Raw genomic sequence first — 85696 nt, forward strand, 5'->3', positions numbered from 1 at the left:
GGCTGGACCTGTGGGTCCAGCCGCCCCCGGCGTCGTTTCCTTCTCCCCCGGGTACGGGGGGGGGGGGGGGGGGGGGGGGGGGGGGGGGGGGGGGGGGTTGGGGGGGGGTGGGGGGGGGGGGGGGGGGGGGGGGGGGGGCCCCCCCCCCCCCCCCCCCCCCCCCACTCCGGGGTCGGATCGGACAGCGATCAGCTCCGGCTGGCCCTGCCGCCGTGGTCGGCAGCCTTTTTGCGGCGAGCCTTCTTCGTCCGGGCGCGTTTGGGCACGGGTGTGGCGTACTCCTTCAGACGGAGTGGCCGACGAGCAGGTCAGCGAGCTTGTTCAGCCGCTTGACGGTCCGTTCCTCGGTGGCGGCGGGTGCCGGCTCCATGCGCCGGCCGCGGTCGTAGTAAGCGCCGTTGACGATCTCGACGGCCGGGTCGCAGAGCCGCGCGATGTGGGCGGCGCCCTCGGCGGCCGAGGTGCCTTCGTGGCCGTAGAGGGGCCGCAGTGCGGTCTCACACACACCCGGATCGACGGAGACCGCGGTGACACGCGGGTCGGCGGCGAAGACCGTGAGTGCCAGCTGGGACTGGGCGTAGGCCGCGAGCCTGGAGTAGCGGCGGGTGCGGTTGGGGTCGTTCCACATGATGGAGGCGGTCCGGTGCATTGAGGAGGAGACGTTCACGACGCGGCCGCCCGGGGCGCTGGTCAGCGCCGGTTCGAGGAGGGTCGTCAGGAGGTAGTGGGCGAGGAAGTTGACCTGGAACGCGAGTTCGTTGCCATCGGGCGTCACGGTGTGGCGCTCGGGGGCGGCGACGGCGGCGTTGTTGACGAGGACGTCGAGGTGCGGGTGACCTGTGATGATCCGGTTGGCCAGCCGCTCGACCTCGTCGAGGTGTGCGAAGTCCGCCGCGCACGGGCGCAGTAGTTCCGCGTCGACGTCGGCGGTGGCGATGAGGCGGTCGGCGGCTGCCCGGGCCTCCTGCGGGGTGCGGCCGTGCAGCAGGACGGTGGCACCGCATTCGGCGAGCCGGCGGGCGGTCTCGTAGCCGATGCCGGAGGTGGCGCCGGTGACCAGAATGGTCCGGCCGGACAGGAATGAAGGCATGAGCGGTTCCTGTGGAAGGGCATGGCTGTGGAGGGGACGAAGTGCCCCGCCAGCCATGCGGTGAGGTGAATATGGGTTGTGTGCGGACGCGAGTGCGCCGGCGTTGCATGGTGATCGCGGCGAGCCCGGAAGGGCCTCCCGCACGGGTCAACGGGTGCTAGCGCACTGGAGGGCGCGCAGGGCGCTTCGCGGGCGGCATCGACGTGAGCCGGGCACGGATCAGTCCTGATGGCGGCCGGTCGTCGTGGCGCTGACCGATGTTCACGGTATCCATCCAATGTGCCTGCGACGACGGGTTCAAGTGTCCTGACGGCTCCTTGACTCGGCTCTGACGGATCTCATCCGAGGCCGGGAACGGCGGACACCAGCAGGTCGATGAGCTTGATGCCCACGAAGGGCAGGATGAGGCCGCCCAGTCCGTACAAGGCGAGGTTTCTGCGCAGGAGATCGTGCGCGGAGGCGGGCTTGTAGCGGACGCCGCGCAGGGCGAGGGGGATCAGGGCGATGATGATCAGGGCGTTGAAGATGATCGCCGAGGTGATGGCGGACTTCGGGCTGTGCAGGCCCATGATGTTGAGCGCCTCCAACCCCGGGTAGGCGGCAGTGAACATGGCCGGGATGATCGCGAAGTACTTCGCGACGTCGTTCGTGATGGAGAACGTGGTCAGGGCGCCTCGGGTGATGAGGAGTTGCTTGCCGATCCCGACGATCTCGATGAGCTTGGTCGGGTTGGAGTCCAGGTCCACCATGTTCCCGGCCTCTTTCGCGGCCGAGGTACCGGTGTTCATGGCCACGCCCACGTCGGCCTGGGCGAGGGCGGGAGCGTCGTTGGTGCCATCGCCGGTCATCGCGACGAGCCTGCCGCCCGCCTGCTCTTGCTTGATCAGCGCGAGCTTGTCCTCGGGGGTGGCCTCGGCGAGATAGTCGTCGACGCCGGCCTCCTGCGCGATGGCTTTGGCGGTGAGGGGGTTGTCGCCGGTGACCATGACCGTACGGATGCCCATGCGGCGCAGCTCCGCGAAGCGTTCCCGGATTCCTTCCTTGACCACGTCCTTGAGATGGATGATCCCCACCACCCGCGGGCCGTCCCAGTCGTGGACGGCGACGAGCAAGGATGTACCACCGGACGCGGAGATGCCGTCGGACCAGTGCAGGGCCTCGCTCGGCACGCTCCCGCCGCGCAGCGAGACCCATTCGGCGACCTGGGCCGCCGCGCCCTTGCGGATGGCGCAGGCGGCGCCGTTGCTCCAGCTCAGGTTGATTCCGCTCATCCGGGTCCGGGCGCTGAAATGGGTGAACGTCGCATTGCTCAGCTCCCCCTCGGCGGGCGGCTGAAGGCCGTGCTGCCGGGCGAGCGCGACGATGGAGCGCCCCTCGGGGTCTCGTCGGCGAGCGGGGCCAGCTGGGCGGCGTCGGCGACCTTGAGGTTGTCCACCCCGGGGAGTGGCACGAAGGAGGCCGCCTCCCGGTTGCCGAGGGTGATGGTGCCGGTCTTGTCGAGCAGCAGGGTGTTGACGTCGCCGGCGGCCTCGACCGCGCGCCCGCTCATCGCGACGACGTTGCGCTGGACGAGGCGGTCCATGCCGGCGATGCCGATGGCGGACAGCAGGGCGCCGATGGTGGTGGGGATCAGGGTGACGAGGAGGGCCACCAACACGGTGGTGGTCTGGGCGGCGCCCGCGTGTGCGGCCATGGGCTGGAGTCCGACGACGACCAGGATGAAGACGACGGTGAGCGCCGACAGCAGGATATTGAGCGCGATCTCGTTCGGGGTCTTCTGCCGGGTGGCGCCCTCCACGAGGGCGATCATGCGGTCGATGAAGCTGTGCCCGGGGCGCGAGGTGACCCGTACGACGATCGAGTCGGAGAGCACGGTCGTACCGCCCGTCACGCCTGATCGGTCGCCGCCGGACTCCCGGATCACCGGGGCCGATTCGCCTGTGACGGCCGACTCGTCGACCGCTGCGGCGCCGTCGATCACATCGCCGTCGGCGGGGAACAGCTCCCCCGCCTCCACCAGGACCACATCGAGTGGCTGGAGGTCGGCCGGGGAGACGGCCTCGGTCTCGGCGTGCCGGAGGTTCAGGCCGTACGTCCAGTGACGTAGGCGCAGCGCGACGGTGTCTGTACGCGCCCGGCGCAGTGATTCGGCCTGGGCCCGGCCGCGCCCTTCGGCGACGGCCTCGGCGAAGTTGGCGAAGATCACCGTCAGCCAGAGCCAGATACTGATCACCCAGGTGAAAACGGACGGGTGAACCAGCGCCGAGAGGGTGGTCAGGGCGGACCCCACCGCCACCACGAACAGGACGGGCTTCCTGACGAGTTCACGGGGACGCAGCTTGCGCAGGGCTTCCTGGAAGGAAGCCGCCGGCTGTACGGAGTCCAGCAGGGGCCGCCGCCCTGGGCGTCTGTGAGGTGGCCGGTTGACGGGAGCCTGCGACGGGGTCCGGACGGGAGGTACCTGCCGGGTGGCGGCGGGAGGCATGGAGAGACCTATCGGTGGGATCGGCTGGGCCGGAACGAGGGATGCGCCGCCGGGGGACCCGTCCCATAGGGGCCCCTCCGGCTCGTCACGCGACGTTCGGATCCCCTGGCAGTGCAACGGGCAGGAACCTACCGTTCGTTGAGCCCATGCCGAGCCTCCGGAGCCGTCAATTGGCGAGGTCTTGACGGGTGTGCGGTGACTTCCGTCAAGACTCCGTCAGTGACGCGTCAACAGGTATGGATCCGCCGGCCCTGCCTGCTCGCGGAGGTTCCGGTTCCTGTACGTCACGGGGTGTCGGCGAGTGCTGGACGGTTTCCGTATGAAGTCCGACAAGACAGCGTCAGCACGGGCGCGGTCCGCCCGGCGCGGGTGCATCGTCGCATTGCGGGCATCCGCCCCGCGTGGCCGAGAGAACGGATCGCAGATGGACCTGGAGAATGTCGTCGGGCTGCTCGTGGCCGTTTCCCTGCTCGCATACCTGGTGGCAGCCCTGATCAACCCGGAGAAGTTCTGAGTCGACGTCCTTCGGGCTCCGTCCCGAGACGGATGAACTGGAAGGTGACCGAATGCCCCGGTACCTGGTGAGTGACCGTGTCGCACTGATCGGGGCGCTCGTCCTGCCCTTCCTGGTCGCCCTCGCGCTCGTGCCCTTCCGCAGCCGGCTGGCGGAGACGAACGAAGCACTGATCCTGGTGGTGGCCATCGTCCTGGTGGCCGCCCGTGGCACCCGCCTCGCCGGGGCGCTCGCGGCCGTCTCGGCGGCGGCCTGGTTCGACTTCTTCCTGACCCGCCCCTACCAGCGCTTCACCATCACCGACCCGGACGACATCCAGACTGCCGTCCTGCTGCTGGTGGTCGGACTCCTCGTCGCCCAGCTCGCCGTCCGGGTGCGACGGCTCGAGGTGGTGACGGTGACAGATGCCGATCACCTCTCCCGCCTGCACGCCACCGCCCGTCTCGCCCAGCGCGCCGGATCTCCCGAGGCCGTGGTGGACCGCGTCCGGGGCGATCTCACCGAGCTGCTGGAGCTGCGGGGATGCCGCTTCGAATACGGGTCCCTGCTCGGCCGTCCGCCACGGCTGGAGCACGACGGCAGTGTGTCGGTCGGTCACCGCGCCTGGGATCTGGAACGCAACGGCTGGCCCGAGGGCGAGGTCGAACTGCGCGCCAGTGGCAACGGTCACTACTACGGCCGGTTCATGCTCGCCCCTACGCCGGGTTCGGTGCCTTCGGTCCAGGCGCGCCGGGTGGCCGCGACACTCGCCGACCTGACCGGCTCTGCCCTCGACACGGCGTTGCCCGGCGAGGGCTGAACAGGGCTTGCGTATCGGCGCCGCGTAAGGATTCCGTCAAAGGCGCCACGTCCGGCGTATGGGAGCCGTCAAGGCCCCTTAACGACGCTTCCGGGATGCGGTTAGCTCTGGATCGGCCAGCTGGCCGATTCCTTACTTCCACTTCCTCCAGGAGCTCACGATGGCCGATGTGGCCTTCGTCGTCACCACGATCGCGGTTTTCGCGCTGGTGGCTCTCATCGCCAAGGGGGTGACGAAGCTGTGACTGCCGAGAACATCGTTGGCCTGGTCGTGGCCGTCGCTCTGCTGGGATATCTCGTCCTCGCCCTCGTCAAGCCGGAGAGGTTCTGAGTCCCGAAATGAGCCCCGTTCTTGCTGACGTCCTCCAGGTGGCGGCGCTGATCGCCGCCCTGGCCCTGGTGCACCGCCCCCTGGGCGACTACATGGCCCGCGTCTTCTCCTCCGAGAAGCACCTGCGGGTCGAGAAGTGGATCTACCGCAGCGTCGGCGCCAATCCGAACGTTGAGATGCGCTGGTCCGCCTACCTGCGCGCGGTGCTGGCCTTCTCAGCCGTGAGCGTGCTGTTGCTGTACGTGCTCCAGCGCGTACAGCACGTACTGCCGCTGTCGCTCGGCTTCGAGGCGATCACCCCGGACCAGGCGTTCAACACGGCCGCGTCCTTCGTGTCGAACACGAACTGGCAGTCGTACTCGGGTGAGACCGCCATGAGCCACGTCACCCAGACCGCCGGCCTCGCCGTCCAGAACTTCGTCTCGGCGGCCGTCGGCATTGCCGTCGCGGTGGCCCTCGTACGCGGCTTCGCCCGCTCCCGCACGGGCGAGCTGGGCAACTTCTGGGCCGACCTGGTGCGCGGCACCGTCCGCATCCTGATCCCCATCTCGGTGATCGCCGCGATCCTGCTGGTCTCCGCGGGCGCCATCCAGAACTTCGGCGGCATCCACGAGCTCACCACGGTGACCGGGCAGACTCAGAGCATCTCGCCGGGCGCGGTGGCCTCCCAGGAAGCCATCAAGGATCTGGGTACCAACGGCGGCGGCTACTTCAACGCCAACTCCGCCCATCCCTTCGAGAACCCCAACGGCTTCTCGAACCTGCTGACGATCTTCCTGCTCCTGGTGATCCCCTTCTCGCTGCCGCGCACGTTCGGCCGCATGGTCGGCAACGTCAAGCAGGGCTACGCGATCGTCGCCGCGATGGGCACGATCTGGTTCGTCGGCGTGATCCTGGTGACCTGGATCGAGTACGCCCACCCGGGCACCGCCTCCCAGCTCGCGGGCGGGGCGATGGAGGGCAAGGAGCAGCGGTTCGGCGAAGGAGCGTCCTCGCTGTTCGCGGTCTCCACCACCATGACCTCCACCGGTTCGGTCAACTCCTTCCACGACTCCTTCAGCGGCCTGTCCGGCGGTGTGCTGCTTCTCGGCATGATGCTCGGCGAGATTGCGCCCGGCGGTGTCGGCTCCGGCCTCTACGGCATGCTGATCATGGCGGTCATCGCGGTGTTCCTGGCCGGTCTGATGGTGGGCCGCACCCCGGAGTATCTGGGCAAGAAGATCGGCACCCGCGAGATCAAGCTCGCGGCCTGCTACATCCTCATCACTCCTGCCCTGGTCCTGGTGGGTACCGCTGTGGCGATGGCCCTGCCGGACGGCAAGGAGGCCATGACCAACGTCGGGGCGCACGGCTTCTCCGAGGTCCTGTACGCCTACACCTCCGCGTCGAACAACAACGGCTCCGCGTTCGCCGGCTTCGGCGCCAACACGCCGTTCTTCAACACGACGCTGGGCCTGTGCATGCTGCTGGGCCGCTTCCTGCCCATGGTCTTCGTGCTGGCGCTGGCCGGCTCGCTTGCCGAGCAGAAGCCGGTCCCTGAGACAGCAGGCACCCTGCGCACCGAGAAGCCCCTGTTCACAGGGCTGCTCGTCGGAGCAATCCTGATCATCACCGGTCTGACGTTCTTCCCGGCGCTGGCGCTGGGGCCGCTCGCCGAGGGGCTGGGGTCATGACCGCCAACGTAAAGAAGCACGAGGACCCGATGTCCACCAGCACGGGGACCCCCGCGCCGCACAGTGATGTTCCGACGGGGCACAAGCCCGAGAGCGGCCGCGTGGGCGCTGGTCTCTTCGACCCCAAGCAGCTGCTGAAGTCCTTCCCGGACGCGGTCCGCAAACTCGACCCCCGGATCATGATCAAGTCCCCGGTCATGTTCGTGGTCCTGATCGGGTCAGTGGTCACCACCGTTCTGGCGATCACCAACCCGATGGACTGGTTCGGCTGGGCGATTACGGCCTGGCTGTGGCTGACCACGATCTTCGCGAACCTCGCGGAGGCCGTCGCCGAGGGACGGGGCAAGGCGCAGGCTGACACGCTGCGCAAGGCCAAGACCGACACCGTCGCCCGCCGCATCGTCGGCAAGAACGAGGAGCGCGTCCCGGGTACCGAGCTGCGCATCGGCGACCTGGTGGTGTGCGAGGCCGGCGACATCATCCCCGGCGACGGTGACGTCGTCGAAGGTGTCGCGTCCGTGGACGAGTCCGCCATCACGGGGGAGTCCGCCCCGGTCATCCGCGAGTCGGGCGGCGACCGCAGTGCGGTGACCGGCGGTACGAAGGTCCTCTCGGACCGGATCGTCATCAAGATCACGACAAAGCCGGGCGAGACCTTCATCGACCGGATGATCAACCTGGTGGAGGGCGCGGCGCGGCAGAAGACGCCGAACGAGATCGCGCTGAACATTCTTCTGGCTTCCCTGACGATCGTCTTCCTGCTGGCCGTGGTCACGCTGAAGCCGTTCGCGATCTATGCGGGCGCCGACGAGCAGACCTCGATGATCGTGTTGACCGCGCTGCTGGTCTGCCTGATCCCGACCACGATCGGGGCCCTGCTGTCCGCGATCGGCATCGCGGGCATGGACCGCCTGGTCCAGCGCAACGTGCTGGCCATGTCCGGGCGAGCCGTGGAGGCGGCCGGCGACGTCTCGACGCTGCTGCTCGACAAGACAGGCACGATCACGCTGGGCAACCGGCAGGCCGCCGAGTTCGTCCCGGTCAAGGGCACCACCGAGGCCGAACTGGCCGATGCTGCCCAGCTGTCCTCGCTGGCCGACGAGACCCCCGAGGGCCGCTCGATCGTCGTCCTGGCGAAGGAGAAGTACGGGCTGCGCGAACGCCACCAGGGCGAGCTCGCCCACGCCGACTGGATCGCGTTCACCGCCCAGACCCGTATGTCCGGTGTCGACGTCGACGGCAGGAAGACCCGCAAGGGTGCGGCCGGTTCGGTCATCACCTGGGTGAAGGAGCAGGGCGGTCAGGTCTCCGACGATGCCGACCTTCTCGCCAACCGCATCTCCGAGGCCGGCGGTACGCCGCTCCTCGTCGCAGTCGAGGACGAGAAGGGCGCCCGCGTGCTGGGTGTCATTCACCTCAAGGACGTGGTCAAGGAGGGCATGCGGGAGCGGTTCGACGAGCTGCGCCGCATGGGCATCAAGACGGTCATGATCACGGGTGACAACCCGCTGACCGCGAAGGCCATCGCCGAGGAGGCGGGTGTCGACGACTTCCTCGCGGAGGCGACCCCCGAGGACAAGATGGCCCTCATCAAGCGGGAGCAGGCGGGCGGCAAACTCGTCGCGATGACGGGCGACGGCACCAACGACGCGCCCGCGCTGGCCCAGGCCGATGTCGGCGTGGCGATGAACACGGGTACCTCGGCCGCGAAGGAGGCCGGGAACATGGTGGACCTGGACTCCAACCCCACCAAGCTCATCGAGATCGTGGAGATCGGCAAGCAGCTCCTCATCACCCGGGGGGCGCTGACCACCTTCTCGATCGCCAACGACGTCGCGAAGTACTTCGCGATCATCCCGGCCATGTTCGCGGTCGCCTACCCGGGCCTGGACAAGCTCAACATCATGGGCCTCGCCTCGCCCGAGTCCGCGATCCTCTCCGCGGTCATCTTCAACGCGCTGATCATCATTGCACTGGTTCCGTTGGCCCTGAAGGGCGTCCGGTACCGGCCGACCAGCGCGGACAAGATGCTCCGCCGCAACCTCGGGATCTACGGCCTGGGCGGCCTGGTCGCCCCGTTCATCGGCATCAAGCTCATCGACCTGCTCATCTCCCTCATCCCCGGAATCGGCTGATCGCCATGAACAACTCCGTCTCCAACACAGGCCGTCTCCTGGTCGCCGCGCTGCGGATGCTGCTGGTGCTGACCGTCGTGACCGGCATCCTCTACCCGCTCGCCGTCACCGGGGTGGCCCAGGCGCTCTTCCACGACAAGGCCAACGGCTCCCTGGTCAAGGCCGACGGCAAGCAGGTCGGATCCTCGCTCATCGGCCAGAGCTGGGACCTCCCCAAGAAGAACCCGGATGACGAGGAAGAGGCAGCGCGTCCGGACCCCAAGTGGTTCCAGCCGCGCCCCTCCAACAGCGGCTACAATCCGCTCGCCACCGGCTCCAGTCAGCTCGGCGCGTCCGACTCCCGGCTGGTGCAAGCGGTCACCGATGCCAAGAAGCAGGTTGCCGAGTTCAACGGAGTCCCGGAGTCCGAGGTGCCCAAGGACGCGGTCACCGGCTCCGCCTCCGCCATCGACCCGCACATCTCCCCGGAGTACGCGGAGATCCAGATCAAGCGCGTGGCCAAGGAGAACGGCCTCACCGAGCAGCAGGTGGCCAAGCTGGTCGAGGAGCACAACGAGGGCCGCACCGCCGGCTTCCTCGGCGAACCCCACGTCAATGTCCTCAGCCTCAACCTGGCACTCAAGGCGCTGACCAAGCGCTAGGGCCCGCCTTGAACGGGCTCCGGAGCCGGCCAGATGCGGAACTCTCGTGTCCGGCCGGCTCCGCCCCATGACCAGCACGCCCACCGCGGAAGGAAGGCGCCACACAGATGACCAGGGTCCTGGTGGTGGAAGACGACCCGCAGCTCGTCCGCGCCCTGAGGATCAACCTCCAGGCACGCAAGTTCGACGTCGAGTCGGCGACCGACGGCAGTTCGGCCCTCCGCCTCGCCGCCGCCCGCAAACCGGACGTCATACTGCTGGACCTCGGCCTGCCCGACATGGACGGCATCGAAGTCATCAAGGGCGTACGGGACTGGAGCCGCGTCCCCATCCTCGTCCTGTCGGCCCGCCACACTTCCGAGGACAAGATCAGGGCGCTCGATGCCGGAGCCGACGACTACGTCACCAAGCCTTTCAGCATGGACGAGCTGCTGGCCCGGCTGCGCGCAGCGGTCCGCCGCCAGGAGGCCGCTGAGCCTTCGCAGGAGACGGTCCTGGTGACGACCGACGACTTCACAGTGGACCTGGTGGCCAAAAAGGTCCGGCGTGATGGCCGGGATGTCCGGCTCACTCCGACCGAGTGGCACCTGCTGGAAATCCTCATCACCCACCCCGGCAGGCTGATCAGCCAGCGACAGCTGTTGCTCGAGGTGTGGGGCCCGACGTACGGCGACAAGACCAATTACCTGCGCGTCTACATGGCCCAGCTCCGGCGCAAACTGGAAGCGGACCCGGCGCATCCCAGATACCTGATCACCGAGCCCGGCATGGGCTACCGCTTCGAAGGCTGAACGACATGAGACGCGGCACATTCCGGATCTACCTCGGCGCCGCCCCGGGCGTCGGCAAGACGTACGCCATGCTCTCGGAAGGGCACCGCAGGATCGAGCGCGGCACCGACGCCGTCGTCGCCTTCGTCGAGCACCACGGCCGCCCCCGCACCGAGGTCATGCTCCACGGACTCGAAGAGATCCCGCGGGCCGAGCTGGAGTACCGGGGTGGCGTCTTCACGGAGATGGACGTGGACGCCGTACTGGCCCGACGCCCTGCCGTGGCACTCGTGGACGAACTCGCCCACACCAATGTGCCCGGCTCCCGTAACGCCAAGCGCTGGCAGGACGTCGAGGAACTCCTCCAGGCGGGCATCGACGTCGTATCCACGGTCAACATCCAGCACCTGGAGTCCCTCGGCGACGTCGTCGAGGCCATAACCGGGGTCCGGCAGCAGGAAACCGTGCCCGACGAGGTGGTCCGCCGGGCCGACCAGATCGAGCTGGTCGACATGTCCCCGCAGGCCCTGCGCCGGCGCATGGCACACGGCAACGTCTACAAGCCGGACAAGGTCGACGCCGCCCTGTCGAACTACTTCCGCCCCGGCAACCTCACCGCCCTGCGCGAGCTGGCCCTCCTGTGGGTCGCCGACCGGGTCGACGAGTACCTCCAGGAGTACCGGGGCGAGCACAACATCCGCTCCACCTGGCAAGCCCGCGAGCGGATCGTCGTCGGTCTGACCGGTGGTCCCGAAGGCCGACAGCTCATCCGCCGGGCCGCCCGCCTCGCCGAGAAGGGCGCCGGCGGTGAAGTCCTCGCCGTCTACATCGCCCGCAGCGACGGGCTCACCTCCGCCTCGCCCAAGGAACTGGCCGTCCAGCGGACCCTGGTCGAGGACCTCGGCGGCACCTTCCACCACGTCATCGGCGACGACATCCCCGACGCCCTGCTGGAATTCGCCCGCGGCGTCAACGCCACCCAGATCGTCCTCGGCGTGAGCCGCCGCCGCCCCTGGCAGTACATCTTCGGCCCCGGCGTCAGCGCCACCGTCGCCCGCGAGTCCGGACCCGACCTCGACGTCCACATCGTCACCCACGACGCGGCCGCCAAGGGCCGGGGCCTACCCGTGGCACGCGGCGCCCGCCTGGGCCGATCCCGCATCATCTGGGGTTGGCTGGTCGGCATCGCCGGACCGGTGATCCTGACCGTACTGCTGCGCACTGTCGTTCCCGACCTCGGGCTCACCAACGACATGCTGCTCTTCCTCACGCTCACCGTGGCCGCCGCCCTGCTCGGCGGACTGCTTCCCGCGCTGGCCTCGGCCGCCTTCGGGTCCCTGCTGCTCAACTACTTCTTCACGCCGCCGCTACACCTGTGGACCATCGCCGACCCCAAGAACATCGTCGCCATCGCCGTCTTCTTCGCGGTCGCCGTCTCCGTCGCCTCCGTGGTCGACCTCGCAGCCCGCCGCACCCACCAGGCCGCCCGGCTGCGCGCCGAAGCCGAGATCCTCTCCTTCCTCGCCGGCAGCGTCCTGCGCGGCGAGACCGCCCTGCCCGCCCTGCTGGAACGGGTCCGCGAAACCTTCGCCATGGAATCGGTGGCCCTGCTCGAACGCGACAGCGACGTCGACCCGTGGACCCTGGCGGCCGGCACCGGACCCGCCCCGGCCGCGCGACCCGAGGACGCCGACGTCGACATGCCCATCGGCGACAACATGGCCCTCGCCCTCACCGGACGTGTCCTCCCGGCCGAGGACCGCCGGGTCCTCGGCGCCTTCGCTGCCCAGGCCGCCGTCGTCCTCGACCGCCAGCGCCTCGTCGGTCAGGCAGAGGAGGCCCAGCGTCTCGCCGAGGGCAACCGCATCCGTACCGCGCTGCTGGCCGCCGTCAGCCACGACCTCCGCACGCCCCTCGCCGGAATCAAGGCATCCGTCACCTCCCTCCGCGCCGATGACGTGGAATGGTCGGAAGAGGACCGAGCCGACCTGCTCGAAGGCATCGAAGAGGGAGCAGACCGACTCGACGCACTGGTCGGCAACCTCCTCGACATGTCCCGCCTCCAGACCGGCACCGTCACCCCGCTGATCCGCGAGACCGACCTCGACGAAGTGGTCCCGATGGCCCTGGTCGGTGTGCCCGACGACAGCGTGGAACTCGACATTCCTGAAACCCTCCCCATGGTCGCGGTCGACCGTGGTCTGCTCGAACGGGCAGTCGCCAACATCGTCGAGAACGCGGTCAAGTACAGCCCCGACGGCCAGCCCGTCCTCGTCTCGGCCAGTGCGCTGGCCGAGCGCGTGGAACTGCGCGTCGTCGACCGCGGCCCCGGCATCCCGGACGAGGCCAAGGACCGCATCTTCGAGCCCTTCCAGCGCTACGGAGACGCCCCCGCCGGAGCCGGCGTGGGCCTCGGCCTCGCTGTCGCACGCGGCTTCACCGAAGCGATCGGAGGCACCCTGACAGCGGAGGACACTCCCGGCGGCGGTCTGACCATGGTCCTCACCCTGCCCACCGCGGACACGGGCCCCAGATCCGTCCCCGGCCTCCCCAAGGCGGCACTCACCTGACAGGCCCCGCACCCGGCCGTTCTTCCCCACACGCCTCGACGGACTCCGCCCCACCGGGGGACACCCGCTCCCGTCGGCCGTGGCCTGTTCGAAGGCCGACACCCGCCGGGGTAGGGTGGCGCCGCTGGTCCTTGACGCACTCCTGATGCTCGGGCCCAATGGTGGCGTCGAGTCGGAGGGAAGTCGGTCGAGTGGCCGGACGCGCGGCAAGGGTGTGGCATTCGCTGTTCACCACTCATCCGGCCCGCAGCGTGGTGTGGGCGTTCGCCCTGGTGATCGCCGCTGGCACGGGATTGCTGATGCTGCCGGTCTCCTCCCAGGACGGCTCGACGACAGACGTCGTGACGGCGCTGTTCACGTCCACCTCGGCGGTGTGCGTGACCGGTCTGGTCGTCGTGGACACCGCCACGCACTGGAGCGGTTTCGGCGAGGTTGTCATCCTGGCGCTGATCCAGGTCGGCGGCTTCGGCATCATGGCCCTGGCATCCCTGCTGGCGCTGCTGGTCTCCGGCAGGCTGCGGCTGCGCATGCAACTGACCGCGGCAGCGGAGACCAAGAGCCTGGGGCTCGGCGACGTACGCCGTGTCCTCCTCGGCGTGGCGGGCTGCACGCTCATCGTCGAACTCGCGGTGGGAGCGTTCCTCGCCCTGCGGCTGCGCTTCGGATACGGCCGTTCCGTCGCCGAAGCCGCCTACTCCGGCTTCTTCCACGCGGTATCGGCCTTCAACAACGCCGGCTTCGGGCTGCACGGCGACAGCCTCACCCCGTACGCCCAGGACCCGTGGATCACGCTGCCGATCGCCGTGGCCGTGATCCTGGGCGGCCTCGGCTTCCCGGTACTGCTGGAACTCCTGCGCCACCGCACCCGGCGCCGCACCACCGGCCGCCGCAACTGGTCGCTGCACACCCGTCTGACGCTCGTCACCAGCGCCGCCCTGCTGTTCATCGGAACTGTGCTCACCTGCCTGCTGGAATGGACCAACCCAGGCACCCTCGCCCCCTTCGACTGGGACGAGAAGATCCTCAACGGCTTCTTCTACTCCGCGATGAGCCGCACCGCCGGTTTCAACGCCATCGACATGGGCGCACTCAACGCCACGACCCTCCTGTTCACCTGCACGCTGATGTTCATCGGGGGCGGCAGCGCGGGCACGGCAGGCGGCATCAAGGTGACCACCTTCGCGGTCCTGGCGGCGGCGATGCTCGCTGAGGTCCGCGGCGAGCCCAACTCCACCGTAATGGGCCGGCGCCTCGCCCCGCACGTGCTGCGCCAGGCCCTGACCGTGGCACTGCTCGCCGTGGGACTCGTCATCGCCGCCACCCTCGCCCTGCTCACCGTCACCAGAGCCGCCTTCGAGGACGTCCTCTTCGAGGCCGTCTCCGCTTTCGCCACCGTCGGCCTGTCCACCGGCATCACCGCCGACATCCCCGACTCCGGCCAGCTGATCCTCGTCCTCCTCATGTTCGTCGGCCGCCTCGGCCCCATCACCCTGGTGTCCTCGCTTGCCCTGCGCGAGCGGACCCGCCGCTACCAGCTACCCGAGGAGCGACCCGTCATTGGGTAACTACCTGCACTCCCTGCGCCGACGCCGCCGCAAGCGGCTCCTGGACCTCGGCGCCCACGCCGCGGGCGACCAACGCGTGGCCGTCATCGGTCTGGGCCGGTTCGGCAGTTCACTGGCCAACGAACTGACCCGGCGCGGCTGGGACGTGCTGGGCATCGACACCGACGCCGCTCTCGTCCAGAAGCACAGCGACATCTTCACCCACACTGCCGTCGCAGACTGCACCGATCCCGAGGTGCTCCGACAGCTCGGCGTCGGGGACTTCCCCAGCGTGGTCGTTGGCATCGGCACCGACATCGAGGCCAGCATCCTCGTCGCCTCCAACCTCCTGGAAGAGAACGTCCCCAACATCTGGGCCAAGGCCATCAGCCGCCAGCACGGACAGATCCTCGAACGCCTCGGCGTCCACCACGTCGTCCTCCCCGAACACGAGATGGGCGAGCGCGTCGCCCACCTCGTCACCGGCCGCATGCTCGACTTCATCGAGTTCGACGACGACTACGCCCTGGTCAAGACCATCACCCCGAACGCGATCACCGGCATCCCGCTCGGACAGAGCGCCGTACGCACCAAGTACGGCATCACCGTCGTCGGCATCAAACGCCCCGGGAACGACTTCACCCACGCCACTGCCGAGACCGTCGTCGAGAAGGGCGACGTCATCATCGTCACGGGCAAGACCACCGCTGTCGAAACGTTCGCCGAACTCGCCTGACGATCAACGGACGGCAGGAGGTACACCGCCAGTACGAAGCACTGCCCCGCAGTTGTGGTGGGCTGATGGCGAAGCAGGTCAAGGGCGGTGCCGGGCAGGATTCCCGCCGCTGAGGTCACGGCGAGCCGGAAGGCCTGGTGCCGACCGCTCTCGATGGGGCTCCGGGGCCCTGCCGGAGGCCCGCAGCCGCGTCACCGGGCCGGCCGAGGTTCTTCGTCACGTACCAGCGAGGAAACGTCGGCTAACGGCAGTCGGCGTCCAGGCCCAGCATGAGGACACCGGCCACGAGCATGGCTATGCCGACGGCGAGAACCGGGATCCATGGGCCCGGGAGGATGTAGAGCGCGGCGCCGGCCATGGTGGTGATGGTGCCGACTACGGCCAGGGCGATGGCACCCCAGGTGCGCGACATGCTCCCTCGCTGGGCTGGTGCGGCACGACTGATGTGAAGAACGTTATACCGCTCGGCAGGCCGCTTGCAGGGCGTGCCCTCCCGGCGGATGCGGCGCGACGGGGAGGCCGAGGCCCCAGGTCAGCGTTGTGCGTGGTCGCAGCGGGATACGCGGGCGGGGCGCGGGCTGATCACGGCGTCGGGTTCGATAACCAACCCGGTACCGGCGTCGGCGGGCTGCTCGCCGGCGGCTGTTCTGCCAGCCGGGTCGTTCTTCATCGCCCTGGCCTCGCTTTTCAGAATCCGGGCGGACTTCCCCATCGAGCGGGCGAGTTCGGGCAGCTTCTTGGCTCCGAAGACCAGGGTGACGAGGATGAGGATGATCGCTATCTCACTGATGCCGAACACTGCGTTGGCCTCCGATGCCGGTGATGCCCTCTTCGCCGAGCCTGCACGCCGGCTCCGGCCTGTACATGTCCGCTGCGCTGGTGCTCGTTACAGATGGGAGGTGATGGCGGGCAGCAGGTCCTGGAACGTGCGGCCGTTGGCCGGCTCGCCGATCGCGGACATGTTCCAGCCCTGCCCGGACCGGTGGACCTTGGCCATGACCTGGGCGGTGTAGGTGCCGCCGCCGGAGAGGGTGTAGCGGGCCAGCTCCTGGCCGTTGGTCTCGTCGATGAGGCGGCAGAAGGCGTTCTGCACGTCCGTGAAGGTCTGCCCGGTGAAGGAGTTGACGGTGAAGACGATCTGGTCGACGTGCACGGGCACCCGTGAGAGGTCCACCAGGATGGACTCGTCGTCCCCGCCCTGTCCGGCGCCGCCGACGCGGTTGTCCCCGGTGTGGCGCACCGAGCCGTCCTTGCTGACCAGCTGTTGGAAGAACACCACGTCCACCGGATCCTTGCCCGCGAACAGTACGGCCGAGGCGTCCAGGTCGATCTCCCGCGCGGTCATCCGGGCGAGAAAGCCCTTGCGTGGGGCGGATTGCCAGCCCAGCCCCATCCGGACCACGCTCAGCGTGCCACCGCCGGCCTTCTCCAGGCTGATCTGCTGGCCCTTGTCGAGATTGATTCCCACCGTGTCCTCCTGATGATCGGCCGTCGGACAGCATCTTCGCGAGGCCGCCTTCGCGACCGCCATGAATCTACAGCACTGTAGAAAACGATGACGGTGTACGTGGTGCCCCGTTCCTGGGCAATCCGGCGCGCGGTCGTACCCGGCGGATGGGGGAGTTGCGGGTCGGTGCGGCGGTGATGCGAGCCGCATGGGCTCGAAGTCGGCTCCGCCCGCGGTTCCGGGCGGGCCTTCCTGCCTCAAAGGATCCCCGGATCGAGTGACACGGCTGCGCCTGTATCGGGTGACGGGGGTGGTCCGCCGGGCCCGGCGGACCACCCCGCCTGCATGCGGTTGTTCAGACGCCGACGCCGAAGTCTGCGGCGATTCCGGACAAGCCGGAGGCGTAGCCCTGGCCGACGGCGCGGAACTTCCACTCCGCGCCGCTTCGGTAGAGCTCACCGAAGACCATCGCGGTCTCGGTCGAAGCATCCTCGGAGAGGTCGTAGCGGGCGATCTCCGCACCGCCGGCCTGGTTGACGACGCGGATGAACGCGCCCCTCACCTGGCCGAAGCTCTGACTGCGGGCCTCGGCGTCGTGAATGGAGACCGGGAAGACGATCTTTTCGACGTCGGCGGGCACGGTGGCGAGGTCGACCTTGACGACCTCGTCGTCCCCCTCGCCCTCGCCGGTGAGGTTGTCGCCGGTGTGCTCGACGGAGCCGTCGGGGCTCTTGAGGTTGTTGTAGAAGACGAAGTGCTGGTCGGAGGGGACCTTCCCGGAGGCGTTCACCAGGAGCGCGCTGGCATCGAGGTCGAAGTCGACCCCGGTGGTCGTCCGGACGTCCCAGCCCAGGCCGACCAGCACGGCGGTCAGACCCGGGGCCTCCTTGCTCAGCGAGACGTTTCCGCCCTTGGACAGGCTCACACCCATGTCGTGACTCCCATTCGGTATCCCCGCGGCCCCGGCGGGCGCGCCCGTACCGTCGGATCAAGGTGAATCTACAACACTGTAGAAGTATATTGGTGGGAGTTCGGCCGGTGTGGCGGCTTCGCGGAGGCGGACCGTTCGCGGTCCGCCGAGCAGTCGGCCGGTGGATCAGTACGATGAACCGCCACGCCGCATCGGGTGAGGCCATGAGGCGGGAGGTTGACGGCATGACAGTGAAAGACTCGAGCGGTGCCGACCCGTCCCCCCGCCGGGGGCAGGGTGAACTGGAGGGCCAGGTACTCGCCGCACTGTGCCAGGCGCCGGGGCCGGTCACGGCCGGCTGGGTCCAGGAACGCCTGGGCGGCGGACTGGCCTACACGACGGTGATGACGATCCTGACCCGGCTGCAGGCCAAGGGTGCTGTGGCGAGGGAGCGGGTGGGCCGGTCGTTCGAGTGGATGGCGGTCGCCGACGAGGCCGGGCTGGCCGCTCTGCGGATGCGCAAGGTCCTGGATGCCGAGAGCGACCGGCAAGCCGTCCTGGCCAGCTTCGTGACCGCTCTCACGCCCGGGGACGAGGAGCTGCTGCGGGAACTGCTGGGCAAGGCGTCCGAGGCGGGAGAAGACTGAGGGACATGGGAATTTTCGTGTTCCTGCCGCTGGTGCTGCCCTTAACGGCGTGGCCGATCGCACGCCTGGCCGGGCATCATCTGCACCCGCGTACCGCGACGTGGCTGCTGACCGGCGCCGCGGCGGTGCTGGCGGTGTGCAGCACGCTGTGCCTGGCGCTGCTGATGGTGGTGGGGACCGCGCAGCTGCCCGGCAACCCGTTGCCGGACGGCTGGTCCGACCCGGAGGTGCGCGAAGCGGTCCCGTACGACGAGGTCGCCGGCAAGGCCGCCATCCCCGCGCTCCTCGCGGTGATCGCCTCGTGTACGTCGGCGGCATGGCGCCACCGGCGCGTACGCCGACGCAGCCAGCGCGCACTTGCCGGGCTGCCCGCCACCCCGGTGGCCGTGCTGCCCGATGAGGTTCCGTACGCCTACGCGCTGCCCGGCTCGCGCCGTGACCGGATCGTGGTGAGCACGGGCATGCTGGCCTCGCTCTCCTCCCGCGAGCGCCGGGCACTGTTCGCGCACGAGCGTGCCCACCTCACGGGAGGCCACCACCGGTTCCTGCTGGCCGTCCAGCTCGCCGCCCGCGCGAACCCGTTCCTGCGGCCGCTGAGGTCGGTGGTGGCCTACACCGCCGAGCGGTGGGCCGATGAGGAGGCGGCGGCCAGGGTCGGCAGCCGCCGTACGGTGGCGGTGGCGATCGGCAAGGCGGCGCTGATCAGCCGCGGCGCCCCGCTGGCCACGCTGCCCGCGTTCGCGGCGGCGGGACCGGTGCCGAGCAGGGTCGCCGCACTGCTGGGGCCCGCCCCTGCCTCCAGCCGCTGGCCGTCGGTGTTCACCGCGGTGGGCGTGGCCACGTGGGGTGCGGCGGCTGGCACAACGGTGTCCGCACTGTCCTCGGCGAACTCCGCCGTCACCCTGTTCTTCATCCTCCACGCCGCCACACCGCTATGACCTGGCCCGGGGACGCCTGACGCGGCTGCCCCTGGTCGCGTGGGTGCGGCCTGCGAGAGAACCTGGGAGGACGAAGCGCGGGCCCAGCCCCGCAGCAGGAGCTGCGGGAAGAGGAGAGGCAGGGCGATGTCCGGTCCGGTCGTGGTCGGGGTGGACAGCTCGCCCTACGCCATGGCCGCCGTGGACGCCGCCGCACGGGAAGCACTGCTCAGAGGAGCGGAGCTGCATGTCGTGCACGCCTTCGTCTGGCCCGCCATGCACGTCCCACCCGGCTCCTCACCTCTCGGACCGCCCGGCGGAGGAGTGCGGGATCTGGTCGAGCACCTGCTTCACGAAGCGGTCGACCGGGCCCAGGCTGCAGCCCCAGGAGTACGGACCACCAGCGCGGTGATGCCCGGCGAGCCGGTGGCCGCCCTGGAAGCGGAGTCACGCACGGCTCAGCTCGTGGTGGTGGGCCACCGCGGCACGGGCGGCATCCGAGGGCTTCTCCTGGGATCGACGGCCGTCCACCTTGCCGCACACGGCCAATGCCCGGTGATGGTCGTACGCGGCCGGACCGGGCCCGAGGGGCCCGTACTGGTGGCGGTGGACGGCTCCCCTCAGGGCCTGGGCGCGATCAGGTTCGCGTTCGCCGAGGCACAGCTGCGGGGCAGTGAACTGGTGGCCCTGCACGCCTGGAGCACGTGGAGTGATCACGGCGAGAGCGGCCCGGGCCGTCCTGTGGAACTGGTGGACCTGATCGGTGACGTGGACCAACAACGGACGGTGGAAGAGCGGCTGCTGGCCGAGGCCTTGTCCAGGCACCGCGAGCAGTACCCCGAGGTGACTGTGCGCCAGCGGATCGTCCGGGGCCGTACGCGGCCGACACTGATCGAGGCCAGCGAGACCGCCCAGCTGATCGTGGTGGGTGCGCGCGGGCGGGGTGGATTCGCCGGGCTGCTGCTGGGCTCGGTCAGCCAGGCCGTCCTGCACCACGCCCACTGCCCCGTCACCGTGGTCCGCTCGGGCCTGTGACGCCCAACCGCACCCGGCTGGGCGCGAGGCCGCGAACGGCTCCGTGTGGGACCTCGCGCTCACGCCGCGCTGATCGTGTTCAACGCCCTGTTCGCGGGCGCCGAGATCTCACATCGGACAGCGCCTCGACATGTGTCTTCCCGCCTCCGGCGCGTATGGTTCTGGCGCCTTACGTCGGAGACGACGACAGCAGGTCGTTCGGGAAGGAAAGGATCAGGATTCGCCGGGCTGGACCTCGGCTGATTCGGTCCCAGGGCGACGGATCGTGCTGATGCCGAGTCCCAGCGCGACACCCACGCCGAGTCCGAGCGCGAGGTTGTCGACGATGAGCAGACCGAGTACGACTCCCATCATCATGCCCAGCGATATGCCCGCCGTGAAACCTACGTACGGAGCGCCGCGTTCCTCGCTGTTCGCCATGCGGACATTGTGCTCCAAGGCAGGTGACGACTACGGACCGGGCTCCGGAATCGAACGGCGTCCCGAGCGTCATCGCCCGGATGGAGATTCGCTACGTCGACACAGCCTTCGCCTGATCGTGCGCACCCGCCCGAAGCCCGGTCTCCTCGCAGGCATGCCTCCCCGCGCCTTGGGGGCCGCGACGCCGGGCGCGTACGGGCAGGGCCGTGGCGCTAGAGGTCGAACTCGTGGGGCGGGAGGTCGAGGGCGTAGCAGGCTTCGCGTACGACGGCCTGCTCGGTCTTGTCGAAGTCGCCGTCAGCGCCTCCGATGACGATGCCGATCTGGATGACGGCGCGCGCCTCGGCGGGCTTCTTCTTCGCCTTGGCGATCTCCTGCAGGATGCTGACCTTGCCGAAGTCGAAGTCGGCGGTGAGGGTGTTGAGGTAGTCGTCGAAGCGCGTCTGGAGATCGGCGGCCGGGAAGTTCTGCAGGACCTCGTTGGTGGCGATCAGGTGGGCCACCCGTCGGCGCTCGGAGTCGTCGATCGTTCCGTCCGCCGCGGCGACCAGGGCGCACATGGCCATGCTCGCGTCGCGGAACGCGCCGGACTTCAGCTCGTTCTTCTTTGCCTCCAGCTGCGTCTGCATCTGCTGGGCGGACTGCTTGAAACGGTCCCACAGGGCCATGCCAACTCCATCGGGTCGCAGGGTTGTCCGGGCCGGGGACGGACGGATCCGGCCCGGACAAGTTATTTCTACACCACCGTAGAAGCTACGGTGCGGGTGACGGAGTAGCTACGCTTCCTCGCCGCCGTCCTCGTCCTCGTCGTCCTCGAAGAAGTCGCCGATCTCGTCGACGACTTCGGCCGCCACCATCCCGCCGACGACACCGACCGCGAGGCCGGCCGCGCCGGCGGCGACCACGGTGCCCATGCCCGGCCCGGACCGGTGACTGTCATGGTGTCCGTGGTCGTCCTTGTGGGCGTGAGCGTCGTGCCCTGCGCCGTGCCCGTAGGGGCTGTGAGGGGTGTGAGCCGCGCGGGCGGTGTGCGCGTCGAGGAGCTGGCTGATCCAGGAGCCGACGACGGCGTTCCAGTCCCGGTGGGCCGCTCCCTCGTGGCTGACGTGGTGCCGGCCGAGGACATCGTGGCCTCCGGAGAAGAGGCCGCCGCGCTTGTCCGCCTCCAGGACGACCTCCAGCCCGCCGGGATGGGCGAGGAAGGTCAGCTCGATCTCGTTGAGCTGGTGGGCGTGCTGCGGGGGCGGGGTGAGTTCGATCTCCTGGTAGAAGGGCAGCTGCTGGCCGGTGCCGCTGATGCGGCCCAGTTCGAGATCGGCGGACTTGAAGCCGAAGCCGAGCTGCCCGAATGCCTCAAGGATCGCCTCCTGCGCGGGCAGCGGCCCCACGGAGAGGGGGTCGAGGTCGCCCTTGTCCCTGGCGCCGGCGATGCCGAGCTCGGTCCGCACTCCGAGGACGATTCCCAGAGGCTGGCCGTGCAGCTGGGTGATGGGGGTCTCCCACGGCAGCGTGATGGCGAACGGCGCGGAGCGGTGCTCGGCCTCCGCGAGGCGGAAGCCGCCGCCGATGTGGAATCGCTCGAAAGCAACCGTGCCCTCGTGCTCGCCGCCCTCGGTCTCGGCCTCGACGCGGGCGACGAGTTCCAAAGTGATGTGTTCGATGTCGAAGCCGGCCCGGCCGCCGGTGAGGCGGACCTCGCCGGTCAGGCTGCCCCCGGGTGCGGCGGTCGTCAGGTCGAGAACCGTGTCCGCGGCGGGGCCGCCGACACCCATCGAGCCGAGCAGGCGCTTGAACACCATCGTGGCGCTCTCCTTCATGTGCGTTGCGTTGTGATCTTTGTTGCGGTGCCCGCGACGGTGCCGCGGACCGGGGTCCGGTCCACGGCACCGCGCGAGCCTGAAGCGTTACTTCGCCGCGTCCAGGGCCGCGAGGGCCTGCGCCCAGCGGACGTACTTCAGCTCGGCGAGTTCGGCGACGGTCGTGACGCCGAACGCCTCTTTGAGCAGCTCGCCGTCACGGTCGGAGACGCCTTTGAGGGCTCCCACGGGAGCGGCCAGGATCTCGGGCAGGCTCTTGTCCGCCCACGCCTTGTCCAGCACCTTGTCCAGATCGATCGAAGCCACGTTCTGTTCCCCTCCTGACTTCACGCGAGCCCGACGGGCGCGCGTACGGGCGCCCGGGCAGCACGGAGTGCTCCGTCCGCCCTGGCATAATCTACAGACATGTAGAAGCATAGGAGCAGCGCGGCCGCTGTCGAGTGAACAGGCGACGGTTGAGCGGGAAAGTCCGAAAAGGCCCTCCCTCTCGCCGTGTGGGACGTCACTGGCCAGGGGCTTTACTGCTCCTTTACAGTTGTCGTGCGGATACTGAACCGCCCCTGGCGTGGACCGCGCCAGTCCGCCTGAGTGAAGAAGGAGCAGCAGACCCGCAATGGGTGAACCTCCCAGTACGAGCCGTGCCACGCCTTGCCCGCTGATTGTTGAGCCGGGAGCGGAGGTGGCACGGTGACCGAAGTCCTGCTGCTGCTTCTCGCTCTGGCGCTGACGCTGGCGTGCGCGGTGTTCGTCGCCGCCGAGTTCTCGCTGACCACCGTCGAGCGCAGTGAGCTCGAACGTGCCGCCGCGGCCGGCGAGCGGGGCGCCGAGAGTGCCCTGAAGGCCGCCAAGCGACTGACCTTCCAGCTGTCCGGGGCCCAGCTGGGCATCACGGTGACCTCGCTGGTGATCGGCATGCTGGCCGAGCCGTCCGTTTCCGCGCTGCTGCGCGGACCTCTGGAGGCCCTCGGCCTGTCCTCCGGGGCGGTGTCCACCACGGCGACGCTGCTGGGCGTCGCGCTCTCGACCGTCGTGCTGATGGTCGTCGGCGAGCTGGTGCCGAAGAACTGGGCGATCTCGCGCCCGCTGGCCGTCGCGAAGGTCGTCGCCGGCCCGCAGCGCGCCTTCACCGCCGCTTTCGGCCCCCTGATCCGGCATCTCAACAACACCGCGAACCGCCTGGTGCGCCGCTTCGGGCTGGAGCCGGCCGAGGAGCTGGCCTCGGCCCGTACGCCGGAGGAGCTCGTGGCTCTCGTCCGGCACTCGGCCCGCCAGGGAGCCATCGAGGCGGACTCGGCCGAACTGTTCGTGAAGTCCCTGCACCTGGCCGAGCTGACCGCGGAGAACGTGATGACCCCCCGCGTCGATGTCCAGGCCTTGGAGGCCCACGCCACCGCGGCCGACGCGGCGAACCTGACGCTGGCCACCGGCGTCTCCCGCTTCCCCGTCTACCGCGACACCCTCGACGAGGTCATCGGCACCCTCCACATCCGCGACGTCCTCGCACTGGAGGAGGAGCAGCGGGTCAAGACCCCGGTCACGGACCTGATGACCTCGGCTCTCCTCGTGCCGCACTCACTTCCCGTGGACACCCTGCTCGGGCGGCTGCGCAAGGCCCGAACCATGGCCGTGATCATCGACGAGTACGGCGGCACCGCCGGTGTCGCCACCGTCGAGGACATCGTGGAAGAGGTCGTCGGTGAAGTCCGCGACGAGCACGACCCGATAGAGGTCCCCGACCTCATCGAAAGCCCCGAGCAGGACGGCCGCCAGGTCTGGGAGGCCGACGGCAGTGTCCGCCTCGACGAACTGGAAGAGATCGGCTTCGACGTGCCCGAGGGCCCGTACGAGACCCTCGCAGGCCTGATCGCCACCCAGCTCGAACGCATCCCCGCCGAAGGCGACACCATCACCGTCGACGGCTGGGAAATCACCGTGCTCGACATAGAGCACCACCGCGCGGACCGGGTCACGATCGCCGCACCCGCCGTCCCCGCAACCGATACGGAGGGAGCCCGATGACCGCGGTCCAGCTGCTGATCGGCGCCTTCACCCTGATCACCAACGCCTTCTTCGTCGGCGCCGAGTTCGCCCTGATCTCGGTGCGCCGCAGTCAGATCGAACCGGCCGCCCTCAAGGGCAACCGGCGGGCCAAGACGACGCTGTGGGGGCTCGAGCACCTCTCGGCGATGATGGCGACCGCCCAGCTCGGCATCACCGTCTCCTCCCTGGTCCTGGGCGCGGTTGCGGAGCCGGCCATCGCCCACCTGCTTGAACCGCCCTTCCACGCCATAGGCGTGCCCGATGGGCTGATCCACCCGATCGCCTTCGTCATCGCGCTCACCCTGGCGACTTACCTCCACATGCTCGTCGGCGAGATGGTGCCGAAGAACATCGCCCTCGCCGCCCCGGCCCCCACCGCGCTGCTTCTCGGGCCACCGCTGGTCGCCCTCACCCGGGCGCTGCGGCCGTTCGTCTTCGGCATCAACGCCTTCGCCAATGCGCTGCTGCGGCTGCTGAAGGTGGAGCCCAAGGACGAGGTCGGCTCCGTGTTCACCGACGACGAACTCGCCCGCCTGGTCAAGGACTCGTCCGCGGCCGGTCTCCTCGGCCCCGAGGACGGCGAGCGCCTCCAGGACGCCCTGGAGCTCGGCACCCGGCCGGTCGGCGAGGTGATGGTGCCCCTGGAGCGCGTGGCGACCGTCGGCCACGACATCACCCCGCGACAGTTGGAGCGCACGGCCTCGCACCACGGCTTCTCGCGCCTTCCGGTCACCGGACCGGGCGAGGAGATCCTGGGCTACCTGCACATCAAGGACGCCCTCGGTGCCCCCGAGCGCGACCAGCCCTTCGCGCGTGCGTCGCTGCACCCGATCACCAAGGTCGCGCTCGACACCCCGCTGGACGACACCATGACCGCGATGCGCGCGGCGGGTACCCACCTCGCGGCCGTCACCGGCAGCAAGGGCACCGTCCTCGGCTTCGTCACCATGGAAGACCTCCTCGAAGAGCTCGTCGGCGCGGCCCACGACCCCGGCGCCTGACCCCACCTCCGCAATGCCTCGATGGCCGGCCCACTCCACGGGCCGGCCACCAGCATGTCGACTGCCGGTCCATGACCGGGCCGCCCTCTCCAGGAGGGCTCTACAGACGAGCGGCCGCGAAACCGACGAGGAGGACGGCGGTCACTACGATGCCGATGAGCCCGGCCCAGCCTCCCACCAGCGCGCACGCCGCCACGACGGTGAAGGCTCCGAGCATGAGTGCGCCGAACTTCCACGCGGACAGGCCGCGGTCGTCGTCAGCAGTGACTTGCTTCATCTTCGTCCAGTTCACCGTGGACACGGTAGCCAGTACGGTCGGCGCTGGCTTTGTCCGGGCCCGCTTCTCGCAGCCCGGGCCAGCTGCAGCGGTCACAGTTCGCCAAGCGTCTTCCTCTGTCATGGGCACGAATCGGAGTCGATACGAACCCTCGACAGCTGCACGTCGCTCCCACCCCGAGTTTTCGCGCGGCGAGCCGATGGAGGCGCTGCGCATCTGATCTGGAGCCTATCGGTGCCATCCAGCTCGGGGTGGGGGCTGTGACAATCGCGGCGGCGACGCAGCCGGTCAGCGCTCGTGGTGGGGGAGATCGTCCTCGCGGACCGCGAGGTACGTCTCCGCCGTCGCGGCTTCGAGGAGGCCGGGGTCTTCGTCGAGGTCGAGACGAGGGTCGCTCTGGGGGTGCAGCAGCTCCTGCCAAGGGAGGTCCCGTCCGTGCTCGAAGGCGGCACGAACCCGGGGCTCGATCCGGGCCCGCTCTTCCTCCTGGCGCTCGCGGAAGACACGCCGCTGGGTCTGGCGCCGGCGCTCGTACGCTTCCTCGCTGGCGGGCTCGTCGGACCGAAGGTCCTCGGCACGCATACCGGGGGTGCGCTCGGCGATCAGCTGGTCTTCGTAGTGGAGCTGGGCACAGGCGGCGAAGAGCTGCCGGGACATGCCCAGGCGCAGTTCGGTGCCGGAACGCGGTACGCGAGGAAGTCGTCGAGGCCGAGGGCCCGGGCATGCCCCCGGCGACCGGGCTGGTCGCTGTCGGAGGTCTCAGCACGGACAGCGTTGCGCATCGCGCGGGCACGCGAGTCGTGCTCCAGAGGGGTTGTCACCCCGCGGGGGCCGCGGCGTCGGCTCGTTTGGTCGGCGGGCAGGGCCACGGTCTTCAGCCGCGAAGGCCGCGCGCCGCTGAGCGCGAGGTACACCAGCATCTGGGCGCGGGCCGTGCCCATCAGGGCGTCGTTGCTGTCGCCGAGATGGTCCTCCGGAGACCCCGGCGGCTGGGGCGAAGCGGGGCCCGCGGCGGGCTGAAGCGGTTCCTTGCCGGGGTGGTGGTCGTGGTCGACGGTGAGGAACAGGTCGCCCTGGGGCTGGACGCTGGCCCCGACGAGGATCCGCCGGTGGGCGTACTCGTGGAGGATCTTGGTGCCGCCCTGGAGCTGCTTCCAGCCCTCCCAGAGCCGGGGGCTGCGGGCGTTGCCCCCCTTGGCCTCGATCATCCAGTACAGGTTTTCATCCTCATGCAGGCCCCACAGGTCCGGCAGTTTCGCGGCCGGGCTGCGGAACTTGTCGCGGAGGGTGGGGATGGGGGCCGCCGTCCTCGATGTGCAGGTCTTGCGGTGCTTGAGGCGGTCGTACTTCTTGGTTGTCTGGTTGACCTGCTCGGTGACGCGATAGACGTCGTCGGCCACGATGTTGTTGACGTTGACCGCAGCAGCCTCGCCATTGCGCAGGCCGCAGCCGCTCATGAGTTCCACTACGAGTCGGAACAGGTCGTCCCCGGCGCTGCGCAGGGACTGAAGCTGCGCCGGGGAGGGGATAACGGCACGCTTAGCGTCGTATTGAGGCGGCTTGACGCCCACGAGGGGGTTGTCGTCGAAGAGGCCGAGGCGATGCGCGTCGAGGAGTATCGACTTCAGCTTGTCGTACGCATTGGACTGCGCGGCCAGGCCGGCGCCGTTGCGTTCCATGGTGCGGATGAAGCCGTCGACGACCTTGTGGTCGAAGGTGCTCATCCGACGGCTGCCGAGCGTCGGGAGGATGTGGTGCTCGAGCAGGGACTCCAGGGTGCGGAGCGAGGACTCGGCGAGGTCGCGCTGGCCGGCCTTCCACTCCGCGGTGTACTCGCGGAACTGCATCGCGCCGTACTTCTGGATGCGGTCGGCCTTGCTCCCGTTCCGGGGAGCGGCCTTCTTCTCCTGGTAGACCGCGGTGAGGCGGGCGATCGCCTTCTCCTGGGTGGAGAAGCCGGCCTCCTCGGTCTGCTTCCCGGCCGCGTTGCGGTAACGGAGCGTGTAGTCGTGTGGGCACTTCGACCAGCGGGACTGCGGGTGCTCGCAGTCCTTGTAGAAGGTGCCCATGCCGTGGGGCAGAGACTTCGTTGCCATGCGGTGCGGGACTCCTGGGGCGCCAATGCTGACCTTTTGCTGACCCCAGAGGTTCCAATCCATTCCTGACCTGCACGAAGATGGATATCTCGTGTTACGTTCTGGAACTGGATTGGCCGCTCCCACGAGGATATCGCACAGGCCCGCGAGGACTGGATGAATGGGACCAAATTCGGCCAGGTGAAGGGGTATGACGGCCCTCCACTTCTGGCTCCTGACCTGCCCCCGACCCACCTCAAACCACGCGGACGACTGCGCTGACCTGCGATAACTTGAGAGAGGCGGCCCTGTGGGGCGAGGGTCAGGCGCCTTCCGGTTACTGAAGTCTCGGCGCTTCCGATCGCGCCCCGCGCTTGCCCTTCGACGGTGCGGGGCCTTCCCCCTCTGTGGGCGTCCGTGGGTGGGTGTATGTCTACGAATGCTGACCCAATGCTGACTTCCTGACGCTGCGTCAGGTGAGGCTTCGTGCAGGTACAGACGTCGAAGAGGCTTCGTCGGCGATCCGCGCTTGTCTGGAAGTTGTTCCCGGCTACGTGCCGGTCGGGGTGCCTACTGCGCTTCGCAAGGTCCGGACCGAGAGTCTGATCGCCGGGGTGCTACCGCTTGCAGGAAGCGGACAACCCCTGCAGCGGTCGTCGCAGCGGCGTCCGCCGTACAGTCTCGGCGAGGTGGGCTTCCGGGAGGCAGGGCGATGAACGGCGCTGCCGTAAGAGTGTCCGCGGGGCCAGTAGTTCGCGCAGTGCTCCCACCACCTCGTGGGGGTGGCTGACGTCATCGTGGAGGAGGCGGGTCTGGACGAGGCGTTCCTAGATCTGTACCGCAACGGCAAGGCGGCGGGGGCGGCGCTGTGAAGACGCGGTGGCCCCTGCTGTGGCTGGCACTGCACCGGCGTCGGCGGATGCTGATGGCCCTGGTGGTGGGGATGGTCGTCTTCGAGACGCTGATCGTGGTGGTGGCGAACACGATCGCGCCGGGGCAACTGTTCTCTGTGGGCGGGAAGGGCACGCCGTCGGCGTACCGGGCGTTCAGCGGGTCGGGCGGAGAAGTCTCGATCGCCAGCTATCCGGGGCTGCTCGGGGCCGGGCTGGTGCATCCCTTCTGGATCGCCATGCAGCTGACCGCGATCGGTGCCCTGGCCGCGGCGGCGGTGGCGGCCGACCTGGAATCCGGGACGATCGAGCTGATCATGGTGCGCCCCGTGACCCGCAATCGGCTGCTCGCGGAGCGGACGGCCGCCGTGCTGATCGCCGCCCTCGCCCTGAATGCCGCGGCGACACTGACGGTGGCGGCAGGCGTCTGGCTGTCGCCGGACATCCACCGGGACGTGCCGCTCAGCGGTGTCTTCGCCGCCGGGCTGATGGGGTGCGGCTTCGCTCTGTGCCTGGCCGGACCGGCTCTGGCCGTGTCCGCATGGGGGATCCGACGCGCCCAGGTGATCGGTGCCCCGATCGCGATCGGGGCGGTCGGCTTCGTGCTGAACGTCATCGCGCCGGCCTGGTCCAAGGCGGCGCCCCTGCGGTTCATCAGTCCCTTCCCCTACTACACACCGGGTGACGCACTGGCGCAGGGCCACGTGCTGTGGCCGCAGTTGGGTGTTCTGCTCGGGGTCGGAGTGGTGGGGCTCGTCCTGGGCCACACGTTGCTGATGAAGCGGGACCTGGCCCCCTAGCGCAGGGACAGCGGTCAGGGGGATGCGGGGCCTTCGAGTCGGGAGTGCACACCGACCACGCCTTCGACAGCCCGGGCGAGGCGCGTGGCCACGGGGATGAGGTGGGGGTCGCGGATCCTTCCCCCCAGGATGACGACGCCGTGCGTCACGTCGACCGTGATGTCACGGTGCGAGAGCGGGAAGAGACGCTCGACGACCTCGCGACGGACCTCGGCGGCCAGGTCGTCGTCGGAGCGGAGGAAGACCTTGAGGAGGTCGGCGCGGCTGACGATGCCGAGGAGAGTGCCGTCGGCATCCACGACCGGGAGGCGCTTGATGCGGCGGTCGGCCATCAGGCGGGCCGCCCGGGGGAGCGTGGCGTCGGGGCGGATGGTGACGGCGGGGCTCGTCATCAGCTGCTCGGCGCGGACCGATCCGGCCTTCGCGGTGTCGCCGAGGCGGCGCATCTGCTCGATGAGGCTCGGTCCGTGTTCGTGGAACTCCTCCTTGGTGAGCAGATCGGCCTCGGAGACGACGCCGACGACATGACCTTCCCCCTCGATGACCGGGACGGCAGTGACCTTCCAGCGCTCCATCGCGGTGGCGATCTCCTTGAAATCGGCGGCGGGAGTGACGGTCACGACGGTCTTCGTCATGACGTCGTTGACGGTGTACGGGGTGGAGGTCATGGCTGGTCCTCAGCGGGCGTGGGCAGGGCGGGTGGTGACGGCGCCGTTCTCGCCCGGAAGCAGACGGCCCGCCGCCGTTCCGTGAAGCTGCGGGTTCCGGCGGGGATGTCCACGTGGTGGGCGTGGGCGGAGAGTGTTCATGGTGATCATGGTGTGCCTCCAGCCCTCCCCCTTCAGGCTCGCGCCGGTCCTTGGAGTACGGGAGGGCCTCGCGGTACCTACCGCCTGGCCCGTACGGCCCATGTCAGCGGACCAGTACGGCCTCGCCGGGCTTGGGTACAACGGCCGTCCAGCCCAGCTCACGGTCTATGCGGTCCCGGAGGGTCTCGGCGGCGGTCTCCTCGCCGTGGACCAGGTAGGTGGTGTGCGGTGCGGGTGCGCCCCGCAGCCAGTCGATGATCTGGTCGGCGTCGGCGTCGGCGTCGGCGTCGGCGTGGGCGGAGAAATGGGGTACGTCGGCCACCTCGGCGCGTACGGGGATGTACTCGCCGAACATCTTCAGGGCGCGGGCGCCGTCGACGAGGTCACGAGCACGCGTTCCGGCGGCGGCGAAACCGACGATGACGACGGCGTTGCGGGGATCGGGTAGGAGCCGGTGGAGGTGGTGCAGGACCCGGCCGCCGGTGGCCATGCCGGCGGAGGCCACGATGACCGGGGGCCCTGTGGCGTTGTTGATGTCGATGGATTCCTGGACGGTACGGGCGGCCGGGAAGGGCTCCGGGCTGAACGCCGCTTCGCCCTGGGCCAGGATCTCGGGCCGGATTTCGGGGGAGCGGGCGCGCAGGGTGTCGCGGTAGACGTCCAGGGCGGCCAGGGCCATGGGGCTGTCGACGTAGACGGGTACGTCCCCGGGCAGCGTGCCGTCGCGGCGCAGTTCGGCCAGCTCGTGCAGGACGACCTCGGTCCGGCGAGCCGGGCGGTGGGCGCGGTGCACAGGATCGGGCCGCGGAAGCCGTGCCGGACCAGACGCGGCAGATAGCCGCAGTGGTCCAGGTGAGCATGGGTGATGACCACGGCGCGGAGGTCGGAGGCATCGAATCCGGGCTTCTCCCAGTTGCGACGGCTCAGGTCCGCGAAACCCTGGAAGAGCCCGCGGTCGACCAGGATGCGGGCGTGGTCGCTCTCGATGAGGAACTTGCTGAGGGTGACCGTGCGTACCGCACCGAGCAACCGCAGGAGGGCGGGTCTGGGCAGGGCGGTGGCGGAGCGCGGGGCTGTCTCGGACACGACAGGCCCTCCCTTCGGTCAGGGGATCCGGTTCTCACCATCGCACCGCGTGTGGGGGACGGCAGGGGGCCGACAGGACCCGGCAGGGGACCGACCGGCCCATGCGCGGCCGGTCGAGTCCGGTTCAGCCTGACGGTGATACCTCCGAAACCCGGCCGTGACACCGGGAGGATGTGAAGACGATGAGCAGAACCCGACACGGGCAGGGCGCCGCGGAGGCGCCGGCCGGACGCACCGACCTCGGGCGGCGGATCGCCATGCGCCGTGAGGAACTCGGCCTCACCCGGGACCAACTGGGTGAGCGCTGCGGGGCCGACGGCGCGTACATCGCCTACCTCGAGGAACACGCGGCAGCGCCGGCGATCGGCTCCCTCGTTCGACTCGCCGACGCGCTGGGGACGACAACCGCGGATCTCTCCGGCGCGACGACGGAGTACCCGCCCGGCAGAGGAACGGCCGCGCTGGACGCCGAGCTGGTCGAGCTGTCCGACGGCGAGTGCCGGCGGCTGCTGTCCACGCACGGGGTCGGCAGGATCGCAGTCTTCACCCCGGACGGTCCGGCGATCTTCCCGGTCAATTACGTCGTGGCGGGCCGCGACATCGCCTTCAGGACCTCGGGTGACGCGGTGCTCGCGCGGGCCGCCGGGACGGAGGTGGCCTTCGAGGTCGACCACATCGACGACGTCACGCGCCTGGGCTGGAGCGTCATGGCCGTGGGCGAGGCAGAAGGCGTCACCGATGCGGAGGAACTCGGCCGGCTCGATGCCGTCGCGTACTCCCTGCCCTGGGCCGGCGGTCCGCGGACCCACTGGATGAAGGTCGCCGCGATCCGGACCACCGGGCGCCGGGTGATCCGGCAGTGAGCCCGATTCGAGCCGTCGTCCTGGACACCGACGGGGTCCTCCTCGACTCCGCCGCGCTGCACGCAGCCGCGTGGAAGTCCGCTTTCGACGGCTGCCTCGACGCCTGGGCGGCCGGCACCGACCACCCGGCCCAGCCGCCCTTCGACGCCGAGCGGGAGTACCGGGAACTGGTGGACGGGAAACCCCGTGTCGACGGCGCTCTCGCCTTTCTGACCGCCCGCGGCATCGAGCTGCCGCCGGGCAACGCCGCGGATCCGCCGGGATGCGGTACGGCATGGGCGGTCGCTGCCCGAAAGGAGCGGGCCTTCACGGAAGCGCTCCAGACCGTAGCCATGGAGGCGTTCTCGGAAGTCCGTCCCGCACTCGAAGCGCTGCGCGCCCAGGGGATGCGGTGCGCCGCGGTATCGGCATCCAGACATGCCCGCCCTTTGCTGGAATTCGCCGCGATCGCCCCTCTCGTCGACGTGCTCGTGGACGGCACGGATGCCGACCGGCTGACCCTGGCGGGCAAGCCGGACCCCGCCCTGTTCCTGGAAGCGGTACGCCGGCTGCACGTGGACCCCGTCGACGCGGCGATGGTCGAAGACGCTCTGGCCGGGGTGGAGGCAGGCCGACGCGGTCACTTCGGCCTGGTGATCGGCCTCGACCGGTCCGGCGGCACGTCCGCCGCAGCGACCTTGCGGGCTCGCGGCGCGGATGTCGTGCTCCCCGACCTCACCGCCGTCGTTGACACGGTTGTCGGAGAGCTGCCGTGAACACCGCGTGGACCTGGACTTTCGACCGCTACGACCCGAAGGCCGAGCGGGCGGTCGAGGCCCTGTGCACCCTCGGCAACGGCCGGTTCGCCACGCGCGGAGCCGCCCCCGAATCACCCGCCGACGCCGTGCACTATCCCGGCACCTACGCGGCGGGCTGCTACAACTGGCTCCCCTCGCAGGTTGCCGGCAAGCAGGTCGGCAACGAGGACATGGTCAACCTCCCCGACTGGACCCGGGTGCGCTACCGCTGCCTGCCGGACGACGGGACGGCGGGGGAGTGGCTCTCTCCCGACGACCCGAGCCTGCGTCACCACCACACCGTCCTGGACCTGAACGCGGGGACCCTCACCCGTCGCATGCTGTTCCAGGACGGCCACGGCCGACGGCTCGGCGTCACCCACACCCGGCTGGTGCACATGGCGGACCCTTACCTCGCCGCCCAGCAGAGCACCTTCCACGCGTACGGATGGCGCGGAACCATCGAGATCCAGTCCGTTCTCGACGGTGACGTCACCAATGCCGGCGTCGCGCGGTACCGGGCCCTGGACGGGCGCCACCTCACCGGCCACCGTGCCGGCGCCGGAGCGGACGGCGTCGCCTGGCTCTCCTGCGAAACGACATCGTTCCGCATCCGTATCGGTATCGCGGTGCGCACGTCCTCCCGGCCCCTGGCCGCCGCCGTGACCTTGAGCTGCACGAAGGCGGCGACGGCGCAGACGTTCCGGTTGCCGATCTCCCGCGGTCACCCCGTCGTCGTCCTCAAGTCCGCAGCCTTCTACAGCTCACTGGACCGGCCCGTGGGCGATCCGCTCACGTCCGCGGTCGAACACGTCACGCACGCACCGGACTTCGCGACCGCGCTCGCCGGTCACAAGGCCGCCTGGGAAGACCTGTGGAGCCGAGGCGAAGTAAAGGTGCCCGGGGAGGCCGGCCGGATCCTGCGCCTCCACGCCTTCCACATCCTGCAGACCCTCTCCCCGCACACGGCGGAGCTCGACGCCGGCGTACCCGCCAGAGGCCTGCACGGAGAGGCGTACCGCGGCCACGTCTTCTGGGACGAGCTGTTCGTCACCCCCTACCTCACCCTGCACCTCCCCGAGGTGGCACGCGCCGTGCTCATGTACCGCCACCGACGCCTCCCCGCAGCCCGTGCCGCAGCGCAGCGGGCCGGGCGGCCGGGCGCGATGTTCCCCTGGCAGAGCGCAAGCTCGGGGCATGAGGAAACGCAGACGCTGCACCTCAATCCGCGCTCCGGCCGCTGGCTGCCGGACCACTCCCGCCTCCAGCGCCATGTGGGCTCCGCGATCGCCTGGAACGTCTGGCGATATGCGCAGACCACCGGTGACACCGGCTTCCTGTACGGCCCCGGCGCCGAACTGATCCTGAGCATCGCCCGCTACTGGGGAGCGGTCGCCGACTACGACACCGACCGGGAGCGCTACCGGATCCGCGGGGTCGTGGGCCCGGACGAGTACCACGACGCCTATCCCGGGGCCGCGACTCCCGGTATCGACGACAACGCCTACACGAACGTGACCGCCGCATGGGTGCTGGCCCGAGGACTCGAGCTGGCCGCAGAGCTGCCGCGGACGCGAAGGCGCCAACTTGAGCAGCAACTGGGCCTCGACACAGAGGTGCTGAACCGCTGGGAGGACGTCTCACGCCGCCTTCACATCCCCTCGCACGGCAACGTCATCAGCCAGTTCGAGGGCTACGGCGATCTGGCCGAGCTGGACTGGGACGCCTATCGCGCGCGGTACACGGACATCCGCCGCCTCGACCGGATCCTGGAGTCCGAGGACGACACGGTCAACCGCTACCAGGCGTCGAAGCAGGCCGACACCCTCATGCTGGGCTACCTCTTCCGCCCCGACGAGCTGCACGATGTCTTCGCCCGGCTCGGCTACAGGCTGGACGATGACCTCTGGCGGGCGACCGTCGCGTACTACTTGCAGCGCACGAGCCACGGTTCGACGCTCAGCACTCTCGTCCACGGCTGGGTCCTGTCCCGCCACAAGGGGCCCGACGCCTGGCGGTACTGCGAGGAAGCCCTGCTCGGCGACGTGATGGACATCCAGGGCGGCACCACTGGCGAAGGCATCCACCTCGGAGCCATGGCCGGCACCCTCGACCTCATCGAACGGGGCATCGTGGGACTGGAGGTCGGCCCGGACGGACTGCGCATCGAACCCGTCCCGCTCCGGGAGGTACCGCGCTGCTCCTTCACCGTCGACTGCCTGGGTCACCGAGGCATTCGCATCCGGTTCGTCCCGGGCAGACTGGGTATCGCGGTGCCCCTCTCCCGAACGGCGCCGCCCCTTCCCCTGCGCCTGCCCCGTGGCGTGGCTGCGGACCTGCCCGCGGGTCGGCAGAGGTGGTTCCGCATGGAAGCCGGCTGATCAGTGGACACCGTTAAGGCCCGGCCCCCCATGGGCAGGTCGGCCCCACCGAGGTACGGACCGGTCGGCCCTCGCTGCTGTCCCACTCGGCACTGCGGCACGGCCACCTCCCGGCGTGATCGTGGAATCCGGAGGCCGTTCCGGGCTCCGTTTCCCGAAGAGGTGGCCACGATGCAGCGCATCCGGATCCAGCCCCGCCAGAAGCAGCTCCCCAAGCCCGCGCCGCTGGACCTCCGCACGCCGTCCGGCCGCCCGCTCCCGTACTGAGTCCGGAGGTCGTCATGGCAAGCACACGGCGCGTCATCCCGTTCGCGGCACTCGGCCGGCTGGACGTCGGCAGCGTCGGGGGCAAGAACGCCTCCTTGGGCGAGATGACCGCCCACCTGGCCGATGCCGGCGTGCGCGTTCCCCCGGGGTTCGCCACGACGGCCGGCGCGTACGGAGAGCTGCTCGACGGGCACGGACTGCGCGGGCGGATCGAGGAGCAGATCGGGCGCCTGCGCGACGGCGCCGCGCTCGACGAGGTCGGGGCCGCGATCCGGTCGATGACCCTCGCCGAACCGCTGCCCCCAGGACTGCGGGCCGAGATCGTCTCCGCGTACGAGCAGCTGGGGCGCGACGAAGGACGTGCGGACCCGGAAGTCGCCGTACGCAGCAGCGCCACCGCCGAGGACCTGCCGGAGGCCAGCTTCGCAGGCCAACAGGAGACGTACCTGAACGTGCGCGGCACCGCCCGGCTGCTGGAGTCGGTGCACCGCTGCTACGCGTCCCTCTACACCGACCGCGCCATCGACTACCGGGAGCGGATGGGCTTCGACCACCTTCAGGTCGCCCTCTCCGTCGGCGTCCAGACCATGGTCCGCTCGGATCTTGCCGGCGCCGGCGTGATCTTCACCCTCGACCCCGAGAGCGGATTCCCCGAGGTAATCGTCATCAGCGCGGCGTTCGGGCTCGGTGAGACAGTCGTCAGCGGGCAGGTCGACCCCGACGAGTACACCGTCTTCAAGCCCGGCCTGAAGGACCCGGAGTTGGACCCGCTGATCGACGTGCGCGTCGGAGCGAAGCGGCGGAAGGCGGTCTACGCGGAGCAGGGACTGACCCGGACCGTCGAGACGACCATCGAGGAGCGCTCGCGGAGGGTCCTGACCGACGCCGAGGTCCGGCTCCTCGCCGACTGGGCGCTGACCGTCGAAGGGCACTACGGCTGCCCCATGGACCTGGAATGGGCCAAGGACGGCCTCACCGGGGACCTGTGGATCGTGCAGGCCCGGCCCGAGACCGTACAGTCCCGCCGCACAGCCTCCACCCTGCGCCGCTGCCGCCTGACGGCCACGGCCGGTACACCCCTCGTGGACGGCAGCGCCGTCGGCGAAGCCATTGGCAGCGGACCGGTCGTCGTTCTGGACACTCCCGTCGACCTCGACCGCTTCCCGTCCGGCGGGGTGCTCGTCACCGGCATCACCGACCCGGACTGGGAGCCGATCATGAAGCGGGCCTCCGCCATCGTCACCGACCACGGCGGCCGCACCTCGCACGCAGCGATTGTCAGCCGCGAACTCGGCGTCCCCGCCGTCGTCGGCACCGGCCGGGCGACACAGACCCTGCACGACGGACAGAAGGTCACCGTCTCCTGCGCCGAAGGCGGACGCGGCAAGGTCTACGACGGGCTGCTCGCCTACGAGGAGACCGAGACCGACCTCGCCGGCATCCCTGCCACCCGGACGCGCGTCATGCTCAACCTCGCCGACCCCTCCGCCGCCTTCCGGTGGTGGCGGCTGCCGGCCGATGGCGTCGGACTGGCACGCCTGGAGTTCATCGTGGCGCACCAGGTCAAGGTCCACCCCATGGCCCTGCTGCACCCCGAACGCCTCGAACCCGCCGATCGCTGCGCAGTCGACCAGCTCACCGAGGGATACCTCGACCGCACCCGCTACTTCACCGACCGCCTCGTGTACGGCATCGCCCGGATCGCCGCCTCCCGGTGGCCCGCCCCCGTCGTCGTACGGACCAGCGACTTCAAGACCAACGAGTACGCACGCCTCCTCGGCGGCCGGCCGTTCGAACCGGTCGAGGCCAACCCGATGATCGGCTGGCGGGGTGCGAGCCGCTATTACAGCGACGGATACCGGGAGGGCTTCGCCCTCGAATGCCGGGCCCTGCGTCGGGTCCGCGACGAGATGGGCCTGGCCAACGTCATCATCATGATCCCCTTCTGCCGCACCCTCGAGGAGGCCGACCGGGTCCTGGACGTCATGGCCGAGGAAGGCCTCAGGCGCGGGGAGAACGGGCTGAAGGTCTACGTCATGGCGGAGATTCCCGCCAACGTCATCCTGGCCGAGGACTTCGCCGAACGCTTCGACGGCTTCTCCATCGGCAGTAACGACCTCACCCAGCTCACCCTGGGCGTCGACCGCGACTCCGAAGCCCTCGCCCACGTCTTCGACGAGACCAACCCGGCCGTCACCCGGAGCATCCAGAGCCTCGTCCCGCGCGCACAGTCCGCCGGCCGCCCGGTAGGACTGTGCGGCCAGCGCCCCAGCGACGACCCCGCATTCACCGAGTTCCTGGTCAAGACCGGCATCGACTCCATCTCCGTCGCCCCGGACGGCTTCGCCGCGGTCAAGCAGCACGTGGCCGCCGCCGAACTGGCCCGGTACGGGGAGGGCCGAACGGCCCCATCCGGGACCCGATGGCCCCAAGCGGAGCAGCGGTCCCCCTCACGACAGTGAAGGAAGACACCACGTGAAGGCGCTCAAGCGCGCCACAACAGAGAGCAACGGAGAGTCGCCATGACTTCCAAGCGCGTCCTGGTCGCCTACGGAACCAAGCACGGTGCGACCGCCGGAATCGCATCCGAGATCGGCAGGACCCTGCGTGAGGACGGCCTCGACGCCGTCGTGATCCCCGCCGACGACGTGGACGACGTGCGCGGGTACGACGCCGTGGTACTCGGAGGCGCCCTGTACGCCGGACACTGGAGCGGTAAGGCCAAGCGCTGCGCCGAACGCAACGAGCAGCTCCTCAAGCACCGCCCGGTCTACCTGTTCAGCAGCGGCCCCGTCGACAGTTCCGCCGAGCAGCGCGACATCGCGCCGGTGCCGGCGGTGGCCCGGGAGATCGAGCGCCTCGGCGCACGCGAGCACGTCACCTTCGGCGGCAGCATCACCTCCGGTACGCCCGGGTTCATCGCTCGGGCCATGGTCCGGGCGGGCAAGGGCGGAGATTTCCGCAATCCCGAGCGGATCCGGACGTGGGCGCACCACATCAGCGCCGAACTCGCCGCTCCCCGCTGAGCGGCCGGGCAGGATCAGAGCGCACGGGGGTGAGCGATGTCCGAGGCCGCCACGCCCGGAGACGGGCCCACGCAATCGCGTCCGGCGAGAGCCGGCCGGGTGCGTCGGCTGTTCGATGCGCGTTCGAACGGGCTGCGTCGGCCGGTCGACCGGACCCGGCGCCGCTGGAACGTCGTCTTCGTACTGTCCTTCCTGATCGCCTTGCTCTGCGGCGTCGTCGTCACGACGGCCGTCTGGGACTCCGAAAGCCGGACCGCCAGGGAAACGGCCCGCCACCGGCACCAGATTGAGGCGACGACGGTCGGTTCCGCGGAGCGCGCGGTCTCCAACCGCTCAGGCGGCACCTCGCGGGTGGTTGCACCAGCCATCTGGGAGTACCCGGCCGCTCACCAGCACTCTGACACGATCTCCGTCCCGTTCGGCACTCCGGCAGATCGGACGGTCGCGATCTGGGTCGATGACGCGGGCAGGGAAGCGCAGGCGCCTTCGCCCGAAGCTCAACGCGCGCTCACGGCGGCAGCGGCGGGAGCCGGAGCTTTCGCACTGCTCGCCCTTGCCTCGGGAGCAGTGATCCGTCTTCGCCTCCACCTCGCCGAGACCCGCAGTCTGGCCCGGTGGGAGCATGAGTGGGAGGCCGTGGAGCCACGCTGGTCCGGCAGGCTCCGGCGCGAACAGGGGCCCGGCGATGACTGAGGCAGGCACCCGGCCCCCATCCCCGGCGGGCGGGTTGCCCCCGAGCCCCGACCCCCTCGAACCGTTGCCGCTCCTGAGGCGCGAACTCGGCACCGGGCCGAGCGGACTCTCCGCACGCGAGGCGGCCCGCCGCCTTGCCGTCTACGGTCCGAACGAGGTCCGCCGCAAGGCGCGCACGTCACTGGGACGTGAACTCGTACGGCAGCTGGTCCACCCCTTGGCCCTGCTGCTCTGGGCGGCCGCAGCGCTGGCGTTCGTCGCAGGCATCCCCGTGCTCGGATGGGCCATCATCGCCGTGGTTCTCGTCAATGCGGCGTTCGCGCTCCTCCAAGAACGGCAGGCCGAACAGGCGGTGGAGACTCTCGCGAAGTACCTGCCCGAGCACGCCCTGGTGATCCGCGACGGCCGGCCCTCGGCGGTGGAGGCAAGAGAATTGGTGCCGGGTGATCTGGTCGTTCTCGAAGAGGGCGCCAAGGTTCCCGCCGACGCACGGCTGACCGAGGGAGGCATCGAGGTCGACCTGTCGATGCTGACGGGGGAGTCGACCCCCGCGGAACGCATCGCCGGCCCCGGACTCGTCGGGGCACCGCTGCTGCAGGAACCCAACCTCGTGTTCAGCGGCACCGTCTGCACCGGGGGCCAGGCCCAGGCGATCGTGTTCGCCACCGGAGACCACACGGAACTCGGCCGCATCGCCGCTCTGAGCCAGCGCACCCGGCGCGACCCCAGCCCCCTGGAACAGCAGGTCAAGAAGGTCGCCTGGCTCATCGCCGCCGTAGCGGTCGCCATGGGCGGCGTGTTCCTGGCGGCCGGTGTCGCCGTGGGCATGCCGCTGACCGACACCCTCATGTTCGCCATCGGGCTCCTCGTGGCCAACGTCCCCGAGGGGCTGCTGCCGACCATCACCCTCGCACTCGCCGTCGGCGTACGCGTCCTCGCCCGCCAGGGAGCGGTGATCAAACGCCTGAGCGCCGTCGAAACCCTCGGCTCCACCAACGTCATCTGCACCGACAAGACCGGCACCCTCACCCAGAACCGCATGCGACTCCAAGCCGTGTGGACGCCGGAACACGGAAGGGAGCCCGGCCCCTGGGACGGAGAGCTGATGCGAACCAGCGCGCTGTGCACCACGGTCACCCGAGGCGAGGACGGCGAACTGCACGGCGACCCGACGGAGAAGGCCCTGGTCGAAGGCGCCGCTGCCCGAGCCGCACCCGTCGACCTCGATGGCCGTGACACCGGGCGGCGAGCCCTCTTCCGCTTCGACCCCCGGCTGCGTCTGATGTCCGTCGTCCACGCCGATTCCGTGCAGGGCCTGCGCGTCATCGTCAAGGGCGCGCCGGAGACGGTGCTGAAAACCCTGGTAGGCAGTTCGCGGTCCGCGGCCGCCGCGGCGGAGGAACTCGCCCACGAAGGCATGCGCGTCCTGGCCGTCGCCGTCCGCACCCTGCCGGCCGGTGCCGAGGTACCGACCCGTCGCCAGGACGCGGAAACCGGGCTCCGCCTGCTCGGGCTCGTCGGCCTGTACGACCCACCACGCCCCGAGGTCGCCGCCGCCGTCCGGCGCTGCCACGAGGCGGGACTCCGCGTGCACATCGTCACGGGCGACAACGGCGCCACCGCTGCGGCCGTCGCCCGCGAAGTCGGCATCGGCCTGCCGCGTCTGCAGGTGGTGGCACAGTCCGAGTCGGTCGGCGACCACGAACTCGACGCACTCCTCGCATCGGCCGACGCCGAAGTCGTCTTCGCCCGCTCCTCACCCGAGACCAAGCTGAAGGTGGCCGACGCCCTGCGCGCACACGGGCAGATCGTCGCCATGACCGGTGACGGGGTCAACGACGCCCCCGCCCTGCACCGGGCCCACATCGGCGTGGCCATGGGACTCTCCGGCACGGACGTGGCCCGTGAGGCATCCACCATGGTGCTGACCGACGACAACTTCGCCACCATCGTCACCGCGATCGAGTCCGGCCGCCGCGTCTACGACAACGTCCGCAAGTTCATCGTCTACATCTTCGCCCACCTCACCCCCGAGGTCGTCCCCTTCCTCGTCTTCGCGCTGTCGGCCGGCACCGTCCCGCTCCCGCTGACCGTCCTGCAGATCCTCGCCATCGACCTCGGCACCGAGACCCTCCCCGCCCTCGCCCTCGGCCGCGAACGAGCCGAGCCGGGCACCATGAGCCGCCCGCCCCGCCCGAGTTCGCAAGGAGTCATCTCCCGGGACATGCTCATCCGCAGCTGGGGCTACCTCGGTACCGTCTCCGCCATCCTGGTCATGGGCGCGTTCTTCTACGTACTGTGGCGCGCGGGCTGGCACCCGGGCGACCCCACCGGCACGGGCAGCCCCCTCCACCACGCGTACATCACCGCAACCACAGCCACGTTCGCCGGCATCGTCACCTGCCAGGTCGGCACCGCCTTCGCCGCCCGCACCGACCATGCGGCCCTGCGCGACATAGGCCTGTTCACCAACCCCCTGCTCCTGGCGGGCATCGCCTTCGAGCTCGCCTTCACCGCAGCCCTCGTTTATGCGCCGCCGCTGCAAGGTCTGTTCGGTACCGCCGCACTGCCGCTGGACGTAGTCGCCCTCATCGCGACCTTCCCCGTCCTCGTCTGGGGCACGGACGAACTGCGGCGATGGGGCCGGCGTACTCCCCGCCTCACGAAGCCCTGACCCCTTAACCGGAGGCCTGCCATGTCACACACCGCTGAGTGGAAGGTCCGTCTCTACCTCTTCGAGGAGGACCGGACGACGAAGGCCCGCCTGGAGCTCGACACGGGCACGAACAGGCTCACGGGCCACGGCACCGCCCGCTGCGCACCCCAGGACACCGACGTCCCGGAAGTCGGTGACGAACTCGCGGTCGCTCGCGCCATGGAGGATCTCGCCCTCCAGATGAAACGAGCCGCCTACGGCGACATGCGGCCGGAGTCCCTCCAGCGGTACCCCGGGTGGCTGGACACCGGAGCGTGAACAGGAAGGACCAGGCCAGTCCGGCCAACGCGTTCGAAAGGGATCTTGCACACCGTCCTCGGCAGGGACCTTTGGCCCTCATGAAGGTCCTGAGCGGCCCTCTTCCTGACGAGTCTGAGGTGTCAGCGTGAGATCAGACTCCCAGTGGCCACGGGCGAGGAGGAATCATGAAGAACACCGTCAGCGGCTCGGAACTCGGCTCCGTCATCGTCGGTGTCGACGGCTCCGAGCCCGCCCGTCAGGCCGCCCTCTGGGCGGCGGCAGAGGCCGAATGCCGCGGGCGTCCGCTACACATCGTGTACGGCGCCGACACGGACGGCCGGGCCCTCTACGTATCCGCCGAGACCATCGAGAGCGTCCGCAGCGCCGGCCGCGAACTGCTCGACGAAACCGCCGCCGCGGTCAAGGAACAGCACCCCGGCCTGGTCGCCACCACGGAATTCAGTCGGGGCGACCCCGTGGCAAGCCTGCACCGGGCCGCCGGCCTTCGAGGCACCATCGTGGTCGGCAACCGTGGCCTGGGCGGATTCAACTCGCTCATGCTCGGATCCGTGGGCCTGAAGGTCGCGGCCGGCGCGAAGACGCCCGTCATCGTCGTCAGGGGAACCGACAGCGCCGCCGAGAACGGGACGGTGCTCGTCGGGGTCCGTGACGAGCACGATCTGGACTGCGTGCGTCACGCGGCGCGCGAGGCCGAGCTCCGCAAGGCGGAGCTGCGGCTGCTCCACGTGTGGAACGTGCTCCAGTCCGTCGGCAGCGTGGTGACCATGATGGACGACGTCACGGAGATCGCCGACGAATACGTCCGGCACCTGACCGCGGTAGCCGAGCAGGTCCGCCAGGAGTTCCCGGACCTCACCGTGCGGGCGGACGCCGAGAAGAGCGTGTCCGTCGCCGGTGTCCTGGTCGAGGCTTCCCGACACGCCGACCTGCTGGTCATGGGCGGGCGGCGGGCGTCCGCGTACCTGGGACCCACCCTCGGGCGGCACACCCACAGCCTCGTGCACCACTCCCACTGCCCCGTGCTGCTCATCCCGCGCCACACGGACAAGCACGGAGACGAATCGTGAGGGCCACCGACGGACGCCGCGAGATCGTTGTCGGCATCGACCCGGCCAGGGACTGGCACCTGCCCCTGGCATGGGCGTCGGACGAGGCTCACCGCCGTGGGCTCGATCTCCGGCTCGTCGTGGCCGTGCCTCCGTCGCACCAGAAGCGGCAGGTCAACGGCACCCCTCGCACCACGGCCCTGCACCAGGCGGGCTCGGAAGCCCTCGCGGCCGGTACCGACTGGGCGAGGGAACGGCACCCGGGGGCCGAAGTGGCCACCGAACTGATCGAAGGAATCCCCGTTCCCGCCATCGGCCGCCTGTCCCACCAAGCCCGCATGCTCGTGCTCGGATCCCGCCACCTGAGCCGGACCGCGGAGTACTTCAGCGCCGGCTCCACGGTGGTCCCGATCACGGCCCAGGCGCGCTGCCCGGTCGTCGTGGTCGGAAACCCGGAACACATCACCCAGCGGCCGCCCTATCTGGTCGTGGGCATCGACGGCAGTGAGTCCTCCAAGGCCGCGCTCGCGCTGGCCTTCGAGGAAGCCGACCTGCGCGGCGCCGCACTGCGCGCCATCGCGGTATGGCAGCCGCCGGTCTTCCTGCTCCACGACGAGGAGGTCGCACTGCAGGCCCAGCGGCGGATGCTGTCCGAGGCCACGTCCGGCTGGTCGCAGAAGTACCCGGACGTGGTGCTCTCCCACGAGGTCCCGATCGGGCACCCGGTGGAGGAGCTCGCGGAGGCCGCCGAGCACGCCCTGGCCGTGGTGGTGGGCCGCCGCGGACGCGGAGGCTACTCCGGCATGCGCCTGGGTTCCGTCGTCCACGGACTGCTGCACCGGGCGTTCTGCCCGGTGATCACGGTTCCGGCCGAATAGGACCGCCATGGCGATGACCCCGGCCACCGCGGAGGTAGCTGTCCGCACGCCCGACGGCCTCACCGACGTCGAGGCGGAACGCCGACTGACCGAGCACGGCCGCAACGAGATCCCGCCCGCTCCGGCGACACCCTGGTACGCCAGGGTGCTGGCCCAGCTGCGCGATCCGCTGATTATGGTGCTGCTGGGCGCGGTGGTACTGACGATCGCGATCGGCGACCACGCCGACGCGGTGGTCATCGCCGTGGTGATCGTCGTCAACACGACCGTGGGCGTCGTGCAGGAGACCCGTGCCGACCACGCCGTGGCCGCTCTCTCCGCGATGTCGGCACCGAAGGCACGGGTCCTGCGGGACGGCGCACCACGCGAGGTCCCCGCCGCCCTCGTGGTGCCCGGCGATGTCCTGCTTCTCGCCGAGGGCGACATCGTGGCGGCCGACGCCGATGTCACCGAGGCGTCCGCCCTGATGATCGACGAATCCATGCTCACCGGGGAATCCGTCCCCGTGGACAAGAAGGGCGATTCGGTGGTGGGCGCGGGGACCGTCGTCGTCCGAGGCCGGGGTGTGGCGACGGTGAGGGCCACCGGACCCGACAGCGCACTCGGCCGGATCGCCGCCCTCCTCGACACCAAGCGGGCGCCGACACCCCTGCAACACCGTCTCGCCTCGCTGGGGCGCATCCTGGCCGTCGTGACCCTGGCCCTCTGCCTGGTGGTTTTCGCCCTCGGGCTAGTACAGGGCCTGCCGCTCGGGATCATGGCGGTGACGGCGATCAGCCTGGCCGTCGCAGCGGTCCCGGAATCCCTGCCGGCCGTCGTGACCCTGGCCCTCGCTCTGGGAGCCCGGCGCATGGCGGCCCGGCATGCTCTCGTCCGTCGGCTCCCTGCCGTGGAGACCCTCGGCTCCGTCACGGTCCTCGCCACCGACAAGACCGGCACCCTCACCGAAGGCCGCATGGTCGTCCAGCACGTGTGGACGCCTCGGGCCGCGGTCGACCTCTTCGGGGTGGGGTACGAACCGCAGGGAGACGTCCTGGTCGAGGGCAGGCAGCCGACGGCGGCCGAGCTGGGACCCGTACAGGAGCTGCTGACCGCCGCGTCGCTCTGCAACGACGCCTCCCTGCGGCCGCCCCAGGAAACGCCCCCGGACGAGGACCGGTGGACCGCCGTCGGCGACCCCATGGAAGCCGCCCTCCTGTCGGCCGCCGTCAAGGCAGGGTGCGGCGAGCCGGAGCTCCTCAGGCGTACCCACCCCAGGACGTGGGAGATCCCGTTCGACAGCGGGCGCAAGCGCATGACGACAGTCCACCGCCTGCCCTCCGGCGGTGCCCTGGTGTGTCTGAAGGGTGCCCCGGAGGTGGTGCTGGACGCAGGTCTTCTCGCCGATCGCGCCGACCTCGTGGCCGGCGCCCGGCAGCAGGCGGCGATCCTGGCCTCCCGCGGATACCGGGTACTCGCCGTGGCCTCCGCCGAACACGGCGAGCAACCGGACAGCGCGGAGACGGCCGAGGCGGGACTGAGGCTCCTGGGCCTGGTCGCCATCAGTGATCCGCCCAAGCCCGCGGCAGCGGCCACTCTCGCCGCCTGCCACGCGGCCGGTATCACCACGGTGCTGATCACCGGGGACCACCCGGCCACGGCACGCGCGATCGCCGCCCGCGTGGGCCTGGCCGGCGCGGACACCGATGACGAGACCGTGGTCAACGGCCCCGATCTGGCAGCCGGCCGGGTGGCCGACCTCACCGCCGCACGGGTCTTCGCCCGGACGGATCCGCAGCAGAAGCTCGACATCGTCGATGCCTGGCGGGCGAAGGGGGCCGTCACCGCCATGACCGGCGACGGCGTCAACGACGGCCCCGCCCTGCGCCGCGCGGACATCGGGGTGGCCATGGGGCAGCGGGGCACCGAGGTCGCCCGCCAAGCTGCGGACCTCGTGCTGACCGACGACGACCTGTCGACCGTGGTCGCGGCCGTCGAGGAGGGCCGCCGGGTCTACGACAACATCCGCCGCTTCCTCGTCTACGGTCTGGCCGGCGGCGCCGCCGAGATTCTCGTCATGCTGATCGGCCCCCTCCTCGGCCTTCCGCTCCCGCTCCGGGCGGGTCAGATCCTGTGGATCAACCTCCTCACCCACGGTCTGACCGGCGTGGCCATGGGCGCCGAGCCGGTGGACCCGGAGGCCATGCACAGGCCCCCCAGGCCGTCCGGCCAGCACATCCTCGGCGCGGGCGCCTGGCAGCGCCTCGTGATGCTCGCCGCGGTCGTCACAGCTGCCTGCCTCACTGCGGGGACGGTCGCACGGGCCTGGGGCCTGCCCTGGCAGAGCGTCCTTTTCCTGTCCCTGCTCGCTGCGCAGCTCGGCGTCGTGCTGGGCCTGCGAACCCGCTTGCTGACCCGGGAGAACCTCTTCCTGCCCCTGTCCGTCCTCGCTTCCGCCCTGCTCGGGGCGGCAGCGCTCTACCTCCCGCCGCTGCAGTCGGTACTGGAGACCGCACCTCTTGGATGGCCGGGCCTTGCCTTGGCGTCAGCCGCCCTCGTGAGCGGCTTCGCGGCAGCCCGACTCGCACGGCACGCATTCCGAAGGAGCTGATGATCATGAAGGCGCACGCGTCCGAGCACGGTCCCCACGCCCGCGTCGGCGACGAGATCGTGGTGGGCGGGCCCTCGGTGGGCAAAGCGGGTCGCGACGGCGAAGTCGTCGGTCTGCACCACGACGACGGCACCCCGCCGTACGACGTCCGCTGGTCGGACACCGGCAGGACGACCCTCTTCTTCCCCGGACCGGACGCACACGTCCGGCATCTCGGCACCGACGACTCCGGCTGACGCCCTTCAGCCTGCGCGGAAACGCGGGGGCGGGGATACGGTGAAGAAGCAGGTCGGACTTCCCCCGGGCGCCGCTTGGAGGTTACGCATGGGCGGGGACGGTGTCGTGCGTCCGGGGGTGCCGCGGCTCCGGCTGGACGAATTGCTCGAAGAGCTCCAGGTCCGTATCGACGAAGTGCGCGGCACCCGGGACCGGCTCAACGGGCTCCTCGAGGCCGTGATGTCCGTCGGCCGCGAGCTCGACCTTCCCCAGGTTCTGCAGGGAATCCTCGAAGCCGCCGTCGTCCTGGTCGACGCGGAGTACGGAGCCTTGGGCGTCATCGGCGACGACCAAGAGCTCGCCCAGTTCCTCCCCGTCGGCATCGGCGACGACCTCCGGGCCGAGATCGGTGACCTGCCTTCCGGTCACGGCATCCTCGGCCAGCTCATCCGGCACCCCGAGCCGCTCCGGCTCTCCGAACTGGCCGATCACCCCGCCTCCTACGGGTTCCCTGCCCACCACCCCCCGATGCACTCCTTCCTCGGCGTCCCCATCCGGGTCCGCGAGGACGTGTTCGGCAACCTCTACATGACCGAGAAGCGCGGTGGCATCGACTTCGACGAGGAGGACGAGGCGGTCCTGTCCACCCTGGCGGTGGCAGCCGGCATCGCCATCGAGAACGCCCGCCTCTTCGAAGAGGTACGTCTCCGGGAGCGCTGGCTGACCGCCAGCTCCGACTTCACCAGTGCACTGCTGTCCGGCCTGGCCGAGACGGAGGTACTGGAGGGGATGCTGGAGCGGGCCCGCGACATCACGGGCGCAGACCTCGGTGTCTTCTACCTCGTGGGCCCAGGCGGGGAGCTGAGCGGCTCGCTGGCCCTGGGAAAGGGTGCCGAGACGCATCGCGGCATCGTGCTGCCCAGCAGTGCGGGAACCCTGGCCGCAGCCGCCCTCGGCGAGGAGGACGGACTGATCACCGTTGCCGACGTCGGGACCGACGACCGGATCACCGTGCAGCCCGAACGCTGGAAGGGCTTCGGCCCCGCCGTCGCCGTCACGGTCGGCACCAAGGAGAAGCTGAGCGGCGTACTCATCCTGGCGCGCACATGCGGCCGCCCGGGGTTCGCCCCTGCCGAGATCGCGGCCCTGCCCGGCTTCGCCGGCCAAGCAGCCCTTGCCCTGGAGCTCGCCGACCGGCGCCGGGACGCCGAGCAGATGAGCATGCTGGAGGATCACGACCGAATCGCCCGTGACCTGCACGATCTCGCCATCCAGCGCCTCTTCGCCACCGGCATGACCCTGCAGAGCGCCCAACGCTTCGTCGAGCATCCCGAGGCTTCGGAACGACTCGCCCGGGCCATCGACGACCTGGATGCCACCATCAAGATCATTCGCTCGACGATCTTCGGACTCCGTGAACACGAGGTGTCCGGGGTGACGCCGAAGCTGCGGCTCCGCGCCGTGCAGGCCGTGGAGGAGGCCGCCGAGGCACTCGGCTTCGCCCCGGCCGTGTGGATGGAGGGCCTGATCGACACCGACGTACCCCCGGGGACCGCGGACGAGGCGCTCGCGGTCATCGGGGAGGCGCTCACCAACGTGGCCCGGCACGCGAAGGCGCGCCGGGCAGAAGTTTCCCTCTCGGCCGTCGAGGGCGTACTGACCGTACTGGTCACCGATGACGGAGTGGGAGTGTCGGAGGGAGGCCGTCGCAGCGGGCTTCGCAATCTCGCCGAGCGCGCCGAGCGGCTGGGTGGCGAGCTCTGGGTATCGGCGGCCGGGCCGACCGGTCGGGGTACGAAACTGGAATGGCGGGTACCGCTGAATGGAGGCGACTTCCCACCCTCCGGGTGAGGATCCCCCCGCCGGCGCTCAGCTGCGGCCCTTGCCGTGCTCCGGCTCGTGCCCGTGTCCGTGGACCCGTGCGGCGATGACGGCGGCCTGCACCCGGCGCTCCACCCCCAGCTTGCCCAGCAGTCGTGAGATGTGGTTCTTGACCGTCTTCTCGGACAGGTACAGTCGCTTGGCGATCTGCGCGTTCGTGAGGCCCTCGCCGATCAGTTCGAGCACGGAACGCTCCCGCTCGGAGAGGGTGGCCAGCCGGTGGTCCTCCGGGCCCTTGGCGGTCTCCGGGTCCCTCAGCGAGTGCATCAGCCGGGCGGTGGTCGCGGGGTCCAGCATCGACTGCCCGGTGGCCACGGTCCGTACGGCCGAGACCAGGTCCGACCCCTTGATCTGCTTGAGGACGTAGCCGGCCGCACCGGCCATGATCGCGTCGAGCAGTGCGTCCTCGTCATCGAACGAGGTCAGCATCAAGCAGGCGAGATCCGGCGTGCGCGAGCGTAGCTCGCGGCACACGGTGATCCCGTCGCCGTCGGGCAGCCGGACGTCGAGCACTGCGACGTCCGGGCGCAGCGCCGGTCCGCGGGCCAGAGCCTGCTCGGCGGTGGAGGCCTCGCCGACGACCTCGATGTCCGGCTCTGCGTCCAGCAGGTCGTACAGGCCGCGGCGTACGACCTCGTGGTCGTCCAGGAGGAAGACCTGGATGGGGGCCTCGGCGGAGGCCGCCGACGCGTCGGACATGTACGCCCCTGTAGTCGATCGGCTGTGCGTACGTCTTGTCGTACGCATTGTCTCAGGGGAGCGGGCGGGCGCACCTTGTGGTGCGTCCCGGAGCCGGCAGGGCGGTGGAGGGTTTCAGGCAGCTCCGGGCTGCCCTTCTAGCTCCATCTTTACTTCCACCACGCCTTCCACGGCACGGATGGCGCGGGCCACCAGCGGCACCAGGCGCGATTTCGGAGAGATCCGCACAGGGTGACGACACCGTCCTTCACCGATGCCTGCAGATGCACCGGGGGAGCGAGTTCGGCGAGAACCGCGTCGCGGATCTCCTCCTCGATCTCCTCGTCGGTGCGCAGGAAGACCGTGAGCAGGTCGCTCCGGCTCACGACCCCCTCCAGCATCCCCGCGCCGTTCACCACGGGGAGGCGCTTCACGTGCTTGCGGGCCATGATCTGGGCAGCCTCGGCGAGCGTGGCGTCGGGGTGAACGGTCACGGCCGGGCTCGACATCAGCTCCCGGCCAGCACGCCCCCGCCTTGGAAGCCTCTTCCAGCTGATCGGGAAGCCGGGGGTCGTCCCGCCGGAACTCCTCCTTCGGCAGCAGATCCGCCTCGGAGACCACCCCCGGCGACACGCCCCTCGCCCTCCAGCACGGGAACGGCGCTGACCTTCCACTGGTCCACCAGCTCGACGATCTCCTCACCTCACGGCCGATGGCCACGGCCGTATGGGTCATGACGTCGCTGACGGTGTACCGGGACGCGGGCATGACGCCCTCCTCACTGCTGGGGGTTCAGGTGCAGGACACCGGCGGTCAGAGATAGCTGCCACTGCCGTGCGGGGCATAGAGGTCGAGCAGCCGGACACGGGCGGCGTGCAGCCGGTGCGCGAGCACCTGCGCGACCCATCGGCCCATCGCGGAGCCGAAAGCCGGGTCGGTATCCATCAGCGTGCGCACCGTGGCGGCGTCGAATTCGTGCGTGCGTACAGGGGTCGTGGCCACCGCGCCCAGCCTCCAGGCACTGGGCTGCAGCATCCAGGAGCACCCCACGAGTTCGCCCGGCCCGAGGCTTTCGATCACCGCCGGCTGTCTGCCGGGCACGTGCACGTCCAGGGCTACGATGCCCGTTCGGACGATCCAGAACCTGTCCGCCCGGCCGCCCTCGTTGAAGAGGCGGGCGCTCTCGGGGAAGTTGACCTCCCGCGCGACGCTCATCAGGCGGGAACGGTGCTCAGCAGGCAGCGCGCCGGCGATCTTCGTGGGGGGAGTGGTCCTCATGGCGGCCTCCGATCGATTCCGATTCAATTCTGGGAGGCTCCGCAGGCTCCGCAGGCTCCGCAGGCGCCGGGCACGGGCCCGACCGGCCCCCGATTCCGCAGGACAGGGGACCGTTCGGCCCTGGCACGGCGTGCGAGGAGGCAAGGACGCTGGGTGAAGCCGAGGCCGACGAGACGCTGTCGGAGCGGAGGGCCGTGTGATGGATCATGAAAGCGCCTGGAGGCCGGACCACGGCCCTGTCCCGGACCCGGTGCGGTCCACGGAGCAGCTGGACCGCTCTGAAGGGCTGCGGCTCCTGGGCACCGTCCCGCTGGGCCGCATCGTCTTCACCCACCAGGCGCTGCCGGCCATCCGGCCGATGAGGCACGTCGTCGACGGGGAGGACGTGCTCGTCCGGCTGGACGAAGGCGCTTCACACGCGTCGCTGGTGGCGACGCCTGGCGAACCCGGCATCGTCCTCGCCTACGAAGCCGATGCCATCGACCCCGACACGCACCTCGGCTGGAGTGTCGTGGTGATCGGCTACGCCGAACTCGTCGAGAACCGCGACGAGGCCAAACGGCTTGAGGTGCTGCTCGACCCGTGGTCGAACCAGCCGACGGCCGACGTTCTGCGTATCCGGGCCGAACTCGTCACAGGGTTCCGTCTGGGTTCGCAACCTCGGCCGCTGTCGGCCACCGGGTGAGGCCCTCACCGTGCTTCCGACACCGGGGGACGGCGTGGCCTGCGATCAGTGGCCGTGGAGGTGCGCGAACCTGGGCGAAACGTGGTGGAAAAGGGGGGCCGGATGGATCGGCTGGTGACGGTCACGGGCGCGGCCCTGGTCCTGCTGATCCTGCGGGACGTGTTCCACACGCTGTGGCACCCGACGCGTCACGGCGGGCTGAGCCGCCTGGTCATGACCACACTGTGGCGGCTGTCGTCCGTCCTGGGCCCCCGACGCACGGCAGCCGGCCTGGCCGGCCCGCTCGCCATGGTGTCCGTCGTCGCCCTCTGGGCCCTGACGGTGGCGGCGGGCTGGGCGCTGATCTACTGGCCTCACATGCCCGAGGCGTTCGTGTACGCGGGTGGGCTGCGGCCCGACGACCATGCGAGCCTGCTGGACGCGACGTACGTCTCGCTGGTCACGCTCTCTACGCTCGGCCTCGGTGACGTCGCACCCGCCGAGGGCTGGTTGCGCCTCCTCGCGCCCCTGGAGGCACTGGTCGGGTTCGCCCTTCTGACCGCGGCGGTCTCCTGGATCCTCGGCATTTATCCGGCCTTGGCGCGCCGCAGGGCGCTGGCGTTGCGGCTCTCCCACCTCTCCCGTACCCATGCTTCGAAGGAACAGATCGACTCCCCGGCCGGGGCGGCCATGCTGGACAGCCTGGCCACGGCGCTGTCCGTGGCAGCGGTCGATTTCCTCCAGTACGCGGAGTCCTACTACTTCCACGACGGCGACGACCGGACCTCCCTCGCCCGTCAGATCGGCTACGCCCTCGACATCGCCGATGAGGCTGCGGAAGCCGGGAACCGGGATGTCCGGCTCGCCTCCACGGTGCTGCGTGCCGCCCTGGAAGACCTCGCCACCATCCTGGACGAGCGCTTCCTGCACACCCACGGCCCGCCCAGGCAAACGCTCGACGCGTTCGCGCGCGACCACGGACGGCAGGCTGGCACGGGTGACCACGCCCTGCCGTGAGTCTCCCGGCGTGCCCGGCGACCTCGCCCGTCTGCCCGTCTGCCCGTCTGCCCGTCCGGCGCCGTTCGTGCGCAAGCCTGTCGTCGTTGACCGGAGGTGGAGTCGTGCCGACACGGGGGTTCGTCTGCAAGCCAGCCCCTTGCTGGCTGCGAGGGGACGCGCTCGCAGGTATCACTGTCACCGATACCTTGTGGCCCTGGTCATGGCCTCTGCGGGCGTCGCGGGCCTGCCGCCCGTCGCCGGGCCGTGCCGTACTTCCGGGCCCTGGTGCTGTACGCACCGTCTGACGCCTCTCGTCTCCTCTCCGTCGGTCCGGAGTCGACCACGGCGCTGATGACCGCGGTCGCGGTCTGTCCTCTGGCCGCCGGGGAACCGGGCCGGCACCCGGCTCTCGCGGCGGCGCTTCGGTCGACTATCCACGTAGCGCAGAGCGAAGGGCATTGGGGCCCCATCCCTCACTCGGTACCGCGTCATACACCGTTTGCCCCGTGGCACGGGACCTCGTCCTGCGAGCAGGGCATGCTGTGCCTGGAAACGCCCGAAGAGGAAGCGGGTACCCATGAAGCCGCTCGCCGGCACGGCGGTCATCGGGATCGGAAACGAGTTCCGACGCGATGACGGAGTGGGGTGGGCCACCATCGCGTTGTTGTGCGCACGGGAAGCACAGCGACCTCTCCCGTCCGGTACCGAGCTCGCACGGTGCGACGGAGACCCCGGCCGACTGATCAGCCTCTGGGAAGGCAAGGCCCTCACCCTCGTCGTCGACGCTTGCTTCCCACCTGCGGCGCAGCCCGGGCGAACACACCGGTGGTGTGTGTCCTCGGGCGAGATGCCGCACCCGGCTGCCGCAGGCAGGCAGAGCACTCACGGGCTGGGGCTGGCCGAAGCCCTGTGTCTCGCCGACCGTCTCGGGCGCGGCCCCGGCCGTCTCATCGTTTACGCGGTCGAGGGGGCGGACCGCTCGCTGGGTACGGGGCTCACCCCGGCCGTGGCGGCCGTCCTGCCGTTTCTGGCCCGGCGCATCGAGGACGACGTCCGCCGGCACGGCGAGCGGACTCGCCGGACCGGGTTCGAACCCGGGAGCCCGCAGGTCTGACATGCTGCCGGATCTAGGCACGTGGAGACCGAGAGGTGCACCATGACCGACGCTTCGGATGCCGGAGCCGTCCTCGACCACCAGGCGGAGGCGGTTCTCGGCTGTGACGGTCTGGCTGCGCTCGTGCGTGTTCTGAAGCGGCGCGGCCGCACGGTGATCGGCCCGACCGTACGCGACGGCGCGATCGTCCTCGACGAGCTGGAATCCGCCGATGCGCTTCCCTACGGGTGGGGGGTCGAGCTGGAGGCGGGGCGGTACCGGCTCCGCCGCCGCGAGGACGGGGCGGCCTTCGCGCACAGCGCGGGGCCCCAGTCGTGGAAGTCGTTCCTGCATCCGGAGCGCGTCCGCCAGTGGTCCGCGGACCGGGGCCCCGACGGTGCGCCGGTCGTCCGGCAGGAGAAGCAGGAGAGCGTATCGTACGCGTTCCTCGGCGTGCGGCCCTGCGATCTGCGTGCCATTCAGATCCTGGACCGGGTGATGAGCGGAGGCCGGTACCGGGATCCCACCTACCGCTCCCGGCGGACGGGTGCCTTCCTGATCGCGGCCGAGTGCACCGAGCCGGGTGCCACCTGTTTCTGTGTCTCGATGGGGAGCGGGCCGGCCGCGGACGCCGGATACGACCTCGCCCTCACCGAGGTCGTGGACGATGCGGGCCACCGCTTCCTGTGCCGGAGCGGGAGCGAGGAGGGAGCCGCGGTCCTGGCGGAACTACCGCGCCGGAGCCCAGATGGCTCCACCCGAGCCGCTGCGACCCAGGCGGTGAGCGCCGCCGCCGAACGCATGGGCCGCTCCATGCCGCCGGTGGACCTGCGCACGCTGATGCGGGACAACCTGGAGGCGGAGCGCTGGGACGACGTCACCGCCCGGTGCCTGAGCTGCGGCAACTGCACCATGGTCTGCCCCACCTGCTTCTGCACCACCACGGAGGACGTCACCGACCTGACCGGCGATCACGCCGAGCGCTGGCGCCTCTGGGACTCCTGCTACGACCTGGACTTCTCGCTCCTCCACGGCGGCCCGGTCCGGTCCAGCCCGCGCAGCCGATACCGCCAGTGGCTCACCCACAAGCTGGGTACCTGGCACGACCAGTTCGACAGCTCCGGCTGTGTCGGCTGCGGCCGGTGCATCGTCTGGTGTCCCACAGGCATCGACCTCACCGAGGAAGCCCGCGCCCTGCACCAGGAAGCCACGCAGCGGAAGAGGACGCCGTGACCCCGCATCCGGACGAGCCTCCCGGCGAGGGGGTGTTCCCCGCTCTGACGACGGAGCACCGCAGGAAGCTGATGGCCCTCGCCCGTGAAGTCGCCCTTCCAGGCGGCACGCGGATCTTCGAGGAAGGGGAGAAGGCCGACCGTTTCTGGATCATCCGCTCGGGCACGGTCGCGCTCGACGTCCACATGCCTGGCCGGGGGCGAGTGGTCGTCGAGACCGTCGGTGCGGGCAGCCTGCTTGGCTGGTCATGGCTGTGCCCACCCCGGCAGTGGCACCTCGCGGCCGAGACCCGGGAGCCCGTCCGCGCCTGGGAATTCGATGCCGCCGCGGTCCATGACCTGTGCGCCGAGGACACGGCGCTGGGCCTGTCGTTGGTCACCTTCGTCGCCGAGACCATCGGCGACCGGCTCCGAGCCACCCGCACCCGGCTGCTCGACCTCTACGGACCGCCGGGACCGCAGGGGAGCGGGCCGGTGCCATGACACTCACGCCCCTCTCCTACCGCGTGGTGGACCGACGTGACGAGACGGACGACACGGTCACGCTCGTACTGGAGCCTGCCGCGGATGCCCTGAAGCCCTTCGCACCCGGCCAGTTCGCGATGCTGTACGCGTTCGGTGTCGGCGAGATCCCCGTGTCCGTGTCCCGGCTTGCGGGCGGGCACCGGCTCACGCACACGGTCCGCGCCGTCGGCGCGGTCTCCCGTGCCTTGTGCGGCCTGCGGACCGGCGGGTGGGTCGGTGTGCGCGGCCCCTTCGGCACCGCCTGGGACATGGCTGCCGCCCACGGCAACGACCTGCTCGTCATTGCCGGCGGCATCGGGCTCGCCCCGCTCCGTCCCCTCGTCGACACCGTCCTGACCGAGCCCCACGCCTTCGGGCGGCTGAACGTCCTCGCGGGTGCCCGGACCCCCACCGACCTGCTCTACGAAGACGAGTTCCCCGCCTGGGGAAGACCGTTCGCCGCAGTCACCGTCGACCGGCCCTCCGGCGGCTGGACCGGCCGGGTCGGAGTCGTCACCACGCTGCTCCGCGAAGCCCGTTTCACACCGTCGGACACGGTCGCCTTCGTCTGCGGTCCCGAGGTGATGATGCGCGCGACCGCACGCACGCTGATCCACCAGGGGGTACGTCCCGACCGCATCAGGGTCTCCCTCGAACGCAACATGCGCTGTGCCACCGGCCACTGCGGACACTGCCAGCTCGGGCCCCTGCTGCTCTGCCGCGACGGCCCGGTCATCGGCTACGACCAGGCCGAGCCCCTGCTCACCGTCCGGGAACTGTGAGATGAGCACCCCCACCACACCCCAGCCTCCTGTCCGCCCCCGCCTCGGCGTGTTCAAGTTCGCCTCCTGCGACGGCTGCCAGCTCACCCTCCTCGACTGCGAGGACGAACTGCTCGGCATCGCCGCCGAACTGGAGATCGCCCACTTCCTGGAAGCGTCCAGCGCCGCCGCGCCCGGCCCGTACGACCTCGTCCTTGTCGAAGGCTCGGTCAGCACACCCGAGCACGTGGAGCGCATCCGGCGCATCCGCGCCGATGCCCGCCACCTCGTCACCATCGGTGCCTGCGCCACGGCGGGCGGTGTCCAGGCGCTGCGCAACTACGCCGACGTCGAAGGGTACCTGGCGACCGTCTACGCCGACCCCGAGTACATCGAGACCCTCGCGACCTCCACACCGATCTCCGCCCACGTACCCGTCGACTTCGAACTGCGCGGCTGTCCCATCGACCGCGGTCAGCTCGTCGAGGTCATCACCGCCTTCCTCGCCGGACGCAAGCCCGCCATCCCGAACCACAGCGTCTGCTTCGCCTGCAAGCGGCGCGGCAACGTCTGCGTCACCGTCGCCCGCGGAACGCCCTGCCTCGGCCCCGTCACCCACGCGGGCTGCGGAGCCCTGTGCCCGACCTACGGGCGCGGCTGCTACGGCTGCTTCGGGCCGGCCGGAACCACGAACCTTCCCGCGCTGGTCCCGCTCATGCAGCGCGACGGGATGAGCGAGGACGACATCGGCAGGTTCCTGCACACCTTCAACGTGACCGCCTTCACCGCCGTGGAGGAGCAAGAGCGGCCCGGCCCGACCGACGCGGAAGGACCCGGATGAGCGATCCCACGCCCCGGTCCCAGGAGCTGCGCATCCCGTCACTCGCCCGTGTCGAGGGGGAGACCGCGCTGCACCTGAGGATCCACGACGGCACGGTCATCGAGGCGCGGCTCAAGATCTACGAGCCGCCGCGGTTCTTCGAGGCCTTCCTCCGGGGCAGAGCGCACACGGAGCCACCCGACCTCACCTCCCGCATCTGCGGGATCTGTCCGGTCGCCTACCAGATGAGTGCCTGCCGGGCCATCGAGGACGCGTGTGGCGTTTTCGTCGACGGACAAGTGGCAGCCCTTCGCCGCCTGCTGTACTGCGGCGAATGGATCGAGAGCCAGACGTTGCACATCCACATGCTGCACGCACCGGACTTCCTCGGCGAAGACGACGTGATCGGTCTGTCCCGCTCCCATCTGGAGGACGTCAAGCGCGGACTGCGCCTGAAGCAGGCCGGCAACGCCGTGGTCGAACTGCTAGGGGGCCGGGCCATCCACCCTGTCAACGTCCGGATCGGCGGCTTCCACCGCGCTCCGACCCGCGCCGAACTCCGACCCCTGGAAGAACGGCTGCGTACCGCCCTCGACGACGCCTGGGACACGGTGCGCTGGGTCGCCGGCTTCGCATTCCCGGACGCCGAGTGCATCGCCGACCTGCTCGCCCTCGCCGAGACCGGCACCTACGCCATCGAGTCCGGCGTGCCCACCGTGCTCCCGTACGACGAGACGCTCCCGCCGTACAGCTTCCCCCTGCGTGACTTCACCGACCACGTGGCCGAGGAGCAGGTGTCCCACTCCACCGCCCTCCACTCCCGGCTGGACGGCCGAAGGCACCTCACCGGCTCCCTTGCCCGCTGGGCGGTGAGCGGCCACCTCCTGTCCCCGCTGGCTCTGGAAGCGGCACGGGAAGCCGGACTGGGTGACCCCCCGTCGCGCGCGGGTGCCGGGCGGGGAGAGGTCTGCAGGAACCCGTACCGAAGCATCCTCGTCCGGGCGGTGGAAGTCCTGTACGCGGTGGAGGAGGCCCTCCGGATCATCGCGGAGTACGAGCGTCCGGCCAGCCCGTACGTAGGTGTGCCGGCCCGGGCCGGCATCGGGCACGGTGCCACGGAGGCGCCGCGCGGCTTGCTCTACCACCGCTATGCGTTCGACGGCGGGGGGCGTGTCACGGACGCCCGCATCGTGCCGCCGACCGCCCAGAACCAGGGCGCCATCGAGGAGGACCTGCGTCGGCTGGTCCAAGCCGGCCTCGAGCGGGGTGAGGGCACCGAGGCCGAGCTCACCCGGCTGTGCGAGCGGGCCGTCCGCAACCACGACCCGTGCATCTCTTGTTCGGCCCACTTCCTGGAACTGGACATCGAGCGCACCCACTGATCACGCCCAGCCGTGACCGGTTGTTCCGCGCGAGCCTGCGAGCGGTCCGCAAGGTGTCGCTACCCGGGCTGCGGGGAGGCTTTGAGTGCTGCTCGGATGACATGCGGTCGTGTGCTCGGCGCGTTGGCACAGAGGCTTCGTCGAGTACCGCTTACGGTCGCTGCACGGCTACCGGCGGGAGCGCGGAGACAGGGCTCCGGGCCGGCCGGACGGACACCTCACCGCCATTCCAGTCATCTACCAGACGGAGCAGTCGGCATGGAGTCAGTCGTCACCGTGGGCCTCGACGGCTCACCCGAGAGCCTTGCAGCCGCCCGTTGGGCCGCTGACGAAGCCGCCCGCCGCAAACTCACGCTGCGGCTGCTGCACGCGTGGCCCCTCCTGGCGCCGGAGCCGACCCACATTCCCGCCGAGATGGATCAGAACTACTGGGCGGAGCGGATCGTGGGCAACGCGAAGGCCGAGCTCCAGGCGCGCCACCCGGGCCTGACCATCGTCGGCGATCTGGTCGCCGAGGATGCCCAGGATGCACTGCTGAAGGCGGCAGCGGAGTCCGAGATGACCGTGCTCGGCTCGCGGGGGCTGGAGCCCGTCGTGAGCTATTTCCTGGGCGACATCAGCATGCCGGTCGTCGCACGGGCCGAGCGGCTGGTGGTCCTGGTGCGCGCCGGGACGCGCGAAGAGGGTCCGCCGTCCGCTCCAGGTGCCTCAGGCGGCGTAGTGGCGGCATTGAAACTGCACGGTCCGTGCGACGACCTGCTCGCGTTCGCCTTCGCCGCCGCTGCGGCACGGGGCGTTCCCCTGCAAGCCGTCCACGGCCGACGCATGCCCCTCCACGCTCACGCTCCCCGGGGCACGGACCACGACGTGACCGAGAAGATCAGGCAGGACGCGCAGAAGCTCCTGAGCGACGTCCTTCGTCCCTGGCGCGAGAAGTTCCCGAGCGTGGAGGTGACTCCCGGCATCGGTCTTGAAAGCCCTACCAAGGTCGTGGTCCGGAGCGCCGAGGGTGCAGGACTACTGGTCGTCGGCCGACGCAGGCACCGCCCCGCACTCGCACCCCCGATCGGTTCCGTGGCCACCGCCGCCGTCCATCACGCGCGCTGTCCCGTCGCCGTCATTCCCCATGACTGAGCCGAGCCACCGCGTGGAGCCGTCGGTGCCGGCGCACCGGGCCGACGCGTCCGTGCTCCGGACCGGCGCCGGCCTCGATGTTTCGCGGCTCCCGCGGGCAGAGGTGTGCGAGACGCACACGGCCGTGCTGTTCTTCGTCGGTGACCGCGCCTACAAGGTCAAGAAGCCGGTCGACTTGGGGTTCCTCGACTACACGACCACGGCCGCCCGGCGTGCCGCGTGCGAACAGGAAGTCGCTCTCAACCGCCGCTTCGCCCCTGACGTCTACCTGGGACTGGGAGAATTCCGCAGCCCGGACGCGGACACGTCCGAACCGCTCGTGGTGATGCGCCGCATGCCGGCGGAACGACGCCTGTCCTTGCTCGTGAGCCAGGGCGCCGACGTCGACGACGCTCTGCGGACCGTTGCACGCCTGCTCGCCTCCCGTCACGCGGACGCGCCCCGAGGCCCGGACATCGACGAGCAGGGCAGGCGGGACGCGCTGTCCGCGCGCTGGGAAGCGAGTTTCACGCAGGTCAGGGGACTGACCGAAGACGTCCAGCTGCTCGACGGGGTGGAGGAGATCGAGCGTTTGGTGCGTCGCTATCTCGTCGGCCGCGAGAAAATGTTCGACGCGCGTATCGAGCAGGGGCGGGTAGTCGACGGCCACGGTGACCTGCTTGCCCAGGACATCTTCTGCCTCGACGACGGACCCCGCGTCCTGGACTGCCTCGAGTTCGACGACCGCCTTCGCTCCGTCGACGGTCTCGACGATGCGGCCTTCCTCGCCATGGACCTGGAGCAGACGGGTGCCCCGGATGCCGCGGCGTTCTTCCTGGCCCAGTACGGCGAGTATTCCGGCGACCCCGCACCGCCGTCCCTGTGGCACCACTACGTCGCCTACCGTGCGTTCGTCCGTGCCAAGGTGTCCCTGATCCAGGCAGCTCAAGGCGCTCGCGGCGCAGAGGTGGCAGCGCGGCGACTGGTCACCACGACGCTGCGCCACCTGCGTACCTCCGCTGTCGGCCTGACCCTCGTCGGCGGCCTCCCAGGCAGTGGGAAGTCCACGCTTTCCGGTGCACTGGCCGATCGCCTTGGTGTCACGCTGCTGAGCAGCGACCGCCTGCGCAAGGAGTTGGCAGGCATCCCGGCGGAGGAGTCTGCGGCCGCCGACTACGGCGAAGGGCTGTACACGCCCGAATGGACCGCGAGGACGTACGAGGCCCTGCTCGACCGGGCGTCCACCCTGCTGTCCCTGGGCGAGTCCGTCGTCCTAGACGCCACCTGGTCCGATGCGGGACAGCGCGAAGCCGCCCTGCACATGGCCGAACGCACCAGCGCCGACCTGGTGGCCCTGCACTGCCAGGCACCGGGAGACGTGTCGGCAGCGCGCCTGACCACCCGCGCCCCCGGAGCATCCGACGCCACCCCTGAGGTGGCCACGGCCATGGCGGCCACGGAGTCGCCGTGGGAGGAGGCCGTCCCCATCGACACCGGCGGCCTTCTGGAGGCCGCCGTCATCCAGGCGATGGCGGCCGTACGCCCCTACGGCTCCGGCCAGGCCCCGGTCTTCCGCCGCCCCTACATGGAGCCGGACTGAGGAGTGAGGCGGTGCCGCGTGCAGCGGCACGCTCGCCGCAACGAACGTCCTGCCGGAGTAATGCCGCATGTCGTGCATGGCCGAATCCGGAGACACGGTCATGGCTCGGGCCGACTGAACCGTTTCCCTGTCCTGGGCCTCGGATCTGCGCGCAGGAGGTGCCGTGTTGTTTGGGCCGTGCGGCCCTGGCCGGGGGGCCATTCAGCCCTGCACCACCCCTCCTGCCCGGTGGAGCATGGCCCTGTGGGGTCCTTGCGAAGCGGGGAGGAAGGGGACACGGGACATGACACCGACGTGGACGACCACAGGAGTGTTCACCGGCGCGGGTGGCGTCCGCACCGACGAAGCCGGGGTTATCACCGGCGAGGTGAGCGTACGCACGATTTGGAAGGACGGACAAGCCCACATCGCGGTGCAGTACGGCGGTGCCCCCCAGTGGTGCACCATGACCGGAAGCCCCCTGTCCTGCAGCGAACGAGCCACTCGGACCGTGCACCAGAGCGCTGTCGAAGCCGTTCGGGCAGGCGCCGCGGCCACGGCCCGAGGTATCTATCCAGAGTCATGAGTGCCGAGACGAGCGGCCGATCGCCGAGGCACGTGCCGAGGCACATGACAGCTTCGTCTCCGGTTTCAGCGGATGTCCAGTACCTCGGACACTGGGCGCCGGGGCGTCGCCGGACCCTGCGGTCCGTAGCCGAGCCGGATCACCATCTGGACGTGGGTCATCGCCGAGCCGGGATCGCGCACCGCCCAGCGGAGCGCGGGCCATTCGAGCGGCTGTGAGGTCATGGAGGTGACCAGCCCGTCGGCGGTGGCTTGAAGGAGCACCCGCTGCAAGGCCTGTCCTGCTCGTAGCCAGTCCTCGGGCCTGTCACCCGAAGTACCCAGCAGCACGATGTGCGGATTCTGTTCGAACGTGGCCCATCCGCGCCCAGGAATGCGCCGGGAGCGACCGAAGTCACGCACGACCCCACCGTGACCCGCCTGCTTCGGACCGAAGGCGTCTACGGGGATTCCGTCGGGGCGGGTCTGCCCTTCCGGCGTGCCGGCACGTGTCCACGCCATCGTCTCCGCCGTCATCGCGGGATCGATCTCCTCGCGGTGCTCGGAGTCGTGCACCAGGCCCAGCACCGTGTCGGTGTGCCAAGCGTCCGGCACGGCCAGGCGACACCCTTCGAGAAGAGCGGCGGCTCGCAGATCGTCCAGCAGCGCCGGCGGAATCTCGTCCTCCGCGAAAGGAAATCGGCTGGTGTGACGCCGCCGTATGGCTGGGTGGAGGGCTCCGAGATCCCTGTCCGTGGGCCCGGGTTCCTGGAAGTCGGCAGCGGCCAGCAACCACGGATCGTCCGGGTCGGGCAGCAACCGCACGTTTGCGCCCCAGCCTGCCGAGGCCGCGGACACCCGTAGGTTGAACAACGCGGCGGCGCAGCCCAGGTGGAGGGCACGGTGGTCCGGGTCGGCACGGGGCATGGCACGGCCCGGGTCACCGTGCAGCTCGATGAGCCCGGAGGCCGGTCGGTAGAGGAACTTCCACGGCTGGGCGTTGTGCATGGACGGAGCCGTGACGGCATCCTCGATGAGCGGAACAATCTCTGCCGGGTCCGGAAGTGGTGCGGTCATGGGATTTTCCTGCCTGTGCGGTGTGCTCACTCGTGGGCGATGACGGCGACCGGCGAGACCGCGTGGTGCAACACAGCGTGTGCGATGGGGCCGATGTGAGCGCCGAATGCGGAGTGGCGGATACGGCGGCCGACGACGACGAGGGCGGCGGTGGAGGCCGCGTCGAGGATCTGAATCGCCGGCTGGCCGATGGTGGCCCGGGAGTCGACCTGCAGCGAAGGGTACTTCTCGTGCCAGGGGCTGATCATCTCGTCCAGTGTGGTGACGATGCCGTTGGACATTTCCTGCTCGACCCCGGGGTCGAGAGCCGGTGCATAGCTGAGGATGGGCGGTGGCGACCAGCCGTGGACGACCACGAGCGGGCAGTGGCGGTGGGACGCCTCCTCGAAGGCGAAGGCGAGCAGCTTGTCACAGGGCTGGTGGATGTCCACGCCGACCACGACGGGCCCGCGGTCGCGGGCGCCGTCCGGCGGATTGCCCGCGCGGTCCGCTGACCGGACCAACACGACGGGGCGCGCCGCCTCGGTGACCGTGGCGAAGCCGGTGGATCCGACGAGGAACCCGGCGACGCTGCCGAGCGCGCGCGAGCCGAGTACGAGCATGTCGGAATCCTCGGCGGCGTGCGTGAGCGCCAGGGAAGGCAGCCCGCTCACTCGGCGGGTGTCGACCTTCAACGACGGATGCACGCGGCGCACGTCCTCGGCGGTGTCGCGCAGGACGGCCTCGGCCCACCGTCGACGGTCCTCTGTGGTCGTGACGGGAAGCGGGGGATTCTCCAGCCACTCCTCTGCGTGGACCAGGTCCAGGGAGGCACCGAGGAGCTCGGCTTCATGGGCTGCCCAGCGGGCAGCCGCCGTGCTTTCCGGGGACCCGTCGAGGCCGACGGTCACTCGGTTCGCCATGGCCCGCATCTCCTTCTTCATGGGTCGGCGCTTCCCGCTCAATTCAGCCTGACTGCCCGGCGGCCTCCTGTTGAGGGGCCGGTCGGCCCCCCGTGGGACCGATCGGCCCCCTCTGGCGCGGTGGATTGGGCTGCTCCCCATGGCGCGGAGAAGCCACGCACCCATGATCTCGCGTCGACGAGCGTGGCGCTGGGCCCGAGCCCAGACTGGAGATGGACAGGGATACGCACGTGAGGAGGCAGCCATGACCACCGCACGGGACATCATGCACAGCGGTGCCACCTGCGTACAGGAGACCGAGACGCTCATGGACGCGGCCCGGCGGATGAGCGAACTGGACGTCGGTGCACTGCCGATCTGCGGGCCCGACGACCGTCTGCACGGCATCATCACCGACCGTGACATCGTGCTGAAGTGCCTGGCCAAGGGCAAGGACCCGCACCACATGACAGCCGGGCAGCTCGCGCAGGGCAAGCCGATCACGGTCGACGCGGGCGCCGACACGAGCCAGGTGCTGCAGACGATGCAGGATCACCGGATCCGGCGGGTCCCGGTGATCGCCGATCACCGCCTCGTTGGGATGATCAGCGAGGCCGATCTCGCCAGGCACCTGTCCGAGGAGCAGGTAGGTCACTTCGTCGAGACGATCTGCGCGGAGCGGTAGGCCGCAGCACGTCGTCCTGCGCCGCTATTCGTGCGCGATGACGGCGACGGGCGCCTTGGCGTGGTGGAGGACCGCGTGGGTGACCGGTCCGATGTGCGCGCCTATCGAGGACCTTCGGATGCGGCGGCCGACGACCATGAGACCCGCTTCGGAAGACCTCTCGACGAGCTCAGTGGCGGCGTGCCCGGCGCTCGCGCGCGCAATGGCGCCGACATCGGGGTACTTGTCCCGCCAGGGCCCCAGAATTGTCGCTCAGAGAGCCGTTCGCGCTCATTTCGAGCTGGGCGTGAACTCTCGGATCGTATGCCGCGCCGTATCCCACCAGAGGTGGCAGCGCCCAGTTGTGCCGGACGTGGAGGGCCCGCCGCGCCGCTTCGAAGGCGAAGGCGAAGGCGAGCAGTGCGTCGCACGGCCGGCTGATGTCAACACCCACCAGCAGCTCACGGCTGCGTGCCAGCCGTCGGGGTGCGGCACCGCGTCCTCGCTCGCCCGCACCATGACCACCGGCCGTCCCGTCGCCTGGATGACCGCCATGCCGACGGAACCGAGGACGAAGCCCGTGACGGTGCCCAGTCCCCGGGAACCCAGAACGATCATGTTTGCGTCGTCCGCGACGACGGCGAACTAGGCGGCCGGTCTGCCGTCGAGTGACCGGATGTTGACGTCCAGTTCGCGGTGGCTCGCGCGCAGTTCGTCGGCGATCTCGTTCAGCAGCGCCCGGGCCCAACGGCGGCGCACCTCGCTCGTCGGCACCGGGAGGTCGCGGGGCGATGACCATTCCTCGGCGTGGACGAGGTGGAGCGGCGCCCCTCGCAGGACGGCCTCTCGCGCCGCCCAGTGGGCTGCCGCGAGGCTTTCCGCGGATCCGTCGAGGCCGACGACGATTCGATCGTTCATGGTGGCTTCTCTCGGCAGGGGTCCACACGGGTCAGGGAGGTCGTTTCCGCCCGTGTCGGGGCGGAGCGGCGGCTTCTTCAGGCTGAGTTCGTGTCGTCGATGGCGTATCCGAGATGCTGGGTTACGGAGACCACGCCGTCCACGGTCCGGCAGAGGCGTTCGATGAGCGGGATGAGGCTCCTGAAGTCGACGGTTCCGTGCAGTTCGACCCGGCCGTCGGTGACGGCCACGGTGATGGCCGAGGGGCTCTGACGCACGCCGAGTTCGAGCACATCACTCATGATCTCGTGACGGATGTGCTCGTCGTCCCGGAGGAAGATCCGCAGCAGGTCCCGTCGGCTGACGATTCCGATCAGGACGTCCGAGTCGTCCACGACCAGGAGCCGCTTGACTCCTTGGGCTTCCATCAACCGGGCGGCTTCGGCGACGGTCCAGTCCGGTCTGGCGCACACGGGGGGCGAGGACATCAGCTCCTCGGCGCGCGTTCCTGCGGCCTTGTCCTCCTGCCAGGCCTCCCGTTCGGGAAGAGACCGGAAGTAGTCGCTTTGGCCTGCGGACTTCGGCAGCAGGTCCCGCTCCGAGATCACGCCGAGCGGGTGGCCGGAATGGTCGACGACCGGGACGGCCGACACCTTGTGCTCCGTCAGGGTGCGGGCGATGTCCTTGAAGGGGGCGTTGTTGGGGATCGTGACGACCTCGCGGGTCATCAGCTCGCGGACTTCCCGATGCTTCATGTTCTTCTCCTACCGCTCGGTGGCCGGCCCAGCGCTGACCGACACGTCGTCCTGCTCGTAGTCGAGCCGCTTGACCACGTCCACGACTCCGTCGACGCTCTGGCACAGCCACAGCACGATGGGGACCAGGCTGCGTCGGCCGACGGTCCCGCCGAGGGGCACCAGCCCGTCGGTGACCTCGACGGTCAGCGACGACGGGCTGAGCCCGAGGGTGCGGGTCAGGACGTCTTCGCGGATTTCCTCCTGGATCGCGTGGTCCCTGCGCAGGAAGAGCTGAAGCAGGTCACTGCGGCTGAGGATGCCGATCAGCCGGCCGGCGGCGTCCACCACGGGCAGTCTCTTGACCTGGCGCCCCCGCATGACCCGCGCTGCGCGGACGACGCTCCATTCGGTCCGGGCGGTGATGGCGGGGCTGGTCATGAGATCGGCGGCGGTGTTCGCGCCGTTGCCGGAACTGCGCTTGCGGAGCAGGTCGGCTTCGGAGACGACGCCCACGGGGCGCTCTGCTTCGTCCACCACGGGTACGGCGGAGATGTCGAACTCCTTCAGGAGTCTGGCGATTTCCTTGAACGGGGTGCCGCGCTGGACGCTGACGGCTGTCGGGGTCGTCAGGTCGGCGACGCTGCGGTGCCTCATATTCGGCCTCCTTCACGCGCGGACTTCGGTGTCGAGGCGCACGGCCGTGACGTCCACGACCCCGGGTACGGTGCGCGCGACACGGACCAGCACGTCCTTGAGGGCCGGGTCGGGGATGGAGCCGTCCAGGTGGACGATGCCGTCGGCCACATGGACCTGGACCATGGCCGAGCCGACGGGGATGAGCTCGGCCGTGATCAGCCGGCGGAGGTCTTCGGCGATGTCCGCGTCGGGGCGGAGATAGATCTTGAGGAGGTCGCCCCGGCTGACCACGCCGACGAGGCGGCCGTCGCCGTCGACGACGGGGAGCCTCTTGAGGTGGCCGCGGGCCATCAGGCGGGCGGCGCCGGGGATGGTGGCGTCCTTGGTCACGGTGACCGCCGGTACGGTCATCAGCTGCCCGGCAGTGACTGCGCGGGACTCGTCCGCGCCCTGGGCCTTGAGCAGCAGATCCGCTTCGGACACCACGCCGGCGACCCGTCCTTCCTCCGACAGGACGGGCAGGGCGCTGATCCGCCACTGCCGCATGGCCTCCACGATCTCCTTGAACGGTGCTCTGCGGTCGACGGAGATGACGGCGTGCGTCATCACGTCCTCGACGGTGCGAAGCTGCTTCATGATGCCTCCAGTAGCGGAGTCCTGATACGTCCGAGCGTGGACACCTGTGCCCGTCGGCGGTAGGGCCGTCAGGGGCTCACTTCGGGCTGACCAGCCCTGTTGTCGATCATGTCGGGCGTGCTTTCATGACATTGACGGAAAGAGTCCCTGAGAGGATGCGGAGAAGCGGCTGGCGGCCGTGCACCGCACGATCGGGATCCGCGAGAAGCGGGCGGGCTCTTTCCGCCTTTTGCTGTGAGGGGTCAATGGGCGGCGCGGTCCGGATCGGCAGCCGTCGACAGGTCGTCGACCGCGTAACCGAGCGCCTGGTCCACGCTGACGACCCCGTCGACCGACCGGCACGGTCGTTCCACGACCGGAACGGTGGACCGCTCCTCGACCCGGCCGCTCAAGGAGACGACCCCGTCGTGTACGGTCACCGAGTCTCAGCGGCACTTCGCGCAGGGCCGCCTCCCGGGAGCCCCAACGGGCCGCGGCCCGCTCTCCGGAGAGCCGTCCACGCCGACGGTCACATGGTGCTTCATGGCCAGAATCTCCTTGGGCGGCGCGGGGCCGAGGTCCTCCTTCAGCGTCGCCTGCGGCACGATGACCGAGGAGGGGCCGAGTGGCCCTCTACGGGGCCGACCAGCCCCCGCTACGTCACGGAGGTGCGCGAGGCGATGTAGCCCGCGCTGCCGTCCAGGGTGTTCAAGGCCGGATAGTCGGACTCGGGCAGGGCGAGCCCGGTGCGCTCGCTCAGTGCCTCGATGAAGTTGAGGAAGTCCAGCGAGTCCATCTCCAGGTTGTCGCGGAAGTTCTCGCCCGGCGGGAGCGCCGCCGCGTCGGCGCCGGGGACCACGTCGGTCAGAACGTCCTTGATCAGTACCAGGGCCTCGTCGCGGTTCACAGTTCCTCCGGTCGTTGGAGCAGACGGACAGGGCCGCGAGGTTGGCCGTCTCATGGAACTCGCCTTCGGCGAGATGTTCAGCCCGCCTCCCGGGAGCCCGGACAGCCGGGATCGAGCCCAGTCCCAAGTGAAATCCGTACGGGCCTGCTCGTAGTCCTGGAGCATGAAGGTGGCATCGGGTCCGGACTCTTTGTGGATGATCGAGTGATCCATGGCCGGGTCTCTCCTCGCCTTGGAATCTTCAAGGAGACAGAGTCCACGCTGGATGACGGCCGTAAGCGCGGCGAGCGGTCTTCCGGGCGTCCCCCGGACGGTCCACACCGGACGTCGCGGTCACAGGGACATCCCGAGAGCGCTGCGGTGCAGTGGGGTGAGCTGGGAGTCATCGATGCGGGCCGTCAGGCGGGGGGCTACCGCGACCACACCGTCCAGCTGGTTGGTGAGGCGGATCAGGACCGGAATCTGGCTCCGTCGCTCCAGCCGGCCCTCCAGGGTCACGATGCCGTCGACCACGTGGACGGTGACCGCCTCCGCGCCCAGCCCCATGGTGTCCACGAGTATGTCCGCGACCACGCGGTGTCGTATCTCCGAGTCCGGTCGCAGGAAGAGCCGGAGCAGGTCACGGCGGGTGACGATACCGACGAGGCGGTCCTCGTCGTCCACGACGGGCAGCCGCTCCACGCCTCGGCGGGCCATCAGCCGGGCGGCTCCTGCCGCGGTTTCGTCCGCGTGAACCGTGACGGCTGGTGCGGACATGGCCTCACCAGCGGTGAACGTCACCTCGGATGGGAACACGGCCCCACCTCGGCCGGCACCGGGCTCTTCGCCCATCGGTGGGTGACCGGAGGCTACGCGACCGATCAGGTCGCTCTCGGAGACGACGCCGAGCACTCGGTCCTCGTCGTCGAGGACCGGCAGTCCGCTGATGTCGTGCTGAGCCAGCAGCTTGGCGACATCCTTGAAAGGGGTGGACGTCAGGACCGAGACGACCTCGTCGGTCATCAGGTCTCCGACCTTGATGTGCTTCATGAGGCACCTCCTGCCGTCACAGCGATCCGTCCGGACAGGAAGGCCGGAGGACGCCGATAGCCACGATCCGCCGCATGCCACGAGAGGAGGAGGGCCGAATGGTCCGGAGCCAGGCCCGATCGGACCCGTGCCGCACCCTCGACGCGGTATCGCGTGAACCAGGACCGCTGGTCCCCGCCGGGGACTGGGTCCCCTCCTGGTGGAGGAGCCCGAAGAACCGACCCGAGAGCCGGACCCCTGGCGGCTCTCTGAGGAGGAACCATGGAAGGCACCACGAGCAGCTCTGAACTCGGCGCCGTCATCGTCGGCATCGACGGCTCAGAACCGGCCCGCCAGGCGGCAATGTGGGCAGCGGCGGAGGCCGCACGCCGCGAGCGTCCGTTGCACATCGTGCACGGGTCCGACGCCGACGGCCGGGTCCTCCACGTCTCCGCGAAGAGCATCGAGCGTGTCCGCCAGGCAGGCCGCGAACTGTTGGATGCCACGGCGGCCGCGGTCACCGAGCAGTTTCCCGGCCTGCAAGTCAACCCCGAGTTCAGCCGTAGCGCACCTGACACGAGCCTCCACCAGTCCGCAGGCCTCCACGGCACCATCGTGGTCGGCAGCCGGGGATTGGGCGGTTTCAGCTCCCTCATGCTCGGATCGGTCGGCCTGAAGGTCGCAGCGGGAGCGAAGACGCCCGTCATCATCGTCAGAGGCACCGAGAGCGGCGCCAACACGGGTGCGGTGCTCGCCGCTGTCCGCGACGAACACGACCTCGACTGCGCACGGTACGCCGCACGCGAGGCACGGATCCGCGAGGGCTCGCTGCGGCTGCTGCACGTGTGGAACATCCTGCAGTCCGTCGGCGAGGTCGTGACCCTGCTCGACGACGTGGAGGAAATCGCCAACGAGCAGGTCCATCACCTGAACGCGGTGGCGGACCGGATCCGGGAGGAGTTCCCGGACCTGACCGTGCAGGTGGACGCGGAGAAGAGCACGTCAGTGGCCTCTGTTCTGGTTGAGGCTTCGCGCCAGGCGGACCTGCTGGTGATGGGCGGCCGACGGTCACCCAGCTACCTCGGGCCCACCCTCGGGCGAGTCACGCACAGCCTGGTCCACCATGCCCACTGCCCCGTGCAGCTCATTCCGCGCCACACGGACAAGCACGGGAGCGAATCGTGAGCGACGCGGGTGAACACCAGGAGATCGTCGTCGGCATCGACCCGGCCAGGGACTGGCGTCTGCCCGTGGCCTGGGCGGTGGACGAGGCCGGGCGACGCCGGCTACGGCTGCGACTCGTCGTAGCCGTACCTCCCCAGCACGACACGCAACACGTCGACGACACGCCGCGCAGCATCGCCCTGCACCAGGAGGCCTCGGACGCCCTCGGCGCGGCTGCCGCCTGGAGCAGGGAGCGACACCCGGAGGTCGAAGCGGTCGTGGATCTCGTCGAGGGGTTCCCCGCTCCGGCGATCGGTCGACTGTCGAGGCGGGCCCGCATGATCGTGCTCGGCTCCCGTCACCTGAGCCGGACCTCGGAGTTCCTCAGCGCCGGCTCCCTGGTCGTCCCCGTCAGTGCGCAGGCGCAGTGTCCGGTCGTCGTCGTGGGCGACGCCGAGCACGTCACTCAACAGCCGCCCTACCTGGTGGTGGGCATCGACGGAAGCGAGTCCTCGAAGGCGGCCCTTGCGATTGCGTTCGAAGAGGCCGACCTGAGGGGGGCCAAGCTGCGCGCCGTGTCGGTGTGGCAGCCACCGCCGTTCCTGCACCACGACGAGGAGGCCGCGCTCCAGGGGCAACGACGCATGCTGTCCGAGACGACGGCAGGTTGGTCGCAGGAGTACCCGGACGTCGTGTTGACGCACGAGGTGCTGACAGGGCACCCGGTGGAGGAGCTCGCCGGTGCCGCCGAGCACGCCCTCGCCGTGGTCGTGGGCCGTCGAGGCAAGGGCGGCTACACGGGGATGCGACTCGGATCAGTCGTCCACGGGTTGCTGCACCGGGCGCACTGCCCGGTGATCACGGTTCCCGTGCGGTGAGGACTGCGTGACGACGCCCGCCGCCTGGTGCACCGAGCGTCGTGCGGTACGACAGAAGTCGAACCGGAACCCGAGATCGGGCAGCGCTGAACCCTCAGGCGGTACTCACCGAGGTACGGTCTGCGTAACACGCCACAGCCGCCGGGGGAGGCCGCCCTCCTCGAAGGCGGCGACCTCGTCCAGAGTCCAGCTTCTGGCGAGGGCGTCGACCAGGTCGCGGCGGAAGAAGTGGACGGCGAAGCCGCCGTGTTCCCAGATGTCGTCTCCGTGCCCGGCACCGGCCTGGTAGTGGGCGTCCCCGGTGTGACGGACGGTGTAGACGAAGACTCCACCCGGCCGCAGTACCCGTCGCACCTCGGCGACCAAGGCGTGGATCTCTCGGGTGGACAGCGCCATGCAGAGCAGCATGTGCGCGAACACGGCATCCACCGAGGTGTTCGCGAGCGGCAGAGGCTCGCGGACGTCGTGGACCGCTGTGGTGACCCGCCCCGCGACGTCTTGGGCCGCGGCGGCTTCGCGCAGCTGCTCCAGACCCGCCGGGCTGAAGTCAGTGGCCAATACGGAGAATCCCTGGCGGGCGAAGTACAGCGCATCACGGCCGTGGCCGGCACCCAGCTCCAGCACCTTCCGGGCACCGACGGTCCTGAAGACGGCAGCGGCATGGATCGCTGGATCGGACGGCTCCTCGCCGTACATGCCGGGATGATCGCCGTAGGTCTGCTGCCAGTGCGCACGCTGAACATCGGCCGGCCCCTGCTCCGACTCCGACACGTTGACGCCCTCCTCACCAGGCCGACATCGAACCGAGCGGCCCCCGCCAGGCCACCCTAGAGGGACACCATGTCGTCACCGCGCCCGCCCGCTGCGCCACGGCCGTCATTGCTGTCGATACTCGGCTTCTGGCACAACTTCTGTGGTGAAGAACCGACCTTGCGGTGGCGCCCAGGGCGGGAAGGTGTGCTCATTGCGGCCTCCGTTCGGTTCCCCGCTTCCCGTCTGGGGGGCAGACACGGTCATGGGCATGGGCCTATCGGCCCTGGTCCTGACCCCGAGCGGCCCATGCCCGGACGACACGGGGCGACGGACAGTGAGGACATGGGGGACATGCCCTGCGGGCCGTGTCCCAGATCATCGCAACAGGAGCGTGAGCCATGTTCTGGTACGACCACGGAATGGGCGGATGGGGCTGGGTCGCCATGTCGTTCAGCATGGTCCTCCTCGTGGCCCTGGCCATCGCGGGAGTCGTGCTGCTCCTCCGCAGTGTCGACCGTTTCCCCTCGGGCCCAGTGCAGCTCCCGGCTGCGCCTTCCGCCAAGCAGGTGCTCGCCGAACGGTTCGCCCGAGGCGAGATCGACGAGGAAGAGTACGAACAGCGTCTGACGGCACTGCGTGCGCACGGACCGGGTCAAGGCCAGCCTGGATCGGGAGAGAACTGAACCCATCCTTCCGGGAGGGTGGCAGGCCGCGACGACGTGCAGCACTGGTCCCCGTGCTGATCAGTTCCTCGTGGGGCATGAGCCGGGCGATGTCGACGACGTTGACGACGCGGACGGCCAGCGAGGGGAGGTCGGGTTCGTGGGAGCCGTGGTCGGTTCCCGCCCACTCCCAGACGCCTGCGCCGCGCGTCACGTGGGTGCGGGCCTCGTCGATCGGCAGCCAGTCGAAGCAGGGCTGCTTGCCGGCGACGATCACGTTCACCTGGTCGCGGCTGCGCAGGGCGTGATCGGCCACGGCGAGCAGGGTGTTGGCGTCCGGCGGGAAGTAGGCGCGTACGACTTCGGGGCTCTTGTTGAGGACGTGGTCGACGAAGCCGGGGTCCTGGTGGGAGAAGCCGTTGTTGTCCTGGCGCCAGACGTGCGAGGTGAGCAGGTAGTTGAGGGAGGCGATGGGCGCGCGCCAGGCAGCTCGCGCGAGGTCTTCAGCCATTTGATGTGCTGACCGACCCGTGATGCACCTGGGCCGGGTCGCTGCCGTTCACGTACAGGTCCGGTCTCCGCCTCGCCGTCGCCGATGACGCAGGCGACCAGCAGGCCGGGGTGGTCGAAGGCAGCTCCGTAGGCGTGGGCGAGGGAGTAACCGAGCTCGGCGCCCTCGTGGATGGAGCCCGGCGTTTCCGGTGCCACGTGGCTCGGCACGCCGCCGGGGAACGAGAACTGCCGGAACAGCGTGCCCATACCCGTAACGTCCCGCGTGATGCCGGGGTAGGTCTCGGTGTATGTGCCCTCCAGCCAGGAGTTGGCGAGGACGGCGGGGCCGCCGTGGCCCGGACCCCAGATGCACAGGGCGTCCAGGGACCGCTCCTTGATCACGCGGTTGAGGTGGGTGTGGACGAGGTTCAGGCCGGGGGTGGTGCCCCAGTGGCCGAGCAGCCGCGGCTTGATGTGCTCGGGCCGCAGCGGCTCGGTGAGCAGGGGGTTGTCCATGAGGTAGATCTGGCCGACTGCCAGGTAGTTGGCGGCGCGCCAGTGCGCGTCGAGGTCCGAGATGGGGTGCGCGGTCATGTCCGCTCCTCCGTGCAGCGGTCCGGAACGTTCGTCGACTGAGCCGATCCCGGCACTCTGCACCGCCCGGCTTCCGTCCGCGAGGGTGGGTCCAGCGCCGCTGGCTCCCCCGGTCGGTGCCGCTCCCCCTGCCGCCCGACCCCGATGCCGCACGCATCAGTACGGAGGACAGACCTGTGAAGCGCACTCTCGTCGTCGGAGTGGACGGTTCCCCGGAAAGCCGGGCCGCTGCCGACTGGGCCGCGCGGGAAGCTGTGCGCCGCGACCTGCACGTGCATGTGGTCCACGCCTGGCTGTGGCAGCCGCTCGCACTCCCGCTCGTCCAGGACCGCGACACCGAAGCCCGGCGTGCCGAGGACATCCTGAGGGAAGCCGAGAGAGAGCTCACCCACCGGTACCCGGGGCTCGCCGTCACCGCGGAAGTGCTCTCCGACGCGGCGGTGCCGGCTCTGCTGCACGCCGCAAAGGGAGCGGAACTGCTCGTTCTCGGCACTCGCGGGCACAGTGCGCTGGTCGGCTTCCTGCTCGGCTCGTACGGTCAGCAGGTGATCGCCGCAGCGGGGTGCCCCGTGGTCTCCGTACGCTCCGTGCACGGCCCGCCGGTGGCCGTGCCGGAGGAGGGCGAGGTCGTCGTGGGCCAGCAGGGCGGCGTGGAGGAATCCGCCCAGGTTCTGCGCATCGCCTTCGAGGCGGCCGCCACACGCAAGGCCCCGCTCCGTGCCGTCCGCGTCTGGAGCCTGCCCCCGGTCTACGGCCACAGCCCCGGATCGATGTGGATCGCCGAGCAGTTCGGTGGCCTGGAGCAGTACGAGAAGGCCGCGCTGGAGCAGGCGCTGGAGCCGTGGCGGCTGAGGTACCCCGAGGTGGACGTCGTCGAGCACGTGGAGCGGGGCAGCGCCGGCCACGTACTGCTGACCGCATCGTCGGGCGCGCAGCTCCTCGTCGTCGGCCGTAGGGTCCGCGAGTCGTCGGTGGGGGCGCGCATCGGATCCGTGGCCCATGCGGTCCTGCACCACTCGGCCTGTCCGGTCGCGGTGGTCCCGCACTCCTGACCGGGCCGGGGGAGCGAGAGGGGGCGGGGTAGGCGACTGTACGGCGCACCCTGCCCTGCCCACCGCCGCGGCGCCCACTATTCGGCGGCTGGGACCGGGTGGCGGCTCGGAGGGGTCAGCGCGTGACTGGCGATGACCGCGGCCTGGACACGACGCTCCACCCCCAGCTTGATGAACAGCCGCGAGATGATGTTCTTCACCGTCTTCTCCGCAAGGTACATCCGCTTGCCGATCTCCCGGTTGGTGAGCCCCTCGCTGACCATGACGAGAATCTCCTTCTCCCGGTCGGTGAAGCCCGGCAGACCGGGGACCTGCTCCTCCTTGGGGACGTCCCCGCGCATCCGGGCCATGAGACGAGTCGTGGCGCCCGGGTCCAGCATGGACTGGCCGGACGCGACGGTACGGACGGCAGTGACCAGGTCGGTGCCGGTGATCTGCTTGAGGACATAGCCGGAGGCCCCCGCCATGACGGCGTCCAGCAGCGCCTCCTCGTCGTCGAACGACGTGAGCATCAGGCAGGCCAGTTCGGGCATCCGCGAGCGCAGCTCCCGGCACACGCTCACCCCGTCGCCGTCCTGGAGCCGTACGTCCAGCACCGCCACCTGGGGGCGCAGCGCGGGGATGCGGATCAGCGCCTGTTCCGCCGTGCCCGCTTCACCAACCACGGTGAGGTCGGGCTCGGCGTCCAGCAGGTCGTGCACCCCGCGTCGCACGACTTCGTGGTCGTCGAGGAGGAAGACCGTGATCGGCGTCTTGGCGGGAGAGGGGGCACCGCTGTCGGTCATGACGCAACTCCTTCGCCGGGTTCGTCCTGGGCACACGAACTTCAGCATCCTGCCTTCCGGACGGGCCCAAAGGACAGGGCCGATCGGCCCTCATCGGTCCGTACTCGGCCCGGCGGGGGCCCGGTCGGCCCCCCCGAAGAGGGACCTTCGGTCCCGTCCGGAGGGCCTGCCGGACCTTCCCGGGTGCGCCCGGCACCGGTTGAACTGATGGCGCACGGGGAACGGCGCGACTCGACGGAGCCGCTCGCAGCGCGGAGGATCCCATGACGACCGCCTTGATCGACCTGAAGACCATGGCATGTGATGAGCGCGGTCTGGAAGTGATCCTGTCCGGGGAGCTCGACCTCTACACGGCAGAGCAGGTAGAGCCGCGCCTCCACGAACTCGCACGAGCCGGCCACCGGAACCTGATTCTGGACCTGTGTGGTCTCTCCTTCTGCGACAGTGCCGGAATCGACCTCTTCATCCGTCTGAACCGCCGCTGCAGTGGGTCGGGAACGCGACTGCTTCTTTGCGACGTGCCGGCCCCGCTGGTCAAGTCGATGCGGGTGCTGGGTGCCGACAGAGATCTCCGGCTCGTCGTCAGGTGACCACGATGTCGTCCGAATCCGGAGCCCTGATGTGGACCGTTCGGCCCTGGCTCCCTCTCCGCTTCGGGAGGGAGGCTGGTGCATCGCAAGCCTCAAGGACCGATACCGATGTGGGACTCGACGAAGGTGTGCATCATGGACCAGGACGGCCCGCATTACGCCGACGGCCAGGTCCGTCATACGACGCCTGCCCGGCTCATTCGGGAGCTGGACAGGGCCGAGGCGCTCCGGCTGGTGTCGCTGGGACGCATCGTCTTCACACAGCACGCCTTGCCCGCCGTCCGCCCGGTCAACCACCTCGTCGAGGGCGGGGACATCATCGTACGGATCCACGACGACAGTGCTCCCGCCTCCCTCGTGGCACCCGCCGACGTTTCCAGTGTGGTGGTCGCCTATGAAGCGGATGCCATAGACCCCGACACGCATCTCGGGCGGAGCGTGGTCGTCACCGGCTACGCGAGCCCGGTGTCCGATGCCGACGTTTTGCGCCCCTGGGTCGCGCAGCCCATGACCGGAGCTCTGCGGATCCACCCCGATCTCGTCACCGGATTTTGGCTGGAGGCGGAGGCGGAGGCGGAGGCGGAGGCGGCGCGGCCCGCGTCGGCCGCTTGGGGCCGGTCGTGACCACGACGTCAGCCCCCGGTGGGCAGCGGCGCCCGCCATACGAGCCCGCTGCCTCCATCGTCGGGCGTGTCGACGGTGAAGGTCCCGCCCAGGCCCTCGGCCCGCTCGGCGAGGTTTCGCAGGCCGCTCCTACGTCCCTGCGTCGGAATACCCTTGCCGTTGTCCGAGACGGTCAGCATGATCTCCCCCTTCGCGGCCTTGAGGATCACGCCGACGCGGGTCGCCTGCGCGTGGCGGGCCGTGTTGCCGAGGAGCTCGCCGAGCACCGCCATGACGTGGTCGGCGGTCTGCGGCGGTACGTCCGTGTCGAGCAGGCCCTCCATGCTCAGGCGCGGCGGATGGCCGAGAGTGGTGGCTGCGTCGCCGACGGCACGGGCGGCGCGCGCCCGCAGACCGGGGCCGCTCTCACGGTCCTTTGTACGGAGCCCGAAGATCGTCGAGCGGATGATCTTGATGGTTTCGTCCAGGTCGTCGACCGCCCGGCCGATCCGCTCGGCGGCTCCTTCGTGCTCCACGAGCCGGGCGGCGCTCTGCAAGGTCGTCCCGGTGGCGAAGAGCCGCTGAATGGCGAGATCGTGCAGGTCCCGGGCGATCCGGTCACGCTCCTCCAGCAGGGCGATCTGCTCGGTGTCCCGTCGCCGCTCCGCCAGCTCCAGGGCCAGCGCCGCCTGGCCGGCGAAGGCGACGAGCGGCTCCAGTTCTCCTTCGCCGAACGCCGGCTCGCCCACCGGGCGGGCGAGCAGCAAAACACCCCTGCTCTCTCCGGCAGCTGTGCCCAGCGGCACCGCCAGGCGGGAGCTGCCCGACAGGAGGCTTTCGGTGATCTCCGCGTTGGCCTTGAGCCACCGCTGCCGGCGCTGCGATCCCTCGTAGAGCCGCGCGTTGTCGATCGCCACGCCCGCCGCCACCGAGAGGGTGGAGATCACGGTCTCGTCCTCGGTGTCGAAGTCGATCCCGCCGCGTTTGTCGGTCAGGTAGAGGTTGCCGAACACCTCGTCGCGGACCCGGATCGGCACGCCGAGGAACGTGCGCATCGGCGGGTGGTGAGCCGGAAAGCCGTAGGAGGAGTGCGCGCCCAGATCGGTCAGGCGCAGGGGCTCCGGGTGGTGGATGACCTCCCCGAGCAGGCCGTGGCCAGCCGGCAGCGGGCCGATCTCAGAGATCTCCTTCTCGGTGAGCCCCACGGTCAGGAACTGCGAGAGCGTGCGGCCGTCGGGCCCGATGACGCCCAGCGCGCCGTATTCGGCGTGGACGAGCAGCGCGGCCGCCTCCACGATCCGCCGCAGCACCTGGGCGAGATCCAGCTCCCGCCCCACCGACACCAGGGCCTCCAGCAGGCTGTGCACCCGGTCCCGGGTACCGCGCACCGCATCGATGCGTACTTGGAGCTCGTCGAGCAGCTCATCCAGCCGGATCCGCGGAACTTGACTCAACGGATCCCCCACACTCACGCGCATCTCATCCGGTTGCCCGTCCCGTCCGGTTTCAGCGTATCGACATGCCCCGGTCTTGAGGGACGTCGTTGCGCGTCGATGCCGACCGTGACTGACTTGATCGCAGCACGACGATGAAGGACTGGTGGAGGTCATGGGCTCCTACGTTTACGACTTCGCCGAGGGGGGCCGGGGCATGGCCGATCTCCTCGGAGACAAGGGCGCGAACCTTGCGGAGATGGCTCGTATAGGCCTGCCCGTTCCGCCCGGCTTCACCATCACAGCCGAGGTCTGCCGCGTCTTCCTGGCCACCGGCGAACCGCCGGAGGGCTTGCACCGCGAGGTCGGCAAGCACCTGGCAGCGCTGGAGCGGGCTGCCGACAAGCGGCTGGGGCAGGTGGACAACCCCCTGCTGTTGTCGGTCAGGTCGGGGGCGAGGCGCTCCATGTCGGACACGATGGAGACCATCCTGGACATCGGCCTGAACGACCTGTCCGTGCTCGGATTGGCCAAGGGCGTCGAGCGGGACCGGTTCGGCTGGGATTCCTACCGTCGTCTCGTGCAGATGTTCGGGAGCGTGGTCATGGGCGTCGAGGGGGCACTGTTCGAAGACGTACTCCGACGAATCCAGGTGCAGCACCGCGTCGTGGACGACTCATACCTGGACACCTGTGACCTCATCCGGGTCGTCGAAACGTTCAAGGACCTCATTCTTGAACGCACCGGGAGTGCGTTTCCGCAGGATCCGGCTGAGCAGCTGTGGCAAGCGATCCTCGCCGCGTTCCGGTCTCGGGACGGCGAGCAGGCCGGCCTCCACCGGCACCGCGAACGCATTCCGGACGACCTCGGAACGGCAGTCACCGTCCAGAGGATGGTCTTCGGCAACTTCGGAGCCGACTCGGGCAGCGGGGTCGCGTTCAGCCGCGATCCGGCTACTGGCCGTCCCGGTCCGTACGGCCACTACCTGCCGAACGCCCAGGGCGAGGAAGGCGCCTCGGGCACACGCACCGCCTTGCCGCTTCTGGAGCTGGCCACGCTGGACCCGGACTCGTTCGACCGCTTGCGCGGGTGCATGGAGCAGCTGGAGGCGCACTACCGCGACCTGTGCGATGTCGAATTCACGATCGAGCACGGCACCCTGTGGATGCTCGAGGTCCGAGTGGGCGGACAAGGTGGCTGAGCGGCGCCGCGGCGAGTCGGCGCCAGCCTCGACTCGGCGGTGTACTTCCGGACCCCAAGCTCCATGACGTGCCGGCGTGGACATCGGGTGGTGTCTACCCCGGCAGTAGCAGCCTGGCGTCGGCCAGGGGCGCTGTCCGTGCGGCGACGGCCCTAAGAACTCCTAACAGAATGATCTTTGACGCGTCAGCGTCGGTCTGTGAGTCCTGCATGATGACCGTGATCGTCTTGGGTTTCGGGAGGACGCGTGGTTGAGGGAAGCGGGGTGGACTTGATCTACCTGGTCGACGGGGACAGCAGCGTCCGGCTGCGAGTGCTGGGCCGGCACAGGCCGGGAGAGACTCCGTACAACGATTACCTCGACGCCGAGGCCGTCGTCACAAGTGGCTTCGCCAACGGGCGCCTGGAGATGCGCCTGTCACCCGAGGACATGGACGACTGGTCTGCGGCCCTGGACGAGCTCTCGGCCGGCAGGGGCGTCCGCTGGCTGCGCAATACCGAGATCCAGATTGAGATTGACCGTCAGTTCTCTGTGCCCGTGCCCATCGTCACGGTGACAGACGACAACGAGTCAATCTCTTCGGTCCGAGTCTGGTTGGACGTGGGCCACGGCTGGGTCGATGACCTGCGCAAACAGTACGAGCAGGTGCGGAGGGCCTGGCCGAACGAGAGGGTGACATCGCCGCGGTCAGATAGCTTCCGGCAGTGAACGGGCCAGCCGACGCCAGCAGATCAGAGAACAGCCCAAGCTGAGGAGGGCTTCGTGGATGTCGTCGCGAATCTCCCAGCGGATCCGTAGGCGGCGAAACCAGTGCAGGTGGGCGAAGGCGCGCTCGACGACCCAGCGTTGGGTGCCGAGGCCGGAGCCGTGTTCGGTGCCCCGTCGGGCGATCAGCGGCTTCACACCAAGTCCCCAGACCAGGCGACGGTACTTGTCGTGATCGTATCCGCGGTCAGCGAGGACGGTGTCCGGGCGACGACGCGGCCGGCCACGCTTGCCCCGCACCGGCGGCACTGCTTCGAGCAGCGGGATGAGCTGGGTGACGTCGTTGCGGTTGCCGCCGGTCAGCGTGACCGCAAGCGGGATGCCGGTGGCGTCGGTGATCAGATGGTGCTTGCTGCCCGTCCTGCCCCGGTCAACAGGGCTTCGTCCTGTCTTGGGGCCCCTTTTAGCGCCCGGATGTGAGACCCGTCGACCGCCGCCCGGGAGAAGTCCAGCATGTTCGCATTGCGGAGCCTGGCCAGGAGGATTGCGTGGAGCCGGGGCCACACACCGGCCGCGGACCACTCGGCGAGACGACGCCAGCACGTCATGCCGGAACCGAAGCCGAGCTCCTGCGGCAGGTGTTCCCAGGCAATCCCGGTATGCAGCACGAACAGGATGCCCTGGAACACCAGCCGGTCCGGATGCCGCTTACGCCCCGGATGCCGGACTCGACGCACGACGTTCGGCAGCAGCGGCTCGATCACCGCCCACACTCGTCATCGACATCCCACGGCTTCGGCCGAGCCACCCCACACCCCCGGATCATCAGTTCCGGGCTGATCCAACCGCCTCAAAGATCATTCTGTTAGGAGTTCTAAGCCGAACCGGGGGTCGGGACTTCCTGCTCGCCTCGTGCGTCCACGGCGTGGCCCCCGAAGTTCCAAGCCGTCTGTCATGGCGGTCGACCTGTGGCCCGCTGCCTACGGCTGAGCCTGCGTCGAACTTCTTCATGGCATCCTCGCCCAGTGGCTGACGCTGGATCAGTCGTTGTGCATGGTGCCAGCATGCAGGCCGTTGGCCGGCCGGGATGAGTCACCCCGAGTGCGGCACGTCGCACCCGCCGTGGGGCAGAAGCATCCGGCTTCGGGGGCCGGGCGGGGCGGCCGTCAGCCCGGGTGCGGTCCCGTCATGCCGCTGTCCGGTTGATTGCCCGGCGGGTCGGCCCGTGGGGCCTTCGGGCGGCTGGGAGCATGCGTCCATGTCATCACGGGCAGGCACGGCCGAGAGTTCGGCGTCGGCGAAGTCGCGAATCGTCCTGGTGACGCTCGCGGCCGGTCAGTTCCTGATGGCGCTCGACAGCTCCGTCATGAACGTCTCCATCGCCACGGTGGCCGAGGACGTGGGCACGACCGTGACGGGCATCCAGGGCGCGATCACCGCCTACACCCTCGTGATGGCGATGTTCATGATCCCCGGCGGCAAGGTCGGGGCGCTGATCGGCCGTAGACGCGCGTTCATGATCGGCTGCTGCATCTACGGGGCCGGATCCCTCACCACGGCGCTCGCACCGAACCTGACCGTGCTGCTGCTGGGCTGGTCGTTCCTGGAGGGAATCGGGGCGTCACTTATCCTGCCCGCGATCGTCGCGCTGGTCGCCGGCAACTTCGCCGTCGAACGCCGCCCCGCTGCCTACGGACTGGTCGTTGCGGCAGGGGCGATCGCGATCGCGGTCGGGCCTCTCATCGGCGGTGTCGCGACGACGTACTTCTCCTGGCGGTGGGTCTTTGCCGGGGAGGTCGTGGTGGTGCTCGGAATCCTCGTGCTCGCGCGCCGCATCGCGGACGCCCCGCCCGGCGAACGCCGGAGCATCGACTTCGTGGGCGCGGTCCTCTCCGCGCTGGGGCTCGGGATCTTCGTCTACGGGGTGCTGCGGTCCGACGAATGGGGCTGGTTCCAGCCGAAGCCCGACGCGCCCGCGTGGCTCGGGGTGTCGCTGACGACGTGGCTGATGCTGGCGGGTCTGGCGCTGCTCTGGCTCTTCCTCCGATGGGAGGCCAAGGTCGTCGAGCGGAGCCGGGATCCCCTCGTCGATCCCGGCATGCTGCAGAACAAGCAGCTCACAGGCGGCCTGACGATGTTCTTCTTCCAGTACCTCGTGCAGATGGGCGTGTTCTTCGTCGTCCCGCTCTACCTGTCCGTGGCCCTGGGCCTGTCGGCGCTGGAGACCGGCGCCCGCCTCCTGCCGCTCTCGGTGAGCCTGTTGGCCGCCGCGACCCTGATCCCGCGCTTCCTCCCCGACGTCTCGCCCCGGCGAGTGGTGCGGCTCGGGATCCTTGCGCTGCTCGCGGGAGCGGTGGTCCTGATGGCCGCGCTCGACGCGGACGCCGGCGCGGAAGTCGTCACCATCCCCCTCCTGCTGATCGGGCTCGGCATGGGGGCGCTGGCCTCCCAGCTCGGGTCGGTCACCGTGTCCGCGGTGCCACAGGCGCAGAGCGCTGAAGTCGGCGGCGTACAGAACGCCGTCACCAACCTCGGCGCCTCCATCGGTACGGCCCTCGCTGGATCCATCATGATCGCCGCGCTCACGACGTCCTTCCTGACCTCGATCGAGGCGAATCCAGCGGTCCCGGACAGCGTCACGAGCCAGGCGACCGTCCAGCTCCAGAGCGGCGCACCGTTCCTGTCCGACGCCCAGCTCGAGACCGCCCTCGACGAAGCGGGCGTGAACCCCGAGCTGTCCCAGGCGGCGGTGGACGCGAACGCCGAGGCCAGGCTGGACGGCCTGCGCGCGGCGCTCGCCATCCTGGCCCTGGCCGCGCTCATCGCCCTGTTCTTCACCCAGCGGATCCCATCGACCCAGCCCCGCTCGCCGGAGCCGTAGCCACTGCCCGCGGGCGGCCGCCCGCCCGCCAACCGGTGCGCAGGGCCTCCTGCGGGCGGGGGAGATCCGGCGGGCACCACCGCGCGCACGCGGGGGCAGGGCCGGGCGCCGCGTGGTCATTGTCGCGAGAACGGTTGAAACGCACCCCTGGAGACAGGGGCCAGGCCGCTCTCCGTGAGTCGTTCAGGCAGCCGCCGCGGCTCCTGAGAGCTCCATCCGCACGTCCACGACCCCTTCGACGGCGCGGACGGATCGCGCGACGAGAGGGACCAGGGCGTGGTTGTGGACGTTGCCCCGGAGGGTTACCACGCCATCCTCGACCGAGCAGTCGATGTGGCCGCCGGCCTTCGACGCCTCGTCGATCTGCTTGGGCAGCCGCGGGTCGTCCTGCCGCAATTCCTCCTTGGGTAACAGATCGGCCTCGGAGACCACGCCCACGACGCGTCCCTCGCCCTCCAGGACCGGCAGGGCGCTGACCTTCCACTGGTTCACCAGCTCGACGATCTCCTTGTACGAGGCCTCACGGCCGACAGCGACGGCCGTATGCGCCATCACGTCGGCGGCGGTGTAGCGGATTGCGGGCATGACCGGCTCCTCGGATGTTCCTGGTCCGGGCGGCTCACAGCCTGCTGCCGCTCCCGTGGGGGGCATAGCGGTCGAGCAGACGGATCCGGGCGGCGAGCAGTCGGTGGGCGAGTACCTGGCCCACCCAGTGGCCGATCGCGGACCCGAAGGCCGGGTCGGCGTCCATCATCATCCTCACGGCTGCGGCGTCGAACTCGTCGGTGCGCACCGGGGTCATCGCCTCGGCGCCGAATTGCCAGGTGTACGGGCGGAACAGCCAGGACCAGCCGACCAGCTCACCGGCACCGAGACTCTCGATCACCGCCGGGTTGCTGCCGGGAACCTGGACGTCGAGGGTGACTGTGCCGGTCCGCACGATCCAGAAGCGGTCGGCACGGCCTCCTTCGGTGAAGATCCGCGCTCCCTCTTCGAAGTTCACGTCATGGGCGACGCTCATCATCCGTGCCCGGTACTCCGCCGAGAGTGCGGCCGAGATCCGCAGGGGGGAAGGGGTGCTCATGGCGGCCTCCGTTCGGTTCCGTGTCCAGTTTCACCCCGCGCATCCTCGTTGGGCATGGGCCGACCGGTCCCACAGATGGCCCGATCAGACCCCTGCGACGACACTCGAGGCCCTCCCGACTTCGATGACACGACCCCGCGTTTGGGGACACCCCGCCCGGCAAGGGACCGAACGGTCGGCCGAAGGGGACAGGGTGGCCCCTGTTTCGAAGCGGCCTGTCTCGTCGAATCGTGTCAGGACGACGTGTGCCGGGCTGATGTCCCGCATCCGGCGGAGATCAGCACCCTCGGATGCCGTTGCTGTCTGGCCTTGGGATGCGAAAAGGGCGACAGTCATGATGATGATCATTCGGAGTCTCGGAGAAGGCCGGTACGAGGTCTCCGAGGGCAACCTCGACCGGTCAACGAGCTGGATTCCGAGCTGCGTTCGGCCGCCTGCGCGCGCAACGAGGTGGCATTCACCTCTGCGTTGTCCGGCCGTCTGACGCGGTGCGCACGCTGGGCATTCCCATGCCGGAGGAGGACGGGACGCCGCCTGACTTGGTGGTGCCCGATCAGGGAGCCATCGTGCGGGGGCTGAGAGCACTGTTCGACCTCAGGGGGCCCATCCCGCAATGACGGTCTCCGCTGTCACACGGACTCGGCAGCCCCGTTCGTCAGAGGCGGGACGGGGACGGTCTTGCCCATGTCCACGAGTGTGGTGGTCTCGCATGCGGCAGCGGCAGTTTCGCGGGCGAGGAAGGCGCCGAGCCCACCAATGGTGCTCATGAGGGGCGCCGGGGAGACCACGGTGCTGTTCTTGTCCACTCCGATGTCCACCAGGTTCTGCAGATTGCGCAGTTGCAGGGCGAGCGGGTGGGTCATAGTGATGTCGGAGGCGTCACCGAGTGCCGCGGCAGCCATCGATTCGCCCTCGGCGCTGATGATCTTGAGCCTCTTCTCGCGTTCGGCTTCTGCCTGGCGGGTCATGGCGCGCTTCATGCTGTCGGGCAGCTGGATGTCCTTCAGCTCGGCCAGGGTGACTTCCACGCCCCAGTCGGTGGTGGTGATGTCGAGGATCTTGCGGATGTCGATGTTGATGCGGTCGGTCTCCGACAAGGTCTCGGCGAGGGTGTGCTGGCCGACGACCTTGCGCAGTGTGGTCTGCGCGATCTGGTTGATGGCCGCGCCCACGTTCTCGACGGCGACGACCGATTTCACGGCGTCGACGACGCGGAAGTAGGCGACTGCGAAGCGTCGACGCTGACGTTGTCCCGGGTGATGATCCCCTGGGACTGGATGGGCATGGTGACGATCCGCAGCGACACGCGGTGCAGGACGTCCACGAACGGCACGATAAGCCGCAGCCCCGGGTGCCGATCAGCCGACCGAACCGGAACAGCACACCCTTCTCGTACTGCCTGACGATCTTGATGGCCATCGCTAGCCCCACCAGGGTCACCACGGCCACGACGATTACAACGAAGATCCAAACTCCCACGGTACTGCTCTTCGGAACGAGGACCACCTCATGCCCGCGCGAGATCCCTGAGCGCAGGCGGAAAGGGGAGACTGCCCCGCCCGCAGGGCTGCACGGGTCTGCTAAGACGTCGTTTCTGATGGCGGAATCGCTCGTTGAGCCGTGCATGACGGATCTGATCGAGCGGTTGGTGCCGGACGAGTTGTGGACGCTGTTCCGG

81 protein-coding genes and 8 pseudogenes are annotated in these 85696 nt (G+C 69.7%); 51 read left to right on the forward strand and 38 right to left on the reverse strand.

What is annotated here, in order from left to right:
- Positions 1-283 precede the first annotated feature (283 nt).
- Positions 284-1090, reverse strand: coding sequence for an SDR family NAD(P)-dependent oxidoreductase (locus ACZ7H1_RS29290; protein ID WP_470790810.1), 807 nt, complete (start codon positions 1088-1090; stop codon positions 284-286).
- A 338-nt stretch (positions 1091-1428) separates the two neighbouring features.
- A pseudogene (gene kdpB, locus ACZ7H1_RS29295) lies at positions 1429-3575 on the reverse strand (potassium-transporting ATPase subunit KdpB).
- A gap of 424 nt (positions 3576-3999) precedes the next feature.
- On the opposite strand from kdpB (ACZ7H1_RS29295), the gene kdpF (ACZ7H1_RS29300) reads away from it, so the two are divergent.
- The 10 genes from kdpF (ACZ7H1_RS29300) (at position 4000) to ACZ7H1_RS29345 (ending at position 15287) form a co-directional block, all read left to right on the forward strand.
- Complete coding sequence (kdpF, locus tag ACZ7H1_RS29300) at positions 4000-4089, forward strand: K(+)-transporting ATPase subunit F (RefSeq protein ID WP_252310259.1); 90 nt, start codon at positions 4000-4002, stop codon at positions 4087-4089.
- Positions 4090-4141: 52 nt separating this feature from the next.
- Positions 4142-4888, forward strand: coding sequence for a DUF4118 domain-containing protein (locus tag ACZ7H1_RS29305; protein WP_470790811.1), 747 nt, complete (start codon positions 4142-4144; stop codon positions 4886-4888).
- Between the two features lie 240 nt (positions 4889-5128).
- Positions 5129-5218: a K(+)-transporting ATPase subunit F gene (kdpF, locus tag ACZ7H1_RS29310; RefSeq protein ID WP_018845955.1), complete on the forward strand. Its 90-nt coding sequence runs from the start codon at positions 5129-5131 to the stop codon at positions 5216-5218.
- Positions 5219-5226: 8 nt separating this feature from the next.
- Positions 5227-6891 (forward strand): potassium-transporting ATPase subunit KdpA, encoded by a 1665-nt coding sequence (kdpA, locus tag ACZ7H1_RS29315; protein ID WP_470790812.1) that lies wholly within the window; start codon positions 5227-5229, stop codon positions 6889-6891.
- The gene (gene kdpB / locus ACZ7H1_RS29320; protein WP_470790813.1) at positions 6888-9026 is read left to right on the forward strand and encodes a potassium-transporting ATPase subunit KdpB; all 2139 of its coding nucleotides are present in this window, start codon (positions 6888-6890) and stop codon (positions 9024-9026) included. Before kdpA ends, kdpB (ACZ7H1_RS29320) begins: the two co-directional genes overlap by 4 nt.
- Before the next feature lie 5 nt (positions 9027-9031).
- Positions 9032-9667, forward strand: coding sequence for a potassium-transporting ATPase subunit KdpC (gene kdpC, locus ACZ7H1_RS29325; protein ID WP_470790814.1), 636 nt, complete (start codon positions 9032-9034; stop codon positions 9665-9667).
- A 107-nt stretch (positions 9668-9774) separates the two neighbouring features.
- Positions 9775-10458 (forward strand): response regulator, encoded by a 684-nt coding sequence (locus ACZ7H1_RS29330; RefSeq protein WP_470790815.1) that lies wholly within the window; start codon positions 9775-9777, stop codon positions 10456-10458.
- Between the two features lie 5 nt (positions 10459-10463).
- Positions 10464-13007, forward strand: a complete 2544-nt coding sequence (locus tag ACZ7H1_RS29335; RefSeq protein ID WP_470790816.1) for an ATP-binding protein — start codon at positions 10464-10466, stop codon at positions 13005-13007.
- A gap of 191 nt (positions 13008-13198) precedes the next feature.
- Positions 13199-14572, forward strand: a complete 1374-nt coding sequence (locus ACZ7H1_RS29340) for a TrkH family potassium uptake protein (RefSeq protein WP_314250727.1) — start codon at positions 13199-13201, stop codon at positions 14570-14572.
- Positions 14565-15287, forward strand: coding sequence for a potassium channel family protein (locus ACZ7H1_RS29345; RefSeq protein ID WP_470790817.1), 723 nt, complete (start codon positions 14565-14567; stop codon positions 15285-15287). The genes ACZ7H1_RS29340 and ACZ7H1_RS29345 overlap by 8 nt, the downstream gene beginning before the upstream one ends.
- A 241-nt stretch (positions 15288-15528) precedes the next feature.
- On the opposite strand, the gene ACZ7H1_RS29350 is transcribed toward ACZ7H1_RS29345, so the two are convergent.
- From ACZ7H1_RS29350 to ACZ7H1_RS29365, 4 genes are all read right to left on the reverse strand, one after another.
- Positions 15529-15699, reverse strand: a complete 171-nt coding sequence (locus ACZ7H1_RS29350) for a hypothetical protein (RefSeq protein WP_470790818.1) — start codon at positions 15697-15699, stop codon at positions 15529-15531.
- Between the two features lie 120 nt (positions 15700-15819).
- Positions 15820-16086 carry a twin-arginine translocase TatA/TatE family subunit gene (gene tatA / locus ACZ7H1_RS29355; protein WP_470790819.1) on the reverse strand — a complete coding sequence of 89 codons (267 nt, stop codon included), beginning with the start codon at positions 16084-16086 and terminating at the stop codon, positions 15820-15822.
- Positions 16087-16173: 87 nt separating this feature from the next.
- Positions 16174-16755 (reverse strand): TerD family protein, encoded by a 582-nt coding sequence (locus tag ACZ7H1_RS29360; protein ID WP_272262317.1) that lies wholly within the window; start codon positions 16753-16755, stop codon positions 16174-16176.
- Positions 16756-17089: 334 nt separating this feature from the next.
- Positions 17090-17665: a TerD family protein gene (locus tag ACZ7H1_RS29365; protein WP_272262319.1), complete on the reverse strand. Its 576-nt coding sequence runs from the start codon at positions 17663-17665 to the stop codon at positions 17090-17092.
- 224 nt (positions 17666-17889) lie between these two features.
- Here ACZ7H1_RS29365 and ACZ7H1_RS29370 point away from each other — a divergent pair, with 224 nt between their 5' ends.
- The 3 genes from ACZ7H1_RS29370 to ACZ7H1_RS29380 all read left to right on the forward strand — a co-directional run bounded on the left by ACZ7H1_RS29370 (position 17890) and on the right by ACZ7H1_RS29380 (position 20243).
- Entirely contained in the window at positions 17890-18291 is a 402-nt protein-coding gene (locus ACZ7H1_RS29370) for a BlaI/MecI/CopY family transcriptional regulator (RefSeq protein WP_329377021.1), read from the forward strand.
- A gap of 5 nt (positions 18292-18296) precedes the next feature.
- Positions 18297-19229: a M56 family metallopeptidase gene (locus tag ACZ7H1_RS29375; RefSeq protein WP_470790820.1), complete on the forward strand. Its 933-nt coding sequence runs from the start codon at positions 18297-18299 to the stop codon at positions 19227-19229.
- 126 nt (positions 19230-19355) lie between these two features.
- Positions 19356-20243: a universal stress protein gene (locus tag ACZ7H1_RS29380; RefSeq protein WP_470790821.1), complete on the forward strand. Its 888-nt coding sequence runs from the start codon at positions 19356-19358 to the stop codon at positions 20241-20243.
- Between the two features lie 213 nt (positions 20244-20456).
- On the opposite strand, the gene ACZ7H1_RS29385 is transcribed toward ACZ7H1_RS29380, so the two are convergent.
- The 4 genes from ACZ7H1_RS29385 to ACZ7H1_RS29400 form a co-directional block, all read right to left on the reverse strand.
- Positions 20457-20663, reverse strand: a complete 207-nt coding sequence (locus ACZ7H1_RS29385; protein ID WP_470790822.1) for a hypothetical protein — start codon at positions 20661-20663, stop codon at positions 20457-20459.
- A gap of 212 nt (positions 20664-20875) precedes the next feature.
- A complete protein-coding gene (locus ACZ7H1_RS29390) occupies positions 20876-21331 on the reverse strand; it encodes a tellurite resistance TerB family protein (protein ID WP_468154618.1) in 456 nt (151 codons plus the stop codon).
- Positions 21332-21439: 108 nt separating this feature from the next.
- Positions 21440-22462 (reverse strand): sporulation protein, encoded by a 1023-nt coding sequence (locus tag ACZ7H1_RS29395; RefSeq protein WP_470790823.1) that lies wholly within the window; start codon positions 22460-22462, stop codon positions 21440-21442.
- 105 nt (positions 22463-22567) lie between these two features.
- Positions 22568-22786, reverse strand: coding sequence for a hypothetical protein (locus tag ACZ7H1_RS29400; protein WP_075971580.1), 219 nt, complete (start codon positions 22784-22786; stop codon positions 22568-22570).
- A gap of 381 nt (positions 22787-23167) precedes the next feature.
- Here ACZ7H1_RS29400 and ACZ7H1_RS29405 point away from each other — a divergent pair, with 381 nt between their 5' ends.
- The gene (locus tag ACZ7H1_RS29405) at positions 23168-24499 is read left to right on the forward strand and encodes a hemolysin family protein (protein ID WP_470790824.1); all 1332 of its coding nucleotides are present in this window, start codon (positions 23168-23170) and stop codon (positions 24497-24499) included.
- Positions 24496-25521, forward strand: coding sequence for a hemolysin family protein (locus ACZ7H1_RS29410; RefSeq protein WP_470790825.1), 1026 nt, complete (start codon positions 24496-24498; stop codon positions 25519-25521). Before ACZ7H1_RS29405 ends, ACZ7H1_RS29410 begins: the two co-directional genes overlap by 4 nt.
- A gap of 100 nt (positions 25522-25621) precedes the next feature.
- Here ACZ7H1_RS29410 and ACZ7H1_RS29415 read toward each other — a convergent pair whose 3' ends face one another.
- The 3 genes from ACZ7H1_RS29415 to ACZ7H1_RS29425 all read right to left on the reverse strand — a co-directional run bounded on the left by ACZ7H1_RS29415 (position 25622) and on the right by ACZ7H1_RS29425 (position 27894).
- Positions 25622-25813 carry a hypothetical protein gene (locus tag ACZ7H1_RS29415; protein WP_470790826.1) on the reverse strand — a complete coding sequence of 64 codons (192 nt, stop codon included), beginning with the start codon at positions 25811-25813 and terminating at the stop codon, positions 25622-25624.
- A 273-nt stretch (positions 25814-26086) separates the two neighbouring features.
- The gene (locus ACZ7H1_RS29420; RefSeq protein WP_470790827.1) at positions 26087-26455 is read right to left on the reverse strand and encodes a hypothetical protein; all 369 of its coding nucleotides are present in this window, start codon (positions 26453-26455) and stop codon (positions 26087-26089) included.
- Positions 26401-27894 carry a hypothetical protein gene (locus ACZ7H1_RS29425; protein WP_470790828.1) on the reverse strand — a complete coding sequence of 498 codons (1494 nt, stop codon included), beginning with the start codon at positions 27892-27894 and terminating at the stop codon, positions 26401-26403. Before ACZ7H1_RS29425 ends, ACZ7H1_RS29420 begins: the two co-directional genes overlap by 55 nt.
- Before the next feature lie 93 nt (positions 27895-27987).
- Here ACZ7H1_RS29425 and ACZ7H1_RS29430 point away from each other — a divergent pair.
- Both ACZ7H1_RS29430 and ACZ7H1_RS29435 read left to right on the forward strand, forming a co-directional pair.
- A pseudogene (locus ACZ7H1_RS29430) lies at positions 27988-28155 on the forward strand (pirin family protein); the annotation flags it as partial.
- Positions 28156-28741: 586 nt separating this feature from the next.
- Positions 28742-29563: a hypothetical protein gene (locus tag ACZ7H1_RS29435; RefSeq protein ID WP_470790829.1), complete on the forward strand. Its 822-nt coding sequence runs from the start codon at positions 28742-28744 to the stop codon at positions 29561-29563.
- A gap of 14 nt (positions 29564-29577) precedes the next feature.
- Here the strand turns inward: ACZ7H1_RS29435 and ACZ7H1_RS29440 are convergent, their stop codons facing one another.
- From ACZ7H1_RS29440 to ACZ7H1_RS29450, 3 genes and pseudogenes are all read right to left on the reverse strand, one after another.
- A complete protein-coding gene (locus tag ACZ7H1_RS29440; protein ID WP_470790830.1) occupies positions 29578-30231 on the reverse strand; it encodes a CBS domain-containing protein in 654 nt (217 codons plus the stop codon).
- Positions 30232-30475: 244 nt separating this feature from the next.
- Positions 30476-31165 (reverse strand): MBL fold metallo-hydrolase RNA specificity domain-containing protein, encoded by a 690-nt coding sequence (locus tag ACZ7H1_RS29445; RefSeq protein ID WP_470790831.1) that lies wholly within the window; start codon positions 31163-31165, stop codon positions 30476-30478.
- Between the two features lie 74 nt (positions 31166-31239).
- Positions 31240-31458, reverse strand: a pseudogene (locus tag ACZ7H1_RS29450) (MBL fold metallo-hydrolase); the annotation flags it as partial.
- A gap of 182 nt (positions 31459-31640) precedes the next feature.
- On the opposite strand from ACZ7H1_RS29450, the gene ACZ7H1_RS29455 reads away from it, so the two are divergent.
- From ACZ7H1_RS29455 to ACZ7H1_RS29515, 13 genes and pseudogenes are all read left to right on the forward strand, one after another.
- On the forward strand, positions 31641-32321 hold the full coding sequence (locus ACZ7H1_RS29455) for a helix-turn-helix domain-containing protein (RefSeq protein WP_470790832.1): 681 nt from the start codon (positions 31641-31643) through the stop codon (positions 32319-32321).
- The gene (locus ACZ7H1_RS29460; RefSeq protein ID WP_470790833.1) at positions 32318-33076 is read left to right on the forward strand and encodes an HAD family hydrolase; all 759 of its coding nucleotides are present in this window, start codon (positions 32318-32320) and stop codon (positions 33074-33076) included. Before ACZ7H1_RS29455 ends, ACZ7H1_RS29460 begins: the two co-directional genes overlap by 4 nt.
- The gene (locus tag ACZ7H1_RS29465; protein WP_470790834.1) at positions 33073-35478 is read left to right on the forward strand and encodes a glycoside hydrolase family 65 protein; all 2406 of its coding nucleotides are present in this window, start codon (positions 33073-33075) and stop codon (positions 35476-35478) included. Before ACZ7H1_RS29460 ends, ACZ7H1_RS29465 begins: the two co-directional genes overlap by 4 nt.
- Before the next feature lie 281 nt (positions 35479-35759).
- Positions 35760-38207 (forward strand): phosphoenolpyruvate synthase, encoded by a 2448-nt coding sequence (gene ppsA, locus ACZ7H1_RS29470; RefSeq protein WP_470790835.1) that lies wholly within the window; start codon positions 35760-35762, stop codon positions 38205-38207.
- Positions 38208-38267: 60 nt separating this feature from the next.
- Positions 38268-38771: a flavodoxin domain-containing protein gene (locus ACZ7H1_RS29475; protein WP_470790836.1), complete on the forward strand. Its 504-nt coding sequence runs from the start codon at positions 38268-38270 to the stop codon at positions 38769-38771.
- Between the two features lie 36 nt (positions 38772-38807).
- Complete coding sequence (locus ACZ7H1_RS29480) at positions 38808-39464, forward strand: Rv1733c family protein (protein WP_470790837.1); 657 nt, start codon at positions 38808-38810, stop codon at positions 39462-39464.
- 64 nt (positions 39465-39528) lie between these two features.
- Positions 39529-42138, forward strand: a complete 2610-nt coding sequence (locus tag ACZ7H1_RS29485) for a cation-translocating P-type ATPase (RefSeq protein ID WP_470790838.1) — start codon at positions 39529-39531, stop codon at positions 42136-42138.
- A gap of 21 nt (positions 42139-42159) precedes the next feature.
- Positions 42160-42438: a DUF1876 domain-containing protein gene (locus tag ACZ7H1_RS29490; protein WP_470790839.1), complete on the forward strand. Its 279-nt coding sequence runs from the start codon at positions 42160-42162 to the stop codon at positions 42436-42438.
- Positions 42439-42605: 167 nt separating this feature from the next.
- Positions 42606-43508: a universal stress protein gene (locus ACZ7H1_RS29495; RefSeq protein WP_470790840.1), complete on the forward strand. Its 903-nt coding sequence runs from the start codon at positions 42606-42608 to the stop codon at positions 43506-43508.
- Entirely contained in the window at positions 43505-44365 is an 861-nt protein-coding gene (locus tag ACZ7H1_RS29500) for a universal stress protein (RefSeq protein WP_470790841.1), read from the forward strand. The genes ACZ7H1_RS29495 and ACZ7H1_RS29500 overlap by 4 nt, the downstream gene beginning before the upstream one ends.
- Positions 44366-44372: 7 nt before the next feature.
- Entirely contained in the window at positions 44373-46955 is a 2583-nt protein-coding gene (locus ACZ7H1_RS29505) for a cation-translocating P-type ATPase (protein ID WP_470790842.1), read from the forward strand.
- A 5-nt stretch (positions 46956-46960) separates the two neighbouring features.
- Positions 46961-47170 (forward strand): annotated as a pseudogene (locus tag ACZ7H1_RS29510) (DUF1918 domain-containing protein); the annotation flags it as partial.
- A 109-nt stretch (positions 47171-47279) separates the two neighbouring features.
- Complete coding sequence (locus ACZ7H1_RS29515; RefSeq protein ID WP_470790843.1) at positions 47280-49022, forward strand: sensor histidine kinase; 1743 nt, start codon at positions 47280-47282, stop codon at positions 49020-49022.
- 18 nt (positions 49023-49040) lie between these two features.
- Here ACZ7H1_RS29515 and ACZ7H1_RS29520 read toward each other — a convergent pair whose 3' ends face one another.
- From ACZ7H1_RS29520 to ACZ7H1_RS29530, 3 genes and pseudogenes are all read right to left on the reverse strand, one after another.
- On the reverse strand, positions 49041-49751 hold the full coding sequence (locus tag ACZ7H1_RS29520; protein WP_470790844.1) for a response regulator: 711 nt from the start codon (positions 49749-49751) through the stop codon (positions 49041-49043).
- Positions 49752-49865: 114 nt separating this feature from the next.
- Positions 49866-50498: pseudogene (locus ACZ7H1_RS29525) on the reverse strand (CBS domain-containing protein).
- A 45-nt stretch (positions 50499-50543) separates the two neighbouring features.
- Positions 50544-51008 (reverse strand): Crp/Fnr family transcriptional regulator, encoded by a 465-nt coding sequence (locus ACZ7H1_RS29530; RefSeq protein WP_470790845.1) that lies wholly within the window; start codon positions 51006-51008, stop codon positions 50544-50546.
- 199 nt (positions 51009-51207) lie between these two features.
- Here ACZ7H1_RS29530 and ACZ7H1_RS29535 point away from each other — a divergent pair, with 199 nt between their 5' ends.
- The 10 genes from ACZ7H1_RS29535 (at position 51208) to ACZ7H1_RS29580 (ending at position 61176) form a co-directional block, all read left to right on the forward strand.
- The gene (locus tag ACZ7H1_RS29535; protein WP_470790846.1) at positions 51208-51693 is read left to right on the forward strand and encodes a pyridoxamine 5'-phosphate oxidase family protein; all 486 of its coding nucleotides are present in this window, start codon (positions 51208-51210) and stop codon (positions 51691-51693) included.
- A 102-nt stretch (positions 51694-51795) separates the two neighbouring features.
- Positions 51796-52689, forward strand: a complete 894-nt coding sequence (locus ACZ7H1_RS29540; RefSeq protein WP_470790847.1) for a potassium channel family protein — start codon at positions 51796-51798, stop codon at positions 52687-52689.
- Between the two features lie 559 nt (positions 52690-53248).
- Positions 53249-53785: a hydrogenase maturation protease gene (locus tag ACZ7H1_RS29545; RefSeq protein WP_470790848.1), complete on the forward strand. Its 537-nt coding sequence runs from the start codon at positions 53249-53251 to the stop codon at positions 53783-53785.
- 42 nt (positions 53786-53827) lie between these two features.
- Positions 53828-54997 carry a 4Fe-4S dicluster domain-containing protein gene (locus ACZ7H1_RS29550; protein WP_470790849.1) on the forward strand — a complete coding sequence of 390 codons (1170 nt, stop codon included), beginning with the start codon at positions 53828-53830 and terminating at the stop codon, positions 54995-54997.
- On the forward strand, positions 54994-55479 hold the full coding sequence (locus ACZ7H1_RS29555; protein ID WP_470790850.1) for a cyclic nucleotide-binding domain-containing protein: 486 nt from the start codon (positions 54994-54996) through the stop codon (positions 55477-55479). The genes ACZ7H1_RS29550 and ACZ7H1_RS29555 overlap by 4 nt, the downstream gene beginning before the upstream one ends.
- Positions 55476-56282, forward strand: a complete 807-nt coding sequence (locus tag ACZ7H1_RS29560; RefSeq protein WP_470790851.1) for an FAD/NAD(P)-binding protein — start codon at positions 55476-55478, stop codon at positions 56280-56282. The genes ACZ7H1_RS29555 and ACZ7H1_RS29560 overlap by 4 nt, the downstream gene beginning before the upstream one ends.
- Before the next feature lies 1 nt (position 56283).
- Positions 56284-57102, forward strand: a complete 819-nt coding sequence (locus ACZ7H1_RS29565; protein ID WP_470790852.1) for an NADH-quinone oxidoreductase subunit B family protein — start codon at positions 56284-56286, stop codon at positions 57100-57102.
- Entirely contained in the window at positions 57099-58463 is a 1365-nt protein-coding gene (locus tag ACZ7H1_RS29570; RefSeq protein WP_470790853.1) for a Ni/Fe hydrogenase subunit alpha, read from the forward strand. Before ACZ7H1_RS29565 ends, ACZ7H1_RS29570 begins: the two co-directional genes overlap by 4 nt.
- A 258-nt stretch (positions 58464-58721) precedes the next feature.
- On the forward strand, positions 58722-59597 hold the full coding sequence (locus ACZ7H1_RS29575; RefSeq protein ID WP_470790854.1) for a universal stress protein: 876 nt from the start codon (positions 58722-58724) through the stop codon (positions 59595-59597).
- Positions 59598-59700: 103 nt separating this feature from the next.
- Positions 59701-61176, forward strand: coding sequence for a bifunctional aminoglycoside phosphotransferase/ATP-binding protein (locus ACZ7H1_RS29580; RefSeq protein WP_470790879.1), 1476 nt, complete (start codon positions 59701-59703; stop codon positions 61174-61176).
- Between the two features lie 630 nt (positions 61177-61806).
- On the opposite strand, the gene ACZ7H1_RS29585 is transcribed toward ACZ7H1_RS29580, so the two are convergent.
- On the reverse strand, positions 61807-62796 hold the full coding sequence (locus ACZ7H1_RS29585) for an Acg family FMN-binding oxidoreductase (protein ID WP_470790880.1): 990 nt from the start codon (positions 62794-62796) through the stop codon (positions 61807-61809).
- A gap of 26 nt (positions 62797-62822) precedes the next feature.
- Positions 62823-63698, reverse strand: coding sequence for a universal stress protein (locus tag ACZ7H1_RS29590; protein ID WP_470790855.1), 876 nt, complete (start codon positions 63696-63698; stop codon positions 62823-62825).
- 244 nt (positions 63699-63942) lie between these two features.
- Here ACZ7H1_RS29590 and ACZ7H1_RS29595 point away from each other — a divergent pair, with 244 nt between their 5' ends.
- Positions 63943-64362, forward strand: a complete 420-nt coding sequence (locus ACZ7H1_RS29595; RefSeq protein WP_033223198.1) for a CBS domain-containing protein — start codon at positions 63943-63945, stop codon at positions 64360-64362.
- 24 nt (positions 64363-64386) lie between these two features.
- Here the strand turns inward: ACZ7H1_RS29595 and ACZ7H1_RS29600 are convergent, their stop codons facing one another.
- The 8 genes and pseudogenes from ACZ7H1_RS29600 to ACZ7H1_RS29635 all read right to left on the reverse strand — a co-directional run bounded on the left by ACZ7H1_RS29600 (position 64387) and on the right by ACZ7H1_RS29635 (position 69162).
- Positions 64387-64608, reverse strand: a complete 222-nt coding sequence (locus tag ACZ7H1_RS29600) for a universal stress protein (RefSeq protein WP_470790881.1) — start codon at positions 64606-64608, stop codon at positions 64387-64389.
- A 24-nt stretch (positions 64609-64632) separates the two neighbouring features.
- A pseudogene (locus tag ACZ7H1_RS29605) lies at positions 64633-65259 on the reverse strand (universal stress protein).
- 77 nt (positions 65260-65336) lie between these two features.
- The gene (locus tag ACZ7H1_RS29610; protein WP_470790856.1) at positions 65337-65993 is read right to left on the reverse strand and encodes a CBS domain-containing protein; all 657 of its coding nucleotides are present in this window, start codon (positions 65991-65993) and stop codon (positions 65337-65339) included.
- Positions 65994-66002: 9 nt separating this feature from the next.
- Complete coding sequence (locus ACZ7H1_RS29615) at positions 66003-66629, reverse strand: CBS domain-containing protein (protein ID WP_470790857.1); 627 nt, start codon at positions 66627-66629, stop codon at positions 66003-66005.
- A 12-nt stretch (positions 66630-66641) separates the two neighbouring features.
- Positions 66642-67247, reverse strand: coding sequence for a CBS domain-containing protein (locus tag ACZ7H1_RS29620; RefSeq protein WP_470790858.1), 606 nt, complete (start codon positions 67245-67247; stop codon positions 66642-66644).
- A gap of 242 nt (positions 67248-67489) precedes the next feature.
- On the reverse strand, positions 67490-67666 hold the full coding sequence (locus ACZ7H1_RS29625) for a BON domain-containing protein (protein ID WP_470790859.1): 177 nt from the start codon (positions 67664-67666) through the stop codon (positions 67490-67492).
- 215 nt (positions 67667-67881) lie between these two features.
- On the reverse strand, positions 67882-68133 hold the full coding sequence (locus tag ACZ7H1_RS29630) for an acyl carrier protein (RefSeq protein WP_470790860.1): 252 nt from the start codon (positions 68131-68133) through the stop codon (positions 67882-67884).
- 333 nt (positions 68134-68466) lie between these two features.
- Positions 68467-69162 carry a CBS domain-containing protein gene (locus ACZ7H1_RS29635; RefSeq protein WP_470790861.1) on the reverse strand — a complete coding sequence of 232 codons (696 nt, stop codon included), beginning with the start codon at positions 69160-69162 and terminating at the stop codon, positions 68467-68469.
- Between the two features lie 261 nt (positions 69163-69423).
- On the opposite strand from ACZ7H1_RS29635, the gene ACZ7H1_RS29640 reads away from it, so the two are divergent.
- On the forward strand, positions 69424-70326 hold the full coding sequence (locus tag ACZ7H1_RS29640; RefSeq protein WP_470790862.1) for a universal stress protein: 903 nt from the start codon (positions 69424-69426) through the stop codon (positions 70324-70326).
- Positions 70323-71183: a universal stress protein gene (locus ACZ7H1_RS29645; protein WP_470790863.1), complete on the forward strand. Its 861-nt coding sequence runs from the start codon at positions 70323-70325 to the stop codon at positions 71181-71183. The genes ACZ7H1_RS29640 and ACZ7H1_RS29645 overlap by 4 nt, the downstream gene beginning before the upstream one ends.
- 105 nt (positions 71184-71288) lie before the next feature.
- Here ACZ7H1_RS29645 and ACZ7H1_RS29650 read toward each other — a convergent pair whose 3' ends face one another.
- On the reverse strand, positions 71289-71954 hold the full coding sequence (locus ACZ7H1_RS29650; RefSeq protein WP_470790864.1) for a class I SAM-dependent methyltransferase: 666 nt from the start codon (positions 71952-71954) through the stop codon (positions 71289-71291).
- A gap of 380 nt (positions 71955-72334) precedes the next feature.
- Between ACZ7H1_RS29650 and ACZ7H1_RS29655 the strand changes: the two genes are divergently transcribed.
- On the forward strand, positions 72335-72619 hold the full coding sequence (locus ACZ7H1_RS29655) for an SHOCT domain-containing protein (RefSeq protein ID WP_470790865.1): 285 nt from the start codon (positions 72335-72337) through the stop codon (positions 72617-72619).
- A gap of 64 nt (positions 72620-72683) precedes the next feature.
- Here the strand turns inward: ACZ7H1_RS29655 and ACZ7H1_RS29660 are convergent.
- Positions 72684-73684, reverse strand: a pseudogene (locus tag ACZ7H1_RS29660) (phosphoketolase family protein); the annotation flags it as partial.
- 176 nt (positions 73685-73860) lie between these two features.
- On the opposite strand from ACZ7H1_RS29660, the gene ACZ7H1_RS29665 reads away from it, so the two are divergent.
- Entirely contained in the window at positions 73861-74736 is an 876-nt protein-coding gene (locus ACZ7H1_RS29665) for a universal stress protein (RefSeq protein ID WP_470790866.1), read from the forward strand.
- Positions 74737-74813: 77 nt separating this feature from the next.
- Here the strand turns inward: ACZ7H1_RS29665 and ACZ7H1_RS29670 are convergent, their stop codons facing one another.
- Positions 74814-75521, reverse strand: a complete 708-nt coding sequence (locus ACZ7H1_RS29670) for a response regulator (RefSeq protein ID WP_470790867.1) — start codon at positions 75519-75521, stop codon at positions 74814-74816.
- 263 nt (positions 75522-75784) lie between these two features.
- On the opposite strand from ACZ7H1_RS29670, the gene ACZ7H1_RS29675 reads away from it, so the two are divergent.
- Together ACZ7H1_RS29675 and ACZ7H1_RS29680 are read left to right on the forward strand one after the other, a co-directional pair.
- Positions 75785-76111 carry an STAS domain-containing protein gene (locus tag ACZ7H1_RS29675; protein WP_470790868.1) on the forward strand — a complete coding sequence of 109 codons (327 nt, stop codon included), beginning with the start codon at positions 75785-75787 and terminating at the stop codon, positions 76109-76111.
- Positions 76112-76246: 135 nt separating this feature from the next.
- The gene (locus ACZ7H1_RS29680) at positions 76247-76735 is read left to right on the forward strand and encodes a pyridoxamine 5'-phosphate oxidase family protein (protein WP_470790869.1); all 489 of its coding nucleotides are present in this window, start codon (positions 76247-76249) and stop codon (positions 76733-76735) included.
- A gap of 8 nt (positions 76736-76743) precedes the next feature.
- Here ACZ7H1_RS29680 and ACZ7H1_RS29685 read toward each other — a convergent pair whose 3' ends face one another.
- On the reverse strand, positions 76744-78192 hold the full coding sequence (locus ACZ7H1_RS29685; RefSeq protein ID WP_470790870.1) for a sensor histidine kinase: 1449 nt from the start codon (positions 78190-78192) through the stop codon (positions 76744-76746).
- A 130-nt stretch (positions 78193-78322) separates the two neighbouring features.
- Between ACZ7H1_RS29685 and ACZ7H1_RS29690 the strand changes: the two are divergent.
- Together ACZ7H1_RS29690 and ACZ7H1_RS29695 are read left to right on the forward strand one after the other, a co-directional pair.
- Positions 78323-79333 (forward strand): annotated as a pseudogene (locus ACZ7H1_RS29690) (PEP/pyruvate-binding domain-containing protein); the annotation flags it as partial.
- Between the two features lie 279 nt (positions 79334-79612).
- On the forward strand, positions 79613-80056 hold the full coding sequence (locus ACZ7H1_RS29695) for a DUF5959 family protein (RefSeq protein WP_470790871.1): 444 nt from the start codon (positions 79613-79615) through the stop codon (positions 80054-80056).
- Here the strand turns inward: ACZ7H1_RS29695 and ACZ7H1_RS29700 are convergent.
- Positions 80036-80826 (reverse strand): IS5 family transposase gene (locus tag ACZ7H1_RS29700; protein ID WP_470790872.1). Its coding sequence is split into 2 segments (ribosomal slippage): positions 80036-80517 and positions 80517-80826, totalling 792 coding nucleotides; the frame shifts between segments, so codons are not numbered across the junction. The genes ACZ7H1_RS29695 and ACZ7H1_RS29700 overlap by 21 nt on opposite strands.
- 485 nt (positions 80827-81311) lie before the next feature.
- On the opposite strand from ACZ7H1_RS29700, the gene ACZ7H1_RS29705 reads away from it, so the two are divergent.
- Positions 81312-82934 carry an MFS transporter gene (locus tag ACZ7H1_RS29705; protein ID WP_470790873.1) on the forward strand — a complete coding sequence of 541 codons (1623 nt, stop codon included), beginning with the start codon at positions 81312-81314 and terminating at the stop codon, positions 82932-82934.
- A 183-nt stretch (positions 82935-83117) separates the two neighbouring features.
- Here the strand turns inward: ACZ7H1_RS29705 and ACZ7H1_RS29710 are convergent, their stop codons facing one another.
- The 4 genes from ACZ7H1_RS29710 to ACZ7H1_RS29725 all read right to left on the reverse strand — a co-directional run bounded on the left by ACZ7H1_RS29710 (position 83118) and on the right by ACZ7H1_RS29725 (position 85342).
- Positions 83118-83519 carry a CBS domain-containing protein gene (locus ACZ7H1_RS29710; RefSeq protein WP_470790874.1) on the reverse strand — a complete coding sequence of 134 codons (402 nt, stop codon included), beginning with the start codon at positions 83517-83519 and terminating at the stop codon, positions 83118-83120.
- Between the two features lie 34 nt (positions 83520-83553).
- Positions 83554-84018 carry a cyclic nucleotide-binding domain-containing protein gene (locus ACZ7H1_RS29715; protein ID WP_470790875.1) on the reverse strand — a complete coding sequence of 155 codons (465 nt, stop codon included), beginning with the start codon at positions 84016-84018 and terminating at the stop codon, positions 83554-83556.
- 629 nt (positions 84019-84647) lie between these two features.
- On the reverse strand, positions 84648-85217 hold the full coding sequence (locus tag ACZ7H1_RS29720) for an SPFH domain-containing protein (protein ID WP_470790876.1): 570 nt from the start codon (positions 85215-85217) through the stop codon (positions 84648-84650).
- Positions 85214-85342, reverse strand: coding sequence for a hypothetical protein (locus tag ACZ7H1_RS29725; RefSeq protein WP_470790877.1), 129 nt, complete (start codon positions 85340-85342; stop codon positions 85214-85216). The genes ACZ7H1_RS29720 and ACZ7H1_RS29725 overlap by 4 nt, the downstream gene beginning before the upstream one ends.
- A gap of 87 nt (positions 85343-85429) precedes the next feature.
- Here ACZ7H1_RS29725 and ACZ7H1_RS29730 point away from each other — a divergent pair.
- A partial coding sequence (locus tag ACZ7H1_RS29730; protein WP_470790878.1) for a hypothetical protein occupies positions 85430-85696 on the forward strand: 267 nt, incomplete at its 3' end.

This window comes from Streptomyces sp. NPDC037401, from assembly GCF_055602345.1.

Bases quoted from the DNA above. Each gene is read 5' to 3' on its own strand.
- ACZ7H1_RS29290 (WP_470790810.1), bottom strand. From the start codon at position 1,090: ATGCCTTCATTCCTGTCCGGCCGGACCATTCTGGTCACCGGCGCCACC.
- kdpF (WP_252310259.1), top strand. From the start codon at position 4,000: ATGGACCTGGAGAATGTCGTCGGGCTGCTCGTGGCCGTTTCCCTGCTC.
- ACZ7H1_RS29305 (WP_470790811.1), top strand. From the start codon at position 4,142: ATGCCCCGGTACCTGGTGAGTGACCGTGTCGCACTGATCGGGGCGCTC.
- kdpA (WP_470790812.1), top strand. From the start codon at position 5,227: ATGAGCCCCGTTCTTGCTGACGTCCTCCAGGTGGCGGCGCTGATCGCC.
- kdpB (WP_470790813.1), top strand. From the start codon at position 6,888: ATGACCGCCAACGTAAAGAAGCACGAGGACCCGATGTCCACCAGCACG.
- kdpC (WP_470790814.1), top strand. From the start codon at position 9,032: ATGAACAACTCCGTCTCCAACACAGGCCGTCTCCTGGTCGCCGCGCTG.
- ACZ7H1_RS29330 (WP_470790815.1), top strand. From the start codon at position 9,775: ATGACCAGGGTCCTGGTGGTGGAAGACGACCCGCAGCTCGTCCGCGCC.
- ACZ7H1_RS29335 (WP_470790816.1), top strand. From the start codon at position 10,464: ATGAGACGCGGCACATTCCGGATCTACCTCGGCGCCGCCCCGGGCGTC.
- ACZ7H1_RS29350 (WP_470790818.1), bottom strand. From the start codon at position 15,699: ATGTCGCGCACCTGGGGTGCCATCGCCCTGGCCGTAGTCGGCACCATC.
- ACZ7H1_RS29365 (WP_272262319.1), bottom strand. From the start codon at position 17,665: ATGGGTGTGAGCCTGTCCAAGGGCGGAAACGTCTCGCTGAGCAAGGAG.
- ACZ7H1_RS29370 (WP_329377021.1), top strand. From the start codon at position 17,890: ATGACAGTGAAAGACTCGAGCGGTGCCGACCCGTCCCCCCGCCGGGGG.
- ACZ7H1_RS29375 (WP_470790820.1), top strand. From the start codon at position 18,297: ATGGGAATTTTCGTGTTCCTGCCGCTGGTGCTGCCCTTAACGGCGTGG.
- ACZ7H1_RS29380 (WP_470790821.1), top strand. From the start codon at position 19,356: ATGTCCGGTCCGGTCGTGGTCGGGGTGGACAGCTCGCCCTACGCCATG.
- ACZ7H1_RS29385 (WP_470790822.1), bottom strand. From the start codon at position 20,663: ATGGCGAACAGCGAGGAACGCGGCGCTCCGTACGTAGGTTTCACGGCG.
- ACZ7H1_RS29390 (WP_468154618.1), bottom strand. From the start codon at position 21,331: ATGGCCCTGTGGGACCGTTTCAAGCAGTCCGCCCAGCAGATGCAGACG.
- ACZ7H1_RS29395 (WP_470790823.1), bottom strand. From the start codon at position 22,462: ATGGTGTTCAAGCGCCTGCTCGGCTCGATGGGTGTCGGCGGCCCCGCC.
- ACZ7H1_RS29410 (WP_470790825.1), top strand. From the start codon at position 24,496: ATGACCGCGGTCCAGCTGCTGATCGGCGCCTTCACCCTGATCACCAAC.
- ACZ7H1_RS29420 (WP_470790827.1), bottom strand. From the start codon at position 26,455: ATGTCCCGGCAGCTCTTCGCCGCCTGTGCCCAGCTCCACTACGAAGAC.
- ACZ7H1_RS29425 (WP_470790828.1), bottom strand. From the start codon at position 27,894: ATGGCAACGAAGTCTCTGCCCCACGGCATGGGCACCTTCTACAAGGAC.
- ACZ7H1_RS29440 (WP_470790830.1), bottom strand. From the start codon at position 30,231: ATGACCTCCACCCCGTACACCGTCAACGACGTCATGACGAAGACCGTC.
- ACZ7H1_RS29455 (WP_470790832.1), top strand. From the start codon at position 31,641: ATGAGCAGAACCCGACACGGGCAGGGCGCCGCGGAGGCGCCGGCCGGA.
- ppsA (WP_470790835.1), top strand. From the start codon at position 35,760: ATGGCAAGCACACGGCGCGTCATCCCGTTCGCGGCACTCGGCCGGCTG.
- ACZ7H1_RS29475 (WP_470790836.1), top strand. From the start codon at position 38,268: ATGACTTCCAAGCGCGTCCTGGTCGCCTACGGAACCAAGCACGGTGCG.
- ACZ7H1_RS29480 (WP_470790837.1), top strand. From the start codon at position 38,808: ATGTCCGAGGCCGCCACGCCCGGAGACGGGCCCACGCAATCGCGTCCG.
- ACZ7H1_RS29490 (WP_470790839.1), top strand. From the start codon at position 42,160: ATGTCACACACCGCTGAGTGGAAGGTCCGTCTCTACCTCTTCGAGGAG.
- ACZ7H1_RS29495 (WP_470790840.1), top strand. From the start codon at position 42,606: ATGAAGAACACCGTCAGCGGCTCGGAACTCGGCTCCGTCATCGTCGGT.
- ACZ7H1_RS29505 (WP_470790842.1), top strand. From the start codon at position 44,373: ATGGCGATGACCCCGGCCACCGCGGAGGTAGCTGTCCGCACGCCCGAC.
- ACZ7H1_RS29515 (WP_470790843.1), top strand. From the start codon at position 47,280: ATGGGCGGGGACGGTGTCGTGCGTCCGGGGGTGCCGCGGCTCCGGCTG.
- ACZ7H1_RS29520 (WP_470790844.1), bottom strand. From the start codon at position 49,751: ATGTCCGACGCGTCGGCGGCCTCCGCCGAGGCCCCCATCCAGGTCTTC.
- ACZ7H1_RS29530 (WP_470790845.1), bottom strand. From the start codon at position 51,008: ATGAGGACCACTCCCCCCACGAAGATCGCCGGCGCGCTGCCTGCTGAG.
- ACZ7H1_RS29535 (WP_470790846.1), top strand. From the start codon at position 51,208: ATGGATCATGAAAGCGCCTGGAGGCCGGACCACGGCCCTGTCCCGGAC.
- ACZ7H1_RS29540 (WP_470790847.1), top strand. From the start codon at position 51,796: ATGGATCGGCTGGTGACGGTCACGGGCGCGGCCCTGGTCCTGCTGATC.
- ACZ7H1_RS29545 (WP_470790848.1), top strand. From the start codon at position 53,249: ATGAAGCCGCTCGCCGGCACGGCGGTCATCGGGATCGGAAACGAGTTC.
- ACZ7H1_RS29550 (WP_470790849.1), top strand. From the start codon at position 53,828: ATGACCGACGCTTCGGATGCCGGAGCCGTCCTCGACCACCAGGCGGAG.
- ACZ7H1_RS29560 (WP_470790851.1), top strand. From the start codon at position 55,476: ATGACACTCACGCCCCTCTCCTACCGCGTGGTGGACCGACGTGACGAG.
- ACZ7H1_RS29565 (WP_470790852.1), top strand. From the start codon at position 56,284: ATGAGCACCCCCACCACACCCCAGCCTCCTGTCCGCCCCCGCCTCGGC.
- ACZ7H1_RS29570 (WP_470790853.1), top strand. From the start codon at position 57,099: ATGAGCGATCCCACGCCCCGGTCCCAGGAGCTGCGCATCCCGTCACTC.
- ACZ7H1_RS29575 (WP_470790854.1), top strand. From the start codon at position 58,722: ATGGAGTCAGTCGTCACCGTGGGCCTCGACGGCTCACCCGAGAGCCTT.
- ACZ7H1_RS29585 (WP_470790880.1), bottom strand. From the start codon at position 62,796: ATGACCGCACCACTTCCGGACCCGGCAGAGATTGTTCCGCTCATCGAG.
- ACZ7H1_RS29590 (WP_470790855.1), bottom strand. From the start codon at position 63,698: ATGGCGAACCGAGTGACCGTCGGCCTCGACGGGTCCCCGGAAAGCACG.
- ACZ7H1_RS29595 (WP_033223198.1), top strand. From the start codon at position 63,943: ATGACCACCGCACGGGACATCATGCACAGCGGTGCCACCTGCGTACAG.
- ACZ7H1_RS29610 (WP_470790856.1), bottom strand. From the start codon at position 65,993: ATGAAGCATCGGGAAGTCCGCGAGCTGATGACCCGCGAGGTCGTCACG.
- ACZ7H1_RS29615 (WP_470790857.1), bottom strand. From the start codon at position 66,629: ATGAGGCACCGCAGCGTCGCCGACCTGACGACCCCGACAGCCGTCAGC.
- ACZ7H1_RS29620 (WP_470790858.1), bottom strand. From the start codon at position 67,247: ATGAAGCAGCTTCGCACCGTCGAGGACGTGATGACGCACGCCGTCATC.
- ACZ7H1_RS29635 (WP_470790861.1), bottom strand. From the start codon at position 69,162: ATGAAGCACATCAAGGTCGGAGACCTGATGACCGACGAGGTCGTCTCG.
- ACZ7H1_RS29640 (WP_470790862.1), top strand. From the start codon at position 69,424: ATGGAAGGCACCACGAGCAGCTCTGAACTCGGCGCCGTCATCGTCGGC.
- ACZ7H1_RS29655 (WP_470790865.1), top strand. From the start codon at position 72,335: ATGTTCTGGTACGACCACGGAATGGGCGGATGGGGCTGGGTCGCCATG.
- ACZ7H1_RS29670 (WP_470790867.1), bottom strand. From the start codon at position 75,521: ATGACCGACAGCGGTGCCCCCTCTCCCGCCAAGACGCCGATCACGGTC.
- ACZ7H1_RS29675 (WP_470790868.1), top strand. From the start codon at position 75,785: ATGACGACCGCCTTGATCGACCTGAAGACCATGGCATGTGATGAGCGC.
- ACZ7H1_RS29680 (WP_470790869.1), top strand. From the start codon at position 76,247: ATGGACCAGGACGGCCCGCATTACGCCGACGGCCAGGTCCGTCATACG.
- ACZ7H1_RS29685 (WP_470790870.1), bottom strand. From the start codon at position 78,192: ATGCGCGTGAGTGTGGGGGATCCGTTGAGTCAAGTTCCGCGGATCCGG.
- ACZ7H1_RS29705 (WP_470790873.1), top strand. From the start codon at position 81,312: ATGTCATCACGGGCAGGCACGGCCGAGAGTTCGGCGTCGGCGAAGTCG.
- ACZ7H1_RS29710 (WP_470790874.1), bottom strand. From the start codon at position 83,519: ATGCCCGCAATCCGCTACACCGCCGCCGACGTGATGGCGCATACGGCC.
- ACZ7H1_RS29715 (WP_470790875.1), bottom strand. From the start codon at position 84,018: ATGAGCACCCCTTCCCCCCTGCGGATCTCGGCCGCACTCTCGGCGGAG.